Source organism: Flavobacterium sp. Arc3, assembly GCF_041431375.1.
GTDB lineage: Bacteria > Bacteroidota > Bacteroidia > Flavobacteriales > Flavobacteriaceae > Flavobacterium.
The window spans coordinates 6,915-122,257 of the sequence record NZ_JASMRI010000004.1; the positions used below are offsets into that span (position 1 = coordinate 6,915).

Below are 115,343 nucleotides of genomic sequence, written 5' to 3' on the forward strand. Positions count from 1 at the left end.
ATAAAATAGAAATGGAAACTATTAAAGGAGGAAATATGTCAAGTATATTTTCTGTAACAGATTCCCTATCACTTACACTTACAATTTCTTACACTATTGGATAGGAATATTTATTAACAAAAAAAAAATTATTATGAAACAAATTGCTAAAAAAAAGAATCAATTAAAATTTGATAAAAAAGTGATTGCCAATTTAAATAAAATAGAAATGGAAACTATTAAAGGCGGAAATATGTCAGGTCAATTTCCTGCAACATTCACGTTCACTATTCCACAACCAGCTACAATGACTTATACTATTTGATAGGAGCTATGTGAATAAATTGCACATAACAACTGTCATATAACTCTATATAAATTATTCAAATTAAAATATTTTTATGAATTTATTTATATAGAGTTACAATTTAAAATTAATCTTTAAAAATAAAAAATATGAAGAGTGTCTCTCTTATTGGTAATAACTTAAATGTGTCTGAAAACATTATGCATACAGGACATTTTAAACTTGAAAATGAAAAAATAAATGTTGGATTAGTTGAAGAGGATGACTTCTCATTATCTGATTCTAATGATCCAGACAATAGGGTTTTAGTGAAGAAAAAAGGAATCTCCTGTAATTATAGAGATAAGACTTTAATATTAAATTACGATAAGCAACTGAATATTCTAGGAGAAAAGGGAGAGGTCGCTTTTTCTTATATCGGTTCTGAGTTTGTGGGAGAAGTAATAGATATTGGTAAGAATGTTAAATCTTTAAAAATTGGTGATAGAGTTGTTGCAAATGCAACTTATCCTTCTTATTCCGATGATTATATTGGGGGTTTGCCTTCAAATCATGCTTCACGAAGAATTGATGATTTTAAAGAAAATAAACTTATAAAAATTCCTGATGTTTTATCTGATGAAATTGCATCTGCCTTTGTAGTAGGAGCATTTACAGCATATTCAATGATACGTAAAGTTGTAAAACCAAATGCAAAAATACTGGTTACAGCTGCTAAGTCCAATACATCTTTAGCTGTCATCAGTGCTTTAAGGAATTTTCCTGTCGAAGTTTACGCAATGACTTCATCTTCTGATAATTGTGATATATTATATGAAAATGGTGTGAAAAAAATATTCGTAGTAAATCATGAGTTGGATAATTATTTGGATGATAAAGATATTTTTGAGTTTGTCAAAGAAAAGGGTCTTTTTGATGCAGTTATAGATCCTCTTTTCGATATACATCTTGGAAAGGTCATTAAATTAATGAATAATGATGCAAAATATGTTACCTGTGGTTTATATAACCAATTCCCAACTTTTTTAGATACGAAGTTTAATCAAAAGAATTCATTTGAGGATGTAATTAAATTAGCAATGATAAAAAACATTTCTATTATTGGTAACTGCATCGGTTTAAAGGAAGATTTTGACTTGGCATTAGAGCACTTTATTGATGGTAAATTTTCAATTTTAATTGACAAAGTGTTTACTGAAGGCCAAGAAAAAGAATTTTTTGATTTAACTTATAGTTTCAAAGAACGACTTGGCAAAGTTGTGTATTTGTATAATGACTAATCGAAAATTAATATCAAATTTTAATAATATCAAATGAGAAAAATTATTTTATTTATAATATCATGCTATTCAATTTCAATATTGTTTGGAATTATAATTTGGGAATTGAAAGGAAATTCAAATGCAATATCTCCATCTCCTTACCAATTGGTTCTCACTGTTGGGTTGATGTTTACACCTGCTCTTGTAGCTTATTGGATTGAAAATAAAAAGTTTAAAGATTTTACAAATAAATATCAATTAAATTTTAAAAACATTAATTGGAAATCAACTATAAAATATCTTTTAATAACAAATATTATTATCCCAATACTTATATTGGGATATGGGTACTTCTTAGGTAATTTTTTAAAAATCGAACAGTTTGGCGAACTAGCTACCTCTATTAAACAAGTTGATCCTAAGCTGTTTAGAATGCCATCAATGATTTTTAATGTTAAATATCCATTAGTGGTTGTCTCGATAATCATATCTGTGATTAGTTTAATCGCGGGTTGCTCTGTTAATGCTTTAGTTGCTTTAGGAGAAGAAATTGGTTGGAGAGGTTTTTTGGAGAAAAATATTAAATTAAATTTTATAACTAAAAATATTTTAATAGGCAGTATATGGGGATTATGGCATGCTCCAATCATATTATGTGGACATAACTTTCCAAATTATCCATATTGGGGAATATTAATGATGGTATTTTTATGTATAACCCTCTCTTTTTATTATTCATTTATTTTGAGAAAAACGAAAAGTCTATTTGTAATGGGGGCTTTGCATGGTAGCTTCAATGCTTTTACACCATTATTAGCTGCAAGCCCTTTTTTATTGCATAACAATGAGTTGTTTGGACCAATTGGAATTTTGATGATACTCACAGTTTTAACCATTTCTACTATTTCTTACATAATAGACAAAAAAAGAATTTATGAAAAATAGTAATTATAAATTATTTAATAAATTTATTTTAAGAACTCCATTGCTTGACTTTGATTCTAATTTCTTCGAAAAATTGAATCAAGATGATATTGTAAATCTACTAAAAGAAGATAAAATTCAGGAATCTCTATTTTTAGCTTCAAAAGAACTTCTTGAAATTATAAACAAGCAATTAGAAACAGATAATAAAATCAGTAAGGAAAGTTTATATTCTATCTTAAAATACGTTTCTAGAATGAGTACTCGATGCACTCCTTTCGGAACATTTGCTGGAATATCATTAGGAGAATTTACTAACAATAAAAGTGAATTTAAATTAAATAAAACTTCGGAGTATAAAAATCACATTCAGTTAGATATGAATGTATTATTTTCAATATTTCAAACAATAAATCAAAATAAGGATATCAGGAAATATTTTAACTATTATCCAAACACTTCAATAAACAATAATTTCTATCAAAGCTCTTTAAATTATATTGAATATGTATATAAAAATGGCAAAAGAAATCACCTTTTAACTTCTGTTTCAAACAGTTCATATCTAGAATTAATTTTAGAAAAAACCGTAAATGGGATGAAATTTAACGATCTAGTTGATTTATTAATTAGCGAAGAAATTGAATCAGAAGATGCTTTTGAATTCATTAATGACCTCATAGATTCACAGATATTAATTAATGAATTAGAACCATACACCACTGGGGATGAGCCTTTGAATTTTATTATTGACAAAATTAAAAATATAAATGAGTTAACAGAATTGCATATTAAGCTAATTGAAATAAATGAAATTTTAAATGAAATTGGAACTTCATTTTCAAAAACTAATAATATACATTCATATACTAAAATTCATGAAATTTTAAAAGAATTAAACATTACATTCAATCCAAAAGACTTATTTCAATCTAATCTGAATATATCTTTAGAAAAAAATAATCTGTCAGATAGAACTCAAAAAGAAATTCTTAAAGGTATTGAGATAATTAATCGGCTAACATCCAGACAATCAAATAATAATTTAGAAAATTTTAAGAAAGAATTTTATATTAGGTATCAAGATCAAGAAGTTTCATTATTGGAAGTTTTAGATATAGACAATGGGATTGGATATACAAGTATGTCTAGTAAAACGACCTCTCCTTTATTAGAAGACTTAAATTTCCCAGGTTCAATAAATAATCGTTTGATTCAATCCGATAAAATCACATCATTTTTTACCTACAAATTATCCGAAGCATATTTAATGAATGAAAAAACAATAAACTTAAATGATGAGGATTTAGATAAATTTGACCTTAATTGGGATGATTTACCACTTACTATGTCATCAATGGTAGAGATTTACAAAAAAAATGATTCTGAGAATTTATATTCGATTAGTAATTGTGGTGGTAGTTCTGCAGCAAATATATTAGCGAGATTTTGTAATTCAAATGTTGAAATATCAAAATATGTTGAAAATGAAATTATAGCAACAGAAAATAATTTAATTGAGGATAGTCATATTCTCGCTGAAATAACCCATTTGCCAGAATCAAGAGTTGGCAACATTTTATTGCGGCCACAATTAAGAGAATATGAAATACCTTATTTAGCTAAGTCTAACTTACCAGTCGAAAGTCAAATATTTCTTAAGGATATTTACGTGTCCTTTAGAAATAATAAAATTCTTTTAAAATCAAAGAAACTAAACAAATTCATTTTGCCTAGACTGACTACCGCTCATAATTTCAATAATCCTTTTTTAGTTTCTGTGTATCGGTTTTTATGTGATATTCAAAATCAAAACAGCAGAGCCAATATTGGTTTTAGTTGGGGAATAATTTCGGAAAACTTCATTTATTTGCCACGGTTACAGTACAAAAATATAATAATATCAAAAGCATATTGGAATTTGAAGAAAAAACATATTGAATATTTATACACATTTCAAACAGCAGAATTATTGCAAGAAATAAAAAAATGGAGACATAAATACTTTATAAAAGACGAAGTAATTATTAAGGATTTTGATAATAAATTATATATAAATTTTAATAACATACTGTCTGTAGAATTGTTTTTGAATGCTTTAAAAAATAGAGATAATTTTATTATCGAAGAGTTTCTATACAACGAATATGATTCAATAGTAAATAATGGTAAAAAGGATTTATATACCAATGAGTTTATTTTCTCATTTTATAAAAATAATATATGAAAACACAAAGAAAGTTTATATTAGGAGATGAGTGGATTTATTATAAAATCTATTTAGGAGAATATGCTTCAGATTTAGTATTAGTTGATTTGATTAGTAATATTTCTAAAAAATTTATTGAAAATAAGATTATTGATAAATTTTTTTTTATTCGTTATAATGAAAATGGTTATCACATAAGAGTAAGGTTTCATCTTGTAAATAACTCGAAAATCAGTACTGTAATAGACACTTTTAATAAAATGATTAAAGAAAGTTTTGAAAAAAACATTATTTATAAGATACAAGTTGATACTTATGAGCGGGAACTTGAAAGATACTATGGTGATTGTGTAATTTATTCAGAAAATATATTTTATCATGATAGTTTGGTTACGCTTGAATTTTTATCGGCATTACATAAGTTTAATCTTGATGAAAATTATAGATGGTTATTTGGTATTTATTCTATTGATTTTTTAATTAAAGACTTCGGATTTGAGTTACATGACCGTTTTAAAATCATGGAATTATTAAATGAATCATTTAGTAAAGAATTCAATATTAATAAAGGCTTGACAAAACAATTAGATAGTAAATTTAGATTCGAAAAAGATAAAATCACTCAATTATTAAATGATGGGAATAAAGATTTTGAGTCTCTTTTAAGATTACGATCATCAAATATTTCAGATGATATTAAAAAAATAAAAGCTAAATTAAATAATGACGAATTAGTTAAAATTCTGGTCAGTTATATTCATATGTCATGCAACAGATTATTTAGAAGTAATCCTCGAAAACATGAGTTTGTTTTATATCATTTTTTATGGAAATATTATAGATCAGCAGTAGGTAGGATTTCCCATCAAAATTAGAATTTAATCTCTAAATTAGCAAAACTTACTCAATCATAAGAATGAGAAAAAAGTTATTAGCTTATGTGAAATATTTCGATAATATTTTTCCCGTGAAATTATAATTAATTTTTAGTTTAACATATTTTCTATGAACTTCAGTTCTGACCCAATAAATACTCTTGAAAATCTTGTCTTCAAAAATAAAATTAAAAGTTTTTCTATTTACTTGGTAATTCTTTTGGTTATTATCATTTTGGTTGCATTATTACCAGTTATTAAAGTAGATATAAGTAGCCAAAGTAGAGGCATTGTTCGTAGTAAAATAGACAATGTGCCAATTGCAACCATAGTAAGTGGCAGGATAACATGGTTGGCATTAAAAAATAATGCTACAGTCAATAAAGGAGATACTCTTATTAAGATTTCTAAACAAAGTCTAGAGACCGACAAAAATACTCAAGGTAAACTGTCAAGTTCAGTTTTTACATTGCTTAACGATGTGTCTAATGTTTTACAAGACAAAACGAATAGTTTAAAAACTGCGTCAGCACGAGAAGATTTTGCAAAATTCCAAGATCATAGAAACGAACTACAGAGTAAAATATCTCAAGCACAGCTTAACTTCAATCGCAATAAAGAACTGTATGATAAGGACATTATTGCTAAAGCGGAATTTGAAAAATATTTGTACGAATTACGTTTTGTCAATCAAGCGTTGCAAAGTTATGTTAGTCAACAAAAAGCCACTTGGGAAAATCAAAAAAGAGATTTGGAGGAACAAATGAAAAATTTAAATGGAACTGTAAATAAGATAAATGTAGAATCTAACAATTACGTTGTTTTAGCACCAATTTCTGGCTCAATTGAAAACTTTTCTGGACTACAAGTGGGATCATTTATTAATGCTTCGCAACCTATTGCCACGATTTCGGCAATTGATCATCTGATTGTAGAAAATACCGTTTCTCCTAATGATATTGGATTGATACGTAGAAATCAAAAGGTACAATTTCAATTAGACGCTTTCAATTATAATCAATGGGGATTACTAGAGGGTAAAGTTATAGATATAGATCACAATATTACAATTAATGAGAATCAAGCTTTTTTCAAAGTAAGATGCAAATTGAATTCTACTACGTTTGAATTAAAGTCGGGTTATAAAACTTCGATTTCTAAAGGGATGACACTTACAAGTAGGTATGCTATAACTCAAAGAAGCTTATTTGACTTATTGTTTGATAAAGTGGATGATTGGTTGAACCCTAAACAAATTGCAAAATAAATGACATCAATAAAAGTAAAACAACACGATATTAAAGATTGTGGTGCTGCATGTTTGGCATCTATTGGGAATTATTTTAAGGTTAACCTTTCAATAGCTCGTATTCGTCAATACGCTAATACAGACAAACAAGGTACAAATGTATTAGGTATTATTGAAGCTGCTGAAAAAATGGGGTTTATAGCAAAAGGAGTAAAAGGAGGTATAGATGCTGTTGATAAAATTCCACTGCCTGCTATAGCTCACGTGATTATCAAAGAACAACAGCCACATTATATCGTTATATATTCAGTAAATAAAGATAAAATTGAAGCTATGGATCCTGCAATTGGGAAAATTGTAACATATCACTATGAAGATTTTCAAAAAATATGGACTGGGGTTTTAGTTCTTTTTGCTAAAAATGATGACTTTAAAATTTTTAACGAAAAAATATCCTCGACAGAAAGATTTTGGCATTTAGTACAACCACATAAAATAATTTTAGTTCAAGCTTTAGTAGGAGCAATTGTTTTTACTGTTTTAGGTTTGGCGATGTCTATATATATACAAAAAATAACAGATTATGTCCTAGTCGGAGGTAATAGAAATCTATTAAATTTATTAAGTATTTCTATGCTTGTCATTATTTTAATTCAGGCTTATATAGGCTCTCAAAAAAGTATTTTTGTAATGAAAACGGGACAATTAATTGATGCAAAATTAATTCTGGGTTATTACAAACATTTACTTCATTTACCGCAACAGTTTTTTGATACTATGCAAATTGGAGAAATTGTCTCAAGAATAAATGATGCAGTAAAAATTAGATCATTTATAAATGAAGTTGCTATAGAAATGATAGTAAATATATTTATAGTTTTTTTTTCCTTTACACTTATGTTTACGTATTATTGGAAACTTGCTTTAGTAATTTTACTTGTTATCCCTTTTTATGTATTTATTTATTTTATTCTAAATAAATTCAACAAAAAAGTGGAGCGAAATATAATGGAAAACTCTGCGGAATTACAAACACAATTGGTAGAAAGTGTGACTCACATTCGAACTGTAAAAGAATTTGGAATAGAAGATTTTTCTAATTTAAAAACAGAAAATAAATTTATAAAATTGTTATTTACAACATATAAATCAGGACTGAATGGTATTTTCGCAGGAACATCTACTCAGTTTTTAGCTTCGTTTTTTACGGTTATTCTCATGTGGATTGGCTCAGGATATGTTATAGATAGAACAATAAGCCCCGGGGAATTATTTTCATTTTATGCTTTGATTGGTTATTTCACTTCTCCTGTAGCTTCCTTAATTGGAATGAATAAAACTGCACAAAATGCTCTAATAGCAGCAGACAGACTTTTTGAGATTATGGATTTAGAACGTGAGGAAACTGAAAATAAAATTGATTTACAAGAAGAAAATATTGATGATATAAAATTTGAAAATGTTTCATTCCGGTATGGATCTCGAACGGAAGTTTTTAAAAACTTTAATGCCGTTTTTAAAAAAAACAAGACAACTGCGATTGTGGGCGAAAGTGGAAGTGGTAAGACAACTTTAATTTCATTGTTGCAAAATTTGTATCCAATAACAGAAGGTAAAATCTTCTTTGGGGAATACGACTCGCAATTTATTCACTACAAGAGTTTACGCAATTGCATTGGTGTCATTCCACAACAGCTCAATTTATTTTCAGGAAATATTATAGAAAACATTGCTTTAGGAGATTCTGTTCCAAATATGCATCGTGTTTTAGATTTATCAAAACAATTAGGAATAACTGAATTTGTTGAAAAACTGCCAAACGGTTTTGATACTCAAATAGGAGAAAATGGAGCGATGCTATCAGGAGGGCAAAAACAGCGTATTGCTATTGCTAGAGCTTTATATAAAAATCCAAAAATATTATTAATGGACGAAGCGACATCATCATTAGATACGAATTCTGAAAAAATAGTAAAAGATGTTATTGATAATTACAAAAAGCAAGGGAAAACAATTATTATTATAGCGCATCGATTAAGTACAATAGCAAATTCGGACACAATACTCGTAATGGAAAATGGTACAATAATAGAAGAAGGTGTTCATAATGATTTATTATCTAAAAATGGGAAATATTACGATTTATGGAATAAACAGAGCATGGTTTAATTACAACGCAATTAATAAATTTATTGTATTTACACTACAAATTTAATTGAAAATCTTAATGGTAAAATCCGAAGACACACTAAAAACAATGCCATTCCGCATTATATTTTAGTGCAATGGTTTTGGTATAAAATGTCATTCCCAACTGATGTCGCTGTCTTGAAATCTGTATATTTTGCTTTAAGAGAGCAACAAAAAAATGGTCAATGCCTATTGAAATTAGGAATTGTTTTAAACCCCTATATTTGAAAAAAGGCCCCGATTATAAAATCGAAGCCCTAACTTTTCAGCTTACACCGCTTTGCGGGATAGTGTCAACCATACAGTCTTTAAGTCTGCTAGCCACTCCTATGGATTTTCAGTCCATAGGAGTGGCTTAGTTTTTAATAAAGGATCCTATTTTATTAATCATTTCTACTGAAATAGGTAAGGTTTCATCATTGTAACTCTTTAAATTTGATTGGTTATCCCCATCTATAATTTTCATAATGTGATTCATTTTATTAATTACTAATAATTCTGATTTTTTATTGGCTTGTGATAAATTTTCTGCATCTGCTACGGTTACTTGAATATCATTATTTCCTTGTATTATAAGTATTGGTATACTCAATTTTTTGATTTCTGTTTGTGGATTATATTTAAACCAAGAAATCATATAAGGTTGAACACTTGGTCTAAAAAGAGAAGAAAGCATAGGTGGAACATTTTCTACAAGTTTTCCGTTTTTTAAGCTGTCAATAATAGGAAAAGTTAAATCTTGAACTTGTTTAGGTTGTTTAGATAATTGTTCTTTTATTATTTTGTCTGCAGAATTTCCAGCACCAGCGATTGAAATAAATTTATCAGCTTTTGCACTTGCTATCATTCCGATTAAAGATCCTTCACTATGTCCAATAACAACAATTTTTGAAAAGCGTTTGTCTTTTTCTAACAAATCTATCCAATTTTCCACATCTGTTATATAATCTTCGAATCTTAAATTTGCTTCTGATTTTGTTGCATTTTTACTTTCTCCAACTCCTCTTTTATCATATCTTAATGAGGCAATGCCATTTTTAGCTAATTCTATTGATAACATTTTTAAGGAATTATTTTTCATCATGGAATTATTTCCATCTCTGTCGGTTGGACCTGAACCAGCTATTATAAGTACTACTGGATATTTCTTAGATAAACTTAAAGTTGTTAAAGTTCCGAAAATTTCTTCTGAATTTATGTTTAGAATTTTTTTTGATTCTTCAAAAGTTATTTCTTTTGAACTTTGTGCATTTATAAAATTTATAAATAAAATTAGGAATAATAGGGTTTTCTTTTTCATTTTAGTTTTTTATGTTAAATAATTATTTTTCTATAAGTTTCATAGTTTACAAAAAGTGTTTAATTTTAGTAAATCTATTTCAAGATTTGATAACTGTCAGCTCGTCTAAAAACCTCCAAACAATCTTTGATTTTATTAATTAGAAAGTAAATATGTTTGATTTGAACTACAATTATTTTTCTTTTTAAAACTAATTCCGGTTCCGTTCAACTCAGGTTTCATTTTCGTGCTGCGCACGCAACGACCTTAGCTGTTGGCAGTAGTTGTATTCTCTCATTAAGTTGCGGTTAAATGTCCAAGTCGCTTTAAAGTCAAGGTTGCTTCCTCAACTTTGTTAGTTCCAATAAGAAGTCTAGTTCCGTCCTGCATTACAAGTTGAATCCCTATGTCGCCTGAAACATTTAAAGCTCTATTTTTTCCAAGTCCACGAATTCCCCAACCACCAAACTCTCTAATTGGATTATACTGCCTAACAAATGATTGATTTATTTTGTCCCATGGATAATATTTAAATCCCAATTGAAACGGAAAAAATCGTACATAAATTCCGTCTGTTTTAATGTTTGTTTCAAGTCGCAAACTGAAGAATAAAAATGAAAATAAAAGCGTCAATATTGTTACTAAAATAAGTCCAATATTAGAAATTGGTTTATCTCCAAATTGGTGTCTAAAAATCACTTGCTTTGTCAAACTAAAAATGAAAAGCCCATTTATTCCAATCAAGATTAACCAAAGCCAAATTTTTTTGAAGCGTTGTCTTTCTGAAAATAATATTATGTTGTCCATAGGAAAAGTGTATGTTATTGATGGTCGGTCGAACAATTACTTCCAATAGACGGTCGCTAGGCGAAGGCATTTGCGATTGTGCTTAACAGCGAGTTGGACAAAGTGGCTTCGGCTTTTTTGTCCAACTTGTATTATAGACACAAACCTTCGAGTATATACCTACTACTTGGGCAGATTGGCGAAAGTTTGTTTCGTTTTTATTATACATTGCCAAACATACAAAATAGTTTTTATTATTTAGTATCATTTCTTACATTTTAAAAAAAATATAAAAAAACTTCGCAGCATCTTTCCTATTTCCTTTTACTCAATTGTTCATAAAACATCCCTCTCAGGTAAAGCCTCACAAACCACAACACAACTACTATAATTATTTTGTACCATTCCATACCTCAAATATAGAACGTCTAGAAAGTTACTCTTTCATTATGAAGCTTGTTACTCCGTTATTGACAACTTTAAATTCCGAATTTACAAGTATTTATAAAATAAAAAAAGATGCCTAAAGCATCTTTTTTCTTCTAATTATTTAGCTAATAAACTATATTTTATTAAAATGGTTTTCTTCAGAAAACTGTAATAGTCCTTCTTTTCTTGAGTCAGCTTGACTTCAAACTTAAAAGATTCTTCAACAATTGACAACAACTCATCTTTATTCCGTAAAATAAATAGATTACAAAAATCAATATTTAATTGTTTACTTATTGAAAATACTTTATCCCACGCACTTATATTTTCAAATCGTTCCACTCTTCCTATCATAGTTGGATTATATTCCAATAGCACAGCAAGATCATTCTGAGATAGACCCTTCTTCAATCTAGCTAATCTAAGCATACATCCTATTTGAATGTTTAATAATTCTAGTTCTAATTCATTATCCTTTTCCATAAAGTAAAATTTGAGAAAAAAGCTTAATTTATTCGATACAAATTTGTATCGAATAAATTATTCACTATATTTGTCAAAATAATTACATCTAAAAATGTAATTTTGCGATCCTTCATATAAAATATTTGAAGCATTCGCTTTGAATCTCGTTTTCAAAAACTAGTACTTTTAACACGCGAGATGATAAGTAAGATGCTCACGTCCCATGGCGTGGGCTCACTTATTCGTGTGTGGGTATACTAGTACCTTGAAAGCGATATAAGCTGAGTTCCATGCCATTTTTTTATTCTCTTGGCACAATTCATAGCTTATGTTCTTAGCACCGCTTCCATTTTAAGTTTCGCAATACCATTAACTAAATGAATTAGTTAGGAAAGGCACTGCCACCGTCTGGCTGCAACAGGCAACGGCAGTAGGCTTTCCTTTTAAAAAAACTTTAAATCTAAAGCCTATGCAATAAAAAAAATCTCATCCACTCTTTCAGTCATCGTTAAACTTTCGACTTCAAGACATTAAAACTTTAGTCTTCGACCTTTGACTTTAAGACTTTAAAAAAAAGATCCTCTAACCGGCCGGCAAAACTAGTATAGAGGATCAAAGCCAACAAAACTAACGTTTCATTAAACTAACCCAATATTATGAAAAATTTTTCATTAAATAAAGGGTTGGCGGCACTTTGGTATCCGTTTATTTTCGGATTTTACCTCTTTTGCACGCCAGCCTTAGCAAGGAACACTTTGCGGTTTTCTTATCCACAACAACAAACGCAGGTCAGCGGTATCGTGACCGATGGTACTCTTCCCCTTTCAGGGGTAAGTATTTCGATAAAGGGACGGCAAACAACAATTGCCACCGATTTCGACGGGAAGTTTGCTATAATGGCATTACCCAACGATATTCTCATTTTTACATATATAGGTTTTAAAACCCTTACAATTCCTGTTGCTGGCCGTTCTATAATTAATATCAAAATGCAAGAAGACGCGACTGCTCTACAAGAGGTCAAGATCAATGCAGGATACTATTCCGTAAAAGAAAGCGAACGCACAGGAAGCATCGCAAAAATAACATCCAAAGACATAGAAAAACAGCCCGTCACCAATGTATTGGCAGCCATGCAGGGACGGATTGCTGGCGTTAATATTACCCAAAATACGGGAGTAGCGGGAGGCGGTTTCGATATACAGATACGAGGGCAAAACAGTTTACGCTCTGATGGCAACAGACCGCTGTATATTATTGATGGGGTGCCTTATTCCTCCGAGGCAGTTGGATCCGATCTTACAGGCATTGTCCTTCCTGGCCCGACGAGTCCCTTAAACAGTATCAATCCCGGTGACATAGAGAGCATTGAGGTACTTAAAGATGCCGATGCAACGGCTATTTATGGTTCGAGAGGTGCTAACGCAGTGATCTTGATTACTACAAAAAAAGGCAAAGAAGGCAAAACAAAATTCACTGCAAATCTGTCGGGTGGTTTAGGCAAAGTAACCCGATTTATGGATTTGATGCATACCGAGCAGTACCTGCAACTGCGCAGAGAAGCTTTTGCCAATGATGGCATCCCGTATGGCCCAACTGATTATGACGTAAATGGAACATGGGATCAAAACCGATATACCGACTGGCAAAAAACACTCATTGGAGGAACTTCAGAAATCAACGATATACAAACGTCAATATCGGGAGGTTCCTCCCAAACACAATTCCTTATCAATGGCAATTATCATAAGGAAACAACTGTTTTTCCCGGCGACTATAATTACAGGAAAGGGAATCTACATGCAAATTTGAACCATGAATCCGAGAACAAAAAATTCCATATCAATTTTTCAATGGGATATACGGCACAGGAAAATAACCAACCAGGAATTGATATTACACAGCAAGCCATTCTTCTTGCACCGAATGCCCCCGCATTATACGACACGCAGGGAAATTTAAACTGGGAAAACAGCACTTGGAACAACCCGCTGAGCAATCTGGCAGGAAAATATACCTCGAGATCCAATGACCTTTTTGCCAATAGCTTGCTATCTTACAATATTCTACCCAATTTAATTGCTAAAGCAAGTTTTGGTTTTACTGATACCCGTTTTGATGATAGTCGAACACAACCATCCACTATTTATGATCCAGCCTATGAAGTCGGCAGCGAATTTTCATCCATCTATGTCAATAACACTACTAGAAAATCTTGGATCATTGAGCCCCAACTATCATGGTCGAAAAAAATGGGCAAAGGAAAAACAGAAATCCTAATCGGCAGTACCTTTCAGCAGCAAACAGCCAGCCAGCTGGTGCAGGAAGCCGACGGATTCAGCAGTAATAGCCTGATCTATAATCTTTCCTCAGCCTTTCATGTATTTGACTTGTTACACAGCGAATCGGTCTATAAATATCAGGCCTTTTTCGGGAGAGTTAATGTATCATGGAATGAGCGTTACATCCTAAACGCCACCGGACGCAGGGACGGTTCAAGTAGATTTGGCCCCGACAAACAGTTTGCCACCTTTGGAGCCATCGGAAGTGCATGGCTCTTTTCAAACGAAACATTCGTAAAAGAGAACCTGGGTTTTCTAAGTTTTGGAAAACTTCGAGCCAGTTACGGTACAAGCGGAAATGACCAGATTGGTGATTACCAGTTTTTGGATACTTATGGCTCTTCAGGAAACAATTATGGCGGTGTGAATGGCATGGAACCGACACGATTATTCAATCCCAATTTTGGTTGGGAAACCAATAAAAAACTGGAAGTGGCATTGGAAACCGGTTTCTATAAAGACCGCATTTTTATAACAGCAGGCTGGTACAGCAATCGTTCTTCCAATCAATTGGTCGGGATTCCTCTTCCCGCAACTACAGGGTTTAATTCAATTCAAGCCAATTTAGACGCCACGGTTCAAAATAGAGGTGTCGAACTCACCTTGCGAACGGTTAACTTTCAAAGACAGCCCTTTAATTGGACAAGCAGTTTTAATTTGACAATCGCTCGCAATAAACTGTTGTCTTTTCCTGATCTCGAAGGGTCAACCTATGAGAATCAGTATGTAATTGGTCAACCCTTAAACATTAAAAAAGTATACCATTACACAGGAATAGATCCTACAACCGGTATCTACCAATTTGAGGATTTCAATTCAGATGGTTTAATTACGGCGGCTGAGGACAAGCAATCTATACGGGATCTGAATCCAAAATATTTTGGAGGATTTCAAAATACCTTTACTTACCAAAACTGGCAATTCGATTTTCTGTTCCAGTTCGTCAATCAACTGAACTATATAGGATCCTATGGTACAGGGATACCGGGCACCATGACCAATCAGCCCGAAACGGTCATCGACCGTTGGCAAACCCCTGGAGACAATGCACTTCATCAACAATATACCACAGGGGTAAATAGTGAAGCCGTAGATGCTTTTTACAAATATTATGTGAGCGATGCTATGATAACGGATGCCTCCTATGTACGGCTTAAGAATTTATCTTTATCCTATACCATCCCGGAACAATGGCTCAAAGGGATGAAATGCCGATTGGTATTTCAGGGGCAAAATCTTTTTACGATCACTTCTTACGAGGGTGCTGACCCCGAATCTAGATTTAGGACAAGTCTTCCTCCATTAAAAGTCTTTACAACTGGGCTTCAACTTACTTTCTAACCTCTTAATTCAAATAGTATGGAAAAGAAATCATTTTTTCGATTGATCCAAAAAAATAAAATCGAAACCCTCAACAATAGACTGTTGATAAGAATATTGCTTTGCTCTACTTTCTTTCTGAGTGCCTGTGATCATTTTGTGGAGGTTGACCTCCCGTCCTCTCAACTTACTGCAAATGCTGTTTTTCAGGACAAGGCTACAGCAAATGCCGCTATGGTAAGTATTTATGCTAAAATGAGGGACACGGGGATTTTAAGCGGAAATCTATCAGGTATGTCCAATCAAATGGGAAATTATACAGATGAATTAGTGTATTACGGTGATGTTTCCGGTACGCCCCGAGATTTCTACAACAATACAATTCTTCCTTCTAATGGGGAGATCTCTAATTGGTGGAGCAGCAGCTACAATCAGATTTACGCGGCAAATGCCATTATCGAAGGCGTTTCTGCTTCTACAGCATTGACTGTTGCGGATAAAAACCAATTCACAGGGGAAGCCTTGTTCGTACGGTCGCTGTTGCATTTTTATCTTCTCAATCTGTATGGAGCTGTGCCTTATATCACCACAACAAATTATCAGCAGAATAAAGTGGCACATAGAATGCCATCGGCTGAGCTCTATCCTCGTATTATAGATGATCTGGAACTGGCAGTTTCATTATTGCCTGAAGCGTATATTTCCAGCGACCGGGTTCGTCCCAATAAATCGGCAGCAATGGCATTATTGGCACGGGTATACCTTTACGATGGCCTGTGGGCGGAAGCCGCCAATGCAGCGTCTTATCTGATCAACAATACTGTTATGTATCCTTGGGAAACGAATCTGGATAATATATTCCTGAAAGAAAGCAGCACAACAATTTTGCAATTGATACCACGTACCGATGGTCAAAACACTCAAGAGGGAGAAACATTCATATTCACGGCAGGACCGCCATCACTCGTGGCTTTAAGTGAACAATTGGTCAATGGGTTTGAACCCGGAGATGAGCGTAAGAATCACTGGGTAGCTGCGATAACAAACGGCACAGATACTTGGTATCATGCCAATAAGTACAAAGAGAAATCAAATACTTCGAGTTCATTGGAGTATTCGATACTATTTCGTCTAGCGGAGCAATACCTGATTCGCTCTGAAGCTCGCGCTCAACAAGGTGATCTTATAGGAGCGAAAGAAGATTTAGATAAAATCAGAAACACCGCCGGACTTGCGGGAACTACTGCCGTTAGCCAGCAAGACATACTCAATGCCATCTTGCAGGAGAGAAAAGTGGAATTTTTCACAGAACTGGGACACCGATTTTTTGACTTAAAAAGGGCTAATCGCTTGGATGAAGTGTTATTACCGATAAAAGCGGGTTGGAACACTACTGACAGGCTCTTGTCTCTACCTGAATCGGAACTTTCATTGAATCCCAATCTTAATCCACAAAACCCAGGCTATTAAAATGAAAAAAGATAACATAAAATACAGTATAAATAGCCATCACCCGACAATAAAGAAGTCAAGGAAGCGCTTTATAGTGCTAATCACTTTTTTGATTTCATTTATCGGATTTAGTCAAAACAATCAGAAAAAAGACCTTACCGCTGCCGATTATCATTTATGGAGTTCCCTTAGGATGGGGAAACTTTCCAAAAACGGAAAATGGGTGAATTTTTCCCTTTATTATGAAAATGGCAACGACACCTTATTTGTCAAAAACAGCAAAGGGAATAAGACCTATAATTTTCCCGGAGCCAGCAAAGGGGAATTTAGTGGAGATAATTGGTTCGTTACGACCAATGCAAAGGGAGAACTGAAAATCACCAACCTGCTGACTTCAAAACAAGAGACGGTACAAGAGGTGCTCCAATACGATTTGAGGGCGGATACCAAAGATCTAATCATTTTAAAAAAGGAAAGCAATGGCAAAAAACAGTTGGAGCTAAAAAATATAGCAACCAACCAATCTATTGTTTTAAGCGATGTTGATCTTTACTCATATAACCCCAAAGCCGATGCAGTGGTCTACACTACAAAATCGGGAAACAATACGACAATTGCCTTACTCAATTTACGTAATAAGACAACCGCTGTGATAGCCAGTACAACCGAGGCCTGCACATATACCGATATCGTTTGGCAAGAGAGCGGCAAGTCCATTGCTTTTTTAAAGCAACCTTTGGATGATGCTAAAAAAACAATCCGTACTTCGGTGGGCTACTACATCATTGCCGAAGGTAAGTTACAGACTTTCAATCCGGCAGGACAAGATAATTTTCCCATAGACATGGAAATCATTTCCTCTTCATTTGCCAATCTTAGCATTGCTAAGGATGTCAGCAGCATATTCTTCGGGTTACAGAAGGCTGTAATTCCTGTCGATACTTCGCAGGTACAAACCTGGAATACGCAGGATAAATTTATTTATCCTATCAAAGTGTATAATGAGGATTGGGACAGGATACCAAAAGTAGCCGTATGGTGGCCCAACGAAAACCGCTTTAGCCGTATTACGGACAATGAGTTCCCGAACATGATGTTAAGTGCAGACCAAGAACACGCTTACCTCTATAATCCGCAGCAGTACGAACCCCAGGCAAATTTTGATGCTCCTTTGGATATTTATATAATGGATCTGACAACAGGAGAACGGAAATTAGTGTCGCAAAACCAAACTGGGAGCAATGGCGGGGTTTCTGTTTCTATATATGACAAACAGTTTGTTTATTTTAAGGAGCGCCATTGGTGGACCTATGATATTTCGAGCGGACTCCACAGGAATCTCACCAAAGATCTTGGTGTGACTTTTTCAGATACGGAGTCCGACTGGCCTGAAGAATCGGCCCCTTTTGGCAATCCGGGATGGGTACCACAAGACCAAACACTGTTTATTTACGACCAATACGATATCTGGAGCATTGCGCTGGATGGATCCACTGCCATTCGGTTGACCCGGGGACGCGAAAATAAAACAACGCACCGAATAGTGGTCCAATCTACAGACCAGTCCAAGAAAATGAATTATGACGGTAGTTATAAAGGGCAGTTTCAACCCAATGACAGGCTACTGATCAAGACCGAAGCACTGGAACATACAGGTTATTGTTTTTGGAGCAAGAAAACCGGTTTAGAACCGCTGCTGAACAAGAAAATGAAGACTAGTCAGTTCATAGGCTCTGAGAAAAATGACGGCTATATTTATGTCGAGGAAAACTTTAATACACCACCGAGAATAATGATTAAAGAGAAACGAAATTCAAAAGAAAAAGTACTTTTTCAAAGCAACCCGCAGCATTTTAAATACAATTGGGGAAACTCCAAGCTGATTGCCTATACCAATTCCAAAGGGACCGTTTTAAATGGTGTGCTGTTCTATCCTGCAAATTATCATGCCGATACAAAATATCCTATGGTGGTATATGTCTATGAGAAGTTGTCCAAGGAATTGTATAACTATGTAAATCCATCGCAGAACAATCCTACAGGATTTAATATTGCCAATTTTACGTCAAAAGGATACTTCGTTTTTTTACCGGACATAGTTTATGAAATTGGAAGTCCAGGTCCGTCCGCAACGGATTGCGTGGTCTCCGCCACAAAAAAAGTCATCGCCAGTGAATCCATTGACAGCGCCCGAATTGGTCTTGTCGGTCACTCTTATGGCGGCTATGAAACAGACTATATCATTACCCAAACCAATATGTTCGCGACAGCAGTGGCAGGGGCGGCCATTACTGATTATGTAAGTGGCTATCTGTATGTGTCAGATATGCAAAAGCCAAATTTTTGGCACTATGAATTCGGACAATTGAGAATAGGCAAATCACTATACGAGAACTACGCAGCATACCTGCAAAATTCTCCAATATACCATGCGGAAAAAGTGAATACACCACTATTGTCATGGTCTGGTGAACAGGACTACCATGTACATTATTATCAAAGTATCGAATTTTATTTGGCGCTCCGACGCCTTGGTAGAACCAATACAATGTTGCTGTATCCCGATGAGGGACATGTGCTTATGAGTCCTGTACATCAGCAACATCTTACCCTGAGTATTGAACAGTGGTTTGACCATTATTTAAAAGGAGATAAAATACCGGAGCCTTTTTAAAACAAATCGGAACAATCCATAAAAAAACAATGCAGTTCCCATAAGGAACTGCATTGCCATTTCTACAAACAAATGGAACTATGGTCTATAAAGCGGCACCGTACATTGGTTGGCAGAATTTTTATCAAATAATTGGGTGCCGCCAGGCACTTGCCCTACGGTACAAATGTTTCCCGTATTGACATTTGAACATAAATCGCGTTGCTCACAAGAAGTTCCTTGTGGGTTCAGTTTAATATACCCTGGAACTATAGCTGTTGTTTTGGAACGCTCATTCATGGCATGGGTTGTAAAAGCACCAGCTATCGCAAGCGCAAATACGGCAACAGGTACAACCTGTTTTACAAAATTTGTTTTCATGATTATAAAATTTAAAATTGTTAGCGATCTACTCTTTTACAGGTTTTCGATCTTTTCCCTGACGCTGCAGTGTATTTTAATGGCAAAATCTATTTCGGCCTTTTATTTTGATACGAATCTGTTAGCCTATTACTAAGCTTATAGTGAACTAAATAATGCCCGACAAATCCATAAAAATTGTCATCGAGAACAAAAAAGTTCTTGAGCTTTTCTTTTTTAATATTGTAGATGTAAAAGCTACCCTGATAGGTATTGGTATTTAGATTATAGATGTCAATAATACTTGCCTCTTTCCACATCTCTGTTGGTTCATATTTACCGAGTAATGCGGAATTGACAAACAACAAATTTTTGCAAACAGCACTTGTTTTATTAACGACTAATGGGGGTGTTGCCAGCTTTCGTTCCTGTCTGCTTGCAACGTTAGCCACTTTTATTTGGGCTTTGCTGATGGTATCTACCGTCTTGCCACGATAATTGAGATTAAGCGCCTTGTCTGCTACAATAAATTGATTGCGGTACAGATAAATGTATAGCAACTTCTGAAGGTCTTTGTCATAATGTAGCATCCCATCCACATCGAAAATCCCATCAATCTGTTTCTGTAATAAATTTGCATTAAAATGAGCTTTAGATTTGTCGCCAAAATACAGAGATCCGAGTATGCTTTCACCTTTTCTAGTGTTATTGGAACGGAATGCCAAGGTGAGAGAATCGATGAGTTGGTAATGAGAAAAAGTAGTAGCCCCGTTCCATTTCACATATGCGTTCCAGTCCTTTATTTTTCCTTTAAAAATTACAGGGACAGATCCGTCAATAAGATAAAAATAAGGAGGTAAAATACGAACCTGAACAGATTGAAATAAAAAATTTGTCCGATTGGGATGAATCTTAAATTCCTTTTTTTTCTGTAATACTGTGTCCAGTTTTGTAACTAAAAGTGGTGCAGTATAATTGCCTAGATATATTTGGTCATTAGCAGACCCTGCAAAATAATAGGAACTAAATTTGAGATCGATTTCATCAACTTTTACAGCGTCTCCTGGAAAACGACGAACAAAATTATTTCGATGATGCATTATGTCTTCCGATAACATAAACAGTAGGGCGACGATACCAATACTAAAAAAAGATGTCAACGAAAAAGCACTGGCGAGTGCAGCAGGTTTTGAAATAGGATGCACTTGTGGCATCATACCAGCCAGTATCAGAATACCTGCTGCTGCCAGAATTATGAAAACTGAATTAAAAAAGAAATGTTCCATCCATCCCATTTTTTCAAGAATGCCTCCACAGGAACAGGGAACGAAAGAACTGTAATTTAAAATAATATAGATATATGACGTAAACATAACCATCAAGCTAAAAGCAGCAAACAGACCGATAATTCTCCATCTTTTTAAAACAATCAATAATGAAATGAATAGTTCAAGTACTGGCACAATCCATGCAATTGATCCTGCAAAAGCACTTAATAATGGTGATTGTCCGAGCTGCACACGGAAGTTCTCAAAATCCAGTAGTTTACTTACTGCTGCATAAACAAAAAGAAGTATATACAGCAAACAAATAAATTCTAAAAACAGCTTTTGTATTTTGGTATTCAGTCTCATGGCTTTATGAATTTTAATTCCACAAAGCAAAATTCAGAAATCCAAAACCAAAACACTTGTCTTATTGGGAACAAAACTTGACCAAAACGGACAAAGTTTAAAAAACTAAAATTTAACCTTCTGGTAGAGAAGTAGAACCGGTTTCATTCCGCTTCATTTCGTATGGTGAAAAACCAAATCGTTTTTTAAAGGATTTTGAAAAATTGGAATAATTATTAAAACCATTCATCACCGATATATTTTTCAAAGGTATTGTTGTGTGTTCAATCATAAAATAGGCTCTTTTCAAACGCTCATCATTATAAAACTGGTAAATACTGGTCTTAAAAAATTGACGAAAACCATCTTTTAATTTACGATCATTGGTGCCAAATTCACATGAAAGCATTTTTAATGATGGAAGTGGTTCTCCAAGATTCGCTAATATATAGTCATAAAGTTTCTGAATCAAAAGTGCATCTGCTTTTCGGGTTTTATTATGTTTCTCGTTTTCATCTACACATACCAAACGATTGTAAAAATCTTGACGAGCAGGTGTCACAAGATTTAATATAATTTCCGAACGATTAATTAACTTTCCAATACTACAAGAAACAGAAACAGGCAATTGTTCTTTAGGTGTGAAATCTAATGTAATAATTGTAGGCAATGAAACACTTGCATTGAGTATACCTTGAAGTTGTTCCAAAGATGCCGTAGTAATAATGCCCGTCAAAGGTAGATCAATTAACTCGGACTCTGAATAACCTAAAAAGTAAGTAGCCTCAGGAGTAAAACTTTTGATTAAAAAAGAAACATCCAAAATAAATGTGGTTTGGGCTATAAACTGATGTGTCCTATGGGGATTAACATAGCCGACACGAAAAATCGACTCTTTGATTTCTTCCGCAACCATATTAATTAAAACAACTAGCGTTTCCAATTCGTCATCATTGGAACTTAAGGGAATGTGACTATTAAAATTCCCACGTGCCATCTCAAATAACATTTGATGTATTGTAACAATACGTTCTTCGTTATGTGCTTTTTTCATAAGATTCAACTCTTAATTCTTCTCTCTATAAACTAAATCCTAAATAAACCCTTTCAGATAAACCAAAGCGTCTTCTTCTTCAGTGAAAATTTGAGTAGGCACAGTGGGCCTGCTAATCTGTAAATAAAAAGTGCTAATGGTCAACAATACTTTCTCGTGCACAATAAGACCAACGGCTTGTGTCAATATAGACCCTGATTGTGCCAAATAATCTCTACCTGATTTCTTAGTGGCAACGACACCTCGAATATCACACAGAACAGGATAAGACCTTTCGTTTTGAAAATGAATCCTATCGGTTACAACACACTGGGCTACTTTAAGATCAATAATAGTATTGGGTTTATATTCAAAAAAAAGAATACCATCGGTTATCCAAAACCGGGCAAAATCATTTTCATAAAGATCATGGGCTGCAATCATGTTCTATGAATTAAAATATTGTAATTCAGCAAAATTATAAACATTTACTAATAAGACAGTTGCTAATTTGGGATTATTTGTTGCAATTTGGTGTTTTAGTTGTCAATTCGGGACTTTGACTTGTCATATTGGGAGCATTAAAGAGTAACATGAAAAAACTTTTATTTTTTATTATGACTTTTAGAATTCTATTTTTTTTTTAACAATCAAAACAACTAAAAAATGGCAAAAATCAAACACAATAATTTTATCGACACAGTAGATGAAGTTTTATCTGGCGCAAAAAAAGAAGGGGTGCTACATTTATATGCAGAAGACAAAATTTTAACTGGCAGGACAATCCAAATAAAGGGAAAGGAAATGTTTCATTTCGGAACAACCGGCTATTTGGGACTCGAACAAGACATCCGGTTGAAGGAGGCAGCAATAGCGGCCATACACAATTATGGTACGCAGTTTCCACTTTCAAAATCATATATTTCACATCCGCTTTACAATGAACTAGAGCAAAAAATAGAATTAATGTATGGGCTACCTCCAATTATAACAAAGAACAGTACATTAGGACATTTAGCTGTTATTCCGACATTGGTAAGAGATGAAGATGCAGTTATAATGGATCATCAGGTACACTGGAGTGTTCAAAATGCTTGTCAACTCTTAAAACTAAGAGGAATTCCTGTAGAAATGATCAGACACAGTAATTTGGATATGCTCGAAGATAAAATCAAACAACTAACCACAAAATGCAACAAAATTTGGTACATGGCTGATGGTGTATATTCTATGTTTGGAGATTATGCACCCATTCCGGAATTATTGGCTTTAACTCAAAAATATACACAACTCAATCTCTATTTTGACGATGTTCATGGAATGAGTTGGAAAGGCAAAAATGGAACTGGCTTCATTTTTGACGCTATTAGAGAATTACCCGAAAATTGCATTGTGGTAAGCACACTAAGCAAAACTTTTGGAGCCAGTGGCGCAACAATATTTTGCAGAAACCAGAAATTGAGAGACAAGATTAAAAACTTTGGAGGACCTCTAACTTTTTCTGCTCAATTAGAACCTGCATCTGTGGCCGCGGCAATTGCCTCGGCAGACATTCATTTATCTCCTGAGATAACAAAAAAACAAAAAGACTTGTCGGATAAAATTGCCAACTTCAACCAATTGCTCTCACAAGAAAATCTTCCCATAATCTCAAAAAACGATTCACCGGTTTTCTTTTTGGGAATGGGCACACCCGTAACGGCATATAACTTTGTGCACCGTTTATTCAAGGAAGGCTTTTTCCTGAATTTGGGAATTTATCCTGCTGTACCAATCAAGAATACAGGAATTAGAATTACACTGTCCAGTCACAATCAACAACAGGACATTACGGCCTTAGCTGAAGCAATGGAATACCATATCCCTAAAGCTTTGGAAGAAACAAATAACAGCGAAAATAAAATCAGACAGGCTTTTGGAATAGACAGTAGAAAAACAGAAAAGAGTTCGGAATCAAAAGAATTAAAACTTTTTATCGAAGAAAAAAATACCATTCAGGATATCGAAAAATCAGAATGGAACCAATACATGGGAAAACAAAATATTTTTGATTGGGAAGGAATGGTTTATTTAGAAAAAACATTCAGCCAGCATCCTGACCCAGCCAACCAATGGGATTTTTACTATTACACAATTAGAAATAAAAAAGGGAACATAGTACTAATGACCTTTTTTACTTATGGGCTTTGGAAAGACGATATGCTGGCTACTGAATCTGTTTCTATGCATTTGGAAGAAATTAGAAAGAACAATCCATTATACCTCACTTCAAAAGTATTGAATATGGGGTCTTTATTTACAGAAGGAAAACACTGTTTCATAAATAATGAGTATCTTTTAGCTGTAAAAGCATTAACCCTTTTATTGAACAAAATAGAAGAAAAATACAATGCCTTAAATGCTGATATGTTGGTTTTAAGAGATTTTGAAGAAGGCAACAACTACAACAAAACAATAGTAGATCAAGGATATTTCAAAATAGACATGCCGGAATCCTGTGTAATTGAAAACCAAAGTTGGCATACCTACGAAGAATTTACAAAAACATTATCTCTCCGTTCCCGTAAACATTTCAATAAGGAGATAGAACCTTATGAGAAATATTATAATGTTGCAATAAAAGACAGGCTAACCAAATCAGAAATGGCAAGAGCATACCAACTCTATAACAATGTAAAAGATAATAATTACGCTATCAATACATTCAGATATACACAAGAGATTTTTGAAAACATGAATGAAAGTCCAAACTGGGAATTCATAGTATTAGCATTAAAAACAGATGCCGAAAATCCATTCGTAGGTGTTATGTTTTGCTACAAAAACAACAATCACACCTACGTCCCGGAATTAATAGGTATGGATTATAAATGGGCGAAAGAATACCAACTCTATAGACAATTGTTGTTTCAAACCGTAAAAAGAGCTAATACATTACAGTTCACAAAAATAGACTTTGGGGTGTCAGCCTCTTTTGAAAAAAGAAAATTAGGAGCCAAAATAATTCCAAAAGTAGCCTACATTCAGGCAAGAGACAATTACGCAATGGAACTTATGAATACCTTGCAAAACGATTACAAATCAATTGCAAAAGAATGAAAGCATATTGACAACTAATATTTAAAAAAATGCTTAAAAAAACGATTGAATCATTTAATGTTGCCTGCAATGAAATTTTAGAAGCAAACGAAACAACAATCAGGAAGGCAGGTAGCGGCATAACATTATGCAACAAAACATTAACGGGCTTAAAAGAGATACTGGATAAAAAAGATTTCAACGCTGCTCCGGAAGAAATCGATTTTTTCAAAAATATCAAACCCATGCCAATGAGTTTATTGATTTTTTTTAGAAAACATACTTCCATGTCCCTATCTGAATACCGTTTGAAGCTAAAGTTTGAATGATGAATGGTCAGTTAATTGAAGATTCAAAACATACTTAAAAGATGGAACATAAATTGATTACTTATTCACTTTAATATTGCCAGTATGATGCAGTCCACTTACAAAGATGCCCTCTACAGTATCCTGAAAAAAGAACAGGAAATCAGCTTGGAATCTGTGCATGTAATAGACGAATCCTATCGTATGACTAAATTCCTTCAGGATTTATTATCATGTATGAAAAACCATGTTTTGGAGCATCATTTTACAGATGATTCTGAAGAAATTGAATTCTTCAGAATCATAAAACCGCAAATACTGGGTAAGTTAATCTATTACAACAAGATGTACAGAATAGAGACCTCTTGTCCAGTGAGTACAGGAAAAATGTATTATAAATATTTTTCCAGTGAATTACAGCAGCTAAAGCAGGAATATAAGGAACATATTTGCAATTCCGATTTTTACCGGTATTATCGTTCTGGACGAACTGACAGGGATCACGATTTTTTCAAATTGGGGAAGATAAATCTTAATACTGGTCTTAACAGTTTTATCTTTGAAGTTGACACCCAATTCTCTACTTATTATGATTACAAAGTTTCCCGTATTATAGCGGATGAACTGCTTTATAATTATTTGATTATCAAAATTAATCCCGTTGACAAGCCAGGCATGGTTTTACAGAATGCCGAATCCACCAAAGACGTTTTCTGGACAGAATCCAAAAATGCACTGATAGAATTGATTTATGCCCTTTACGCATCTGGAGCAATTTCTAATGGTAAGGTCGGAATTCGTAAAATCAGTTTAGTTTTCCAAATCTTATTCCGCACCCAACTAGGTGATATTCACCATGCTTTCCATCGTATGAAAGACAGAACCAATAATCGAACTTTATTCTTAGATCAGCTCAAATCTTCATTGGAGCAATATATGGATAAAGATTTATAATAAGTGACATGATTCGCCTCAGTTAAAAGCAGTGTTTTTAAAACACTGCTTTTTTATTATAGCTGCCCATATCTACCCATTGGTAAAACTCCCTCCGCAATAAAATTTTTCTTGCCACAGAAAACGAGATTATCTGAAAAACAATCAACTATATATTTTTTGAGAAGTTTCAAAAATATCATTTTCAATTGGCTAAGCTTGGCAGAATATATTACAAATGCTTTCCAACTTTGTATAAATGATTAAAACATATCTATATGAATATCGATAGAATGGAATTTATAGCATGGATGGAACGCATCATGGATCGTTTCGATATACTTGGTGAACGCCTAGAGAATGTTCAAAAACAGAAGAATTCCATTGACGGGGAGGAATTATTAGACAATCAGGACCTTTTTATGATTCTAAAGGTAAGCGCCCGCTCTTTACAACGTTATCGCTCTTCTGGTAAGCTCCCTTATTATACGATCAGTGGCAAGCTATATTACAAGCTATCAGACGTACACCAGTTTATCAGAGAAAGTTTTTCAGTTCCTCTTAGAAAATAGATCTAGACGATTCCCGCCAAATAGAGCCTCACAAGGACATAAAGCGTATATACCTTTGGCCTTGATTTACTTTCGACCATATTTAAAAAACCTAAAAATTAAGATTATGAGTGAACAGAATAAAATCAAAAATCCTCTTTTGGAAGAACTGACAGATATTCTGTTAGTCTTGAACAAAGAAAAAATGAGGATCGAAGCTGTAAAAGGAATTGATAAAGACGGAAAGTTAGAAACGGTTCCCGTTGACAAAAAAAATCAAAATCAATTTATGCGTGTGGACAAACATGGTGATGTTTTTTCAAACTTCTTTGCCAATTTTTTCAGCCAGTTAAAGAATCCAACCCATTTCTCGTTCTTTAAAGTCCCGGCCTCCGAAGCAATTGATACGGCTAAGGAAATACAAAAGAATGTAGACACACCAACGAAAGAAGGTGAAGCGTTCCTGACAAAACTTGAAGTCAAGGAACCAGTAGCACATAACCAAGAAAATCAAAAAAATATGGAAACAACACAAACAACTCCGGAAGCAAACGAATATCGTTTTAAACCAGAACAGATTGATTGGGAAACAATGAACAATTTGGGACTGAGTAAAGAGAAACTCGAAAAGATGAATCTGCTTGAGCCTTTACTTAAAGGCTATAAAACCAATGAACTGGTTCCCATCAGCCTTAATTTAGGGACAGCTATTACCCGCATGGATGCCCGTTTATCTCTTCAACCCACTGAGGATGGGAAAGTGGTTATGGCAATTCATGGCATTCGAAAAGAGCCACAATTGAGTTTTCCTTTTTTTGGGCACGAATTCAGCAAGGAAGATAAAGACAATCTCCTTAAAACAAGCAATATGGGACATGTTGTGGATCTTACCAATCTCAAAACAGGAGAAAAGATTCCCTCAATCATCAGTGTGGATAGGTTGACCAATGAATTGGTAGCCCTTCGTACCGATAAAATAAACATACCGAATGAAATCAAAGGGGTAAAACTGAACGAAGAGCAAAAACAAACCTTGCTGGAAGGCAAACCACTTTATATTGAAGGGATGATTTCCAAGAAAGGAACTGCGTTTGATGCAACCGTACAATTCAATGCCGACAAACGTTTTGTAGAGTTCTTGTTTGACAGGAGCAACACCAATAAACAGACTCAAGGCAGTCAGCAAACCCAATTGCAGGAAGCTCCGAAAACCTTTAGAGATAAAGAGTTGGATAATGAGCAATATCAAAAGTTCAAAGACGGGCAGACTGTTTATGTTAGCGGATTGGTGGATAAGAAAGGCAAGGAATATAATGGTTACATCACTTTCAACAAGGAAACCAATAAAACAGACTTCTCTTTCCAAAATCCAAATAAGATCAAAGAACAGATAAATCCTACTGAAGCCCATAAAATACAAACTGCGGTCAATTCGGAAGGCAAAACCAATAAAGCGACCAAGAACATCAAAGAGCCTTTACAATCTGGGCAAACAAATCCCGATAACAAAAAACAACAGGAGCAACAGGAAGAACCCGAAGCAACTACAAAGTCCAAAGGACGTAAAATGTAATGTCTTATGAAAGTAGTTATTGCAGAAAAACCGAGTGTAGCCCGAGAAATAGCCGTTCTATTAGGAGCCACTGAAAAAAAAGAGGGTTATATCATAGGGAATGGCTATTGTGTTACCTGGGCTTTCGGGCATTTGGTAGGTTTAGGCATGCCGGAAGATTATGGAATTTCCGGATTTCAAAAAACCTCACTGCCTATATTGCCTAATCCATTTTTATTGACAGTCCGAAAAATTAAGAAGGGTAAGATCTATTTGGCCGATATAGGGGCTTTAAAGCAACTAAAAATCATTGAACAGGTCACAAGTCGCTGTGACAGTATTATTGTAGCTACGGATGCAGGGCGTGAAGGGGAATTAATCTTCCGCTACATATATGAATTCCTGAACTGCCAAAAGCCATTTCAACGTTTATGGATTAGTTCATTAACAGAAAAGGCAATCCGAGAAGGGTTTGATAATCTTAAGCTAGGAGCCGAATTCGACGGACTATACAACGCAGCACAAGGCAGAAGCAGGGCGGATTGGCTAGTAGGCATTAATGCGTCACAGGCTTTGAGCATTGCCGCAGGAAATGGCATATATTCTTTGGGAAGAGTACAGACACCCACACTAGCGTTAATATGTAGGAGATATCAGGAGAACAAAAACTTTTCCATTCAGACCTATTGGCAAGTGCAATTGGATCACCAAAAAGGATATAGCAATTTTAAAAGTCTTTCCAAGTACAAATGGGAGAATAAGAAACTAGCGGAAGATACCCTAAAATCCATCCAGCGGAACCCAATAGCTACCGTTACTTTTATTGAGAGCAAAACGGTTACAGAACAACCTCCCTTACTGTTTGATCTGACTGGCTTACAAAAAGAGGCCAACAAAAAATTAAATTTTTCTGCAGAGGAAACCCTTTCCATTGCCCAAAATCTTTATGAGAAAAAGTTCATAACCTACCCCAGAACTGGCAGCAAATATATCCCTGAAGATCTCTGGCAGGAAATTCCTAATCTTTTAAAAGCATTGGAACATCATAGCTCTTTCAAAGATGCCGTTTCCAAGGTGAAATGGGGAAGATTAAATAATCGGATAGTCAATAATCTTAAAGTAACGGACCATCATGGATTGTTCATTACTGATAAGATTCCCTCAGCATTATCCGCTAAAGAAAATGCTATTTATGAAATGATTGCTTTGCGTTTGTTGGAATCGGTTTCGCAAGCCTGTTCAAAAGAAATAACTAATGTTATTTTACAAGTTTTACATCATGATTTTACAATGAAAGGCAGGAAAGTGATTGAGCCAGGATGGAGAGCTATTAGGGGCAATTTTTCAGATGACAATGAGGATACGATACAGGATTTGCCCGAGCTTCAAAATAATGATGAATTGAAAATCAAAAATGTCGTCATACTGGAAAAGAAAACCAAGGCTCCTGTTTTATATACTGAAGCCGGATTATTGTCTGCCATGGAAAATATCGGAAAAGAAATTGAAAACATAGAGGAGCGAAAAGCTCTACAGAACATAGGAATCGGGACTCCAGCAACACGGGCAGCAATTATTGAAACCCTTTTTAAAAGAGACTATATCAGAAGGGATAAAAAATCCCTTGTCCCTACCGAAAAAGGGATGCAGGTATATGAACTAGTCAAAGACAAGAAAATTGCTGATGCGACTATGACCGCAGAATGGGAACTGGCTTTGCATAAAATTGAAAGTAACGAAGCAGATGCCACGACATTTCAAAAAGAAATGGAAAACTATGCAACTTCAATTACACAGGAATTATTAGCCTTATCCATCGTATCCGAAATAATCCCTGACCTTACTTGTCCGAAATGCAAAAAGCAGCACCTATTAATCAGGGATAACATTGTCAAGTGTCCTGACGAGCTTTGCAATTGGATTCAGTTCAGAAATATATGCAGTATAAAATTGAATGTGCCGGATTTAGAGTGCCTAATTAGAAACGGAAAAACCTCCCTTATTAAAGGAATGAAAAGCAAATCGGGGAAAAAGTTTGATGCCTATATCGTTATGAATGAAAGAGCGGAAACTTCCTTTGAATTTGAAAAAACCAAAAAAAGAAATAATGAACAATAACGCCATGATATCTCAGCAAAAAATTGAACCTCTTATTTATACAATCCGCAACAAGCAGGTCATGCTGGATTACCTATAGGTAAAGATAATTTTTCAATGGAATTGGATAGGTACAATACAAAATAAAATGCCAATTAAAGCCTTTTCCCGTCAAATAATGCCTTAAGAATCTTCAATACTATCCATCACTTTATTTTCTAATGAAGTAAATTTACAATCCCCTAATAATAAACACTTATGGCAGCAGAAAATAAAATATCCTATTACTCATTGAGATTAAAGGAATTACTCAACACAAGTTTTCCTAAGCTATCCGGAAATAACGATTTTATTGACAAACGTGGACGAATAGCAGCAAAATCATACAATGACGCCTTTATGGCTGGTAATACAATTGAACAATGCAATGAGATTGCCCAGTATATATTATTTGAAGGATTACACTTTTCAAAATTTGATACGGTGTTTCAAGTTGTATGCAATGAGTTTGATACATTGATGGCAGATGAAGAGCTCCTCCCCTTTGCCCTGAAGATGATGCCTGTTTGCAAAGCTGTCTTTGCTGGATATAAGCTATCCGATGATTTTGCTGACAGTCCCGAATTTGACTTGCTCTATACTGAACTGGTAGGAACCATTCAAATCTGGATTGAAGAAAATGGCCTTCAGTAAAAAAGAGCACCTTAAGCACAACATTGTAGCGTTACGAATTGCTTTTCGCTTAGAGCAAGAAAAACGCCAGTCTACCGAAACCGAACGGCAGCAAATGATGCTCTACAGTGGTTTTGGTGGCCTTAAATTTGTGCTCAATCCTATATATACGCCCGATGCCATCGGGAAATGGGTAAAATCCGAACAGGATTTATTTCCCCTCACCCAAGAGCTTCATCAACTCTTACGCGAAAACACTGCAGATGAAAAGCAATACCGTCAATATGTGGATAGCATGAGAAGCTCCGTATTGACGGCTTTTTACACCCCGTCTACTGTAATTAAAGCCATAGTAGACTCCATAAAGGGAAACGGAATAAGTATCCAACGATTTTTGGAACCATCGGCAGGAATAGGTGCATTTATTGAAGCCTTTAAAAATGATGGGGTATCACAAATAACAGCATACGAAAAGGAGTTACTTACAGGAAAGGTATTAAAACAACTCTATCCAGATAGCAGCACTCGCATTACGGGATTTGAAGAAATCCCGTATAGAGAGAAAGAAAGTTATGACGTGATTGCCAGCAATATTCCTTTTGGAGATATATCGGTATTTGACCTTTCCTTTGTGCGCAGTAAAGATACTGCTCGTGTGCAGGCTGCCCGAAGTATTCACAATTATTTCTTTTTAAAAGGTGTAGATGTGCTTCGTGATGGAGGCTTAATGGCGTTTATTACCTCACAAGGCGTTCTTAATAGCCAGAAAAATGAGCCAATACGTCAGGTATTGATGCAAAACTGTAACCTGATTTCAGCGATACGTTTGCCAAATAACCTCTTTACGGATTATGCCGGAACTGAAGTTGGGAGTGACTTGATAATCCTGCAAAAGAATACTGGGAAGCAAGGGTTGTCCGAACTGGAAAATCGCTTCTGCCAAACCTATATAACCTCAGATAACACTATCAATAATACACTATTTGAAAATCTGCAACGTGTCGTGCATACCTCTTTGTACAAAGGCACCGATATGTACGGGAAGCCCACGTGGATCTATGAGCATCAGGACGGCATAGAAGGTATTGCCAAAGACCTTAAAGAGATGCTTACTGCCGACTTTGCTAATCGTGTGGATATTGGATTGTACAATGGGCAACATAACACAGGTACTACATTGCATATTCCCGATAAGCCAAAGCTTATGTCTTCTGTGTCAGAAGAACAAACAATAAAACAGAGACAACAGGATTCATTTACCTCAACAAACAGCAATGCCAATGAAGTTCAGTTGAGCTTGTTTGGCCTTTTTGAAAATGAGGTACAGACCGTGGCCACAGCCAGTCCTGCCAAAACTAAAAAGCCAAATTCCCAAAGGAAAAAGGCAATAAATGGCCATCAGGGAAATTTGTTCAGCGGAGCGCAGCAGCTCTACACGCCATCGGCTTCCACTACTCCTCACAATCGCAATAAGCAGGCTTCGATTGGGGATTTATTTTCAGGTACGAACGGTAACAGTCAAAATCAAGCAACTCCGGTAATCAATGAAATTCCAGGTCCCACTGTTTATACGGGGAAAATCCAGCCGTTCCACCGTAATGAATGCCTTGTTATTGATAAAGACCATATTGGTTATCTAAAAGACTTCGATAACGACAACAAGCAGGCAATATTCCTTCCCCTACACTTAACGCCAATCCAAAAAGCAAGAGCTGAGGCTTATGTTTCCATAAGAGATGTCTATCTTGACTTATACCAGAGAGAAACTGAAAAGCAGACCGAACATAAGGAAGAAAGGGAAACATTCAACCGTCTGTATGACGCCTTTGTCAAAAGATTTGGAAACCTGAACAGTGCCGAGAACATCCAGCTTATCAAAACTGATAGTGCCGGAAACGAAATCCCCTATTTGGAACGAGTGGTTGGCGGTGTGGTTCATAAATCGGATATCTTCCACCATCCGGTCAGTTTTTCCGTTAGTACGCTATCCACCGATAATCCTGATGAGGCATTAGCGGCATCACTCAACAAGTATGGGACTGTCGATTTGGATTATATGTCGCAAATCAGCGGATTATCAGTTGATAATCTGAAAGAGACCCTGAAAGGACGCATTTTTTATAATCCTTTAGAAAAAGCATATGAAATATCAGAGCGATGGATTTCAGGAAATGTGGTGGAAAAAGCCCAGACGATAAAGGACTATTTAGAATTAAAGCCTGAAGATCTGCAAGCCAGAGATAGTCTGTCCGCTCTGCAGCAAGCTGTTCCGAGACGCATTGAATTTGAAGAACTGGATTTTAATTTAGGCGAGCGCTGGATACCCACGGGTATTTACAACCATTTTGCTTCTCATTTGTTTGATACCGATGTACGGATCTATTACACGGAGAATACGGATGACTTTTCAATTAATTGTGATACCAAAAATATCCATATAACGGAGAAGTATGCTATAAAATCCCAAAGCCGGTCTTATGACGGAATTACGCTGCTTAAACATGGCTTGGTCAATACCACACCGGACATTACCAAAAAAGTAATGCATGGCGACCAGGAAATAAAGGTTCGGGATATGGAAGCGATCCAGATGGCCAATAATAAGATTGACGAAATCCGCAAAGCATTTTCTGAGTGGCTGTATGCTCAAAACGATGAATTTAAGAAACGTCTGACCGATAAATATAATGACACCTTTAACTGCTTCGTCCGTCCACAATATGACGGCAGCCATCAGGACTTTCCCGGACTGGATCGAACAGCTTTAGGCATAGAAGATTTGTATTCCAGCCAGAAGGATGCGGTATGGATGATCAAACTAAACGGAGGAGCCATCTGTGACCACGAGGTGGGTGCAGGAAAAACACTCATTATGTGTACGGCTGCCCAGGAAATGAAACGTTTGGGATTGGCACACAAGCCTATAATTATTGGCCTGAAAGCCAATGTTCATGAAATAGCAGAAACCTATCGCAAAGCGTATCCACATGCTAAAATATTATATCCAGGCAAGGAAGATTTTACACCTCAAAAACGCCTGCGTATTTTCGGAGAGATTAAAAACAACAATTGGGATTGTATTATCCTGACCCATGACCAATTTGGGATGATCCCGCAATCACCGGAAATGCAAAAAGAGATATTACAGGCAGAATTGGATAGTGTTGAAGAAAACCTTGAGGCATTGCAGTCACAGGGAAAAGAAATATCACGTGCCATGCTCAAGGGAGTTATCATACGAAAGCAAAATCTGGAAGTCAAACTCAAAACACTGCAATATGATATTGAAAACCGCAAGGATGATATAGTCGATTTTAAGATGATGGGCATTGACCATTTGTTGGTGGATGAAAGCCACCGATTCAAAAACTTGATGTTCAACACCCGACATGACCGTGTAGCGGGACTGGGTAATACGCAGGGAAGCCAAAAGGCATTAAATCTGCTATTTGCCATTAGAACGATACAGGAACGAAGCGGAAAAGATTTAGGCGCTACTTTTCTTTCAGGGACCACCATTAGCAACTCACTGACCGAACTTTATTTATTGTTTAAATACCTTCGTCCACAGGCATTAGAAAAACAAGGTGTCAATTGTTTTGATGCATGGGCAGCTATCTATGCCCGAAAGACTACCGATTATGAATTCTCAGTAGCCAACAATATTGTTCAGAAAGAACGCTTCCGATATTTTATAAAAGTACCGGAACTGGCTCAGTTTTACACGGAGATTACGGATTACCGTACGGCAAAAGATATTGGCATTGATCGTCCACAAAAGAATGAAATACTGCATAATATTCCACCAACCCCGCAACAGGAGATATTCATCCAAAAACTGATGGAGTTTGCAAAAACAGGTGATGCAACGCTATTGGGAAGATCAAAATTATCTCCCTCCGAAGAAAAAGCAAAAATGTTAATCGCTACCGACTATGCCCGAAAAATGTCGCTAGATATGCGTATGATCAGTCAGAAGTACGATGACCACCCGGACAGCAAAGCCTCCCATTGCGCAGCAAAGGTGGCAGCATATTACTATCGTTTTAATGCCCAAAAAGGAACCCAGTTTGTATTCTCCGATTTAGGGACCTACAAACAGACAGAATGGAATGTGTATTCGGAAATCAAACGCAAGCTAGTGGAGGATCATGGAATTCCGGCACATGAAATACGTTTTATTCAGGAAGCAAAAACCGACAAGATGCGCAAGGAGTTCATCAGCGCTATGAATGAAGGGAAAATCAGAATATTGTTTGGATCAACCGATATGCTGGGAACGGGAGTCAATGCCCAGAAACGTGCAGTTGCCGTACATCATCTGGACACACCGTGGAGACCGAGTGATCTGGCGCAGAGGGATGGCAGAGCCATCCGTAAAGGCAATGAGATTGCAAAGTTTTTTGCAGATAACAAAGTTGATATAATCATCTATGCAGTTGAAAAATCTTTGGATAGCTACAAATTTAACCTGTTACACAATAAACAATTATTTATCGATCAGCTCAAAAATAATAGCCTCGGGAAACGTACCATTGATGAAGGCGGTATGGATGAAAAATCGGGAATGAATTTCTCAGAATATGTTGCCATTCTTTCCGGCAATACCGATTTGCTGGAAAAAGCCAAATTGGAAAAAAAGATTACTTCTTTGGAAAGCGAAAGACAGGCTTTCACCCGTTCCAAGTCTATGTCAAGATATAAACTGGAAAATAGTACGGCGACCCTTGAATCTGCAAAATCCCTAATGGAACGAATTTCCATCGATTGGCAGAATATTGAAAAACGTATCCAGAAAAATAAGGACGGTACAGTATTGAATCCGGTCCAACTCATTGGACTAGCTCCGGATGCGGATATAAAACAGATTGGTCAAAAGCTGAATCTGCTTGCTGATAAAGCACGTACAGAGGGACAATATGAGGAAATCGGCACATTGTATGGATTTACACTTTTGGTAAAAACAGAGGTTTCGCAAAAAGAAGGAATTACTATCAAGGATAACCGCTTCTTTATACAAGGAGAAGGCAATATCAAATATACCTATAACAATGGACAGATGGCGACCGATCATAAACTGGCCTCTATGAATTTTTTAAATGCACTGGAGAAACTACCGGGATTGATAGGACAGGAACAGAAGAAGATAAGGGAGATTGAAAAAGACATCCCTGTCCTTGAAGAATTAGTAAACACCGTATGGACTAAAGAGAATGCACTGGGGGAATTAAAAAACGAATTGGCGGCACTGGAAAGGGAAATACAACTATCAATTACTCCGGAACAACAAATACAGGACCCCGAACAAAAACCACAAGAGGATCAAACATCGCAGCCTCTTCAGAAAGTAAAAATCTCCTGATTGCAGCTCTGAAAAAAGTGTGTTTATTTGGGAGTATCGCCTTTTTTATCATTTGTTTTTGGTACCAAATGTTGCAGGTCGGGATCATTTTTAATTCGCTCGAGTTCATCCGACACTATCCCAATAATATCCTGTTTGATCTGTTTATAATTAGCCTCTATTTCAGCTTTCATCATATCTTCTCCCTGTTCATTTACAAAAGAAAGTATCTCTGGGATTTTCTGATATTTTTTGGTTTCAGCAGCAACTTTTTCATTATCTACAACAATCTCCGCATGAAAAATCTTTTGCTCGATGCGTTCATCAAAATTATCCGAAACGGCACCTACAAACATTCCCTGTGTCAGCGTAGAGATTTTGGAGGCTGGAATCAGGCTTTCCAATTGTGTGGAAATAGAAGTTGATTTATCATTCCGATTGATTGTCATACTTTGGCGTCGTTGCAATATTTTACCAAAACGTTCCGAAAGGCTTTTAGCAGTTTCACCTACAACCTGCCCGCTAAAAATATTCCCTACGGTATTTTGAATTACTTTACTTTCCTTATCTCCATAATCTCTTGTCAATTGCGAATAATCCTGAAATCCCAAACATACTGCCACCTCATTGCTTCGTGCAGTGGCAATAAGATTGTCCAACCCGCGAAAATATATTGTGGGCAATTCGTCTATGATTACTGAACTTTTGAGCTGTCCTTTTTTATTAATGAGTTTTACAATTCTGGAATTGTACAATCCTAAGGCAGCAGAATAAATATTTTGCCGATCAGGATTATTTCCCACACAGAGGATTTTAGGGGCTGCAGGATTATTTATATCCAGTGAAAAATCATCACCAGTCATTACCCAGTACAACTGTGGCGAGATCATCCTTGACAAAGGAATTTTAGCAGAAGCAATCTGTCCTTGCAGCTGATCTTGAGCGCCACCCTGCCACGCATCCATAAATGGAGAGAGATAATTTTCTAATTCGGAATATGTGGTCAAAATTGTAAAGACGTCTGCGTATTTTTTGTTGAGCAGTTCAATCGCGTGAGGAAAAGTGCAATACTTTCCATTATCATAAATCTTCAAAAACCAAATAATAGCTGCCAAAAGGATAATCGGGCTTTCGACGAAAAAATCACCCTGCTTCTGTATCCAGGAACGGTTTAGGTTCAGCATAATGGTATATGCTGATTCATAGGCATCGGAGATGTCGGTCATGAAATCGGGATTTATAGGATTGCATCGATGGCTTCTTCTGGGGTCATCAAAATTGATTACGTAAAACTTTGGTTTAACTTTGTATTTGTCGGTGTGTTTCAACAGATGGTTGTAAGCAATAGTGGAAAGGTCATCAAACTTAAAATCATAGATATACATCGAAAAACCTTTTTCGATTTGTTGCTTAATGTAATTGTTTACAATTGCATAACTCTTTCCAGATCCTGGTGTACCCAGCACAATAGTTGCCCTGAAAGGATTTACAATATTGATCCAGCCATTATGCTGTTTTTTTTGATACCAGAATTTGGTTGGCAGATTGACAGAATACTCATTTTGCATCAACAGGGTTTCCTGCATGAAACTTTCATTTTCAGTATTAAAGACATCATCCATGAGGTTATTTTTGAGTAACCTACTCATCCATACACCTGCCATCAGCAGGGAGATATACCCCAAACTCAAGGTGAAAATATATAAGAATGTGGCCATTTCTACAGGTAGCCTAAGTAATGGAGTATTGAGAAAGAAAAAAACAAAACCTATTGTGAGCGCTATATAGATTTTTTCCCATGTGATCTTTTCGTTTTTCACGCCTTTACTGCCCAAACAGCTTAATGCCAGAAGAACCAAAGCAAATAGTTTCGTATACAACGTATGGGAAAACAGCCCGGCCGTTCGCTGAAAGTTTGTCAATATTTTATCAATAATAGATAATGTCCATTGTTCTTCTTTGAAGAACTCGTAACAAAACCAATAGCAGTGCATCAGTACTAATAAAATACTTACGGCACGCATAAACTCCATAATCTTGGCCAATCCCCTTAAGTCATCTTCTCCCTGCATTTTCTAATTATTAAATGTTAGGGCGTGAATTTAAAGGCTGTGCAGCGTGGCTATAAAAATGTGGCAGGCATTGGAGGTGCGTGGCAGTGTTTGGCGTTACGTGGTTTCAATCAGGTTTAGATTTTATAATGATTTTTTTATTAAATTTATAGTCCTGAAAATTATTTTGGGTATCTCATCAATTTAAATATCAACATTAAAGAAAAAATAATATGAATTACTATAATCCTGATGCTGATCCGGGAGAAAGTGAACAAGAATATGAAGCCCGGAAAAATGAAGAAAGTAAATCTGCAACAGGATTAATGTTTGGTATCGCTGGGGTTTTTATTTTCGTCTTAAAAATGGCTGCAATTTTCGGTATTTTCTTTTATGCCGGATTTTTACTGTCTCAAAAGTTGTGGGGAGAAGAAACCAACAAATTCAAAATTTGGGCTTTTTCCATATTATTTACCTACCTAATTTTCTGCATCATTTATTTCTTTAAAGGAACTATCATCGGATTGCGGGCAAAGAACCAGAAGTTATGGATATTACCGTGGGTAATCTGTGTTTTATTATGCTGTATTATCCCCTCATTTATAGTAAAATCATTGGTTGCTGGTATGTTCAGTCCGACAGAACGCCAGGGTATATTGTGTATTGGATTTAGTTGGGGAGCATTTATACTTTTTTCATTATACATCTATGGTATTTATCAGTTCAAGACACCAACTGCTCCGAAGATTTTGTACTGGAGTTATGCTGGGGGATTGAAAGTGTCATCATAATCAAGAGTTCATAATGAAAAGCAAAACCTATTGACCTCTTTTACGTTTCCTTTTCTTCTTCATCTTATTGGCAAAATCCTGTTCCTGGTAATCTTCTCCCTGAGCTTCTGGTAATAACCCACCGAAACATTCTATAATGCTATGTCCATCGTCAACTTGCACAGGATCTTGATTACTTAGGAAATCAAATAAATCGTGTGGTTTGTCATCTGGTAAAATTTCGGATACTGTTTTGGTTAAAACTGTTTCTGTATCCTCAGTGTTTTTGACTTGCGGTTGTAGTGCGTTATTCCACCAGTCGTTGAACACATTTGCTGAGAGTTCTTTCCCCAAACGTGAACCATTCCATACGGATTTAGAGTTATGGTCAATGAATGTAATTCCATAAATGCGGTCTGTTTCATTTCGGCGGACAACAACATTAATTCCTCTTTCACCCAATTGCTTTTTAAAGTCCCCTTCATCAGTTGCAGATTGTAGCACTGTTTCAATTGCTTTCCTGATGGATAGTTTAACATCACTTTCCCTTAATGCTTCTTTGGACGTTGTAAAATGATTTTGAAGTTCGATATATCCTGCACTTTTTCCAAAAAGAGATGCTTTAAACGGGTTACTTGTTTTTTCTCCATTTTCATTCAGGGCAAAATAGACCAGCCCTTGTTTGGGCTGCCCGTGCAGTTCTCCCTTGACCTCTTCTGCCGTAATATTAAACAAGGATAACAAAGCATTGTATTCTCCCAAACTTTGAAACTGATAATGTTTAGGCAGATACCGAACGACCGAAGCGATTTGGCCTTTAATGTCATTGGTTTTGTAATTCACTGGGCGGAATGCATTCTCGTTTTGTTTGTATTCTTTGCCTGTTGCGCAGGCTAATCCGTATTTTCGTTCCAGCTCACGGCATATATCCATCGAACGTTTACGCTCATAACTATCCGAAATTTTCCTGCCTTCTTCATCCACGCAAACCGAAACGATATGAATGTGGGTACGCTCAATATCAGTATGCTTGAACACTACGAAAGGCTGTTCTCCGTATCCCATTTTTTGCATATACTCCTGTGCAATAGCATTAAATTTTTCATTACTGACATTGTCCTTTGGATCCGGATTGAGGGAAATATGCAATACTGTTTTCTCCGTTTTACGATTCGCCAGCAAATAGGGCTCGAAAGAGCGGAACATTTGAGCAACAGAATAATGACCATCAGGTGTTTCCAGCATCTTATGGGTAAAGAGAACCTCTGCATTTTCTTTCTCTATTTTGAGTTGATTATAGGTAAGTACACCTGTCAAATTTAGTCCTCTGCCGATTTTAGCCACCATATCAGTCGCTTTTTTTAAGATATTTTGTTTCAAATTCTCCTGTAAGCTGAATGATTTGCTGACATAATCCTGCCATTTCAGCCGTTTGTTTTTCAAGTTTATAGAGATAAGCGGATGCTTTTTTCTGTGAAAAATTGCGATAAAGCAGCTTTACAATCTGGTTATAATTCACTCCAACTGACCGGAACTGACCGTATAGTGTGGTCAGTCGCATATAATAATCCATGGTAACTTTGTCAACTTTGATGGTCTTAATGGTCTTCTGAAAAATACAGGCAGTGATAAAATGTGCCATTACATTCATTTCTGATTGTTCAAAAAGAGAAAGAAAACGGGCGTTTTCTTCTGCACTCAATGATATGGAGTATCGGAATATAGCAGGGTCCTTTTTAAGATTGCGTCCTGATTTCTTTGGTTGTCTGTTATTGCTTTGGTCCATAAAAATCTAATTATATATTTATAAACATCGACTTTGGAGAATGTTTTCAGCTCTCAGCAGAGCAAGTTGTTTTGAGCAGCGGAATTCATTTCGAGCAGCTCAAAACACAACTTGCTCCTTTCGGGTGAAAGGAAAATCCGCCCTTCCAGGCGGATTAAAGTTAGCAGGGAAAAACGGCTTGACGCCGTTCCGGTTGTCACCCCAAAATTGATTTGAGTTTTTCATCTGTTCGACTTATCAAAACCTTTACAAAGTAAAGTCCTCAAAATGGAACCATTGCAGTGTGTTTCACTGCCAAAGAGTGCCACCTAACGCCAATGAAGGACAGGTGGTATTTACATTAAAAAGAATAATCATCCTTTGTGATAGCAATCAGGCAAAGGCTCATTCCCGTGCTCGTTCCTGAGTACAAAAATGGGGATATTCCGGATCGGGAAATGGCCGGACTTCTTGCCGTCAGGCACGCTGGAAAAGAGGATCGACCAATTTCAGGAAGACGAGAGAACAAGCCGAGAGCGAAGATTATACCGATCACCTTCATGTCTGGCGGCGGGCAGGATGAACAGCGGGAAAACTTTTAGGAATAAAAGACAGTGGTGAAGAACACATCAATGCCGGCGCACAAGTTGAAACACAAGACAGCAAGTGGTCGGGAAGACCTGCTGGATACCACTGGTGTGTACCGGAGAGCTGGTCGGAGACTATCCCCCATAGCACGAATGCTCTCATGCAGTATAGAAAGAACATATGTAGAACTATAAAAAATAAAAACAATGGAAAGAAAGAACAAGACATTATTTATTGCCTTTTCGAGCCAAAAAGGTGGCGTAGGGAAAAGCACATTTACGGCAATCGTTGCCAGTATTATGCATTATCGAATGGGTTATAACGTTGCCATCTTTGATTGCGACTACCCCCAGTATAGTCTTTCCCTGATGAGGGAACGGGATATGAAAGCCGTTATGCAAAATGAGGCATTCAAAAAGCTGGCACACCGGCAGTTCCTAACGATCAACAAAAAAGCATATCCTGTGCTGCAATGCAGGGCAGATGAAGCGATCAAACAAGCCGGGGATTTTTTAGCTTCCTCAACTGTACCTGTCGATCTTATCTTTTTCGATTTGCCGGGAACAGTCAACACACCAGGTATCCTGAATACAATGACGAGAATGCACCATATCTTTTCCCCTATTACAGCTGACCGTGTAGTAATAGAAAGTACACTGACTTTTACCGATGTGCTGACCAATGTACTCATGAAAAAAGACGGAACCTCCATTGAGACTATCAGTTTATTCTGGAACCAGGTAGATGGCAGAGAAAAATCGCCACTGTACGAATTCTATGGAAAAGTGATCACAGATCTGGGACAACAACTGATGAAAACGCAGATTAGCGACAGTAAACGCTTTCGTAAAGAAAGCGAAGCGGAAGCAAAAACCGTTTTTCGCTCCACCTTGCTTCCTCCCGATGAAAGGCTAATGAAAGCCTGCCATCTTGATCTCTTTATCGATGAATTTATCAGGACACTCAAATTGTAAATCGTATGGATAATAAGGATCAAAAAAACGAGGACCAGCCGGTTGATGAAGAATTTATCATGTCCATTATGGCCGGAGGTGTGAGAAAGCCAGGACAGATACCACCACCCAAAGAACCTGACATAGAAAAACCGATACTCCGTGAAAAAAACCGTAACAAAAAGACTTCAGATACATCATATCAAGATCGCTTTCTGAACAGCCACACGATGACACGCAGGGGAGATAAAAGCATATATATCCGTCAGGAATATCACGAGCGGTTATCTCGGATTGTACAGGTCATCGGTGAAGACAAGATACCATTATATGCCTATCTGGACAATATCCTGGAACATCATTTTGAACTGTTTGAAAAAACAATTACAGAGGATTTTAATAATAAATATAAACCCATTTTTTAAACAATATAATCATGACACAAAATGAAAAAAGGGCAAGAAAGAAAGCCCGTATAAGTCAATACAAAACCTCCTTTATGAAAGGCAACGACAGGACCGCAAGAGAAGGTAAATCGGTCTACATCATTCCCGAATTCCATGAACGTTTACAGCGGATTGTTCATGTCATCGGAGGTAATAAGCTGACTATATTTAATTACCTGCATAATATATTGGAGCAGCATTTCAATGAATATGGAGAAGATATCAAAGCAATCTTCAATGAAAAACAGAAACCAATATTATAGCTATGGAAATATTGATTATTATCTGTTTGCTGATTGTCATTGTCCTTTTATCAAAGGACAAGATCATCATAAAAAAGGTGGTTTCAACACAAGAGCAGCCGCCATTCGTAAATCCCAATCTACCTGAAATCATGGGTATTCCCAAATCAATGAAAAGACTTTCGGTGCCAACTAGTACCTCCAAAAGCCTAAACGAAGATTTGGTAAAAGAGATTGATAATTTTGAATCAGAAATCGAAGAAAACGATTTTGACATACAAATTCCGCAGGAAGAACTGGACGATGTTTTCAGAAATATGCCTGATTTTGAGGAAGAAGAGGAAGAATGGAACAGGTATGGAATATCTGGCGAGGATTACGGTTTTGCCCAAGGGGTTACCTTTGAAGAACTAAGCTCCGTGGGGATGCTGCTGCAAAAAGAAAAATTGGAGCCTTCTCAAAAGGAAACAGCGGTTGCGGTTGTTCAGAAAATACAAGGAACCGAATTATTCAGTCTGCTGGAAAATTCCATGGAAAGGGCCTCCCGTAAAATAGCCGAGCTATTAGACGGGGGTCTTTCTTCTGAAGCGGATGCCGGTTCTTCCATTTTGCGGAAAAATGATTTGGAAGATTTTAATATTGGTGAGTTTGTATGAATAAGTTGTAAATCAAATCATGGTCATGTGATGGGATTGAAACAAGTTAAGGATGTATTTTTATGTCCTTAACTTTTGTCTCAACTTATTATTGGCAATCAATACTAAGTTAGCACATCTAGAAAGTCTAATAATAGATGTGCTATATTCCTAAAGACATTGTTCCTTCTATATACCAAGTTCTACCATAAGCTAGTTTACTTTTTACAAGGCTCAAAATAAAATCTTTAATAGAATGATTAAATAACCCTACACCTTTTATCCTATATTCTTTCTCATCAATATAGAAAACAGGAAGATCATTCAATGATGGGAAAAAGCCTGGATTAGGGCATTTATTATTGAACTCATTTTTTAATCGATATTGACCTATTGCTTTTTTTATTGTCAGATATCTAGGAGGAAATAGAAGCCAATACGCTTCAACTTGAGATTCTGAATATTTTTTTTGTCTTTCAAAATAAACTCTTAGTGTCTGAGGAGATTGCTGAAGTTCAATTGCAATTTTCCTGCCATTTAATTCAACATATACATCAGCAATCCATCCATTTCCAATTTGTTCCTCAAGTGCTTTAAAACCTAATTTAACAAATTCCTCAACAATTATTTTTTTTGAGGTCTTGTGCCAAATCGTCTCTGGCGCAGTTGCACATTCATCAGCTTGATGCGAAAAAAATCTTTTATACTTTATACTTGTTTTAGGAATTGCATTAGCTCCACAGCAAATCATTTTCAAATCACCTATTTTGTAATTCTTTTTCAGTTTATCCCAAGATTCATCTTCAAATAAATTTGAATCAAGCAATTCTCCATCAATATTTACAGCGTGCTCAGACATATTGCTATAATTAGTTGTTACAAATTCAATATTATTTTTGCCAAAGATCAATAACTTTATTTATTTCTGCCTCAGTCCAAGGATTTTTCCAAATTTCAAAATATTTGATGTCAGAGGATTTAGGTTCTGGCCCACAAGGATTAATTTTTACTAAGGAAGGCAAAGCAATTGATTCTCCTATAATTAAGGCTTCTCCAGATTGAAGAGTAGACAATGAATCAGTTAAATTTCCCAAAGTATCCGGCAATAACTTTTTAACATAGTTTTGATCTTCCGGATTAGTTAATCTCATTGTTACAAAATTATTACATTGGGAAAAAATTGTATCTGAAATCTCAGATGGTCTTTGGCTTACAATCGCCAATGTAACTCCATATTTCCTGCCTTCTTTGGCAATTCTTTCTATTGCATTTTTTGATGCTCTAAATTTTACTAAGTCAGATTTTGGAACGTACTTATGTGCCTCCTCATAAACTAACAATAAAGGAACATCGCAATCATGATCTTGCTTAGCAAGTTTTGTCGAATGATAACCATATTCAAAAAGCATTCTGGAAATTAATGACACAGTAATACTAAGAACCTCAAAAGGAATACCTCCTAAATCAATTATTGTCACATTTGATTTTTCTTTATTAATTATTTCACCATCTTCATTTTGTACTTGACAGGGATAGCCTATAAATTGCTTAATGGTATCTATAAAACTTATCTTTTTTGATGCTTCTCCTAATAAAAATTCCAGTCGTTTATCATTTAATTTTATTTCTAGTCTGCTGATAAAGTTAATAAATTTTCCATTCTGTGTATTGGTTGCAGCTCCATCAACTGCTTTTAACACACCTGAAAATAAATGATGATTTGTGCTTTCATTGAATGTAAATCTTTCACCTTTCAAATCAAGCCATTCGATAGTATTTATTTTTTGTTTTTGTTCATTATTTCTATTTTTAAAGTATGTCAATATTTCACTTAAATCGAAAAAAGTTGGGGAATCATAATTTAATTTGGCTATTAATTTTGGATCTAATGTGCTCTTTAATTTCTTATTTGATGTAATAGATTCTTGAAACGCACTTCTTTGATTGTGGTCATTGGCCTCAGTTTCAATAAACAATTCTTCTAATTCTTCACTATTTAAAAGCCAATAAGGCAGTACAAGATTTTGAATATCAATATAATTAGCTTCTGGGAAAGCTGTTTTATATTCTCCGTGAATATCAAAAATCACAATATGAGAATTATTTAAACCTGCATAACTGCCTTTTTTCGCCTTTATAGCCTCCTGTAATATTTTAGCAACAGTATGGGATTTACCTGAACCAGTTGAACCAACAATCGCAAAGTGCTTATTAAAGAATTTGTTACCACTAATTGGCACATCAATCTCAATATTTTGAACTAACTTAGAAAAGCAAAATTTATCATTTTCTACTAATTTTCCAGAATAAATATTGTTCAATTCTTTTTCATTTAACAATTCAATCCCGTTGTTGGGAGGGAGTGGTATACCATGACCGCCCCTTTCAAATACATCAGAGTCTATTGTTTTAGTCAAAGTACCAGTCAATTTAACTTCAAGAACAAAAGACGGTTCAGTTGAAGCTGTTTCAGCAGTTCCATCTCCCTTTGAAATATTATTATCTTTTATATTATAATTTTCAATGACACCAACAACATATTTATTTTCAATATTTTTGTATGGAATTTTGATATAACTTCCAATGTTAAATTGATTCTCAAATAAAGAAGGATCTATCACTTCAATTTTTATAAAGTTTGAAGAAACACTTACTATTTTAAAATTTTCTGAATTCATTATTTAATTATTAAAAAGTTTTTGAATTTGTTTTGTATCTATCTGATCAATTTTTATAAAAGAATTTTCTTTTAATTTATCATTCAATGCTTCCATGAAATAATAAACTCTTCTTGGATTGATTTCATTATTAAATATTTTTTCAAATGTACTTTTAGTAATAATTCTTAATTTAAATGACGTCTTCGATAAACTATCTGTTGCTTTAACACCTGATGTTTTTCTATTTACTATTGGTTTTTGAAAAAATAACTCAGAATTAAACTGAATCGATTCGTAGCCATCATTAAAAAGAATATGGCTATTTATTATTTGTTTTTTTATTTCTATTACATCGTTGTCAGGGACAATAAAGGTCAGAGGTTTTATGTCATAAGTAGCTTTCTCATAGTACTTTTCGACTACACTAATAATCAATTGTCCAATTGTTAATTCTTTTGCTTTAATAATACTACCTATAAAAACAAACTGCTCTTGGTTTTTTAAAGGTTTTTCAAAATTAGTCTTCAAATATTTCATGTATTCAACTTCTCCTTTATATTCAGTAAATGAAGATGTAAAGACTAATTTTCTACCATCCTTAATATAATTTAATATATCCTTTTGTGTACAATTTCTGTTTATCCCGTTTGGATTATTTACAACCAATTTTCTAAAGTAATCTGTTATGTTTGAATAGTAAAAAATTGCTTCATCATCAGAATGGCAAAAACTTAAATTCCTAATTTTAGATATTACATCCTCAAATTGACTTTGAAAATTTGGAGCAAAAATTAAGTTGAAATTTTTTATAAAGTTTTTTCTATCAGCTATAGTAAATGAATCAATTTTTAATTTAAGATCCTTTAATTTTTTTGAAGAGTTCCTTTTTAATGTAATTTGCAGTATATCGTCAAGTTCCTTTAATGTTAATATTGTTTTTTGCTCCATTTTATCTTTAAAATAGCAAAATAGCAAATAATTAATATTGTCGTTTTTTTTAAACTCTTCAATTAATTGAACTATAGGCTCCCGAATTTTATTTGGTGTATAGTTCTGCGTTTCTTTATATTTAATCTGCATAACATAATCAGAACTATTAATATCTTGAATTTGTTCAAGACTAATCTTTTTATTTTCATCTCCCGTATTAAATATTTCCAGGATTGTTTTATCAATTTGAAATTCAAAGCCTTTTATAGCATAATATCCACCATCCATAATTAAGTATTTATCATTTATTACTAATTGCAAATACCAATGTATATTATTTTACTGGTAAAAATTAGCTTATATATTTTTTAAATATAGAACATTAAAATTTAAATTAAATGAGGTTTTCCGTAAAGATGAAATGATATATATTTTCATTCAAACTAAATATTCCCCGACGCCAATAACTACACCAGCAAGTTCGATTGGATTATCTGGTCCTCCAAAACTATTATATTTACCCCAATCATCTTCGCCTTCTGATTAACCAGGAGATGAAACACATTAACTATATAAATAATTAGAGGACTAAGATATTAAAATGCTATTTGTAAATGCCACTCACCGACAAATAATTCCTCTGATTGCCACTTTGTTATAACGCCTCCATTTCCATGGCACCTTTGTCGTTAAAGCCCGCATAATGCGGGAAATAACAACAAATTAATGTGTTTAATCATGGAAAAACAAAGAAAAAAAATCTTGCTAGCAACAGTAGTAATGCTGACAGGTCTCAGTGCATTTGCACAGGGAAACGGCACAGCCGGTATTAATGAAGCGACCCAGATGGTAACGTCCTATTTCGATCCCGCCACACAACTCATCTATGCCATAGGAGCCGTGGTTGGTCTCATCGGAGGTGTTAAAGTGTATAACAAATTCAGTAGCGGAGATCCCGATACCAGTAAGACTGCAGCAAGCTGGTTTGGTGCGTGTATCTTCCTGATCGTAGCCGCAACCGTTCTGCGTTCATTCTTCCTTTAATCCCTTGTCTTATGAATTACAATATCAACAAAGGCATCGGAAGAACGGTGGAATTTAAGGGACTCAAAGCACAATACCTGTTCATTTTCGCAGGCGGACTACTTGGTACACTCATCCTCGTGATGATAATGTATATGGCAGGGGTCAATTCCTACATCTGTCTGTTTCTCGGAGGCGGCGGTGCTTCGCTGATTGTATGGCAGACCTTCTCCCTGAACAGAAAGTATGGAGAACACGGACTGATGAAAGTAGGTGCAAGAAAAAGGCATCCCCATTACATCATCTGCCGTAAGCCCGTACACCGCTATCTGAAGTTCACCGCTAAATCCACTGCCGTATGAGAAATGCAGCAAAAACCACAACACTGGAAAGCAAGTTCCCATTACTGGCGGTAGAGAACAACTGTATCCTTTCAAAAGACGCGGATATTACAGCCTGCTTTCTGGTGTATTTACCGGAACTGTTCACGGTAGCTTCCGCCGAATACGAAGCCATTCATTCCGCCTGGCATAAAGCCATCAAGACCCTGCCTGATTTTACTGTGGTACACAAACAGGATTGGTACATCAAAGAGAGCTACGCACCTGATATGACAGAAGACGACCAAAGTTTTTTGGCAAAGTCTTACCAACGTCATTTCAACGAGCGCCCGTTCCTGAACCATTACTGCTATCTCTTCCTGACTAAAACCACTAAGGAAAGAATACGTATGCAGAGCAATTTTTCATCGCTTTGCAAAGGTGCTCTTATACCAAAAGAAATCAGGGATAAGGAAGCAATCCATCGTTTTATGGAAGCGGTGGCACAATTTGAGCGCATCGTTAACGATAGCGGATTTGTCAAATTGCAGCGCCTGAGCGAAGAAGACATCATCGGAGCAGAAGGAAAACAGGGATTACTGGAACAGTATTTAACGCTATCAAGGGAAGCCGGAACACCAATGCAGGACATCGCACTAGGAGGCGAAGAGGTACGTATCGGAAACAAAAGGCTGTGCCTGCACACCTTATCCGACACGGACGACCTGCCCGGAACGGTATCGGCAGATACCCGTTACGAAAAACTATCTACCGACCGAAGCGACTGCCGTTTGTCATTTGCTGCTCCTGTGGGATTACTGCTCAGCTGCAATCATATCTACAATCAATATCTGTTTTTGGATAACAGCGATGAGAGCCTGCAAAAGTTTGAAAAGTCCGCACGAAACATGCACTCACTGGCCCGTTACAGCCGTGCCAACCAGATCAACAAGGAATGGATTGAGCGTTACCTGAACGAAGCCCATTCTTTTGGGCTGTCGTCCATCAGGGCGCACTTTAATATCATGGCATGGTCGGAAGATCCCGGCGAACTCAAACAGATAAAGAATGACAGCGGGAGCGCACTCGCTCTAATGGAATGCAAGCCCCGCCACAACACTACCGATACAGCTACCCTGTATTGGGCAGGAATGCCCGGCAATGCCGGGGATTTTCCAAGTGAGGAAAGCTTTTACACGTTCATTGAACCGGCTTTGTGCTTCTTTACTGAAGAAACCAACTACCACAATTCACCATCGCCGTTTGGCATCAAGATGGCAGACAGGCTCACAGGCAAACCCATCCATCTGGACATTTCAGACCTGCCCATGAAACGGGGTATCATTACCAACCGAAACAAGTTTATATTGGGTCCTTCGGGAAGCGGTAAATCTTTTTTTACCAACCATATGGTTCGGCAGTATTATGAGCAGGGCGCACACGTCCTGCTTGTAGATACCGGTAATTCGTATCAAGGATTGTGTGAACTCATCAAAGGCAAGACCAAAGGCGAAGACGGGGTCTATTTTACGTATACCGAAGACAACCCGATTGCCTTTAATCCTTTCTATACCGATGATGGTGTGTTCGATATTGAAAAGAGAGAAAGTGTCAAAACCCTCATACTGACGCTTTGGAAACGAGATGATGAACCGCCAACCCGTTCAGAAGAAGTGGCGTTGTCCAATGCGGTAAGCGGTTATATCGAGCGTATCAAACAAAGTGAAGTGTATCCTTCTTTCAATGGCTTTTATGAATACGTTCAGGACGATTACCGCAAGGTGCTGGAAGAAAAACAAGTACGGGAAAAAGACTTTGACATTGCCAATTTCCTCAATGTACTCGAACCGTATTACAAAGGTGGCGAGTATGATTACCTGCTTAATTCCGATAAGCAGTTAGACCTGCTTTCCAAACGGTTTATTGTGTTTGAGATTGATGCGATAAAGGATCACAAAATCCTTTTCCCGATAGTGACCATCATTATTATGGAGGTATTCATTAACAAGATGCGCAGGCTCAAAGGAATCCGGAAATTAATCCTCATTGAAGAGGCTTGGAAAGCGATCGCCAAAGAAGGAATGGCGGAATACATAAAGTATCTCTTTAAAACTGTCCGCAAATTTTTCGGTGAAGCCATTGTGGTAACGCAGGAAGTAGATGACATCATCCAGTCACCCATTGTAAAAGAAAGTATTATCAACAACTCCGATTGTAAAATCCTGCTCGACCAGCGCAAGTACATGAACAAATTTGATGATATACAGGCAATGCTGGGTCTGACCGACAAAGAAAAGGCACAGGTACTTTCCATCAACATGAACAACGATCCTACACGGCTTTACAAGGAAGTATGGATAGGTCTGGGCGGTACGCACTCTGCGGTATATGCCACAGAAGTCAGCCTCGAAGAATATCTCGCCTATACCACCGAAGAAACCGAGAAAATGGAAGTGATGCAGCTTGCCTCAGAACTGGACGGCAATGTAGAACTCGCCATCAAGCACATCGCTATCGAGCGTCGTGATAAAGCAAATCAATAATGATTACTAATTTAAAAACGAAGAACAATGAAAAAATTAATGTTACTGGTGTGTACGGCAATAATGCTTGCCGCCACACCTTCAGCGAAAGCTCAATTTGTAGTTACCGATCCGGCAAATTTGGCTTCAGGGATTCTCAACAGTGCCAATGAAATCATACAGACTTCATCCACGGTATCCAATGTTATTAAAAATTTCAAGGAAGTGGAAAAGGTATATAAGCAGGGCAAAGAATATTACGACAAGCTGCAGGCGGTAAACAATCTGGTAAAAGATGCACGCAAAGTACAGCAGACTGTACTACTAGTCGGAAATGTGTCTGAAATGTATGTACAGAATTTTGGCAAGATGATGAACGACCCCAATTTTTCTGCCCAGGAATTGGCAGCTATCGCCAATGGCTATTCAGCACTGCTGGGTGAGAGTACCGAGCTGCTGAAAGAACTCAAACAGATTGTAAGCTCATCAGGCCTTTCTCTGAATGACAAAGAGCGCATGGATATTATTGACCGTGTTTACAAAGAAGTCAAAGAATACCACAGTCTGGTACGCTACTATACCAACAAGAATATCTCCATAAGCATCCTGAGGGCAAAGAAGCAGAACAATACCAAAAGAGTACTGGAACTCTATGGAACCCCAAACCAAAAATACTGGTAAGCTATGGAATTTAATAATCTTCACGAAGTCCTGCGCTCATTATATGATGAGATGCTCCCACTGTCCGCCGATATGGCAGCAGTGTCCAAAGGACTGGCTGGCTTGGGAGCCTTGTTCTATGTAGCCATTAAAGTATGGCAGGCACTCAGCCGGGCTGAGCCGATTGATATGTACCCTTTGCTGCGTCCCTTTGCATTAGGCCTTTGCATCATGTTTTTTCCCACCATCGTACTGGGAACCATCAATGCGGTCCTAAGTCCCGTGGTTACAGGAACCCACTCCATCCTCGAAGATCAGGTGCTTGATCTGAACGATTTACAGGCAAAAAAAGACCAGTTGGATCGGGAAGCGATGCTTCGCGACCCTGAAACTGCCTATTTGGTGTCAAACGAAGAATTTGACAAAAAACTGGAAGAATTGGGCTGGTCGCCCGCCGATGTTGGCACAATGGCAGGAATGTATATGGACAGACAAGCTTACAAGATAGAGAAAGCAATAAAGGAATGGTTTCGCAATTTGCTGGAAATACTTTTTCAGGCGGCAGCTTTGGTCATTGATACCATACGGACTTTTTTCCTGATTGTCCTGTCCATACTCGGACCGATAGCATTTGCCATATCGGTATGGGACGGCTTTCAATCTACGCTCACACAGTGGCTCACCCGATATGTCAGCGTGTATTTATGGCTTCCGGTAGCAGACCTATTCAGCTCGATGCTTGCCAAAATCCAATCCCTGATTATTGAAAGGGATATTGAAATGCTTTCCGATCCGACATTCATCCCTGACACTTCAAACACCGTGTATATCATCTTTATGATTATAGGCATTGTGGGATACTTCACCATTCCGACGGTGACCGGTTGGATTATTCAGGCCGGCGGTGCAGGGAACTTTGCCCGTAATGTCAACCAGACCGCAATAAAATCCGGAAATATAGCCGGAGCCGGAGCCGGTTCAGCGGTTGGAAATATTGGTGGCAGGTTAGTAAACAATTAATCATTGAGAAAAATGGAATTTAAAACGCTAAGAAATATCGAAAACAGTTTCAGGCAGATCAGACTGTACGCCATTGTGTTTGCTGTACTCTGCACAGGGGTCACAGGATATGCCGTATGGCATTCCTACCGTTTTGCGGAACAGCAACGGCAGAAGATCTATGTCCTGGACAATGGCAAATCATTAATGCTGGCACTCGCACAGGATGCATCCATCAACCGTCCGGTGGAAGCCCGGGAACACGTAAGACGTTTTCACGAACTGTTCTTTACGCTCGCTCCCGACAAGAACGCCATTGAAAGCAATATGAAACGGGCGTTCAATCTCGCCGATAAAAGTGCCTTCGATTATTACAAGGACCTTTCGGAAAAAGGGTATTACAACCGCATCATATCGGGCAATGTACAGCAGCGCATCGAAATAGACAGTGTGGTCTGCAATTTCGAGACCTATCCCTATGCCGTACGTACCTATGCCAAACAGTTCATCATCCGTTCCAGCAACGTGACAAAACGTAACCTGGTTACGTCCTGTTTTCTGGTAAACTCCGTTCGTTCGGACAATAACCCGCAAGGATTCAATATCGAAAAGTTCACAGTGACGGAGAACAAGGATATAGAGGTCATCGAACGCTAAAAAATGCCGTATGGAAAATTTAAGAACAAATATGAGCGAGTGGTTTGACAGGCTGGATCAGCGCTGGCAGGTGCTGCCTGTAAGGAAACAACACAGCTATACACTGTGCTTTTTTACAGGGTATCTGCTGCTTACCATAGGGGTCATTTTTAAAGTAGGACTCGATACGACAAGATCCGATAATGACATGGTGATAAAGCATATTGAAAACCCTGTCGGTAAAAAGAAAGAAAGTCCTGCAACGATACAGGACACTTTGATAACAATTCTAAAAAATAAGATTTATGAAGGAAAATGAAAAAAAGGTCAGCATTCTTGTTGAGGAAGGCGGCCAAAACAAAACATCCAATCTTCCGGATGATGGAAAAAGCAAGAAGGAACGACTTAAAAAGCCCCTGATATTCGTTTTAATGGGCATCGTGTTTTTAGGCTGTATGTACCTGATATTTAAACCGTCTTCTGAGAAAAAGGAAATCGAAAACATCGGACTCAACGATGCCGTTCCAGAGGCGAGCGATGCGGGAATGCAGGCAGACAAACAAAAGGCCTACGAGCAGGAAATGCTGGAACAGAAAGATCAGGAAAAACGCAACGCCCTTACCACACTCTCCGACTATTGGAATGAGGACAGTTCATCCGATGACGTAACAGAGACAGCAGCCGATGAAGAAGACCCAGACAATGGAACTGGCGGCAGCACTGGAAAACCCGGCAACCCGGCACTAAACAGCTATCGCAACGCACAAAGCACACTGAGTTCTTTCTATCAGGACGATAATGGCGAAACACAGGAACTCCGCAGGCAATTGGACGAGCTGAAAGAAAAGCTGGCTGAAAAAGAGGTACCTGCCGGTATAACCGCAGATGACCAACTGGCACTCATGGAGAAATCTTATCAGATGGCTGCAAAGTATCTTCCTTCTGGAACCAATACCATTCAGGGTCCAAACAGCAACAGCAGTAGTACTGTTACTCCTGTGGCTACGCAGGCGGCATATTTTTCCGCAATCACCCCAGTAAGGAAAAGTGCTGTATCATCCCTGTACCGTGAACCCAACGACAGTACCTTTTTGGCGGACTGGAGCACAACCAGAAACCGCAGTTTTTATACCGCAGGTTCGGTGCAGCAAGTTGTACAGCCAAAAAACAGCATCAAAGCCTGTGTACAGGAAACACAGACCATTATCGGCGAAAGCGTGGTGCGACTGCGTTTATTGGAGCCTGCTAAAACACCTAACCGTATCATTCCGAAGGGCACAATCTTAACTGCTAATACTAAGATTCAGTCAGGACGTTTACAGTTAAAAGTTACTTCCATAGAACTGGAGGGCAATATCATCCCTGTGGATATCACCATTTATGACCTAGATGGCCAGCAAGGTTTGTTCGTGCCGTATTCACCGGAAATGAATGCCCTTACCGAAATGGCCGGCAATATGAGCCAGACTTCGGGAACAAGCCTCATGCTGACCCAATCGGCAGGACAGCAAATAGCCGCAGAGATGAGCAAAGGAGTGGTTCAGGGAATCTCGGGGTACTTCTCGAAAAAAGTAAGGACACCAAAAGTTACCCTAAAGGCCGGGCATCAAGTTTTCCTTGTCTCTAAAAAATAAAAAGTAATAGTAAACTTAAAATCAATTAAACAATGAAAAATCATTTAAAAACCTTTTGGGCTTTTGCCGTGATGATCGGCTTCGCCACACAATCTTTTGCACAAGACAGTGTAAAAGCTCCACTTGCTTTGGGCAAAATAGAACCGTACCAAATGGAAGTTACTTTCGATAAGACTTCCCATCTGATTTTTCCGACTGCGATCCGTTATGTGGATCTGGGAAGTGAATACCTGATTGCAGGAAAGGCTGAGGATGCCGAAAATGTGCTGCGCGTAAAAGCATCGGTAAAGGAATTTGAACCCGAAACCAATTTTTCGGTGATTACCAATGACGGTCGCTTTTACAGCTTCAATGTGTTTTACAGTTCCTGTCCACAGACGTTGAGCTATGACCTGCAGACTATGCAAAAAACGGTGGATAAGGCCAGCGGAAACGATGTGCTTTTTGAAGAGTTGGGAAACAACCCGCCATCTCTGGCAGGTCTGTTACTGGAAACGATCTACAAAAAGAACAAGCGCATCGTAAAGCATATCGGCGCTAAAAGTTTCGGCATACAGTTTATCCTGAAAGGCATTTACATCCACAACGGGAAATACTATTTCCATACGGAACTTGCCAACCGCACCAATGTCCCTTTCCAGATTGATTTTGTCAATTTCAAGGTGGTGGACAAAAAGTTAGCCAAGCGTACCGTAGTACAGGAAAGACCAATGATACCGCTTCGTACTTACAAGCCGCTGGATGAGATTAACGGAAAAACAGTCGAACAAAATGTGTTCCTGCTGGACCAGTTTACCATTGCCGATGACAAGGTACTGTTGATTGAGATTTTCGAGAAGAACGGCGGCAGGCATCAAACACTTCAGGTAGAAAATTCGGATTTGATAAGAGCCCGACTGATTAAGGATATGCATCTGAAAATATAATTAATCTCAATAAAAAAAACAATAAATGAAAAAATATCTATTTGCAGTGCTGTTTGTAGTAACAAGCATCACTATTGTACAGGCACAGCGAATGCTGCCCAAACAAAAAGGACTGGAAATAAACACAGGAACCTTATTCAATGATAGTCCCGGCAGAAATTATTACCTCAGCATAGGGCTGACCGTAAATGGCAGAAACGGTAATTACCGATTATGGGCATTGGAATATACCCACCAATATTCAAAATACAAAGAACTGAGAATACCTCAGGAAACGTACAGTATGGAAGGTGGCTACAGTTTCTATCTGTTGGGAGATACAAGAAAAAATATTTCCCTCAATGCAGCCATCACCGGGGGTATCGGTTATGAAACCATCAATCGTGGAAATGACATCCTATATGATGGTGCAAAGATTCTCAATGAGGAGAACTTTGTCTACGGTGCGGGAGGAAAATTGTCTCTGGAAACCTATTTATCCGATCATTTTGTATTGCTGGTTCAGGCAAGGGCAAAAGTATTTTGGGGAACATCGCTGGAACAGCTTCGACCATCGGCAGGTGTTGGTTTGCGACATAACTTTTAAAAACAGCAATTATGAAATCATTAATCAATTACAGAAACATCGGTTTTACAGTACATTTTAAATATCTATGGCTGTTTTTTGCGGTAATGCTAAGCACAAGCCTTCTTTCGTCATGTGGTAAGGAGGATTTGGAAATCAAAAAAGATTTTCCATTTGAAGTTAGTGTAATGCCGATTCCTAAGGAAATTGCCAACGGTAATACCATTGAAATAAGGCTTGCGATTCAAAGAACTGATAAATATAGCGGTACCCAGTATTTTATCCGCTATTTTCAATATGATGGTCTGGGCCTGCTGCGATACGACCAACAGCATGCTTATCTTCCCAATGATTTATATCTGGTACCAGCGGAGAAATTCCGGCTGTATTATACGTCGCAGTCCTTTGTGACACAGTCTTTCACTGTCTGGATTTCGGATACCTTTGGTAATGAGAAGCAGTTGAGTTTTGAGTTAAACAGCATAAACAGATAAAATTAGTAACGATTGCTATAAAGTGAATTGACCTGCTATATTTTAGCAGGTCAATTTTTTACGATTTGTTTTTTAGGGGTACTGGATCGGTAAAAGACAGTTCAACAGGCGTAATCTCTGTTGTTAAGTCTATTATCTGATCTCGAATTTGATTTATCAAAACTCCTACTTGAGTTGTGCTCGTAACATTTTGGTAGCAATACCTTTTTCTTATCAGCCAATCGGATTCTATATCAATGGTTTGGATGCTTACATTGATTGGTAAAGTCGCTTTGCCATCATCTTTCACTCCTATTTTTAAATCACCTATATCATCAAACTCTGCTGTGATGTTAAAATCAGTTTTTGAAACATTTAATTCGAACTTTGGACCCCAATAAAAATCTGCATTATCACATTTATTAGTTGATTCAAACCCAAATTTCGATATCAGCTCTGTAGCTATTTTGTTCCGATAAGTATCTAAGGCAACCCAGTCATACCAACTTCTTGGACGGTGTATATAAATATGATTGTTCGACCATTTTAGTTTCATCGCATCCTTAGTTTGCATCCATACTTGCAGATTAGCATCTTGATACAATTGACTATGAATATGTTTTGCTTTATCTATTACTGATTGTTCTATTGTCCAACCATTAATATCTGATACAGATTTTATCATTGTACTCAAATCTGAAACCACAGTCTTTTCGTCTGTTAAATCACATAACGTGCAAACAAATGATTGAACTTTAGTATTTCTTCGGAGCAACAATTGCCAGTTGTCGAAATTATCTCCAAAATTAAAGGCATATAAATCGTCCCAATTGTTTATACTGGAAATTACTGCTCTAATTAATATATGCTCATTTGCTAAAGAATCTTTTGTCCCTTTAGATGAAAAGAACTTTTGAGAAATACCTAAGCGGTGTTTGAAACTTTTAATGTCAGGTTTGTTTAAAAGTAAAAAGCCAATATTCCCTTGAAATAATTGATGTTTTTCTGCTAAAATTAGTTCAGCTTCCCACGCTGGATCTGCAATAATCAATTCTGCCTTTAATTTCTCCTCCTCTAATTGTGCTTTTACAAATGATGTTTCATTTTGAATAATGGCTTGTAGCGACGAACCTGCTATGAATTTGTATATATCCCCCGAACCTGCTGATAGCTTGTCTACAATCCTCATAATGTTAATCATTACAGTGATACTTCTAATATCCGGGTCAATGATGATATTCCAAACAACCCTTATCCAGTTCTTGAATTTATCAATGTTAAAAGTATTCTTTTGAAGGTAAAGTGATATTGCAAGAAATAAGATTCTCTGACGTTGATTAATCTTTTCGTCAAATAAATTCCAACTGTCTTTTACTGCCCAAACTGGTTGAAGGCTTTTCTGGATTTCATTAAAATTCTCAGACAACCCGTCAAGAGTATGCTGAGCATCTGATATTACATTCTGCTTTTCAAAAAGTTGCTTATAAAAATCGAATCCTTCATATTTAAAATTCACTTTACTGTCGCCATTGCCATATAATTTTTTAAAAACCTCACCCTTCTCAATCATATCAGGCAACTCTAGACTTGAAGTAATATGATGATTAAGCAGAAAACGATTCCAAAAACGCAGGTAATAAATATCGATGTTTGTGTCGGTTTTGTATTGTTTTATGTATTCCCAAAATAAGTGAGTCCAACTGTTATCTAACTTTGTAGCAAATGAAAGATGATAAGGCATTTCCCTTCCTTTCAGTTTTACTTTATTTTGAAACTCCTTGCTGTTGGAATTTTTCTCATCTCTAATCCAATTGATTAAATCAGCTTTTAAATTCTCAAAATCTGTGAGTTGTTTTCCCCTGGCATTCATTTTAATATATAGCTCATCCGATAGATTGAAGCCCCCTAAAGGCAAAATGTAGAATGACAGCTTGGATAATGATGGAAACAAATTAATAGAAGCGTTATTTGTCAATTCTTGTTCGTAAAAGGAATGAATTGCATCCAACATTATTAGCATTGCTGTTACAGTTGGGTCTTTCTCGAAACGACCAAAAAACCAAGCTGAATTGGCAATTTCTTTTTTAGGTTCTCCTTTAAAACTTATTGAAATGTCAATTAGTTTTTCACAGAAATCTCTTGCACTACTCCTTGTTGCATAGGTAAAACCTTTTAATGTTGTAAGTAATGAATCAAGTTCGCTGGCTTTCAACTCTCTTTTACCGATATACCAATGCAATAAGAAAAGAGTAGTTAATCGTTGTTGTCCATCTAAAGGGATAAAATGTATTTTCATGTCCAACTCTTTGATGGAACCATAAACAAAATCTAGTTCCAAATTTTCATCCTTTATCAAAGCATTGAATATTGATTTAAGAAACCGGTTACGAATTTCAAGTTCTTCGGCTCTGCCTTGGGCATAATCACGTTGAATCATAGGGATTTGAATTCCCTCAAACTTATATGTTATTGAAATGTCTTGTTCTTCAATGATTAACTCTTTTGATAAAATATCTATGAGATTATATTTATTCATCTGTTGGCATATTAGGGTTTACTAGGCAAAAAGGCTTCCAACTTATCGGCAATAATGTTTCTATATTTTTTTATATCCGATTCGTTCCATTTGGTTCGGCTACCCGCTTTTAAATCAAAATATTTTAGGAACAGATTTTTTGTCCAGATTGGAATAAAAGTTCCATTCATATCTTTATCTATAATAATTCTTCGCTTGGTTGGAAACAGAGAATTGCCATAAGAACGATTTGTTTCGGCATCCAGCAATGTTAGATTACCAATGTTATTTTTTAATAGTTCATCATTTGTTTCTTCACCTGCAATTCGGATTATTTCGCCTTGTATTAATTCAAAACTTTCTTTTGATTTTTCATCTTCTATAAATGACTTTATACGTTCGGCAAGTTTTAAATCTTTATTAAACTCTTCTGTATCTTGCAAATCACTCTTTGCAGTTATTATCCATTCTATTTGCGTAGGTTTATCACTTAAAGGATTTTCAGTAAAGGAGTCAATATGTTCAACATCCCATTGCTCTTCTTTAAATGATTTATAAGGGAATTTGAAAATGATGCTTTTGCTTTCGCATTGTTCAATAACATATTGAATGTTCAAAAGCAATAAAAGTTCTTTGATTTGTTGTTTTTGCTTTGGTTTGGCATAGCTTAAATCCAGATATGGTTGCTTATTTTCATCAATAGCCCATTTAATACCTTGAAATCTTTTCTCAACCCTTTTTTTTAATTCTTCGGTTATATCATTTTTTGTATTAGTGTTTGAATCAGTTAAATCAAATAGTTCTACAATATTATCACTACAATAAATTAAAAAACCAATATAATGATACCACACCGGGTTATTATACCATTCCAAAAAGGTATTGAAATAATGGGCTACTGTACTCCATTCATTTTTTATGAAATTAAAATCACTCTTACCATCAAAACGCTGATAGAAATATCGAAATGTTGCGTATTTATCTGTGCCTATCGATTCAATAATATCAGGCTGATGTCTTTGTGCAACAGCACAAATGATGTCGAAAATAAATTCAATTCTTGAAGCTTTTTTATTTTCGCTCCTATTCAAGAACCACCAAAAATCGTCATCCTGTAATGCGTTTTCAATTCTGTCCCATTCATTCGCAATTTCTAATTGGCGAAGTTTGGCTAATTCATTTTTATCTGCTCCAAAATTTCCCTCTTGCAGAAATAATGCTTTTATAAGTTCGGAATTGGTAAGCGATATTTTACCTAAGTTAATTCGGATGAAAGTATCAATTGGATTTTTACCATCTTCAATTTGATACCATATTACTTGAACCGCCCCTTTAATAGGATTATTGATATCACCGTGTGCATAAACAAGCGTATTAATTATAGCTTCTCTTACACCTCGTGGACTTTCTTGCTTTTCAAACCACTCTCTAATATGCTTATAAGCATTTGATATGTGATAATAATCAATTGTTTCGGTATTGTTTTCAGTGATGCTATTTAAAAAGCGTTCTGTGTCTTCTCTTGTTTCATATTCAACCTTGAAAACATCTTTTCCATATTCTTTTTTTAGTGGATCACCTTTTAAATGTTCCTTTATGAGATATGTAAATAAAACCCTTATAGTTGTTAACCTTTGCTGACCGTCAACTAACTCCCAACCTTCAGTATTTTCAGTGTTGCCATCTGAAAGTGTTCTTTCCCACTTATGGGGTTTTACCACTACCGGTTGCAGGCAATAAAATTCGTTATCTGCTTTCTTCCGGATAGCAAAAGCATAAATATCATTTAATAAATCTTCTACTTGTTGCTTTGTCCAGCGATAACCGCGTTGATAAGATGGAATATAAAAGTTTCTTTCTAAAAGTTCGCTGATTGAAAATAGTTTTATTGTATTACTCATTCTGTAGTTTACTTACCTAATTTTATTCTGATTTTTAAATTCTGTCGTGGTTGTGTCGTCTTTTTATACTTACTAGCAACTTTCCGCGGTTTTGCGCAGTGGCGGCAACTTACCGCTTTGTTGTAAATATATGTAAATTTCCGCCTGAGTATTTTCCTGCTAAGGAAAATAAAACCAGCTATTGTGCAAAATCGCTGTTAACTGCTGCCATTTGCACTTTCTCCGTGTAGTTTTTAGAGCGAAATGAACAAATTAATAAGTTACATTTATTTTGAGCGTCAACATTCACTTCCAGCAATGTGCAATGTGATTCATCTATATGAATTTCTGTTTCTTCGCTTATTCGCTTAATGTATTTTTTCCAGCTATCATTATTTAAAGGAATAGGAAACAACACAAATGAGACAATTCCATTTGGGCAATTTAATTTTTTAGCATCGTTTATTATTGATTTGATATTTTTAGAAATTCCTTTTCTACTACTTATTACGCCAGGAGTTTTCCAATTCGTATTGGAAGTTTTCAACTCAATTCTATATATGACATCTTTAAAAGAAAACGAAATATCGCATCTACATTTATTATGTTCATTTTTGGTTTCCACTTCAACATTGTCCATTTTCAGTCCTGATTCGATTGAGAGTGCCAACTCAAATTTTAACCAACCCTCGAATTTAGATTTTTTCCTCAAGAAAAAAGGAAGAATGTCTTCTCTCTTTGTGAGAATATCTTGTATTGTGATATTAATTAAAGTTTCCATCATATGAGAATGTTCTGATAAGGTTGCAGCTAAGGCGGTTTAGTAGCAGGTTTTAGTCTATTCCAAGTCTTTTATGCATTTCATGCCATTCTTTTCCGAATTGAATACTTTCTAATGCCGCTTTTCGCTTATCTTCTGGTAAACATTCAATACAGGTTGGATACTGAAGTCCTTTGTAATGTTGCTTGCATTTAGGACACAATTCCATGTTTTTTATATCAAAATTATATGCACATTTTTTACAAGCAGTTATTGCATCTTCAAACGAAAGGTATTTAATACAGTCATTTAGATGAAGCAAAAATGCCTCTTTCTCAATCTGTTCAGAATCTTTGTTTTTTGCGTGTTCTCTTTGTAGCCAATACTGAACACTTGCTAGATTATTCTTATTTCGCCATTTATCTTTTGATACAAAACACCTATCTTGAACTTCGTACGCTTCTTCATTTTCATGAAAAATAGAAATGAGTTCATTTACCGATTTGAAAATTGCTTCATCAAATTCGTGCTTACAATCCGCGCAACGATATTTTGGAATTTTTCTCACTCTTTCGCTTGGATTTTTACTCTTACAATTTGGACACAATGGAACAGGCACATAATCATAATTTTTTAGTACATAATCAGTAAACTCAGATTTTTTAATTTCTGGATTGGTCTCCATGTAGTCTTTAGCATATTCCCTTGTTATTTCTCTTAGATATTCAGAGTATTTTCTTGGGTGAGAAAGGTGCTGTATAGTTAATGTCTCTTTGCTAGAGCATATTTCACATTTGTTTTTAATAAATTTCAATCTTCTTTCTTGCCAGTCTTTTGTATTCCAAGAACGTTGTCCTTCTTTGAAGTAGCCCCAAAACTGGGCCTTTGCTAGTTCTAATTGAATTTCGCCATTCGTCAATTTGTTCCTTAGCTCTATTAGTTCGTTATATGTCAACATTTTAATCCTTGGTAATAGTTTAGACACGTGCTGTTTGTTAAACTTGCTGCTAACTTGTTTATATGATGACTAGCTCATCATTATAAACAAGTTTTTAGGTAGATTGTGATGATAAATTCTGTTTTTTATCATCATACATCTTTCAAATATAATAAATTATAAACCAGTTTTTTGGACTTGTAATAAAATAATAAAATCGCTATTGCTGGGGATCAACCTGACGGAAAGTTAAATTTATCCCCATGAATGAAGTAAAACAAAAATTGGCTTAAAAGAACAATAGAAAGGGTACCTCCAAAGCGACTTTCTTTTGCTTCTTTTCTTTGGTCGCCAGACAGGATAAAGAAAAGAAGTCCTCAGAATTTATCTATTAGGGATGTGTGTTCCTAACGAAAACTTCACAACCTCTTTGGTAAAATATAAGAGAGGAGTTTATGGATCGGCATATATTTTTGGCAAAGTGGTTGCACCGCTTAAATGCAAAAAGACTGTCCCGACCATCGGAAGGGTCTGTCTTTTTGCCGCCAGCCCCGATAACTATCGGGGTTCGAGTCAGGCGACTGGAATGGGTTGAGAACGGAAATCTTTCAGATTAAGGAAAAAACCTCTGTACTGTGTCATTCCATAACGGAACAAGCTCCATAAAAGGGAGCATCCCATTTGAGCCAATGCAGAATTGATAAACAATTCCTGTTTCTCCAATGCTTCCGCCAATGAGCAACTCGGTGTGTCGTCCTGTTGTTCGGACTGCTTTAATAATTCTCCGAATTCTTCGGTAACAAATGGCAGGCTTGCCACCGTTTCGTACTTTTCAGAATTGGGTTGCTTTATGGCTCCGATAGTGGATAGTATAACCTGTCCTGTATGCTGACTGTTCCCAAAGTCCAGCCAATATTTTGGTGCATCCCTATGGTGTTTGCGGTTGTTTTGCAGGTTCAAAATATCTGCAATATCAAAGCGGGACTGCACGCTGTCTACACAGGAAATATAAATACTTGCCTCTGCGTGTTTAGGCAATTTTTTCAATTCGTCTTTTTCAAATTTCACGGTTTCCGCTTTCCAATTCGTTCCCATAAAACGGTTTGCACGGTTTACAAGGGCAACGGATTTGTACAATCCTGTTTCACATTCTGCAAAACGCTGTCTGCCCAGATTGGCATTGGTTACAATATCATCATCCCAAAGGCGAACGGATAACCCTGCGTGTCCGAGTTCAATTAAACTGTGGTTCATTTCCATTAAGGCAGTCAATACTTTTGAGCCTGTACCACCCGCACCGATTAGGTTTACGGTTATGGGATTTGTCGGACTTATCAGGTAATTGTCCGTAAAATGTATTTTTGTTTTCTCGGTATTCATCACAATAGATTTTTAAGTGTTTTGTTATTCTTTTTCAATACTTCTTTAGGAAAGGGTTTCCCTGTCCCGATAAGGTCTTTCCAAAGATTTACACAATTGCCTTTTATCGGGCTGTTACTTCCCAATAAATGACTGAAATAGCTGTTGAAAAAATAGTCTTCCCAAGCACCCATAAATTCCTCTACCGAAGCGGAGTTTTTAATATTGATATTCACCGAACCCATACATACTTTGCCGTCTTCATAGATGTTGAAAAAAGGCGTGAAATACAAAGCCGTTTTTTCTGTCGGTCTTCTGTCACTTACAAGTGCAAATACCGAAAGGCTATTTTTGTTGGCATACCAAATCATTGGTGGTACATACACCATACCGCTCGGGATCTCCAAACCGCTTACAAAATACAATTGTCGCCTTTGCGTCTTGGTGTACCACAATACTGCACCTTTATCGGTATTGGGATTGATATGCAGAATGTTGGTCGGCAATATCCCATTGGATTTTAAAAAGGCTTTATCCTTGTTCTTTTCAGTCTGCAATGACTTTGCCAATGCATTGGCTTCCCTTTCTGTGAGTGGATGGGCATTAATAGGACTGCCGTTTTTATCCATATCAAAATGTTCCACATATACATCGGTATTCTCTCCTTTGGCTTCATAGAAAACCAAAGCGGATTTTGGATGGTATAATGTCCCGAAACTTGCGGTTATGTCGTTTGTGTTGTTCATTTTCTTGTCGTTTCATAGTTATACAATAGACTGCATATATCGTCCAAAAGGACAAATAATCTGTTCTCAAAATCAAGACTGGTATTCACTACCTCATTTGCGTCAAAGCATTTGCAAATGGTAGGTTCCTGCATTGCTCCGTACTCATTAAACTCGTTGTTGATGCTATCGGTAATGCTCTCGTACAGCCATCCTTTGGTGTTCGATATAAAGGAAATGTACTTCTCCATGCCAATGGTTTCGCTTTCGTCCTCTTCATTGTCGGGGTCATCCTTTATGGGTGCGTTTCGGAAAATGCTTTCCTGTGGATACTCCGTGTATAAAGCCAAGGCAGTACAAGCCACCTGCCGACAATCGTGGTCGAAGGTATCACAGCTTTTAAAAGCATTTAAACGCTGTTCAAATACCTGAAGATTGATACGGTTAAAAATCTTTTGTTCTATACAATCCCCAATCAATTCCGCTTGGCTAAATTCAAGTTGATACCTTTCTGCTTCGTCTGTTTCATCGTCCTGCTCCGCCCATTCCTTGTGCATTTCATACATCCAATACAGATAGCTGTTTTCCTGTCTGAAATAGGGAATATCCGCAATGTGATACAGGTAAGAGCATACGGAAATAAGCAGTTGGGCATTTTTTTTCCGTTTGGGGTCGTGCAGCATCTGATAAAGCGGTTCAATCGGAATGTAATACAGGGTTGTGCCTGTGTTGTATTTTTCCTCGCTGATAAAATAGGTTTTCTTACTGTCCTGTAGCAAACGTATTTCCTGCCAGTTTAAAACACGTTGTTTTAGCTTTTCCTCCATATCCCATAGAGCCAATGCCATATTGTAGGGATAGTCATATTGGTTGGTCTGCATTGGTTTTATCTTGTAATGCTCGGCAAGTTGGAAAAGGGATTTATAAAAATCCTTTTCCGTTCTTGCTGTTTTCTCACAAGCCTGTACCGTTTTCGTTTCTTTGAGTTTAGGCAGGAAAGAAGTCTTTAGAAAACCATTGGCAACATTGCTGTTGGTACTGATTTTCGTTTGTCTTTCTGAATCTCGTTTGCATCTTTGATTTTTTGCATCCAATGAACGAACTCGCTGAGCTGTTGGTACAACTGCTTTTGTCTTTTTTGTTCGGGAGGGCTGATTGTTCCCGATATGATAGGTGTGTGCATAATTCATCGCTTTAAAATTTTGGTTTAACCTTTAGTCCCCATCACACTCTCAAATCGGTATTCGACCGCATCGTCCCTGATGGCGGGTGCAGATATTTTGGCAGTGGTCAAAATGGGGTATCTGTTGGCATAAAAATTCAATACCGCTTCCACGCTCCAACGTGGTTCGGGGTCGGTCAGTATGATGTCCTGCCCCTTCTCTTTGAGTACAAACACTCGTTCCAATTGCGTTGCTAATAACATGATTTCTGAATTTTGCGGTTATACATTCTGTTGCTATTCTGCTCCAAAAAGACTTGGGGCGGAAAACTTGTCGGATAGTTCCGTTTTGCGTCTGCGTATCTCGTCAGCCTTTTCGGGGAACTCTGTTATTTCGGGTACTTTCATCCATGCATCACGGAATTTGCCTTCTTTTTCTAATTCATTCGCTTTTGCCATACCGTCTTTAAACTTCTTGTCTTTACCTTCTAGTTCTTTCTTCTGCCTATCGGCTTTTTCTTTCTCCATTGCGGATTGCTTTTTGGCTTCTTCCAATTGCTTCATATACGCTTCCATATCGACCATTAAGCCTGATGCGGTCTGTATAGGTGTGGTTATTTTCTCAAAAAAACCGTTGTCGAGTTCTTCTGCTGTTCCCCGAAGATTAAGGGGCGGTATGATATTCTTTGCGTTATCTCCGCATTGTTCGTTTTGCAGCATAACCGATACAATAAGGTTGTTTTCTGCTCCCTTTGCTATGGTCAGGTGCAAATCACCTTGTATGTCCATCTGTGCTATCTGATTGAAAAAATTAGTTGTCGTTTCCATAATTTAATTTTAATTTTTTAATGATTAATTCTATGATACTCTGTTCATCATGCCCTATTGCCCAAAGGCGTTGGATATATTTTTCCATATTTTCTTTATATTCCTTTTCTCCCTCATCTCCTCTAAGGATTAGCAGATGGTTGTTAAATTCGCTCACGGCTTCCCCGATTATATTGCGAAGTTTTTGAGCATATTGTTTTTCTTCTGTTTGGCTTTTTTTTGAAAGCCCCAGTTCTATATAGTTGTCCAAAACACCCCAATATACTCTGGCTTCTTTACCGTATTTACGGTGGTTCTCTACAAATTCATTATAGAGATATTCCACAAATTCAAAATTATTCCTGTTTTGTTCCGTCATGATTTCTTACTTTTTAGGGTCATTCAGAAGTTGATTAAGCCCCATCAGCTTCTTGTATATATCCAACCAATAGGCTTTTTGCCTTTTGTCAAACTCAGAAAAACTTTTGCTCTCGTGTCTGTATTCCATGTATTGGGCAGTTATCCTGATAGCTTCGTTTATGTCTGTTACCTCAATGGGGTAACCGTTCAAATCCGTTATTTGCATAGCTTTATTAGGGTAATTTTTCGGAGGCATAAGCTCCATTAATATAATAACCGAAAAGCTGTTCCCAAAGCCGTATCAGGTTATTGGTATCAACATAGAAGTATTCCGTTCGAGTACAGTAAATGATGTATACGGTCGCATCCTTGTTACCCTTGTCAAGACTTTTCGTCTTGGCGTGGCTTTTCGCCTCATCTAATGATTTTAATTGCTCCATAATTTGAATTTTATAAGGCTACCACCGATTAAGGCGGTAGCCTGTGGTTGTTTAATTAAGGTTTAAGATTTCTGCTCCGTCTGTTGCAAAAGAGACACACAGTTCAAAAGCCTTTTGGGACTTTAGCTGTGCCGTACCGCCCATTACAATACTCTGTAGCTTAGCTTCATTATCTTTGTAACTGCGTACATTTTGATAGTAGCCCGTCACAGCATTGTATGCCCCAAACAATGTGCCTTTGGTAGTTTCCATCTGCTGTGTATCGCTTACCATAGCATAGGCAAAAGCATCTTCTACGGTGTTTTTGAACAAGGTGGAAACTTCATCTTCAGCACCTTTTTTAAGCAAATCGAAAGTCTCTTTATTCGGGCAGAGTGCCAATTGGATTAGCTTTCTCACTTCTTGGTCTGTTACCTTAACTTTCGCCCACTGGTTGAATATGCCCTCTAGCTGAGTGCTTAACGTATTTGCCAATCCCATAACCTTGTGCGCATCATCCAAACGTTGTTTTGCTCCCGAAGTATGTTTGATGCGTACCACGTTGCTCATCGAACGAAGCGAAGCGTTAAGAGTGTTTTGGCATACGATGCGGATAGGAGTAAAAGCGGCTGTGATACTTCCGCTTCCATCATGCGAAGTGGTCAGAAAGATATACTTCTGAATAACATCATCACCATTGCCTACTCGAATATAATCGGGCAGTTTGGCTGTGATAAATATGCGTTCGCCATTGCCTAACGCTCCTGCGGTTTCATACAAAATTCCCTCGTCACCGCCTACAATAGCATCGAAAAAATTGAATGCTTCTCGGTTTTGTACAATGTGATAGTCTTTACCCACAACGCCCAATACTGCATTGTTATCGGTACGGATGTTGGCGTAATAGTTGGGTACTTCCAATTCGCTACTGCCTATCTCAATACCGTTTGCGGTTTCGATAATGCCCGAACCTTTTGTGTATAGCGGGCTTTTAGCGACTTCATAGTCTAATCCTGCGTGTTTGATAGCTTCTTCACTTGTTGGGTATTGTCCCACGATTTGCCCTAAGCCGTGCCACGCTTTTTCTTTTACGCTAAAGAATGAATAACGTCCTGTTGTGCTGTTGAAATTGATATTATGTGCCATGATAAAATAATTTAAAAAGTTTGAAAATTGTTTGATTACACGTTGCTAAAATGGGAGGTCTTTCTTTGGCTTTTTATTGTTGGTTTCTGTAGTAGCCTGTACCGTTTCAGATTTTTTGCCCCCTAAGTGCAGTTTGATAATTGAGGTATTGAAATTCAGCCCTGCGTGTGTTTCTCCGTTATTACCTGTCCATGCCCTTGCACTTAGCCTGCCTGTGAGTTCCACAAGAGAACCTTTAGTGAGTATTCCCACTACCTTTGGACTAATCCAATAAGCACAATCGAAGTAGGTTGTCTGCTCTATGCGTTCGCCTGCTTTATTTCGGTAGCTGTCGTTGGTTGCTACTGAAAAATTTACTACTTGTTTACTGTTCGACAATGTGCGTACCTCCGCATCTTTTGTCACTCTTCCAATGATGTTCATAATCTGTGTTCTTTAAATGTTATACAATCCTGTTTCGTTTTTTTCTCTTAACCTGCCTGCCTCAAAAAGCATTTTTCCAAAAGAAAAAGGGAAAAAAGAAAGCCATAAAAAGGTATGGACAATGCAGAAAACCAAAAGGAAACGGAATAATTGGAGGGGTACCCTTTAGGGGAGGAAACCGTTTATGCCGTAGTCTTTTGGTGGCAGGGGCGGCTGGTGTCCATAATACCTTAGCTGCCTTTTTATCCTTTTCGTATTGGGAAATGTTCCGGCAGGATAGTCTGATTCTATTATTTTGCGCAGAGGAGCGCAATAGGAAAGCATTGATTTGAATGACTTATCAAGCCAACTAATTCCATCAAAAGACATTCACATAGGGATATTAGGTTCTTAAGTACTTTTATTTAATAGCCAATATAATTTTGGGAATTGTAATAATCAGATTAAAAAAGAGGTAGATGATGAATGATTTTGTAACAAAGGATGATTTGAGGCAATTTGGATTGCTCTTAATAAATGATATCCGCAACATAATAGAAAAGACAGATATAAGTGGACAAGATACTATTGACCCCGAATGGCTTAAAAGCCGGGTGGCAAGAAAATTGATGGATATGTCACCAGGATCACTACAAAATTTAAGGGTGACGGGGAAAGTTAGGTTTAAGAAAGTATTGGGCTCCTACTACTATAATAAAACAGATTTAATGAGTCTGTTTAACGAAGAATAGAACTCATGGATTTAGATGAATTACAGAACTATGTCGCCTATATAGAAAATGATAAGAGGTTAAATGTATGGCATTTTTCACTCTTAATGGCTATTCTGTACCTAGGATGCCGACAAGGTCAAAAAAAGTCTATAAATGTAAGCAGAAGCAAAATTATGGACTTAGCGCATATTCATACCTTGCCAACATACCATAAGTATTTTAAGCAATTACAAGAAATGGGATATTTCAAATACATGCCTTCATATCATCCGGGATATAAAAGTAAAATAGAATTATTGATAAAGTCATAAAATTCCGACTACAAACTTATGTTCATATATTTTTAGCAAACATTATGCGCGCTGAAAAATTGAAGGGTGAGGAAAAATACAAAAAACAACAAGAGCCAATTTAAACATAAAAACCACCTATAATACCTGTTGCATACAAAACAAAAAATTATAGATTTCAATTTATTTTCATAACCCTGAGGTCAGTGTTCACCTCCTGTTTTCATTACTAGCTGGCAAGACATTGAATACATATCTTGCCAGCTTATTTATTTTACAACATGCTGAAAGTTATTAAACTATAGACTTATATTCTAAAAAAACTCCTTTAGAAGTTCCGATACTTAGCACTTTTTTTAAAAATCATAGATAACAACTTATTTCAAAACAAAAAACTGATAATCATATATAAATTCATGCAAAGAGAATATTAGTCGTTTTAAATAAAAATAGGTATAAATATGTAATGGCTGATGTTTTTTAATCATATATTTGAAAGAATCAATGTGGTTTTCCGCAAAAAAGATTTGTATTAAAGAATAATATTTGTTTATTTTTAATTAATATAATATAGTTCTCACTTTGTTTTTATTTGATAGTATGTCATTTCGAAAAAAGAAATCAAAAAGAAGTGTTTTTAAAAATTAAAAAAAAACGTTAATAAAAAAATTACTACTTTTAACATGTTTCCTAGTTTGAAATTTGATTTAACTATTTATTTGCAAAATGATATCCGACACTTTAAAAATTCATACCGAGCATACTGCAGGCCCCCAATTAATAGGATTTGATTATCAAATTTTTTATTTTCTATACTTATCCTTGGATTTAAATCCAGGAGAAAAGCTTGGATTTGAGATTCTTGATGATATTCACATCGAATTTCCAAATGGAAATTTAGAATTGCTGCAAATGAAGCATACAATCCAAACAAATGCATCTGGTGAAAAAATAAATCTTACCGAAAGAGATTCTGATTTATGGAAAACAATCTCCAACTGGATTGCGTTTGTGAACGCAGCAGCTGATGCAGAAAAATATATTCTAAACACTTCATTTACTATTGTCACCAATAAATCTATTAACAGTAATACTTTTCTGGAAAATCTTGCAAAACTTCAAGCTGGCGAGATTGACATAAAAGAAATGAATGCATACATTTTAATTTTGTCTTCAGGAACTTCTGACGATATTTTAAAAGAGAAAATAAATCAATTAATAAAGTTGAACCAAAAAGTCAAAAAAAGTTTTTTATCTAAGATTAATATAGTGTCGGATCAGGAAAATATTATCTCACAAATAAAAGGAAGAATCCATAAATTAATCAGAAGGGCGGAGAGAATTGATGACGTCTTTAATGCTTTTTATACAAATATCCAAGTTGATAAATTCCTAACTATTGCCGGACGAGGAAAGTTTAGTATCACTTTTGAAGATTTCTCAAACAAATACAAAACTTGCTTCGATTTTGCGTATGCTTCTAACAATCTTCCCATTAGAAACCTACCATTAATTTTCCCTGACAAGTTAAAGGAGCAACTGTTTATAAAGCAACTAATTGAAATCGGTGAAACTGACCAGGACGAAGAAATTTTAAATTATACTACAGCGATGCTAAAATTCTTTAACCAGGTTAAAGACTGGGTTACTGAAGGTGACTTGTTAGAAACGGATAAAGCAAGTTTGGATAAGGATGCTATTTTCAGATGGCAGCGGATTTTCAAAGAAAAATACAGGGAAATTAAGAAAAAAATGACAACAGGGATTTCTAGTGACGATCTTGAAGAAGAGATAAAAGAAAGTGCAATTGCATGCGTTAATGAAATGCGAAGGGAAAAATTAAGTATCAAGAACAACGAACTTACAGAAGAATTTAGTAATGGGCAGTTTTACCTACTTTCAAACGAGCCTTTAATAGGATGGCATCTGGATTGGGAAAACAAGTATAAGCAATGAGTAAAAGCTATTATGTGTATAACAATGAAGCAATCGCGTCATTGGTACTAGAAAAGGCACTACACCTCTTAAATGAAATTGAAATTGCGAGATTTTTACTTGTCCTACCAATAGTTCTTGAAGACAGAATCATTGTCAAGATGAGGACAGGTAGTTTTTCCGATTTTGGAGAATTAGTTAGCAAACACCCTGCACTTTTTGCAAATTTTAATGACCGCTATCTCGATCTCATTCCTATTTCTATCAATTCACTAACACTTCTCAAAGAAATGGGAGTCTTGACGACAAGGAAAAACAAAATTTTTTACAATGCAAATCATACTGATTTTTCGAAACCACCATTAAGCAATAGATTGGAAAATATATCAGGGCAAATGCAAAATTTTATCAACCTGACCTCAGGCTATGAAACCAATACATTATATAAAATATTAAAAATAAGATTATGAAATTTAGGCTCAACAATATTAAGCTATGGTTTAAAAATGAATCAAAGCCTAAAATCTATAATTTCCTTCCCAATAAAATTAATGTCATAACCGGGGATGCAACGACAGGCAAAACGAGCTTTTTAAGTGTTATTGATTACTGTCTGCTATCAAATAAGAACAGGATAATTGAAAAAACTATAAACGAAAACGTCTCATGGTATTTAATTGATTTTCATATTAATGGAAAGAACTTTGTTATTGCGAGAAAAGGCGCCAACAGCGGAACTGTGTCATCTGAAATTTTTTTTTCTGACACTGGAGAGCAACCTGAATTTCCATATGCCAATGCCACAATTGATGATTTAAGAGAAATACTAAATACAGAATTTGGCATATCTACATCTGAAGATTACCTTTTAAATAATCTAAAAACCTTTAGCTACAGACAATTTTTGCTTTTCACATCCATATCGGCTGATATAATTATTACCACAAATAATTATTTCGATAGAAGCTTTTATGAAATAGATACTGATGAGACTCTTGAGCAGATATTGTTGATGGCAATTGGTGTTGACAGAATGGAGAATATGAAAAATAAGAAGAAATTAGATGATTTAAATAAAGAAATAGCTTCTGTAACCAGACGGATTAATAGCGAACGCAAGAAAAAAGAAAATATAGATTTAAGCTTGTTTGCCCTTGTTCGGGAATGTAAAGAAAATAATCTTCTTAGTCCTGATTTTGAAACCACACCAATCGAGACTACCACCATTTTAAGTGGAATTGTGGAGGAATATACTGTATTAGCTGACAACGAGAAAACGTTCTCTGCTATTGATGGATTAAATAAGCAAAAAAGAGAAGTAAGTCGTAAAATCAATTCCATTGAGAGGTACAAAAAAGAAATTGCCGATTACAATAAAAACTTATCCAGCTACGAAGACAGTTTAAAACCAATTGAATACATTAATGAAAACTTCAATGAGATTATAAAATCCCATGAAGTTTTACTTTTTGTGGGTGAGCTTGAGAAATCCTTATCAGATATAAAGCGCAGCTATCTTAAATCAGATTTTAAAACATTTACATTACAGGAAGATCTGGAAGCCTTAAAACAAGAACAGCAAAAAATTGTAAAACAAATAGCAGATCTACCGAAAGTAAAGCCAACATTTTCAAGCGAAGCTACTAAATACATTTTTGTGGGTACTATTAAGCAAAGACTTGCGCAAATTGAACAGCAGAGAAACAGTATTACAACGACTGAAGTTAAAGAGTTGGAGCTGCTTGTGAAGGAGTCCGAAGCATTGGAATCATTAATAAATGATATTGATAGTACAAAATTTGTGATGAGCGAAGAGCTTGACAAAGCTATACAAAGGAATTATGACCTTGTCAATTCGATGCCAAATTATAACGGCTATAAAATCCGTTTTTCAATTGAAGATAAATTCTTGAAATTGAAAAGCCCTTCGGAGCTTTTCGAGATTGAAACTGTCGGCAGCTCATCCAATTACATGTTCCTGCATCTCTGTTTTTATCTTGGATTGCATGAACACATGATAAAAGTAGAACAAAAACATGTGCCACAGTTTTTATTTATCGACCAACCCAGTTTCCCGTACTACTCCGGTGAGGGAGATGTAAAAAATAACGATAAGGCTAAACTTTTAGATGCCTTCAGCCTTCTCAATTCATTTTTAAAATATATAGTCGAGGAACTGAAAAATGAATTCCAGATTTTTATGGTTGAGCATGCTCCTAAAGAGTATTGGGAGCAAAATGATATGGAATATTTCCATACAGTTGACGAATTTACTGGAGGGAATGGCATGGTGCCTTTATATGTACAATTAAATAATAATCCTTCATGAAGATTTCAATAGAGCACATCAAAAAAATGGCAATTCATTATGTGGGAAATAAATCAAGAGGCGAAGGGGTTAAATTCTCGCAAGTTGAAACAGACTTTCAAAATGCTGAGGCGAGTATTTTGCAGCAGGCTAAAAATGCCTTCAACTTTGACCAGTTCCATGAGTTCTTTTATACTCATAATATTAGCCTTAATCCTTTATATAGTTTTGTAGAAACGTTGTTTTCCGATAATGAAAGATTAATTGAAGTATCTCAAAGTATTGTGAGCCATCTGTATGATCAAAGTACACATGCTAAGGTAAAAAGTGGAGAATTATATGTACTATATTTCAAGGACTGTCTAGTAGAAGATGAAATTACTGATGCAATTGGTATTTTTAAATCGGAAAATAAAGATTCTTTTTTAAAAGTAAATCCGTTGCCTGATAGTTTTGAGATTGAAAGCTTACAGGGAACAAATATTAATAAACTCGATAAAGGTTGCCTAATTTTCAATACAAATAAGGAAAATGGATACCTGGTGTCAGTGGTAGATAACACAAACAAAACTAATGAAGCACAATATTGGGTAAATGATTTTCTTCATGTGCGTCCAAGAAAAGACGGATTTTACAATACGCAAAACGCGATGTCACTATGTAAAAAATTTATTAGTGAAGAACTCCCTTCTAAATTCAATATTTCTAAAACGGAACAGGTTGATTATATGAATAAGTCTGTAGATTTTTTTAAAGAGGAAAATATTTTTGAGTTTGAAGACTTTTCTAAAAAGGTAATACATGACCCTGAAATTACTGAAAGTTTTAAAAGCTATAAAAACCGATTTGAAAAAGAGCAAGGTCTTGAGATTGCAGATAATTTTTCAATATCTGAAACAGCCACAAAAAAACAATCACGAATTTTTAAAAGTGTTCTAAAATTGGATAAAAATTTTCACATCTATATCCACGGAGACAAAGAGCTAATAGAAAAAGGCATTGATGAGGCTGGGAAGAAATTCTATAAAATTTATTACAAAGAGGAAAGCTAGTATCGAGATCAGTTTGAAAGTTCAGTATGTCCGTGAAAAATTTAAAATTTTTAAATGTATTTAGCAACAATTAATATAAAAAATTACAAAGGAGTTTCGTCGCTTTCGATCAACTTCGATTCAAAGTTAAATATTATTATAGGCGAAAATGGCTGCCGTAAAACTGCCATCATAGATGCAATTAGGTTGATGTACAATTTGGGTAACCAAAAAAAGGACATATACGTTAATCTAGAAGATTTCTACTTTGATACCGCAACGTCGACGCAATGTAAGAGAATTGAACTCCAATACATTTTTAGAAAGCTTTCGCCCGCTGAAAAAGGTGCGTTGTATGAATATTTGGTTATGGATGCGACAGATCCCGTGCATGACTACGCCCAGATAACATTGATATATGAATTTCAAGACAAAGGTTACCCAAAATTCTCGTATTTCACAGGAGCAACCACAGAACAGAAAGCAGATTCAGGAACTTTTGAAATTTTCCAGCATTATTATCTGGGTGCATTACGAGATAGCACAACAGATTTACTTAATGTAAAGTCGAATATGTTGGGGTCTGTAATTAAGCGACTAGTTGAACGTGCAAAATCCGAACAGCATTTTAAAGATATTATACAAACAGCGAATGCAAGTTTATTGGGACGTCCTGAAGTTGAAGATACCCGAACGAGTGTCAATCTCCATCTCGATGACATTTTTAAAATATCGAGCGATAACAAAATTGGTTTGCGTATAGAAGAATCCTCACGCATTGAAAGCATAGTAAACGTAATTAAGCCTTATTTACCTCATGACAAAACTTCATTGATTGATGACGGATTCAACCTTTGGCAAAATAGTTTAGGTTTTAATAACCTGATATATGTGGCAATTATTTTAGGAGACATTCGCGAGAGAATCGCTGACAACCCACATCAGCATTTTGCTTTGCTCATTGAAGAGCCTGAAGCACATTTACATCCGCAATTGCAACTAAATCTTTACAATTTTTTGAGAACCGCAAGTACTCCGAACAACTGCCAGTTATTCATTACGTCACATTCGCCTACTTTGACGTCAAAGGCGGCATTGGACAATCTCATTCTCTTAAAGGAAAATGCTGTAAATATTGGAGGCTGTTTTGACGGACGTGATATAGAGAAAGTTATTGAGCAATCAGCCAAAAAGATTGTGATGACTGCACACGATTTTTTAAACAGGAAGAAACAATTAGAACGCTACCTAGATGTTACCAAAAGCCAATTATTTTTCGCACGAGGAATTTTATTCGTTGAAGGTATCTCCGAAAAATTATTGGTGAGAGCGTTCGCCGAATATCTCAATCTAAATCTTGAAGATCGCAGAATAGAACTAATAAGCGTTGACGGAATATCCTTTTACGCCTTTATACACCTTTTCAACTCGCCTAATCCTGAAAAGAGACTGGGACATCCAGCAGCTATTATTACAGATGACGACCGTTATGCAAAACATGACAGAACATTTAAGACTCTATCAGCTAAAAACTTCAAGGCGTTGGACGGTTTTCGTACTGGATTGTATGGTTCGGGGATCAACAACCGGACGGGCAACTTGGCGTCGGCAATTCATTCTCGAAAAACTAATGTCAAACTAATGACGGCATTTAAGACATTGGAGTACGAAATTGCTCTAGCTAACATAGCTCTAAACAAAACCGATTTTTCAAATAATTTTTTAATTCAGTATCTCTCAACGAATGTCACAGAAAAGTATGCAACAATTGAAGGATATCTAAAATCTTTGCCGAATGAAGTGTTTTCAGCTCATGAAAGGCAAAAACTAGCAATACTTGTGTGGAAGGCACTTCCGTCGAAAGCAACTTTTGCGCAAGATTTTTCGCTGACGCTGGAAACAGCAGTACAAAACCAAGATGTCGTCGTTTTTAATGTACCTCCATATCTAACAAAGTCTATTAAGCATGTTACCAGTAGAAAATGAGATTTGAGATAACTGATGATAATCGGCCATATCTTGAAGCAAGAGGTCGAATAGTTCTTAACGCGTGTCCAGGAAGTGGGAAGACGAGTGCGATAGCCTACAAATTAACCCAATTGACAGAAGAATGCGCAAGGATTCATGGTGAGTACGCAGGTATAGCATGCCTTTCATTTACCAACGTTGCCAAAGACGAAATAGCAGAAAAATTTGAGAGTATTTCAAATCGAAGACTAGCATATCCCCATCTAAATTCAACAATAGATAGCTTCATAAATCAATATATTACTTTACCATTTTATCATTTATTCAATGTACCATCACGTCGTCCTTCAATCTTAAATACAGTAAGCTTTCTAGATGGCATGAATTTAGGATGGTTTAAAAATCTGAGAAACCAACCATTGTCCGTTTCTTATCCACCGTCCAAACTAAAATTTGAATTTGATGGCTCAATAAGTTGGGATGGAAGTGCACCAAATCCCGCGATTGTCGATGCTGCGGAGTTCAGTCGATTTGCTAAAAAATTTAAGGAGTGGCAGTACAAAAATGGCTACCTTAATAATGATGACTCCGCTTTTTTTGCATACAAACTATTAGAAAAATATCCTGAAATAGCCAAAAGTCTAGTGAAGCGTTTTCCTTATATAATTGTGGACGAAGCGCAAGATACATCAGGGTTACAATACAAGATTTTCGACAAGCTGATTGAAGCTGGGCTTGAAAATTTTGAACTTGTCGGCGACCCTTACCAAAGTCTTTACGAATTTCGCGAAGCAGAACCTGCTTTGTTTGTGAGTCGTTTTGAGGACACAAAAAATTGGCAGGCACTAAGATTTAACAATTGTAGACGCTCCTCTCAAAGAATTATAGATGCCTACAGCATGTTTAGAAATGTAAAGGAAGCCTCAATTACTGCGACTGGTAAGCATGAAACTGATCACAATTTGAAAGTCATTAGATATGATGATGCTGACCTTCCTGCCCTAATTGAAAAGTATCGGTCGTTGATTGATCCGGATGGGAAAAATTACATCCTTGTTCGTGGTGGCACACATTTAGAGCAATTCGGTGTTAAAACCCCGTCTGAAAATCCGTGGAAAAATGGTCTGTCAAAAATGCTAATTGAAGTGCAGTTGCACTTTACAGGCGGAAACAGTAAAGCTTGTATTGACGCTTTGCGGGTATTCTACGCAGAAATCACTGTTGGAGGTTCTGACTACAAGACTAAAAACGACGAAGTAAAAAGACTCAAAGACGATACCGACCTCAATATTCAGCTTTTTGACTTCCTTTTAAATATGCCATCGATAGACGACACTCTAGAAGATTGGACTACAAAAAGCACTGCATATATCAAAGCTACGTTCGGTAAAGATGTTAATTTAGAATTAAAGAAAAAGGGAAAGGTTTACGTTTCACAAAACTTAAAAAATCTTCTTTATTCCCCTATTGATACTCCTTACCCAATTTCAACTATTCATAAAGTAAAGGGAATGACCTTCAGCTCGGTTATGGTTGTATTAAGCAAAGACAGTAAGGGAGCAAATTTTTCGCTACATGATTTTAAAACACCTGCTGCTTTGCCCGATGAAAAACAAAGAATGCTATATGTAGCTTTATCCCGTCCTGAAACACTTGCTTGTATTGCTGTGCCTAATGTTTTCACGGAGGAACAAATAAGTAGTCACTTAGGGATTGATATTGAATTTATTTAGGAGTTAAGTTCAAACAGATTGAAACGTCTTTTGAGCAAAACTTTAAATCATAGGCTTCATATGTTAATCTTTATGGAAAGATTGCTTATGAAATAGAAATTGATTTGCAAAAGAGTCAAAGATTACAGAGCTTTAGATTTTTGGAAAGAGATCACAAAAAACTATAAATAAGAAAGAGCGGTAAAAAGGCTACCCATTATAAGAAGCTTTAGTATGTCACTTTCTAAGAATACTAAAATATACTGCTATTAGGGTAGGTCTTTATCCCAATGAGAAGCGTTTTCAATTGAAATTTCATCTTCAGGAATAATCAGGAAAGTTTTTTCAATTGGAAAAACAGGATTAATGAATGATGTAGCGGTACTTACTGTTTCATCAAAAAACCAGTCCATATATGATCTCGTGTAAGATTGAAAATAATGATAATAAATCCAACATAGCTTATTTTGATGAGTATCAATACTGCCCATTGAATACAATATCTTTTCCAATCTAGCTCTCTCAACCTCTGGTCCATCGAATGTTTCCATTCCGATATGAATAATGGCATCCTTATCAGGGCTAAACTGCTTTATCGCATCATTAATTTGATTTCTGACATCCCTAGCTTTTGAAAATACAGCTTCACTGGCATCGCAATAACAATGAACCCCAAAGGCATTAATTATTTCCGAGATATATAAGTTGTTTGCATTATCGTCTCCAACGTAAAAAAAGTGTCCAATAAAACCTGAAGTGAAACTGGAATGATCAACTTCTTTATTAGCAATAAGTTCCAAATGTTGGGGAGAGTTCATTTTTACATAATTAGTTTTTAAATGATTCTGTATGGATGCTATATCAACAAATGACATATCTATATCTACTTTACTATTGGAAACTATCCTTCCTGGAGTTTTTGTCGTTGGCATTAAATTTTCAAGAACATCCTTTAAATACGTGTCCGGCAAGGAAATTAACTCAACGTGGAAAGTAATATGCAGCAACGCATTATATTGTACCAGCATCTTACTAATCTCGGATATAAGGAGTTGCCTTTTTTTAGTTTCTCTGTAAGTGTAGTCAGATGACTTTTTTTGCCTTTTACATTCAACTTGCCATTCCATATTACCTTTTGATACAGAAAAATCTGGAGTTTTCCCTGATTTGCCTTCCTCTATAACTTTAACAGTCCATCCGTTTCTTGTCCACAGAAGTGCTGTTAATATTTCAAACAATATTGCATCAGCTTCTGATGTTCTCTTCTTAAATAAATCCTTCATTTTTTTATTAATGCCCTCAATATCTTTTACTAGATCAAGATTCATCCCAATGCGCTTAAATATAGGCAATACTCTTGCTCCTTGATAATACTCATATTTGTGGGCTTCAAAAAGATAGGTATGTACAAGATACAAGTACCAACCAATTTGGTCTTTTTGAATTACAAGCAGTGTGCCTTCATTTATTGGTTCTGAAAAGGACCGAGAAGCCCTTACAATACTGCTTAGATAATTTTCGACTTCATTTTTTCTCCGTTCCCAGTTTTTTTCTGAAATAAATTCTTTAAACCAGTAATAAGCATTCTTAATATCAGTATCTTGATTCGTACCAATAGGAAATTCGGATAAAGGCATTCTTTGAATCATAAAATATTTTTAAAGATTTTTATCACAACAGATTGCCTATAGTACTCTATTAGTGTAAAGTAATTGTAATCTATTTTATTCAAATATACCAAATAACTTTATGGAACACAGAAAAGCCTTAAGACTAATTTGTAATCATCCGCCCTATGAAAGTGAAATAAATCTTAGATTTGTGACTCATGTACTTAAAGCATCAATGCATTGAAATTCACCCAAGGGAAATTTTAGAAGTCATTTTTTTTCGCTTCTATATTGAATTTTTTCTTTAAATCTAGGATTTCTTTTTCAAGTTTTTCTAAAATCGATAAATTATCGTCAGCGTCGAAAGAGACTTTTTTATTTAGTTTATTTCTCAATTCAATCATTTGTCGACCAACTGTCTGTTGCTCGGTTATTGCATATTCTTCAGTCTGTTGTACTGATTGATGTCCGAGCATTTCTTTCACAATATGGATCGGCACGTCATTAGCAAGTGTTATTGTACTGCCAAAAGTTCGTCTCGCCTTATGCGTATTTAATACACAAGTAATTCCACATAGATCAGCAATTTCTTTTAGGTAAGCATTCATTTTTTGATTAGATTTTACCGGAAGAACACTTCTTCTTGAAAGACAAAGCGGATCGTCTTTATATTTTTCTATAATTTCAAGAGCCTTTGGCAGTAATGGAACATTTGTCCCTACTTTTGTTTTTTGGCGGTTGGACATAATCCAGTATTCACCATCAATTCCTATCTTAATGTCTTCTTTTTTAAGTTGAAACGCATCAATGTACGCAAGACCAGTGTAACATTGGAAGATAAATACATCGCGAATAACAGTCAATCTTGGCGTAGAAAAAGTATGATTTTCAATCTTATGCAGTTCTGCAGCAGTGAGTGGTTTTTTCCACGTTTTTGTTTTTTTTCCTTTAAATTTCTTAAATGGGTCCTCCTTAATAATTTCCTTGTCAAGTGCCCGTCTTACAATTTTTCTGAAATTTGTAATGTACTTTAATGCAGTATTGTTATTACAGCTCTTTACTGTCTTCAGGTAAAATTCATAGTCTTTTATAAATTCATAATTCAAGTCCCGAAACTCCATATCTTCCAAGTTGAATTTGAAAGAAAGAAATTCTTGTATATGCTTTTTGGATATTTCAAAACGTTCATGTGTTCCAATGGCGTATTCCCCTGTATCTACAAGGGCAAGTAATTCATCATTGTGCTTAAGGAATTCTTCAAGTACTTTTACCTTTTGGGCTACTCGTCCCAGAATAAAATCTATTATCTTTTGGGAAGTAATAAAATGCTCTGCATAAACTAAATCATTTCTATACTGGTTGACTTTAGTCTCAATTGTAGTAAGAAAAAAATTAGTGGTTCTCGCATCTTCTTTTGTACCTATAGCTCTTTCTGCTTTTTGATCCCATCTGGTAATATCCCATTTGCGTTTGGTGGAAGTTTCCTTAGGGATCCCATCAACGGTAATTCTTAGGTAAATATACCTGAGATTGCTTTTTTTTCGTGGAACCTTCAAAAAGAAGGTTAATCCAAAACTACTTTCTAACATAATTCAACGATTTAAATGAGTAAATGTCGAATTATAGCGTCTTAAAATCAAGTCGTTAACGTGCTTTACATGTTGATTATCAATGATTTAATATTTATTTTGTGGCACATTTTTTCTAAATTTAAAAGTGCCATAAAAATGCCATGTAATTTTGAGCGTTTTTGAAAATTTTGGAGAAACAAGTATAAATAAAAATACCTGCAAATCCGAAATTTGCAGGTATTCTTTAAGATTGTGGAACTTTGTAATATAATTCCTGAATAAGTGGTGGGCGATGAGGGGTTCGAACCCCCGACCCCCTCGGTGTAAACGAGGTGCTCTGAACCAGCTGAGCTAATCGCCCTATTTTAGTAGCAATTCGACTAAGATGTTCTTCGTTATTGCTGGTGCAAATATACATCTAGAATTGATATTTACAAGCAAAAAATGAAAATAAATTAATAATATTTTCGTCTAAATCCCTTTCGTTCTCACTGACAGCGCATTAATACCAATACTCCTATTCACTATTTTTTTGATAATGAATCACTATAGTATTACATTTGCATCATAAATAGCAAATAATGGCAAGGTTCAAAGAAAATGATTTACCCAAATCAAAAATTACAGTAAGTTCTCTCAACAAAGCAACTCTTATATTTAAATACGCAGACAATCACCGTTGGAAGTTTTATGTAGGATTACTTTTTTTATTGCTCACCGGAGCCACGGCTTTAGCCTTCCCTAAATTAATGGGAATGTTAATTGACAGTGTGAAGAATAAAAGTTACACTGATGCTAATAATATTGCTTTATTTCTGATCGGTATTCTTTTTATGCAATCCATTTTTTCGTTTTTTAGATTATCCCTTTTCATCAATTTTACGGAGCATACTTTGGCTAACCTTAGACTGTCATTATACAGTAATCTAGTCAAGCTGCCTATGTCTTTCTTTTCGCAAAAGCGTGTTGGTGAGTTAAACAGTAGAATTAGTTCAGACATTACACAAATTCAAGACACTTTAACTTCTACCATTGCTGAATTCTTAAGACAGTTAATTTTAATTATAGGTGGAGTAGCATTACTTGCAACCGAAAGCATCAAACTTACTTTATTAATGCTGTCAGTCGTTCCATTAGTGGCTGTAGCGGCAGTTATCTTTGGTCGGTTTATTCGTAAATTTTCAAAAAACGTTCAGGATCAGGTAGCAGAAAGTCAGGTTATCGTTGAAGAAACGATGCAGGGAATTAGTATAGTGAAGGCTTTCGCCAATGAATGGTACGAAATTGCCCGTTATGATGGAAAAATAAAAGAAGTAGTAAAATTAGCCATCAAAGGCGGAAAATACAGAGGGTACTTTGCTTCCTTTATTATCTTTTGTCTTTTTGGAGCCATAGTAGCCGTAGTTTGGTTTGGTGTTCGATTAAGTATTAGCGGAGAAATGAGTGTAGGCCAGTTGATTTCATTTGTATTGTACTCTACCTTTGTAGGTGCTTCTTTTGGAGGAATTGCCGAATTATATGCACAAATCCAAAAAGCGATTGGAGCCACCGAGCGTGTTTTTGAATTATTGGAGGAAACTCCAGAGAAAATCAACTCAAAGCAAAGTACTTCTCCGATTCAAAAAATTAAGGGAAACGTTACCTTCAAAAATGTTGCCTTTAGTTATCCTTCAAGAAAGGAAATAAAAGTATTAAAGAATGTCAATTTTACTGCAAATTTTGGTCAAAAAATTGCCATTGTTGGTCCTAGTGGAACTGGAAAATCAACCATTGCTTCCTTATTATTGCGTTTCTATGATATTGATTCAGGTGAAATATTAATAGACGGAAAAAATATTTATGATTACGAATTAGAAGATCTTCGTGGAAATATGAGTATTGTGCCTCAGGATGTCATTTTATTTGGAGGAACTATAAAAGAAAATATAGCTTACGGAAAACCGAATGCAACAGAAGAGGAAATTCTTTTAGCTGCTAAGCAAGCCAATGCCTTTAATTTTATCGAAGGGTTTCCTGAAAAATTTGAGACCATTGTGGGAGAAAGAGGAATTAAACTCTCAGGAGGTCAAAGACAACGTATTGCAATTGCTAGAGCACTACTTAAAAACCCAAGCATATTGATCCTCGACGAAGCAACTTCCTCTCTAGATAGTGAAAGTGAAAGATTAGTACAAGAAGCCCTAGAAATATTGATGCAAGGAAGAACAAGTATCATTATTGCTCACCGTCTTTCTACTATACGTAGTGCTGATCAAATATTAGTACTTGACAATGGCGAAATAACAGAACAAGGTACACATCAAGAGCTGATTGCTTTAGAAAATGGTAAATATAAAAATTTAAGCAACTTACAATTTACAGACTTTTAATCTAAAAACAATCAATGAAACCAAAATTAACTAAAACAGCTGCTCTAATCTTCTTGCTGTTTTTAAAATCTGTTGCCTTCCAAGCGCAAGAAACCAAAAACCCATTTAAAGTAAACCTATCTGAAGACGGGAAAAAATACATTAAATTTGGAGCCAATTTTCAATTGTGGGGGCGTTATACAGAACTAAACCCAAATAGTAAAATTGGAGATAATGTTGTAGCACAATCTACTGATATTGTTATTAGACGATTGCGCTTGCAAGCGATGGGAATGCTTACTGACAATGTGTTTTTTCACATTCAGTTAGGGCAAAATAATATTAATTTTACGCAAAATACCGGCCCATCAAATACTCCATTATCTGTTTTAGATGCTATAGGAGAATACCATTTTAATGATAAATTGCATCTAGGTGGTGGATTAACAGCTTGGGGAGCAGGAACAACTCGATATTCAGCTAACAGCTCTTCTTCGCATCTTACCCTCGACGCTCCTATTTACCAGCAAAACATTAATATTTCCTCCACTTTTGGAAATAGAAATCTAAGTATTTATGCTAAAGGAATGTTTGATAAATTAAGTTATCGAGTAGCGATTACAAATCCTTACAGGAATGCAACTAGCACCTTAAATCTTAATTCTACTATAAGTACTCATACCCCAAGAGCTCAATATTCAGGAATTTTGACTTATGCTTTTGCAGACAAAGAATCAAATACCGATCCTTATAACAAAGGAACTTATCTAGGTACTAAAAAAGTTTTTAATATTGCTCTCGGTTACCTGACACAGTCCAAATCAATGTGGCGAGTAGATCCTAACAATACTGCAGCAGTATTATATGATGATATGAACGTCCTAGGTTTAGATGTATTTTATGATAAACCAATGAGCAATAAAGGAGACGCTTTAACACTTTACGCTGCTTACAACAATTGCAATTTCGGAAAAAACTACATCCGTAGTATTACGACTCCTAACCCTGCAATTGCTGATGCTTCTCTTATTAATGGTTCAGGAAACGGATTTATAGCTGTTGGGACTGGAAATATTTATTATGGACAAATAGGATATTTATTTGCTAAACCTAAAGATGCAGCTGTAAAAGGAAGAATTCAAGCCTATGCTGCGGGTCAAATCGCCGATTTGGAAGCACTAGACAGCCCTATGACTATGTATGAGTTAGGAGCAAATTATTACCTAACGGGAACTTTAGGGCCTAAATTAAGTTTAGGGTACCAAAGCAGAGCTATTTTCGAAAAAGTATCAGATGCTAAATACCCGCAAAGCGACCGCAAAGATATGGTCGTACTACAATTTCAAGTTTCTTTCTAAAATGAAAACACTAGAAAACAAAAAAGGTTTCGCCGTTAAAGCGAAACCTTTTTACTATTTTTAAAAGAATACCTAATCTTCTTTTCTTCTTTTACGTTCTGCCTTTATCAAACCTAATTCACGACTAGTTTGCCCAGCTACTGAAGTATTTTCTTCTGCACGACGAATCAAGTATGGCATAACATCTTTTACAGGACCAAAAGGTAAGTATTTGGCAACATTATAATGATGATCAGCTAAATTATAACTAATATTATCACTCATACCATACAATTGGCCAAACCAAATTTTCTCATCCTTAGTATTTATTCCTTTTTCCTTCATCAAGTCCAATAAATTATAAGTGCTTTCTTCATTATGGGTGCCTAGAAAGAGAGACATACTGTCTAAATGATCAATCATATAATTTACCGCTGCATCATAATTAGCATCTGTAGCTTCCTTTGACGAACAAATTGGTGATGGATACCCTTTTTCTTTAGCCCTGCCATTTTCTTTTTCCAAGTAAGCGCCACGAACTAATTTCATTCCGATAACAAAGCCTTCCTTTTTTGCCTGTTCATGCACCTTTTTCAAATAATCCAAGCGATCCCAACGGTACATTTGCAATGTATTGAAAACAATTGGCTTTTCTTTATTGTATTTACGCATCATATCGATAACTAATTCGTCAGCAGCATCTTGCATCCAACTCTCTTCTCCATCAATAAGCAATGCTACATTATTTTTATGAGCTTCACTGCAAACCAAATCAAAACGAGCCACAACTTTATCCCATTCCTCTTGTTCCTTTGAAGTTAACGTCTGTTTTTCTCCTAATTTTTCATACAATTCAAAACGCCCCAAACCCGTTGGTTTAAAAACTGCAAAAGGTATTGATTGACGTTCTTTGGCAAATTCTACGGTTTTTAAAGTCATTTCCAGTGCAGCGTCAAATTGATGTTCATCCTCTTTTCCTTCCACTGAATAATCCAACACAGACGAAACTCCTTTAGTATATATTTTATCAACAACAGAAAGGCAGTCATTCAAGTTTACTCCTCCACAAAAATGATCAAAAACAGTGGCACGAATCAAACCTTCTACTGGAAGATTAATATTCAATGCAAAATTAGTAACCACAGCTCCTATACGAACCAATGGCTCGTTTGAAATCATTTTAAAAAGAAAGTAAGCTCTATCAAGTTCTGTATCGCTTTTTAATGCGAAGGCCACTTGTGTATTATTGAATATTTTTTCCATGTTACTAATTTCGTAATTATTATAGCTATTATGAAGCAAAAATAAATAAAGACCTCGATAAAATAGTATGTTTTATCAATTAAAATATAAATTAACATTTGCATGAAAATTTTAAATAAAATCAACACCTATTTTTTATGCGTTTGAAAATATAATAATTTACAAAATAAAGTTAACGTTTAAGTTCTTAACGCAAACTATAATTAGTTTAAATTTATCACATTGAGTTTTATTATTATGTTATTGATTTTATCCTACAACCCAGTAGCAAATTTTAAACAATACAGCAATGCAATCCCTCTTTGAAAAAAATCTTTAAATCCCCGCACCTTAATGATAAGAACTCTGAGTATCTACTGGCAATGGGTTATTTTTTATAAAAAATAATGAAGATACATGTAAGTAAATAAGCTTGGTTGAAAACAAAAAAATACAGCTGAAAAATAACTAACTGTCCTGCTACATTAGGAGCTTACTAATGTATTATAAAATATATTTCCCCTTATTTGTTAAATTTATAAATAAATATGAGTGTTTTTTTGAATAGAATTAGGCAAAAAATCCCTTATTTTGCACTTTCATTTAATCAAATAAGATGCAAACGATTCAAGCAAGTAATTATCCCATTTATTTTAATGAAAAGGGATATGACGCTCTAAACCTTCACTTAAAAGACAATAAGTACTCTAACTTGTTTATTATAGTAGACAGCAATACAAATGAATTGTGTTTACCTACATTTCTACCTTATATAGAGACAGACCTTACTATCGAAATTATCGAATTTGAAGCGGGTGAAGAGAACAAAAACATTGAGACTTGCGTCCAAATATGGAATGTACTAACTGAACTTGGCGCTGACAGAAAAAGCCTTGTCATAAATCTTGGTGGCGGTGTTGTCACTGATTTAGGAGGTTTTGTTGCTTCAACATTCAAACGAGGTATCGATTTCATTAATATCCCTACAACCCTACTGTCTATGGTAGATGCTTCCGTGGGAGGGAAAAACGGAGTAGATTTAGGTAATTTAAAAAATCAAATTGGCGTTTTCAACCTACCAGCAATGGTAATCATAGATACAGCCTATTTAGAATCACTACCTCAAAACGAAATGCGTTCTGGTCTAGCCGAAATGCTAAAACATGGTTTAATCTTTGACAAAGCATATTGGGAACAGTTTTTAGATTTAAAAGCGATTGACTTTGCTGATTTTGATGAGCTTATTTACCGCTCTGTTGCAATTAAAAATGAAATCGTAACATTAGATCCTACTGAAAAAAATATACGGAAATCATTAAACTTCGGTCATACTCTGGGTCATGCGATTGAAAGCTATTTTCTGGAGAATGAAAATAAAACTACCTTATTGCATGGTGAAGCCATTGCGGTAGGAATGATTTTGGAAAGTTATATCTCTTTCGAAAAAGAATTAATAAGTGAAAGCGAGTATATCCAAATTAAAACTACAATAAAGTCTATCTTTGATGATATCGTGTTTCTTGAAAATGACATAGACCCTATACTAGAATTACTCATTCACGACAAGAAAAACGAGTATGGTACCATACAATTTGCCCTAATAGAAGGCATTGGTAAAATAAAAATAAATCAATCTGTTGAAAATGAATTAATTCTTAAAGCATTTAACGATTATAAATCTTAAATATTTTTTAGTTAAAAGGATTGGATTACGTATATATTATTTTTTACATTTGCTGCAATGAAAAACAATCAAAAACAACGGAATTACAGTTCAAATGAAAACAGAAACAATAAGTCTTTTCTAAGGATATTGAAGCTTTTTTATTCGATCAAAGATTTTTTTTGTTTTGACTTGTCTAATCATTTAAAAGTAGATCATGAAAAACTTCAGATTATTTATGCAAACATTAGGGTTTGAAAATTAGTTTAATTCTTAATACCAATTTAATTAATCTACAATACTACAAGCTAAATGAATACAAAATATTCCGATCTAATAAATCAAACGTATTACTTTCCACAAGAAGAATTTACTTTAAACAAAGACAATCTAAAGTTTCACAACATTGATTTGATGAAACTCGTAGAAGAATATGGTACCCCATTAAAATTTACTTATTTACCTCAAATTTCAAATAACATCAACAAAGCCAAAAATTGGTTTCGTAAATCGATGGAGAAAAACAAATACGAGGCAAAATACTATTACTGCTATTGTACAAAAAGCTCCCATTTTGAATTCATTATGAATGAAGCTTTTAAAAATAATATTCACGTCGAAACTTCTTCTGCTTTCGATATAAATATTGTTGAAAATTTGATGGCAAATGGAAAAATAAACAAAAGTACTTACGTTATATGTAATGGTTTTAAAAGAGACCAATACATCGAAAATATTGCAAGGTTAATTAATAACGGGCATAAAAACACTATTCCCATTATTGATAATTTTGAAGAGTTGGATTTACTTCAGGCAGAAATTAAAGGAAAATTCAAAATTGGAATTCGTATTGCTGCTGAAGAAGAACCAAAATTTGAGTTCTATACTTCCCGTCTTGGAATAGGCTATAAAAACATTGTTAGTTTTTACAAAAAGCAGATTCAAGATAATGATAAATTAGAACTTAAAATGTTGCACTTTTTTATCAATACTGGAATCAATGATACAGCTTACTACTGGAATGAGTTGGTAAAATGTATTAAAGTATATATCGCATTAAAGAAAGAGTGTCCCACATTGGATGGTCTAAATATTGGTGGTGGATTTCCTATAAAAAATTCATTGGCGTTTGAATATGATTATCAATACATGATTGACGAAATCATCAATCAAATCAAGATTGCCTGCGACGAAGCTGAGGTTGACGTTCCTAATATCTTTACTGAATTTGGTTCTTTTACTGTAGGAGAAAGCGGAGGCGCTATTTATCAAATTTTGTATCAAAAACAACAAAATGATAGAGAAAAATGGAACATGATCGATTCTTCTTTTATCACTACTCTACCTGATACTTGGGCGATTAATAAACGTTTTATTATGTTGGCAATCAACCGTTGGAACGAAACCTACGAACGGGTTTTACTAGGTGGTTTGACTTGCGACAGTGATGATTATTACAATTCTGAGCAAAATATGAATGCCATTTATTTGCCAAAATACAATAAAGAGAAACCGTTATACATAGGCTTTTTTAATACAGGTGCTTATCAAGAAACAATAGGCGGATACGGAGGTTTACATCACTGTTTGATTCCTCAACCTAAACACATCTTAATCAATAGAGATGAAAATGGGATTATCGGTACTGAAGTATTTTCAGAACAACAAACAGCCGACGATGTGTTAAAAATTTTAGGTTACGACAAAAAATAAACAAATAAATACACAATTAGTCAATTTAAAAATTATTATATTTGGATCTAACCATTCAATGAATTGATTTTTAAATCTTTAAACCAAACAAAATGAGTAAAGGACCTATAAGTCAGTTTATAGAAAAGCATTATTTGCATTTCAATTCTGCGGCTTTAGTAGATGCAGCAAAAGGCTATGAACAACAGCTTGCAAATGGAGCTAAAATGATGGTAACTCTTGCGGGAGCAATGAGTACTGCCGAAATCGGAAAGATTTTTGCAGAAATGATTCGTCAAGACAAAGTGCAAATTATTTCTTGTACAGGTGCAAATTTAGAAGAAGACATCATGAACTTGGTAGCTCATTCACACTACGAAAGAGTACCAAACTACCGTGATTTGACTCCGGAACAAGAATGGGATTTACTTGAAAGAGGTTTAAATCGTGTAACAGATACGTGTATTCCTGAGCATGAAGCATTCCGTCGTTTGCAAAAACACATTTACAAAATTTGGAAAGACGCTGATGACAAAGGAGAACGTTATTTACCGCATGAATATATGTACAAAATGCTTTTATCAGGCGTTTTAGAAGAATATTACGAAATTGATTTGAAAGACAGCTGGATGTATGCCGCAGCAGAAAAAAACTTGCCAATTATCTGTCCAGGATGGGAAGATAGTACTATGGGAAATATTTTTGCTTCCTATGTGATTAAAGGAGATTTAAAAGTCTCTACGATGAAATCTGGAATAGAATACATGACATTTTTAGCCGATTGGTACCCTAAAAATTCTGCTAATGGAGTTGGATTTTTCCAAATTGGTGGTGGTATAGCCGGAGATTTCCCAATTTGTGTTGTTCCAATGTTGTACCAAGATATGGAAATGCCAGAAACCCCTTTTTGGAGCTATTTCTGCCAAATTTCAGATTCAACGACAAGTTACGGTTCGTATTCTGGAGCAGTGCCAAATGAAAAAATTACTTGGGGTAAGTTAGATATAAAAACTCCTAAGTTTATTATTGAGTCTGATGCTACAATTGTGGCGCCTCTTATTTTCGCTTATTTATTAGACTTATAGAATATCATTATGAAAAGAGTAATTGTTGATTACGCAAAACTGACCAACGAAATTTTAAACCTTTTAGTAGAAAAGTTTCCTGATGGTTATGATGACTCCGATATTGTTCGTTTTAGAAATGCTAAAAACGAATTAATTGAGGCTGTTGAAGTACGAACTGAAGATACTATTTACTTAGTAAAAGTAAGTATGAAATTGGCTGACCGTATCGAAAACCACGATGAAGATGATGAAATCGATGACGTTATTGAACCAATCATCCCAATAAAAGGGCTTGATTTGGATGACGATGACGACGATGATGAGGATGAGGATGACAATCGAGACAAACCAGATTCTGATGAAGATGATGAAGATTCAGACAAATCTGATTATTCTGATGATGACGACGAAGATGAAGATTAACTTCAATTAAAAATACAAAAGGAACTCTTAATCGAGTTCCTTTTTTTTAGCAGATTAATAAAATTTATCTTTTTTATAATTTATATCGAAGTAATACTAAAAGGCACTACTCCCTAAATGATCACATCTCAAATATTACATGACTCTTTAAAGGAAAATTTTGGATTTGAAAAATTCAGAACCAATCAAGAGCAAATCATAAACACCATTTTATCCGGTCATGATACGCTGGCAATAATGCCAACGGGTGGCGGAAAATCAATTTGCTTTCAATTACCGGCACTTCTATTTCCTGGAATTACAATAGTAATATCACCACTGATCGCTTTAATGAAAGACCAGGTGGACAGCTTAAAAGCAAACGGAATTGATGCCTGCTTTATCAATAGCAGTCAAACGAATGAAGAACAGCAATTACACATTCAAAACCTAAAAGACAATAAAGTCAAAATGGTTTATGTAGCCCCTGAGAGCTTATCCTATTTAGAAAATGCATTTAGCCAAATCACCATAAGTCTTATAGCAATTGATGAAGCACATTGTATTTCTTCTTGGGGACATGACTTTAGACCCGCATATACTAACCTTGGGTATTTAAAAAAGCGCTTCCCTTCTACTCCAATATTAGCTTTAACTGCAACTGCGGATAAAGCTACACGTAAGGACATTAGCCAACAATTAAACTTAGTAAATCCGAAGTCATTTATTTCTTCTTTTGATCGAAAGAACCTTAGCTTAGAAGTACGTCCCGCACTCGACAGAGTAAAACAAATAATTGATTTCATAAGCGATAAACCAACCGAATCTGGAATCATTTATTGCTTAAGTCGAAAGACAACTGAAGAACTTGCCGCAAAACTTAAAAAAGCAGGCGTAAACGCAAAAGCATATCATGCTGGTCTAGACATCTCGGTACGATCGCAAACCCAAGATGACTTCATTAATGATGATTGTCAAGTGGTTTGTGCCACGATTGCTTTTGGAATGGGAATCGACAAATCAAATGTTCGCTGGGTTATTCATTATAATTTACCCAAAAATATCGAAGGTTATTATCAAGAAATTGGAAGAGCTGGTCGCGACGGCCTGCCTTCTGAAACTATTTTATTCGAGAGTTATGGCGATGTAATTCAATTACAAAAATTTGCTTCACAGGGTTTAAATGCCGAAGTACAATTAGCGAAGCTCGAAAGAATGAAACAGTATGCTGATGCCTTAAGCTGCAGAAGAAAGATACTACTTTCCTATTTTGGCGAATTAGTAACTGAAAATTGTGGGAATTGCGATATTTGCAAGAACCCGCCTGAATTTTTTGACGGAACAATCATCGCACAAAAAGCTTTATCTGCTATTATTCGTTTGAAAGAATCAGAACCATTGCCCGTTATTATTGATTTCTTACGAGGTTCTAAGAATGCTTATATATTCGAAAATGAATATCAAAACTTAAAAACCTACGCTGTCGGAAGCGACATCTCTTGGTACGACTGGAATCAGTATATCATTCAACTGATTAATCAGGGACTTTGCGAAATTGCTTTTCACCGTCAAAATAAAATCCGCCTCACCGCATTGGCACGTGAAGTTTTATTTGAAGGAGACAAAGTACAATTGACCACGGTTATAAAAGTCAATACTGAAAAAACAGAAATCAAAGAAACCAAAAGCAAATCAGCTGCCAATTCTCTTTTTGAAACGCTACGAAAATTGCGTTATGAAATTTCTAAAGAAGAAAGTGTTCCTGCATATGTTATTTTCAGTGACGCCGCTTTACGCCAAATGGAAACAATCAGACCCATGAGCGATGATGAATTCATTACCATTGACGGAGTAGGAAAAGCAAAACTGGAAAAATATGGAGATGTCTTTATAAAAGCAATAATTGCATTTCAAAAAAACAAAGTAGTAAAACCAAAAAAAGAAGCAGGAACCTACAAAGAAACACTACAATTATTTCAAAGTGGATTAGCTACTCAAGAAATTGCCTTGAAACGCAAACTTGGCATTAGCACTATCATGTCCCATTTAGCAAAACTATATTTGGATGGAGAAGCAATTGACTTATACCAATTTGTTTCTGAAGATGAAGTGATTTTAATTTCTAAAGCCAAGTTACAATTAGAAAGTCCGACAACTTTAAAACCCTACTACGACCATCTTGAAGAAAAAATAGCGTACGACAAAATAAGATTGGCTTTAGCGATTATCGAAAAAGAAAGACGTAATAAATAATCTGTTATATGATTACTTCATTTCCCCATTTTATAAACCCACAAACAGAAATCCTAATATTGGAACGATGCCTGGCATTGCCTCTCTTGAAAAGCAAGAATACTACGCACACAAAAGGAATCACTTTTGGAAAATTATGTATAGTCTTTTTAGCACATTACCTGTTTCAGAAATTTTCGAAGAAAAAATAAAACTGCTACAGTCAAACAAATTGGGGTTGTGGGATGTTTTAGAAAATTGCGAACGAAAAGGAAGTTTAGATGTCCATATTAAAAATCAAAAAGAAAATGATTTTGAATCTTTATTCAAGGAATTCCCAGCTATCCACAAAATAATTTTTAACGGAAAAGAAAGTCACCGTTATTTCGTAAAAAAGTTTGGACAAATAGAAGGCATCACGTATAATGTGATGCCTTCAACTAGTCCTGCAAATACAATGTCTTTCGAAAATAAATTAAAAATCTGGTCGACTTGCTTCCAGTAATTTATAAATATCTTTCCTGAAATATTTTTTGATGATGTTTTTGATGCCCAATAGTGATAAAGCCAATAGCACGCACTGAAACGGCACTGTTTGAAGCAACCCCCATTCTTGTTAGTTGCTCTTCTGAAAAACTTTTAAAGAGAGCAATAGTAGATTGCCTCACCAAAGCCATTTCGGTCAACAACCCCTGCAAATTTCTTTCGTTGGCATTGGTGTTATCAACATAATCATTTTCTTCAAAACTAGGCAAAGGTGTTTTATCATTTCTAGAAATTCGCATGGCGCGGTAACTAAAAATACGCTCTGTATCAATAAGGTGCTGAATGATTTCCTTTATAGTCCATTTTCCCTCCGCATAACGGTAATCGAATTTATTCATAGGGATGTTCTGCACAAATTTGATAAAATCATGAAGAGATATTTCTAATTCTTCAATCAAATTAACATCTTCTAGTTCACTAACATAATCCGCATAAAAAGGAGCGTACTCCGTATCTGGTAATTGATTTGATTTCATTTATTTTTTTGTTTATGCCGAGTTTCTACTTGCGTTTGTATTTCCAAAAAGCGAACGCATCACTATTTTCTCATAGACCTTTATCAAATTTTCATCTGGCACACTTTCTTTATTTAGCTCATTGATTCTCAATAAAGCATATTGTTGTATTGTCAACAATGGCAACACAATACGCTCTCTAATTTGAATAGAAGCTTTACCATCAGGATAATTCTCCATAAGCTCTTCATGACCTGCTATTTTTAGCAATAATCGTTTAGACTCTAAAAATTCATCATAAATAATTTGCCAAAATTCTCCAAATTCAGGATCCTTTTTCATGTAAGCCGTTAAAGGAAAAAAGGACTTAGTTATTGACATCATACTGTTTTCTAACAGTGTTTTAAAAAACAGAGAGTTGTCGTATAAATCCTGAACTTTATCCCATTGCTCTGTATCTTCAAAATATTTCAGTGCCGTACCTACCCCAAAAAATCCAGGGACATTTTGTTTTAACTGACTCCAAGAACCCACAAACGGAATAGCTCGCAAATCTTTAAAATCCAATTGCTCTGACTTACCTCTTTTAGAAGGTCGGCTTCCAATATTAGTTTTAGCATAATATTTCAAAGTACTCATTTGCTCCAAATACGGTATAAACTTCGGGTGATTCTTAAAGCTTAAATATTTTTCATAACCTAAATCAGCTAATTGCCCCATCACATTCTTTTCATCAAGCGACAACTCATTTTTATTTTTACTAAATACCTGATTTGTAACCCCGGCACTTAATAAATTTTCTAAATTGTAGCGACAAGAGTCTAAAGTACCAAAATTTGAACTTATGGTTTGTCCTTGGACCGTAATTTGAATTTCCTTGTTTTCAATATTTGGACCTAAAGAAGCATAAAATTTATGTGTTTTTCCTCCTCCACGTGCTGGTGGTCCACCACGTCCATCAAAGAATATTACTTTAATGCCATATTTTCTGGACATAGCAGTCAATGCTTCTTTTGCTTTGTAAATACTCCAGTTTGCCATTAAATAACCACCATCTTTTGTACCATCAGAAAAACCAAGCATAATTGTTTGCTTCATTTCTCTATTTTTCAAATGATTCGCATACATTGGATTCGTATACAATTGCTCCATAATAGTGTGCGCACTTAGCAAATCCTCAACCGATTCAAATAGTGGCACAACATCAACTGTAGGACTTTCCCAATCACATAAACGAATCATTGCAAAGGTTTCTAATACATTCAGCGCACTTTCGTTATTACTTATTATGTAGCGATTAGCACCTAGTTCTCCATTATTTACCTGAATCACCTTAATTGCCTGAATCGATTCTATAGTCGACTTCGTTATTTCATCTTCAAAATCGCTTGAATCAATATTTCCTTTAACATTTGACAACACCTCAAATTTTTCATCTTCGGTTAAATCATAATAATTCTCAGGGAAAATATCTGAGCTTGAATTCACATAGAACCCATGAATATCTTTAAAAACAGCATCGTGTATTCTACTGTTTTGACGGATATCTAAAGTAGCAAAATGAAAACCAAATAAATTCACTTTAATAAGAAGCGCTTCCAATTGATCTAAATACAGCGACTGATGTTGCTCGATAACTATTCTCTTGATCTTATTTAATTGCGCTTTAAACTCCTCTAAAGTAATGTATATTTCACCTTTCGAATAAAAAACAGAACGGTAAAGTTTTTGTTCAAGTTCAGCCACCAAAATATCTACATTAAAGAAAGTTAGCTTTCTTTTTAAGTTTCTAATTTCGATGTAATAACATTTCAATATTGACGTTCTTAATCGCTCAGCTACATTCAATGTAATCTCAGTTGTTACGTAAGGATTCCCATCACGATCTCCACCAGGCCAGAACCCTAATTTTATCAAAGCGTTTTGAATGGACTCACCTTGAAAAACATTTTTCTGTAGGTAATGAACCATGTCTCCTGAAGTACTGTAGAATACATTCTCAAGATACCAAATCAAACTAACTGCTTCATCAAATGGATTTGGCTTCTCGTTTTTTATAAAAGGCGTTTTACCTAATTGAGCTAACAGCTCTTTAATATTCAGTAAATTATTTCCTCGTATAGCATCAGTTAAATCATTAATGATTCCTAATACAGAACCTGGGTAGAACTGAGTAGGATGAGCCGTTAACACTGTTCTTACATTAAAGTTCTCTAGAAAATCAATCAGCTCTTCCTTCTTTCCTTTCGCATCTGCTTTTTCTTTAATATCTCGCAACGAACCTCTACCTTCCATATTATTTACAATCGGAAAAGCGGCATCTTCAACCGCATCAAACAAGACGATTTGGCGTTCGATATATTGAATAAAACGAAACATGATATCAATTTTATCAGCTTCTTCAGTAATGTGCGAATATTTATTAGTGAAAAAATCCACAATTTCTTTTGGAGTCTGCTGTTTCTTAAAACCACTCTCGCAAACATCTGTAAATAAAGGAAGTAAAGCCCCTGTATTATCTATAGAATCAAATGGTAAAGTAATAAATACACTATTGTAAATATTGTATTTAGAGAGGACGTTTTGATTAAAACGTTCGATTTTTGGTAGCGTGTACATAATTTTGTTATAGTTGGTTTGGTTTAACGGAAAATAGTTATAAAAAAATAACCCCAAGAACTAACTTGAGGTTATATTAAAATATAGCAATCAAGTGTATTACATGTTTTTAAATATCGTATGCATCAAGCGCTTCTTATCATTGATACTTTCCTCCAATGAAATCATAGTTTCTGTTCTATAAACACCGTCAATATCATCAATCATAAAAATAACATCCTTAGCATGCTTTGTATCTTTAGCTCTGATTTTACAGAAAATATTAAATTTTCCAGTAGTTACTGAAGCAACAGTCACAAAAGGAATCTCGTTAATGCGTTGTAAAACAAATTTAGTTTGTGAAGTATTATTAAGAAAAACTCCTACATAAGCAATAAAAGAATATCCTAATTTATCATAATCAAGTACTAATGACGAACCCATTATGATTCCCGCATCTTCCATTTTTTTAACCCTAACGTGTACGGTTCCAGCAGAAATTAATAATTTTTTGGCAATATCTGTGAACGGAACTCTGGTGTTGTCGATCAACATATCTAATATCTGATGATCTACTTCATCTAAACGGAACTTACTCATATTTCTATAATTAATATTTATAATTGACTAATACAAAGTTTAAAAATATACATAAAAACATTAAATCGATTCAAAATATTATTTTTTTATCAATCCATTAACAAATTCAATGCTATTTTCTAAATAAAAATTGGCTTTTTGATTTAATTCAGGAAAATTACCGTGTTCATCTTTATACTCTGCTTCTTTCGCATCATACTCGATATGACCATAATAGCTATCCAAATCTCCAATTTCTACAAAATAAGCATTAAAAAACAGTTTGTTTTCTATTAACTCCTCTTTGTATTGTGCAGCAAAATTCGTAATTTTTTCATTACCATCATAATTTAATTTGACATTTTTATACAAAAAATCATAAAAAACGACTTTATTTTGAGGAATACTCAAATAATTATCAATTCCATTGTCAACTATATCGTTTTCGCAAAGTATAGTGAAACTAGAAAGTAACGCCATAAAAATATACTTTCTTGTGTTTTCTCTTTCATAATCATCTTGAAAATGTCCCGCTTCAAACAATAAAGTAGGAACTCCGAGCGCCTGAAAAGTATCTCCAATGCAATTGAGATTAAAAGAGTCGTCAAATCGCCCTATCTGACCTGGTATATATTGCTGCAACACGTTATTAATTCCTGCAATAAGCGCAATGGCCTTCATTCGTGATTCATTTATTTCCCGTTCTTCGTTATAAGAAGGAGCTAAAAACGAAACTGTTGCGGGCTTACCTGTGCTTCCTACTCCAAAAATAGTGCGCTGATCATGCAGGTTAAAGCAATAATTAGGCAGAAAAGAATCAAATGCATCACGCAACACTCTGCTTTCCGGTTGTGACAAGTTTTGCGAGTCTCTGTTTAAATCAATTTCATTTGCGTTTACGCGGGTGTAAGCTTGCGCACCATCCGGATTCAAAATTGGAATACAATAGAAAGTAAAAGCAGCTAACAATTCTGCAGCAAGTTCTGAGCCACTATGCAGCACATTTAAAAAGTCAAACAAGGCCTTTGTAGTTGTACTTTCGTTTCCGTGCATTTGAGACCAAAGCAAAATTCTAGTTTCTCCTTCACCAATTTGGTAGCTGTAAATTGGTTTTTTAAGCACTGACTCTCCAATAACCGAAAGTTGATTATTAGTATTTAATCTGTTCAATAAGGGCTCAATTGATTCTAAAGTAAGATACCTGCCTTCAATCGAATGCTCCTTGTTATCGTTGAATAATTGTTCTAAATCCATAGTGTATTATTTGATTTACAAAAGTAAACATCTTTATTTTTACAATTGTAAACTGATTGAAATTGATTTATTTTAGAATTGTAAACAGCTTTAAAGGATAATCCTTGCTCTCAGTAGCAGTACAATTTGACAAATGTCACCTCGATTATAAATTTGTTTTAAATTACTGTTTATCAGTATATTAAAATGCTTTATTTAATGCTTTAATTAGATATAAATGCTCTTTTATATACAATTTACACTTGTAATATTGCTATTCTTGTCTGTTTGTGTTACATTTGTAATTAGATAAATTTTAATAGCTATTTACAATGGTAAACACTGAAGATTTTATTAAACGGCTTGAAATTATATTGGACTATTACAGTTTAAATGCCTCCGCATTTGCTGATAAAATTGGTGTACAACGATCCAGTTTGTCCCACCTTCTATCAGGTAGAAACAAACCCAGTTTAGATTTTATTCTTAAAATTCTGGATGTTTTCCCTGATGTAGATTTGTATTGGATTTTGAATGGTAAAGGCAGTTTTCCAAAAAATAGCGAGCCAATTCTAAAACAAGAAAACAAAATGGAAGACGTCATCAAACCAAATACATCTACTCCAATTCCAGAACCCATTCCTCTTCAAAATTTATTTTCTGAAGAAAAAAACAGTACAGATAAAAATAGAGCTGTTACACAAAACGAAAATATTCAAAACGTAGTCAACGAATCCATTTCTGGTGAAGTGGAAAAAATTGTGTTCTTTTATAAAAATGGTACTTTCAAAGTTTTTACGCCAAACTAAAAAAAGCCAATCCTTTTTTTAATAAAAAGAATTGGCTTTTTTAAATGCGGCTAAATGTAAACTGGAATTATTCTTTAAATCCTTTTTCGGCAATTTTACCTTCTACTCCTATAAAATGCTTTTTTAAAATAATCAGGTCTTCTTCAATATTTCCTGTCGGCATTAATGGAGCCCCAAGATTAACTTCTTTTTTTCCAAAATCAAACGCAACAGGAATTATAGGCACATTTGCTTTTAAAGCAATGTAATAAAATCCCGTTTTAAGTTGACCCACTTTATCCCGTGTTCCCTCTGGAAGAACTGCTAAACGAAAAACTTTTCTTCGATTAAAAATTTCTGCAATAACATCTACTTTGTTCATTCCACCAGATCGATCCAGTGGTTCTCCTCCCATGTATTTAAAATAGTACCCCAATGGAAAAGTAAATAATTCTTTCTTCCCTACAAAGTTCATTTCTAACCCTGTGATGCCTCGCGTAAAAATCCCCAGATAAAAATCATGGGCACTTGTATGTGGCATAACCATCATGACGCATTTTTTAATATCTGGATCAATCGAACCTACAATCTTCCATCCCATAAGTCGGAAAAAGATCCATTTATAAATTTGTTTCTTCATTACTCTCTAATTTGTTGCAAAATATATAATTTAAAACTTATTTTTGATAAAAACCATTGTTGATGCTAAAAAAAGTACTCAGTTACCTTATTCCTATTAATATTCATAGAGTAAAATCGGCTTTAAGCAAATCTCTAGAGGTAACTTGGGCAAATGGTGAATTAGTATTAGATTCTGAAAATGCTAATTATTCCTATGGTAGTTTGCAGCGCATCTTAAGATTGGGATTAAAAAACATTGGCTTCGACAAAATAATTAGAATGGATCACATTTTAGTACTTGGTGTCGCCGGCGGTAGTGTTGTGAAAACTTTAGTTGATGAAATTAAATTTAGCGGTCGAATTACTGGAGTCGAAATTGATCCTGAAATTATCAAACTTTCAAATCACTATTTTAAACTGGATAAAATTCAACAACTGGAAATTGTAATTGACGATGCTTTTGAATTTGTTTTAAAAACCAAAGAAAAATACGATTTGATTATCATTGATATTTTCCAAGATACTACGATGCCTAATTTTTTATATGAAAATTATTTTACCAATCGCATTTGCTACTTATTAAAAAGCAAAGGATTTGTACTATTTAACACGATGCTTCTCAATGAGCAACACAACCGTAGAAATGAAAAGTACCTTTCAGATTTCTGCACTACTAAGTACAGTATAAAATCGATACCTAGAATAGAAATTCACAACGAGTTAATTGTTATTGAAAAAAGAGATTAATCTGATTTTAAATCACTCCAATTTTTCTTTTTATAACTAAAACATATATTTCGTACTTTCGATCGGAATAGCAAAAATAAATTTGATGAAAAAAGTCATTCGCAAACTGTTCTTAGGTAATATTACTAAAGTAGCAAAGCCAAAGTTTAATCCTGTTCAAAAGAGAATTCAGAATATTAAAGCAATTTGGAATAACGATCATCAGGATGATAACGGAATAGAAAAAATTGTTCGCTTATTCCTTTCCTCCTCGCAGTTATTTTTCCCTGGCATTTATATTAAATATTTGGCCTCTAAAAAAGGACCTGAACATGAAGACCTGGCAGTAGATTTCTATGTTTTGCTAAAAGTAAGTTTACCATTATTGATTCTGATGAATCATTGGCAAAATAATTATTTCATTCTTGGAGTGATGGTATATGTTATGTTAGAAACAATTTTATACATTCCCACACTGATTTTTGCTTCTGATCTATTTTCAAAACCGCGTTCCTATAAGAGATCGATGTTATTACTTTTCTTTAACTATTTAGAAATGGTATTCGGTTTTGCCGTTTTGTATTCCTTCACTAATAATTTTAACAAACCCTTTATGCATTGGTTTGATGCCATATATTTCAGTACAGTAACTTCCTCCACAATTGGATATGGTGACTTCTATCCCACTGACCCTTTTGGCAAATTTTTAGTGAGTATACAATCTATGATAGTCTTGATGTTTGTGGTTTTATTCCTGAATTTTTTCTCTACTAAAATAAAATCAAAAGGATATTTTGACGAAGACAGCACACAATAGTTTATAGCATCAATCTTGCTTTCTCTAAATCTTCGGGAGTATCGATTCCAATACCTACATGTGTAGTTTCAACCATTTTGATTCGTTTTCCAAATTCGAGGTAACGTAGTTGCTCTAATTTTTCGGATGCTTCCAATGATTTCATAGGCAAACTATAAAAGTCTAACAGCGCTTGTTTCCTGAAGGCATAAATCCCTATGTGCTGCATGTAACGAACGCCTACATCTGTTTCTCTAGGATAGGGAATCACTGAACGCGAAAAATACAAAGCAAAACCGTTTTGATCCGTTACCACTTTTACGTTGTTGGGATTATTGATGACTTCCGTATCTTTAATTTCACGCATCAACGAAGCCAAATCAACTTGTTTGGCCGAATCTTTTCTAAAGATCTCAATCAGTTTCATCAAAGGTTCTGTATCAATGAAGGGTTCATCCCCTTGTACATTAACTACAATTTCCACATCTAGGTTCGCAACTGCTTCTGCAATTCGATCACTCCCCGACTCATGTTCTTTGATGCTCATAATGGCTTTACCTCCGTGAGTAACAATTTCGTCAAAAATTAAATTAGAATCTGTTACCACAAAAACATCGTCAAACAATTTTGTGTTTACTGCTGCTTCATAAGTTCTTAAAATCACAGTTTTTCCTCCAAGATCCTGCATTAACTTGGCAGGAAATCGTGTTGATGCGTAACGGGCAGGAATGACGGCTATTATTTTCATTGGATTTAATTTCTAATATGCTAAGTTAGTCTGTTTTTTTTTAGTTTACTAATAATTAAGTTTACTCATATCTTTCTCTTTTTTTTTACGATTTAGGGAAGCTTCTGTCTTCTTACTTTCTATTTTACAGCTATCAACTTACGCAATAGGTTTGCTCTGAAACGAGTACTCAACCTGCATTGAAATAGGCTTTTCAGTTTGGCCTTTTTTCAACTTAAGATGTAAAAATCAAAAGCCTTTACTACTGATCTAAGAACAATACTAAGCCTAATTTAAAACTAAATTATTCACTTAAAATTAAGAAAAGTGTATATTTGCCTAATATTTTTTTTTATTAAATTTAGTTGCATTGCGTTTTCTAATATTATACATTGATTACAAATCAATTAGCTAAATTCGAACATAAAAATAACTATACTAAACAATAGTATTCAATTTGATAAATTACGATTACGAGTATCATTGCATATTATATTTCAATGAACTTTATGTATCAGAGTTGCTTATTTGAGCGCCCTGGGCAGTTATACAAAAAATCCTATGTCCCTAAAGAGGCTTGAAATCAAGAAAAATATTCGAAAAACTGATGACAAAAATTTGTCCTTCCGAGTTTTTGACCTCGGTATGGCAAGTATTGAAGATTATTTGAAACCACATAAAAAGGATCATTTTTTTATTATTATAGTGGAGTCTGGAAATATTAAAGTACATATCGAAGACCAGGTATATTTATTGAAATCAGGAAAAATATCTATTATATTTCCTGATCAAATCCACTTTTTGTCAAATATGAGTACTGATTTGGCTGGTAAAATTATATTATTTGAAGAAGTATTGTTTTGTTCAGATATATTGAAAAATGAACTTAGTCCTTACAACGTTAACCTATCAGTCCACCTTAATTGCACCGCCCTTTCCAGCGTTGAATTTGAAAAGGTGCTTCCTATTATAAAGAATATAGAGGATATTTACAACGACCCGAGTCTTGTTAAAAAAGAACAGGCCCGTTTTTACATCAAAATTTTCCTTTTAGGACTCATAGAGTCTGTACATGGCCAGCATCCTGTTTTACATCAGGACACTCAAGGCCCAGACCAAAACACTTATATTGCCTTTAAAAAACTTTTAAACCGTCAATATAAAAGCGAGCGTACCGTACAATACTATGCATTAGAACTGGCTATCAGCAGTAAAAAACTCAATGCACTAAATAAAAGATATTCTGGTGAAACCGCAATTAATGCTATCCATAACAGAATACTTACAGAAATTAAACGAAAATTATTGTTTTCTGATCTCTCACACAAAGAAATTGCATTTGACCTTGGATTCAGTTCCCCATCTGCACTTAATAAATTTGTAAAAGCAAAACTGAAGGAAACTCCAACCGACCTTCAAAACGAACTGGCGCAAATTTATACCGCATAGTCTTGTTTATATAACATCCTTCCCTCCCTGTTGATCTATCTTTGCACAAGCAATTAACACTATTCAAATACATAGAAAGTGCTGTTGCCAAAAAGCTATTACGGGCTAACTATTTCGTTTAATTCGGCATCTGATGAATTAAAATAGAAACGTTTCCTGTAGCTTAGTTAAGCAATACCAATAAGCGGACACTCGAAAAAATATCAATCAAAATTACCTGATCTTATCGGTGTAATAAGCTGAACGATCTGACGAGCGAACGACCTTATTTAAAAACACAACAATATGAACAGCAATACTTTGACAAACAAAAATCTGCTTGTTATTTTGGAGGAAAACCTGCAATTAGCAAATGATATTAATCCGCAAGAGATAGCGGTTTTGGTCAACGAAATTAAAGCAGCTAAACGAATTTTTGTTATGGCTGCAGGAAGGAGCGGGCTTGCATTAAAAATGGCAGCCATGCGGTTTATGCACTTGGGGTATACTGTATTCATAGTAGGAGAAACTAATACACCTGCTATTCTTGAAGGAGATTTGCTACTTGTAGCATCAGGTTCAGGTACAACCTCTTCAGTAGTCTCATCAGCAGAGAAAGCTAAGAGTCAAAAAGCTACAGTTATTGCTATTACTGCCGATGCAGAAAGCAAAATAGCTGGACTGGCAGACAATATCTTACTAATAAATGCTGCAACAAAAACAGACTTTGGGGTTTCAGTCTCTAAGCAGTATGCAGGGAGCCTTTTTGAACAATTTACATTATTAATCTTAGAAGGTGTTTTTATGACGCTATGGCAAGAATCAGAATTGACCAAAGAAGAGCTGTGGCCCAAACACGCCAACTTAGAATAATGATTTTTTATTATTAATTTTTTTTAAACATTTTAGACATGACAAAATTACAAGTCGCAATTGATTTACTTACTACGGAAGCAGCATTAGAACTGGCACATAAAGTAGCACCTTACGTAGACATTATAGAATTAGGCACACCGCTAATTAAATCGGAAGGCCTTAAAGTGGTAACAGCAATGAAAACAGCTTTCCCTGACAAATTAATTTTTGCAGATATGAAAATTGCAGATACCGGTTCCCTGGAGGCAGAGATAGCATTTAAGGCTGGTGCAGATCTAGTAACCGTTATGGGTGCTGTAGATGATGAAACCATAAAAGGTGCTGTAGAAGCTGCAAAAAAATACGGCAAAAAGGTAGTAGTTGATACTATTGGAGTTAAAGACAGGGTACAAAGAGCCAAAGAGGTAACTGCATTTGGAGTTGCTTTTGTTGAGTTGCACGCTGGTCTTGACGAGCAGACATTAGCAGGATACTCTGTACAAACACTTATTAGTGAAGGTAGATTGGCAAAAGTTCCCTTCTCTATAGCAGGTGGTGTAACCCTTAGTACAATAAAAGATGTTGTAGCTGCTGGTGCAGATGTAGCTGTCGCAGGTGGTGCCATTTATGGTGCTGAAGATCCAGCTGCTGCTGCAAAAGCGTTAAAAGATGCTATAAGTAGTGTTACTGTAGCGTAATTGATTAATTTTGGCTGGACTTTATATATGTATATAGGGTCCAGCCTTTTTTTTGCAATAATAAATTTAGATACTAATTATGAACACATTTGATTTTGGTATAATCGGCTTGGGTGTAATGGGTCGTAACCTGCTCTTGAATATGGCCGACCAGGAATTTGCTGTGGCAGGCTTAGACTTAGATGAGGAAAAAGTTTTTTCACTCACACACGAAGCGAATCCACAACACCGAATTAAGGCCACCATAGATGTGAAAGAGTTTGTGGGACTGATAAAGCAGCCACGGGCAATTATGTTACTTGTGCCTGCAGGAAAGCCTGTAGACACTGCTATTGAAAGCCTACTACCCTACTTGGATAAAGGCGACATTCTTATCGATGGTGGAAATACATACTTTACCGATACCGACCGCAGATTTACAGAATTATCCGCCAAAGGGATCCACTTCTTTGGGATGGGTATCTCCGGAGGGGAAAAAGGAGCACGATTTGGTCCGAGCCTTATGCCCGGTGGTAATAAAGAAGCCTATGAAAGGCTGCGCCCTATTTTTGAATCCATAGCAGCAAAAGTTGACGGGGAACCTTGTGTGGAATATTTAGGCAACGGATCCGCGGGTAACTACGTTAAAATGGCCCATAACGGAATTGAATATGGTATTATGCAGCTTATTTCAGAGGTGTACGACCTTATGAAACGAGGGTACAACTTAGACGATAATACGATTCAAAAAGTCTTTGAAGACTGGAATGACACCGAACTTCAATCCTACCTGATTGAAATAACAGGACAAATTCTAAAAAAAACAGATACTGACGGCCAGAAGTTAATAAATGTAGTATCCGACTGGGCTAAATCTAAAGGGACAGGAAAATGGACTTCTCAAAATGCAATGGATATAGAAGTACCACTCCCTACTATAGACGCAGCAGTTGCAATGCGTGATATGTCCAAAAACAAACCGGAAAGAATTGAGGCTTCCACGAAATTGATTTGGAATGATGAACAAATTGACACTGACTTGCCTTCGGCTATAGAAGCACTTAAAGAAGCTTTGCATTTTAGCATATTAGTTACTTATGCCCAAGGATTGGCATTGTTAACTAAAGCTTCAGAAGAGTATGATTATGACCTGAACCTTGAGACAATAGCTAAGATTTGGCGCGGTGGATGTATTATTCGTTCTGTAGCCCTTGAAGATTTCAGACAGGCTTATGCCAAGAATCCAGAACTGAAAAACATACTGCTCGATGATAGCATAGCCAAGACGTTAAACGAGAATCAATCCAGTTTAAGAACTACGGTGCAATTTGCAGTTCAAAAAGGAATACCCATTGCAGGTTTAATGAACTCCCTGGCGTATTTTGATGCTTACCGATCAGAGAACCTTCCTACCAGCCTTATACAGGCGCAACGCGACTACTTCGGGGCACATACTTATGAGCGTATTGATACTAAAGGTATATTCCACACAGAGTGGAATGACTAAATTTTAAATCGAACAAAATGAATAATCCCGATACTGTGAAGCCAACCATCATTCTTGTTTTTGGGGCAACAGGTGACTTAGCAAAAAGAAAGCTTTTCCCTGCCTTTTATAATCTTTACCTTGATGGTCGCATGCCAGAAAAGTTTGAGATCATTGCGCTAGGAAGGGCAAAAAGCAGCGATGCGACATACCGAAGCCATGTGCGCGATAACCTTACCGCATTTTCCAGAAATAAAATACCCTCCGAAGAAGCCTACCAGAAATTCGCTTCCCATATCAGCTATTTGCAAAATGATATAGACCAGGAAGAATCATATCAGCTGATGAAACAGAAGTTGGACGCCATAGATTTGTCTTTTGGTGAACGTGCCAACAGACTTTTTTACCTGTCAATAGCACCCTCTTTCATTGAAACGATCTCCAACAATATTAAGAAATTAGACCTTGCAGCCCATCCGGAACAGGATCGTATTATTATCGAAAAACCTTTTGGTTACGATAAAAGTTCTGCAGAGTTGCTAAATAAGCTATTGTCAAAAACCTTTAAAGAGGAACAGATATATCGCATAGATCACTATCTGGGAAAAGAAACTGTACAAAATATCCTGGCTTTCCGCTTTGGAAATTCTATGTTTGAGCCACTCTGGAACCGTAACTTCATTGATTCTGTACAGATTACTGTTGCGGAAGAAGTTGGTGTTGAAGACCGTGGTGAGTTTTATGAAGGCGCCGGAGCACTAAGGGATATGATACAAAACCACCTGATGCAAATTTTAACTATGGTAGCGATGGAAGCCCCGACATCATTACAGGCAGATGAGATCAGAAACCGTAAAGCTGACGTTTTAAAAGCGATACGCCGCATAACAACGGAAGAAGTAAAGCATTACACTGTCAGGGGTCAGTACGATAAGGGATCGATAAAAGGGAAACCAATACCCGGATATCTGGAAGAAAAGGGAGTTGATGAAAACTCTAATACAGAGACATTTGTAGCCATGAAATTTTATCTTGATAACTGGCGCTGGCAAGGTGTTCCTTTTTACGTTCGCACGGGCAAAAGAATGCAGGAAAAGCAATCCTCTATCGTCATACAATTCCAGCCGGTACCCCATTCTACCTTTTCTTTTGGAAAAGAAGGTATGATGCCGAACCGTTTAATCATAAACATTCAGCCAGCAATGGATATTAGGCTGCAGTTTATGACAAAAAAACCAGGTTTGTCACTTTCGTTGAAACCAGCAGAAATGGTTTTTGATTATTTTTCTTGCTCTACCCAATCACCTGAAGCTTACGAAACGCTATTATTGGATGCATTGCTTGGAGACCCTACTTTATTTATGCGTTCTGATCAGGTTGAAGAAGCCTGGGATGTGGTAACAACCATTCAGGAAGCCTGGGAAAACGATAAATCTTTAAGTTTAGATAAATATGAAGCCGGGAGTTGGGGGCCTGAAGCAGCGGATGAACTACTAGCCCGTCAGGGACATGCCTGGATATCAAACACGGATAACAAGGAAGAAGAAGAACAAGAAGAACAAGAACAAGAAGAAGTAGCAGATGGTAAGTATATTTAATAATAAAGAGGAAATAGCAACTGATGCAGCCAATATATTTGTAGCTGCCGCACAAAATGCAATACAGCAACGGGGCCGCTTTGTCGTAGCCCTTACCGGCGGTTCATCGCCTGTAGCTATCTACAAACTTTTGGCAACACCCTCTTACAAAGCTAAAATAGATTGGCAAAGCGTTTTTGTTTTTTGGGGCGACGAACGCTGGCTGCCTCTTGATGAGGAACGCAGCAACGCGAAAATGGCATACGATTGTCTGCTAAGTCATGTCGATATACCAAAAAGCAACATATTTCCAATGTATAAAGAAGGAGTTTCTGCTGAGGATTATGCTTTGGAATACGAAAAATCTATTAAAAGTGTTACGGGAGAGGATGGGAAATTTGACCTTATTTTATTAGGAATGGGCGATGATGGTCATACCGCTTCTCTTTTTCCAGGTCAGGCAGTATTGCAAGAACGCGATAAATGGGTATCGGCCTATTATCTCGAGTCTCAAAGTATGTTTCGAATAACCCTAACTGCAGCTATCATCAATAGAGCGAAGCAGATTGTGGTAGTTACTTTCGGAGAAAATAAAGCGCATGCATTAAACGAAGTTTTATACGGTGATTATAATCCCGAAAAATATCCTACGCAATTAATTAAACCTTTGGACGGAAAATTGTTGTTCTTGACCGATCAGGCCGCTACATATATAAGAGAGTAATTTGAATGTGAACAACAGGAAACTACAGCTTTAGTCAGGCTCCATTTTTGCAATTACCTTGATTGTTGAATGCTTCCATGGTGACAGAATTCAAAGCAAAAATTTTCTTTTTTTCGACTGAGCCAAACTTTACTATAATTATCTCTGTCAAAATTATGGAAGTCGACCAATCTCAAATTGTGAACAATGTTTCCACTCGCTATAATTATGACAGCTTTAGGTTCTTAAAGCACTTGGCTTTTGAGCCAGTTCAAAATGATACTGCCCTGGTTTTGTATAATCAATACTCAGTTGAATCGCGGGAACATTGGCTGGATATTGAACGTCAAACAATTTTTGAGGAAATCCACCAAAATCACGAATCGTCCTTGGCATTTCCATGGCGGTGGCCTTCGTCCCATTAGTAAACCAATATGCCGAAATACACAAAATGGCATTAGGTTCCGGTAAGGTTTTGGTCATATTCCGAAAACCGACTACAAACTCATTTTCCTCAATGGTATTCATTGGGCTTCCGTGCCCTAAAAACAATACGGGCATTTTTTCGGTATTCGAAAAAGAACCTGATGTTTTATGTAAGTCGTTTAAAGTGTTTGTGATTCATGAAATCATTCCACAAAGCCCTCATCTTTAAAACCGATCAAATATAATTTATTTTTTGCTCTCGTCATAGCGGTATACAACCATCGAATGTAGTCTCTATCAATTCCGTTAGGCAAATAAGGCTGTTCAATAAAAACGGTATTCCACTGCCCTCCTTGTGATTTATGGCAGGTAATCGCATAAGAAAATTTTACTTGCAAGCCATTAAAATATTCGTTGGCTTTTACTTTTTGAAATTGCTTGTATTTGGTTTCCCCTTCATAATCTTTCAAAACTTCCTGATACAATCTATTTGATTCTTCATAAGTCAAGGACGGCGATTCGCTTTTTATAGTGTCTAATAAAAGAACCGTTTCAAAGGGCTTTTGATCCGGATAATCGACCATTCTAATTTTTACATTGGCAAACTTAAAGCCGTACAGTTCTTTGATATTAAAAATCTCCAATACTTCAATAATATCCCCATTGGCAATAAAACCAGCTTCATCTGAATCTTTCAACCAAAAATAATTGTTCTTGACTACCATAAGGAAATCACCTGAGGAGAGTTCGCTTTCTTTGTCGAGAATTTTGGTTCTAATTTGTTCATTGTATTGATTCGCTCTTTTATTCGAACGAACAATAAAAGCAGTATCTTCTATACTATAATTACTGTAGGCTGAATTGATGGCGTCTTGAATATCATAACCATCAGTCAGACGAACGATGTCTTTAAACTTTTTGACATTGAATTGGAATTCGGTGATGAAAGAGTCTTTCAGTAACTCTCGAAGTTCTGTTGCATTATACAAAATTCCAGAATCCTCTTCCTGACGCATGACTTCGTCGAGTTCTATATATTCGACTTCCTTATTATAATTCAAACTTAATGTATGCGTATCCAGTGCAGGACTGATATCTAAATTCACTGGAGGCAATTGGGCTGTATCTCCCAGCAGAATCATCTTGCAATTAGTTCCTGAATATACATATGAGATCAAATCATCGAGCAAAGAACCGTTTTCGTACAATTTAGAATCCGAGTTGGTATCCGAAATCATCGAGGCCTCATCGACTATAAATATGGTGTTTTTATGTTTGTTTTGTTGCAAGGTGAAAGAAACGCCACCACCAGAGGACTTCTTTGGAAAATAGATTTTTTTATGAATCGTGAAAGCAGGTTTGCTTGAATAACTGGCAATCACTTTTGCGGCGCGACCTGTTGGCGCTAGCAATACATATTTCTTATTTATGTCTAAAAGGTTATTTACAATCGTCGAAATTACGGTCGTTTTACCCGTTCCTGCATATCCTTTCAGGACAAAAATCGTGTCGTTATGAGTATCGGTTAAAAAAATAGCTATTTTTTGAAAAAAAATATCCTGTTTGTATGTGGCAACAAAAGGGAATTTATTTTTTAAAAGGCTATAAAACAAGGAGGAATTCATGTGGGTTTTGTTATTGTAAAATGAACATCAAATGTAAGGATGATAATCGAGGGAATCACATTAATTGGCTTTAGAATCAAAAAAATTTGTAAGTTTGTCATCGCATTTAATCCTTTTCGTTTTCAATACACAGAATGGATTATAAATCAGATTATGTCTACACAAAACACAAATATTACCGAAAAGAAATATAAAAAACTCTCCATCCAGGTTTCCTTGGCCGGATTGTCTTTTTGCTGTTTTGACACACTCAATAATACGATTACTTCCTTTAACGAAGTCCATTTTGATTCTTTTCATAAAGGAATTAAAATTGAGGATTTATTTTCGAATGCTTTTCGGGATTACCCTGAATTGAGCGAAACCTATGATGATGTATTGATTATACACAATAACAATCTGTCCACATTTGTTCCTGCTCCATTATTTGACGAGAATTTCCTAGGGAGCTATTTGCAGTACAACACTAAGGTTTTTGACACTGATTTTTTTGCATACGATGAAATCAGTAATTACCAAATCAATGCTGTTTACATTCCTTATGTAAATATGAACAACTTTTTTATTGATCGATTTGGCACTTTCGATTATAAACATGCAAATAGTATTTTAGTCTCAAAGCTTTTGGATGCATCCAAAAATATTGACGATAAGAAAATGACAGTCCATTTTAGTGAAGGGCATTTTGAGATTATTGTGATCCAAAATCAGAAGCTATTATTATTCAACTCTTTTGATTATCAAACTCCCGAAGATTTCATTTATTATGTTTTGTTTACTGCAGAACAATTGAGTTTGAATCCTGAAAATTTTCCGCTAGAACTAATAGGAAATATAGACAGCGAAAGTGATTTTTTTAAAATAGCATACAAATACATTCGTAACGTTTCACTTATTGACGTTGACGATTTACGATGGAACAATTATTTTTCTGAGGCCGAAAACAGAAATCATTTTATACTTTTCAACTCATGAGAATCATTTCAGGAAAATACAAGGGAAGACGCATCTCTCCGCCAAAAGGCTTACCCGTTCGCCCTACTACCGATATGTCTAAAGAAGCATTATTCAATGTTATCAATAACCATTTCAGTTTTGAAGGTTTGAAAATTTTGGACCTGTTTGCAGGAACAGGAAACATCAGTTATGAGTTTGCCTCTAGAGGTAGCGCACCGATCACATCAGTAGATGGAGATTTTGGTTGTGTAAAATTCATCAAACAAGTGGCAACAGAATATGATTTTAATATTGCGGCAACTAAAAGTGATGTTTTTAAGTTTCTTGAAAGAAACAATGCAACTTTCGACATTATTTTTGCTGATCCACCTTACGCTCTGGATCAAAAGACTTTTGAAAAAATTGTCTTATTAATTTTCGAAAAAAACACACTTAATGACGATGGAATGATGATAATCGAGCATTCTAAATACACTAAATTAGACCATATGGATAATTTTTCTTTCAAGAAAAGTTATGGTGGTTCTATTTTTAGTTTCTTCGAATTAAGTTCTGGTGAGGAAGAATCAGATGCTGATCTATTTGAAGACGGCGGCGAAGAAGACTAATTATATAAAAACAGAAAAACTCTTGCAATTGCAAAAGCTTTTCTGTTTTAACATTTTTAAAAAGTAATTTATCGAATTCTACTCGAATTTTCATCAATATTTTTCTCCTTAAATTCGGGGTTTTTTATTTTTCCAAAGGAATATTTTACTGAAACGGATACTAAATTAGAATCGGTATAATAAATTCCTTTTGCAGATATAGTATTGATCGTGAAATTTTCATTAAATTTCATTTGCTTAAAAATATCATTGTAACTTATT

Annotated in this window: 99 protein-coding genes, 1 tRNA gene and 2 pseudogenes (1 of these 102 only partly in view); 62 read left to right on the forward strand and 40 right to left on the reverse strand. The window is 35.6% G+C overall.

From position 1 onward, the window contains the following. The first annotated feature begins 133 nt into the window (after positions 1 to 133). The 8 genes and pseudogenes from QO200_RS03705 to QO200_RS03740 all read left to right on the forward strand — a co-directional run. Entirely contained in the window at positions 134 to 304 is a 171-nt protein-coding gene (locus QO200_RS03705; RefSeq protein ID WP_371536526.1) for a hypothetical protein, read from the forward strand. Between the two features lie 131 nt (positions 305 to 435). Next, positions 436 to 1,566, forward strand: coding sequence for an alcohol dehydrogenase catalytic domain-containing protein (locus QO200_RS03710; RefSeq protein ID WP_371536528.1), 1,131 nt, complete (start codon positions 436 to 438; stop codon positions 1,564 to 1,566). 33 nt (positions 1,567 to 1,599) lie between these two features. Beyond that, positions 1,600 to 2,493 (forward strand): CPBP family intramembrane glutamic endopeptidase, encoded by an 894-nt coding sequence (locus tag QO200_RS03715; protein ID WP_371536530.1) that lies wholly within the window; start codon positions 1,600 to 1,602, stop codon positions 2,491 to 2,493. Continuing rightward, positions 2,483 to 4,699 (forward strand): lantibiotic dehydratase family protein, encoded by a 2,217-nt coding sequence (locus QO200_RS03720; RefSeq protein ID WP_371536533.1) that lies wholly within the window; start codon positions 2,483 to 2,485, stop codon positions 4,697 to 4,699. Before QO200_RS03715 ends, QO200_RS03720 begins: the two co-directional genes overlap by 11 nt. Then, positions 4,696 to 5,556, forward strand: coding sequence for a thiopeptide-type bacteriocin biosynthesis protein (locus tag QO200_RS03725; protein ID WP_371536536.1), 861 nt, complete (start codon positions 4,696 to 4,698; stop codon positions 5,554 to 5,556). The genes QO200_RS03720 and QO200_RS03725 overlap by 4 nt, the downstream gene beginning before the upstream one ends. A 130-nt stretch (positions 5,557 to 5,686) precedes the next feature. Beyond that, positions 5,687 to 6,823, forward strand: a complete 1,137-nt coding sequence (locus QO200_RS03730; RefSeq protein WP_371536539.1) for an HlyD family secretion protein — start codon at positions 5,687 to 5,689, stop codon at positions 6,821 to 6,823. Continuing rightward, positions 6,824 to 8,974, forward strand: coding sequence for a peptidase domain-containing ABC transporter (locus tag QO200_RS03735; RefSeq protein ID WP_371536542.1), 2,151 nt, complete (start codon positions 6,824 to 6,826; stop codon positions 8,972 to 8,974). 27 nt (positions 8,975 to 9,001) lie between these two features. Further along, positions 9,002 to 9,223: pseudogene (locus QO200_RS03740) on the forward strand (hypothetical protein); the annotation flags it as partial. Between the two features lie 127 nt (positions 9,224 to 9,350). On the opposite strand, the gene QO200_RS03745 reads toward QO200_RS03740, so the two are convergent. The 3 genes from QO200_RS03745 to QO200_RS03755 form a co-directional block, all read right to left on the reverse strand. After that, a complete protein-coding gene (locus tag QO200_RS03745; RefSeq protein ID WP_371536544.1) occupies positions 9,351 to 10,295 on the reverse strand; it encodes an alpha/beta hydrolase family protein in 945 nt (314 codons plus the stop codon). A gap of 276 nt (positions 10,296 to 10,571) precedes the next feature. Further along, positions 10,572 to 11,081 (reverse strand): DUF6141 family protein, encoded by a 510-nt coding sequence (locus tag QO200_RS03750; protein ID WP_371536547.1) that lies wholly within the window; start codon positions 11,079 to 11,081, stop codon positions 10,572 to 10,574. Positions 11,082 to 11,606: 525 nt separating this feature from the next. Continuing rightward, positions 11,607 to 11,972 (reverse strand): helix-turn-helix domain-containing protein, encoded by a 366-nt coding sequence (locus QO200_RS03755; protein ID WP_371536551.1) that lies wholly within the window; start codon positions 11,970 to 11,972, stop codon positions 11,607 to 11,609. 638 nt (positions 11,973 to 12,610) lie between these two features. On the opposite strand from QO200_RS03755, the gene QO200_RS03760 reads away from it, so the two are divergent. From QO200_RS03760 to QO200_RS03770, 3 genes are read left to right on the forward strand one after another with little or no spacing between them, the layout of a single operon-like run. Continuing rightward, complete coding sequence (locus QO200_RS03760) at positions 12,611 to 15,637, forward strand: SusC/RagA family TonB-linked outer membrane protein (protein ID WP_371536554.1); 3,027 nt, start codon at positions 12,611 to 12,613, stop codon at positions 15,635 to 15,637. An 18-nt stretch (positions 15,638 to 15,655) separates the two neighbouring features. Further along, positions 15,656 to 17,086, forward strand: a complete 1,431-nt coding sequence (locus QO200_RS03765) for a RagB/SusD family nutrient uptake outer membrane protein (RefSeq protein WP_371536557.1) — start codon at positions 15,656 to 15,658, stop codon at positions 17,084 to 17,086. Between the two features lies 1 nt (position 17,087). Continuing rightward, the gene (locus QO200_RS03770; protein WP_371536560.1) at positions 17,088 to 19,742 is read left to right on the forward strand and encodes a prolyl oligopeptidase family serine peptidase; all 2,655 of its coding nucleotides are present in this window, start codon (positions 17,088 to 17,090) and stop codon (positions 19,740 to 19,742) included. 78 nt (positions 19,743 to 19,820) lie between these two features. On the opposite strand, the gene QO200_RS03775 is transcribed toward QO200_RS03770, so the two are convergent. From QO200_RS03775 to QO200_RS03790, 4 genes are all read right to left on the reverse strand, one after another. Next, positions 19,821 to 20,102, reverse strand: coding sequence for a DUF6520 family protein (locus QO200_RS03775; RefSeq protein WP_371536562.1), 282 nt, complete (start codon positions 20,100 to 20,102; stop codon positions 19,821 to 19,823). An 89-nt stretch (positions 20,103 to 20,191) separates the two neighbouring features. Beyond that, complete coding sequence (locus QO200_RS03780) at positions 20,192 to 21,715, reverse strand: MauE/DoxX family redox-associated membrane protein (protein ID WP_371536565.1); 1,524 nt, start codon at positions 21,713 to 21,715, stop codon at positions 20,192 to 20,194. A gap of 112 nt (positions 21,716 to 21,827) precedes the next feature. Next, the gene (locus QO200_RS03785; protein WP_371536568.1) at positions 21,828 to 22,748 is read right to left on the reverse strand and encodes a helix-turn-helix domain-containing protein; all 921 of its coding nucleotides are present in this window, start codon (positions 22,746 to 22,748) and stop codon (positions 21,828 to 21,830) included. A 39-nt stretch (positions 22,749 to 22,787) separates the two neighbouring features. After that, entirely contained in the window at positions 22,788 to 23,171 is a 384-nt protein-coding gene (locus QO200_RS03790) for a hypothetical protein (protein WP_371536570.1), read from the reverse strand. A 222-nt stretch (positions 23,172 to 23,393) separates the two neighbouring features. On the opposite strand from QO200_RS03790, the gene QO200_RS03795 reads away from it, so the two are divergent. From QO200_RS03795 to QO200_RS03830, 8 genes are all read left to right on the forward strand, one after another. Continuing rightward, a complete protein-coding gene (locus QO200_RS03795) occupies positions 23,394 to 25,826 on the forward strand; it encodes an aminotransferase class I/II-fold pyridoxal phosphate-dependent enzyme (protein ID WP_371536573.1) in 2,433 nt (810 codons plus the stop codon). A gap of 29 nt (positions 25,827 to 25,855) precedes the next feature. Further along, positions 25,856 to 26,134 (forward strand): hypothetical protein, encoded by a 279-nt coding sequence (locus QO200_RS03800; RefSeq protein ID WP_371536576.1) that lies wholly within the window; start codon positions 25,856 to 25,858, stop codon positions 26,132 to 26,134. An 84-nt stretch (positions 26,135 to 26,218) separates the two neighbouring features. Beyond that, positions 26,219 to 27,067: an RteC domain-containing protein gene (locus QO200_RS03805; RefSeq protein WP_371536579.1), complete on the forward strand. Its 849-nt coding sequence runs from the start codon at positions 26,219 to 26,221 to the stop codon at positions 27,065 to 27,067. A 257-nt stretch (positions 27,068 to 27,324) separates the two neighbouring features. Next, entirely contained in the window at positions 27,325 to 27,618 is a 294-nt protein-coding gene (locus QO200_RS03810) for a helix-turn-helix domain-containing protein (RefSeq protein ID WP_371536582.1), read from the forward strand. 106 nt (positions 27,619 to 27,724) lie between these two features. Continuing rightward, positions 27,725 to 29,170 (forward strand): DUF3945 domain-containing protein, encoded by a 1,446-nt coding sequence (locus tag QO200_RS03815; RefSeq protein ID WP_371536585.1) that lies wholly within the window; start codon positions 27,725 to 27,727, stop codon positions 29,168 to 29,170. Positions 29,171 to 29,176: 6 nt separating this feature from the next. Continuing rightward, positions 29,177 to 31,267: a DNA topoisomerase 3 gene (locus QO200_RS03820; protein WP_371536588.1), complete on the forward strand. Its 2,091-nt coding sequence runs from the start codon at positions 29,177 to 29,179 to the stop codon at positions 31,265 to 31,267. A gap of 237 nt (positions 31,268 to 31,504) precedes the next feature. After that, a complete protein-coding gene (locus QO200_RS03825) occupies positions 31,505 to 31,939 on the forward strand; it encodes a DUF1896 domain-containing protein (RefSeq protein ID WP_371536590.1) in 435 nt (144 codons plus the stop codon). Beyond that, entirely contained in the window at positions 31,926 to 37,280 is a 5,355-nt protein-coding gene (locus QO200_RS03830; protein ID WP_371536593.1) for an N-6 DNA methylase, read from the forward strand. The genes QO200_RS03825 and QO200_RS03830 overlap by 14 nt, the downstream gene beginning before the upstream one ends. 23 nt (positions 37,281 to 37,303) lie before the next feature. Here the strand turns inward: QO200_RS03830 and mobC are convergent, their stop codons facing one another. After that, on the reverse strand, positions 37,304 to 39,331 hold the full coding sequence (gene mobC / locus QO200_RS03835) for a conjugal transfer protein MobC (protein ID WP_371536597.1): 2,028 nt from the start codon (positions 39,329 to 39,331) through the stop codon (positions 37,304 to 37,306). A 212-nt stretch (positions 39,332 to 39,543) separates the two neighbouring features. Here mobC and QO200_RS03840 point away from each other — a divergent pair, with 212 nt between their 5' ends. Then, positions 39,544 to 40,101 carry a hypothetical protein gene (locus QO200_RS03840; RefSeq protein WP_371536600.1) on the forward strand — a complete coding sequence of 186 codons (558 nt, stop codon included), beginning with the start codon at positions 39,544 to 39,546 and terminating at the stop codon, positions 40,099 to 40,101. A gap of 27 nt (positions 40,102 to 40,128) precedes the next feature. On the opposite strand, the gene mobB is transcribed toward QO200_RS03840, so the two are convergent. Further along, complete coding sequence (gene mobB, locus QO200_RS03845; RefSeq protein WP_371536919.1) at positions 40,129 to 41,427, reverse strand: conjugal transfer protein MobB; 1,299 nt, start codon at positions 41,425 to 41,427, stop codon at positions 40,129 to 40,131. Position 41,428: 1 nt separating this feature from the next. Next, complete coding sequence (mobA, locus tag QO200_RS03850) at positions 41,429 to 41,866, reverse strand: conjugal transfer protein MobA (RefSeq protein WP_371536602.1); 438 nt, start codon at positions 41,864 to 41,866, stop codon at positions 41,429 to 41,431. 773 nt (positions 41,867 to 42,639) lie between these two features. Here mobA and QO200_RS03855 point away from each other — a divergent pair. Together QO200_RS03855 and QO200_RS03860 are read left to right on the forward strand one after the other, a co-directional pair. Next, positions 42,640 to 43,407: a ParA family protein gene (locus QO200_RS03855; RefSeq protein ID WP_371536604.1), complete on the forward strand. Its 768-nt coding sequence runs from the start codon at positions 42,640 to 42,642 to the stop codon at positions 43,405 to 43,407. Between the two features lie 5 nt (positions 43,408 to 43,412). Further along, positions 43,413 to 43,811 carry a DUF3408 domain-containing protein gene (locus QO200_RS03860; RefSeq protein WP_371536606.1) on the forward strand — a complete coding sequence of 133 codons (399 nt, stop codon included), beginning with the start codon at positions 43,413 to 43,415 and terminating at the stop codon, positions 43,809 to 43,811. Here the strand turns inward: QO200_RS03860 and QO200_RS03865 are convergent. Beyond that, entirely contained in the window at positions 43,808 to 43,948 is a 141-nt protein-coding gene (locus QO200_RS03865) for a hypothetical protein (protein ID WP_371536934.1), read from the reverse strand. The genes QO200_RS03860 and QO200_RS03865 overlap by 4 nt on opposite strands. On the opposite strand from QO200_RS03865, the gene QO200_RS03870 reads away from it, so the two are divergent. The 3 genes from QO200_RS03870 to QO200_RS03880 are packed head-to-tail and all read left to right on the forward strand — an operon-like array spanning position 43,886 to position 44,730. Beyond that, entirely contained in the window at positions 43,886 to 44,095 is a 210-nt protein-coding gene (locus QO200_RS03870) for a DUF3408 domain-containing protein (protein WP_371536922.1), read from the forward strand. The genes QO200_RS03865 and QO200_RS03870 overlap by 63 nt on opposite strands. Next, entirely contained in the window at positions 44,070 to 44,222 is a 153-nt protein-coding gene (locus tag QO200_RS03875) for a hypothetical protein (protein WP_371536936.1), read from the forward strand. The genes QO200_RS03870 and QO200_RS03875 overlap by 26 nt, the downstream gene beginning before the upstream one ends. Next, positions 44,158 to 44,730 (forward strand): conjugal transfer protein TraD, encoded by a 573-nt coding sequence (locus QO200_RS03880; RefSeq protein ID WP_371536925.1) that lies wholly within the window; start codon positions 44,158 to 44,160, stop codon positions 44,728 to 44,730. The genes QO200_RS03875 and QO200_RS03880 overlap by 65 nt, the downstream gene beginning before the upstream one ends. Before the next feature lie 142 nt (positions 44,731 to 44,872). Here the strand turns inward: QO200_RS03880 and QO200_RS03885 are convergent, their stop codons facing one another. From QO200_RS03885 to QO200_RS03895, 3 genes are read right to left on the reverse strand one after another with little or no spacing between them, the layout of a single operon-like run. Further along, entirely contained in the window at positions 44,873 to 45,619 is a 747-nt protein-coding gene (locus QO200_RS03885; protein WP_371536609.1) for a hypothetical protein, read from the reverse strand. Further along, positions 45,600 to 47,387: an ATP-binding protein gene (locus QO200_RS03890; RefSeq protein WP_371536611.1), complete on the reverse strand. Its 1,788-nt coding sequence runs from the start codon at positions 47,385 to 47,387 to the stop codon at positions 45,600 to 45,602. The genes QO200_RS03885 and QO200_RS03890 overlap by 20 nt, the downstream gene beginning before the upstream one ends. A gap of 3 nt (positions 47,388 to 47,390) precedes the next feature. Continuing rightward, entirely contained in the window at positions 47,391 to 48,587 is a 1,197-nt protein-coding gene (locus QO200_RS03895; protein ID WP_371536613.1) for a hypothetical protein, read from the reverse strand. A 450-nt stretch (positions 48,588 to 49,037) separates the two neighbouring features. Between QO200_RS03895 and QO200_RS03900 the strand changes: the two genes are divergently transcribed. From QO200_RS03900 to QO200_RS03950, 11 genes are read left to right on the forward strand one after another with little or no spacing between them, the layout of a single operon-like run. Continuing rightward, positions 49,038 to 49,343, forward strand: a complete 306-nt coding sequence (locus QO200_RS03900; RefSeq protein WP_371536615.1) for a DUF4134 domain-containing protein — start codon at positions 49,038 to 49,040, stop codon at positions 49,341 to 49,343. Between the two features lie 11 nt (positions 49,344 to 49,354). Continuing rightward, a complete protein-coding gene (locus QO200_RS03905) occupies positions 49,355 to 49,684 on the forward strand; it encodes a DUF4133 domain-containing protein (protein WP_371536617.1) in 330 nt (109 codons plus the stop codon). Continuing rightward, the gene (locus QO200_RS03910) at positions 49,681 to 52,185 is read left to right on the forward strand and encodes a TraG family conjugative transposon ATPase (RefSeq protein ID WP_371536619.1); all 2,505 of its coding nucleotides are present in this window, start codon (positions 49,681 to 49,683) and stop codon (positions 52,183 to 52,185) included. The genes QO200_RS03905 and QO200_RS03910 overlap by 4 nt, the downstream gene beginning before the upstream one ends. 27 nt (positions 52,186 to 52,212) lie before the next feature. Next, on the forward strand, positions 52,213 to 52,845 hold the full coding sequence (locus QO200_RS03915) for a DUF4141 domain-containing protein (RefSeq protein WP_371536622.1): 633 nt from the start codon (positions 52,213 to 52,215) through the stop codon (positions 52,843 to 52,845). A gap of 3 nt (positions 52,846 to 52,848) precedes the next feature. Further along, complete coding sequence (gene traJ, locus QO200_RS03920) at positions 52,849 to 53,844, forward strand: conjugative transposon protein TraJ (protein ID WP_371536625.1); 996 nt, start codon at positions 52,849 to 52,851, stop codon at positions 53,842 to 53,844. Between the two features lie 12 nt (positions 53,845 to 53,856). Further along, complete coding sequence (traK, locus tag QO200_RS03925) at positions 53,857 to 54,480, forward strand: conjugative transposon protein TraK (protein ID WP_371536628.1); 624 nt, start codon at positions 53,857 to 53,859, stop codon at positions 54,478 to 54,480. A gap of 10 nt (positions 54,481 to 54,490) precedes the next feature. Next, on the forward strand, positions 54,491 to 54,778 hold the full coding sequence (locus QO200_RS03930) for a nitrogen regulatory IIA protein (protein ID WP_371536631.1): 288 nt from the start codon (positions 54,491 to 54,493) through the stop codon (positions 54,776 to 54,778). Further along, a complete protein-coding gene (traM, locus tag QO200_RS03935) occupies positions 54,765 to 56,093 on the forward strand; it encodes a conjugative transposon protein TraM (RefSeq protein WP_371536632.1) in 1,329 nt (442 codons plus the stop codon). Before QO200_RS03930 ends, traM begins: the two co-directional genes overlap by 14 nt. A 32-nt stretch (positions 56,094 to 56,125) precedes the next feature. Next, entirely contained in the window at positions 56,126 to 57,019 is an 894-nt protein-coding gene (gene traN / locus QO200_RS03940) for a conjugative transposon protein TraN (protein ID WP_371536633.1), read from the forward strand. 25 nt (positions 57,020 to 57,044) lie between these two features. Then, positions 57,045 to 57,605 (forward strand): conjugal transfer protein TraO, encoded by a 561-nt coding sequence (locus QO200_RS03945; RefSeq protein WP_371536636.1) that lies wholly within the window; start codon positions 57,045 to 57,047, stop codon positions 57,603 to 57,605. 11 nt (positions 57,606 to 57,616) lie between these two features. Beyond that, complete coding sequence (locus tag QO200_RS03950; RefSeq protein WP_371536639.1) at positions 57,617 to 58,078, forward strand: DUF3872 domain-containing protein; 462 nt, start codon at positions 57,617 to 57,619, stop codon at positions 58,076 to 58,078. 58 nt (positions 58,079 to 58,136) lie between these two features. On the opposite strand, the gene QO200_RS03955 is transcribed toward QO200_RS03950, so the two are convergent. The 13 genes from QO200_RS03955 to QO200_RS04015 all read right to left on the reverse strand — a co-directional run bounded on the left by QO200_RS03955 (position 58,137) and on the right by QO200_RS04015 (position 70,550). Further along, positions 58,137 to 60,593, reverse strand: coding sequence for a DUF262 domain-containing protein (locus tag QO200_RS03955; RefSeq protein WP_371536640.1), 2,457 nt, complete (start codon positions 60,591 to 60,593; stop codon positions 58,137 to 58,139). 11 nt (positions 60,594 to 60,604) lie between these two features. Then, positions 60,605 to 62,473 (reverse strand): DUF262 domain-containing protein, encoded by a 1,869-nt coding sequence (locus tag QO200_RS03960; protein WP_371536643.1) that lies wholly within the window; start codon positions 62,471 to 62,473, stop codon positions 60,605 to 60,607. Positions 62,474 to 62,651: 178 nt separating this feature from the next. Further along, positions 62,652 to 63,236: a hypothetical protein gene (locus tag QO200_RS03965; protein ID WP_371536644.1), complete on the reverse strand. Its 585-nt coding sequence runs from the start codon at positions 63,234 to 63,236 to the stop codon at positions 62,652 to 62,654. Between the two features lie 49 nt (positions 63,237 to 63,285). After that, entirely contained in the window at positions 63,286 to 64,170 is an 885-nt protein-coding gene (locus QO200_RS03970) for a hypothetical protein (protein WP_371536647.1), read from the reverse strand. Positions 64,171 to 64,722: 552 nt separating this feature from the next. After that, on the reverse strand, positions 64,723 to 65,529 hold the full coding sequence (locus QO200_RS03975) for a PRTRC system ThiF family protein (protein WP_371536649.1): 807 nt from the start codon (positions 65,527 to 65,529) through the stop codon (positions 64,723 to 64,725). Continuing rightward, a complete protein-coding gene (locus tag QO200_RS03980; protein WP_371536651.1) occupies positions 65,529 to 66,254 on the reverse strand; it encodes a PRTRC system protein B in 726 nt (241 codons plus the stop codon). The genes QO200_RS03975 and QO200_RS03980 overlap by 1 nt, the downstream gene beginning before the upstream one ends. Next, complete coding sequence (locus tag QO200_RS03985) at positions 66,251 to 67,423, reverse strand: hypothetical protein (RefSeq protein ID WP_371536654.1); 1,173 nt, start codon at positions 67,421 to 67,423, stop codon at positions 66,251 to 66,253. Before QO200_RS03985 ends, QO200_RS03980 begins: the two co-directional genes overlap by 4 nt. Before the next feature lie 17 nt (positions 67,424 to 67,440). Next, complete coding sequence (locus QO200_RS03990) at positions 67,441 to 67,659, reverse strand: PRTRC system protein C (RefSeq protein ID WP_371536656.1); 219 nt, start codon at positions 67,657 to 67,659, stop codon at positions 67,441 to 67,443. 33 nt (positions 67,660 to 67,692) lie between these two features. Then, positions 67,693 to 68,223 carry a PRTRC system protein E gene (locus QO200_RS03995; protein WP_371536659.1) on the reverse strand — a complete coding sequence of 177 codons (531 nt, stop codon included), beginning with the start codon at positions 68,221 to 68,223 and terminating at the stop codon, positions 67,693 to 67,695. Further along, the gene (locus tag QO200_RS04000) at positions 68,207 to 68,581 is read right to left on the reverse strand and encodes a hypothetical protein (protein ID WP_371536660.1); all 375 of its coding nucleotides are present in this window, start codon (positions 68,579 to 68,581) and stop codon (positions 68,207 to 68,209) included. The genes QO200_RS03995 and QO200_RS04000 overlap by 17 nt, the downstream gene beginning before the upstream one ends. Before the next feature lie 6 nt (positions 68,582 to 68,587). Next, the gene (locus QO200_RS04005; protein ID WP_371536662.1) at positions 68,588 to 68,818 is read right to left on the reverse strand and encodes a hypothetical protein; all 231 of its coding nucleotides are present in this window, start codon (positions 68,816 to 68,818) and stop codon (positions 68,588 to 68,590) included. 235 nt (positions 68,819 to 69,053) lie between these two features. Further along, positions 69,054 to 70,127: a DUF932 domain-containing protein gene (locus tag QO200_RS04010; RefSeq protein WP_371536663.1), complete on the reverse strand. Its 1,074-nt coding sequence runs from the start codon at positions 70,125 to 70,127 to the stop codon at positions 69,054 to 69,056. 45 nt (positions 70,128 to 70,172) lie between these two features. Further along, positions 70,173 to 70,550: a single-stranded DNA-binding protein gene (locus QO200_RS04015; RefSeq protein ID WP_371536665.1), complete on the reverse strand. Its 378-nt coding sequence runs from the start codon at positions 70,548 to 70,550 to the stop codon at positions 70,173 to 70,175. Between the two features lie 458 nt (positions 70,551 to 71,008). On the opposite strand from QO200_RS04015, the gene QO200_RS04020 reads away from it, so the two are divergent. The 7 genes from QO200_RS04020 (at position 71,009) to QO200_RS04050 (ending at position 80,528) form a co-directional block, all read left to right on the forward strand. Further along, positions 71,009 to 71,281: a DNA-binding protein gene (locus tag QO200_RS04020; protein WP_371536668.1), complete on the forward strand. Its 273-nt coding sequence runs from the start codon at positions 71,009 to 71,011 to the stop codon at positions 71,279 to 71,281. A 998-nt stretch (positions 71,282 to 72,279) separates the two neighbouring features. Beyond that, positions 72,280 to 73,509, forward strand: coding sequence for an ABC-three component system protein (locus tag QO200_RS04025; protein WP_371536671.1), 1,230 nt, complete (start codon positions 72,280 to 72,282; stop codon positions 73,507 to 73,509). Continuing rightward, positions 73,506 to 73,958 carry a three component ABC system middle component gene (locus QO200_RS04030; RefSeq protein ID WP_371536672.1) on the forward strand — a complete coding sequence of 151 codons (453 nt, stop codon included), beginning with the start codon at positions 73,506 to 73,508 and terminating at the stop codon, positions 73,956 to 73,958. Before QO200_RS04025 ends, QO200_RS04030 begins: the two co-directional genes overlap by 4 nt. Beyond that, positions 73,955 to 75,817 carry a DUF3732 domain-containing protein gene (locus tag QO200_RS04035; protein WP_371536674.1) on the forward strand — a complete coding sequence of 621 codons (1,863 nt, stop codon included), beginning with the start codon at positions 73,955 to 73,957 and terminating at the stop codon, positions 75,815 to 75,817. The genes QO200_RS04030 and QO200_RS04035 overlap by 4 nt, the downstream gene beginning before the upstream one ends. Beyond that, positions 75,814 to 76,848, forward strand: a complete 1,035-nt coding sequence (locus QO200_RS04040; protein ID WP_371536677.1) for a nucleoid-associated protein — start codon at positions 75,814 to 75,816, stop codon at positions 76,846 to 76,848. Before QO200_RS04035 ends, QO200_RS04040 begins: the two co-directional genes overlap by 4 nt. 54 nt (positions 76,849 to 76,902) lie before the next feature. Continuing rightward, positions 76,903 to 78,813 (forward strand): ATP-dependent endonuclease, encoded by a 1,911-nt coding sequence (locus QO200_RS04045; RefSeq protein ID WP_371536679.1) that lies wholly within the window; start codon positions 76,903 to 76,905, stop codon positions 78,811 to 78,813. Then, a complete protein-coding gene (locus QO200_RS04050) occupies positions 78,810 to 80,528 on the forward strand; it encodes a UvrD-helicase domain-containing protein (protein WP_371536682.1) in 1,719 nt (572 codons plus the stop codon). The genes QO200_RS04045 and QO200_RS04050 overlap by 4 nt, the downstream gene beginning before the upstream one ends. Before the next feature lie 248 nt (positions 80,529 to 80,776). Here QO200_RS04050 and QO200_RS04055 read toward each other — a convergent pair whose 3' ends face one another. From QO200_RS04055 to QO200_RS04065, 3 genes are all read right to left on the reverse strand, one after another. Further along, a complete protein-coding gene (locus tag QO200_RS04055; protein ID WP_371536684.1) occupies positions 80,777 to 82,144 on the reverse strand; it encodes a hypothetical protein in 1,368 nt (455 codons plus the stop codon). Positions 82,145 to 82,380: 236 nt separating this feature from the next. Next, entirely contained in the window at positions 82,381 to 83,706 is a 1,326-nt protein-coding gene (locus tag QO200_RS04060; protein ID WP_371536686.1) for a site-specific integrase, read from the reverse strand. A 265-nt stretch (positions 83,707 to 83,971) separates the two neighbouring features. After that, positions 83,972 to 84,049: transfer RNA gene (locus QO200_RS04065), tRNA-Val, on the reverse strand. Between the two features lie 220 nt (positions 84,050 to 84,269). On the opposite strand from QO200_RS04065, the gene QO200_RS04070 reads away from it, so the two are divergent. Both QO200_RS04070 and QO200_RS04075 read left to right on the forward strand, forming a co-directional pair. Then, a complete protein-coding gene (locus QO200_RS04070; RefSeq protein WP_371536689.1) occupies positions 84,270 to 86,057 on the forward strand; it encodes an ABC transporter ATP-binding protein in 1,788 nt (595 codons plus the stop codon). Between the two features lie 14 nt (positions 86,058 to 86,071). Then, complete coding sequence (locus tag QO200_RS04075; protein ID WP_371536691.1) at positions 86,072 to 87,394, forward strand: porin; 1,323 nt, start codon at positions 86,072 to 86,074, stop codon at positions 87,392 to 87,394. A 72-nt stretch (positions 87,395 to 87,466) separates the two neighbouring features. On the opposite strand, the gene QO200_RS04080 is transcribed toward QO200_RS04075, so the two are convergent. After that, positions 87,467 to 88,636 carry a proline dehydrogenase family protein gene (locus QO200_RS04080; protein ID WP_371536694.1) on the reverse strand — a complete coding sequence of 390 codons (1,170 nt, stop codon included), beginning with the start codon at positions 88,634 to 88,636 and terminating at the stop codon, positions 87,467 to 87,469. A 595-nt stretch (positions 88,637 to 89,231) separates the two neighbouring features. Here QO200_RS04080 and aroB point away from each other — a divergent pair. From aroB to QO200_RS04110, 6 genes are all read left to right on the forward strand, one after another. After that, positions 89,232 to 90,299 carry a 3-dehydroquinate synthase gene (aroB, locus tag QO200_RS04085; RefSeq protein WP_371536697.1) on the forward strand — a complete coding sequence of 356 codons (1,068 nt, stop codon included), beginning with the start codon at positions 89,232 to 89,234 and terminating at the stop codon, positions 90,297 to 90,299. A gap of 291 nt (positions 90,300 to 90,590) precedes the next feature. Continuing rightward, the gene (locus tag QO200_RS04090; RefSeq protein ID WP_371536699.1) at positions 90,591 to 91,991 is read left to right on the forward strand and encodes an arginine decarboxylase; all 1,401 of its coding nucleotides are present in this window, start codon (positions 90,591 to 90,593) and stop codon (positions 91,989 to 91,991) included. A 92-nt stretch (positions 91,992 to 92,083) separates the two neighbouring features. After that, positions 92,084 to 93,055: a deoxyhypusine synthase family protein gene (locus QO200_RS04095; RefSeq protein WP_371536702.1), complete on the forward strand. Its 972-nt coding sequence runs from the start codon at positions 92,084 to 92,086 to the stop codon at positions 93,053 to 93,055. 9 nt (positions 93,056 to 93,064) lie between these two features. Further along, entirely contained in the window at positions 93,065 to 93,460 is a 396-nt protein-coding gene (locus tag QO200_RS04100) for a DNA primase (protein ID WP_371536705.1), read from the forward strand. 117 nt (positions 93,461 to 93,577) lie between these two features. Continuing rightward, positions 93,578 to 95,692 (forward strand): DNA helicase RecQ, encoded by a 2,115-nt coding sequence (gene recQ, locus QO200_RS04105; RefSeq protein WP_371536709.1) that lies wholly within the window; start codon positions 93,578 to 93,580, stop codon positions 95,690 to 95,692. 67 nt (positions 95,693 to 95,759) lie between these two features. Beyond that, a complete protein-coding gene (locus tag QO200_RS04110) occupies positions 95,760 to 96,176 on the forward strand; it encodes a DNA-deoxyinosine glycosylase (protein ID WP_371536712.1) in 417 nt (138 codons plus the stop codon). A 1-nt stretch (position 96,177) separates the two neighbouring features. Here QO200_RS04110 and QO200_RS04115 read toward each other — a convergent pair whose 3' ends face one another. The 4 genes from QO200_RS04115 to QO200_RS04130 form a co-directional block, all read right to left on the reverse strand. Continuing rightward, complete coding sequence (locus QO200_RS04115) at positions 96,178 to 96,693, reverse strand: DinB family protein (protein ID WP_371536715.1); 516 nt, start codon at positions 96,691 to 96,693, stop codon at positions 96,178 to 96,180. A 12-nt stretch (positions 96,694 to 96,705) separates the two neighbouring features. Beyond that, positions 96,706 to 99,291, reverse strand: a complete 2,586-nt coding sequence (locus tag QO200_RS04120) for a phosphoenolpyruvate carboxylase (RefSeq protein WP_371536718.1) — start codon at positions 99,289 to 99,291, stop codon at positions 96,706 to 96,708. 99 nt (positions 99,292 to 99,390) lie between these two features. Beyond that, positions 99,391 to 99,870 carry an Lrp/AsnC family transcriptional regulator gene (locus QO200_RS04125; protein ID WP_007139244.1) on the reverse strand — a complete coding sequence of 160 codons (480 nt, stop codon included), beginning with the start codon at positions 99,868 to 99,870 and terminating at the stop codon, positions 99,391 to 99,393. 78 nt (positions 99,871 to 99,948) lie between these two features. Beyond that, a complete protein-coding gene (locus QO200_RS04130; RefSeq protein ID WP_371536720.1) occupies positions 99,949 to 101,103 on the reverse strand; it encodes a M14 metallopeptidase family protein in 1,155 nt (384 codons plus the stop codon). A gap of 311 nt (positions 101,104 to 101,414) precedes the next feature. Between QO200_RS04130 and QO200_RS04135 the strand changes: the two genes are divergently transcribed. Further along, positions 101,415 to 101,891, forward strand: a complete 477-nt coding sequence (locus tag QO200_RS04135; RefSeq protein ID WP_371536722.1) for a helix-turn-helix domain-containing protein — start codon at positions 101,415 to 101,417, stop codon at positions 101,889 to 101,891. A gap of 67 nt (positions 101,892 to 101,958) precedes the next feature. Here the strand turns inward: QO200_RS04135 and QO200_RS04140 are convergent, their stop codons facing one another. Beyond that, a complete protein-coding gene (locus QO200_RS04140; protein WP_371536724.1) occupies positions 101,959 to 102,510 on the reverse strand; it encodes a 1-acyl-sn-glycerol-3-phosphate acyltransferase in 552 nt (183 codons plus the stop codon). A 62-nt stretch (positions 102,511 to 102,572) separates the two neighbouring features. Here QO200_RS04140 and QO200_RS04145 point away from each other — a divergent pair, with 62 nt between their 5' ends. Both QO200_RS04145 and QO200_RS04150 read left to right on the forward strand, forming a co-directional pair. Further along, complete coding sequence (locus tag QO200_RS04145) at positions 102,573 to 103,238, forward strand: spermidine synthase (protein ID WP_371536727.1); 666 nt, start codon at positions 102,573 to 102,575, stop codon at positions 103,236 to 103,238. Positions 103,239 to 103,323: 85 nt separating this feature from the next. Beyond that, positions 103,324 to 104,034 carry a potassium channel family protein gene (locus QO200_RS04150; RefSeq protein ID WP_371536729.1) on the forward strand — a complete coding sequence of 237 codons (711 nt, stop codon included), beginning with the start codon at positions 103,324 to 103,326 and terminating at the stop codon, positions 104,032 to 104,034. A gap of 1 nt (position 104,035) precedes the next feature. Here QO200_RS04150 and kdsB read toward each other — a convergent pair whose 3' ends face one another. After that, the gene (gene kdsB / locus QO200_RS04155; RefSeq protein WP_371536731.1) at positions 104,036 to 104,761 is read right to left on the reverse strand and encodes a 3-deoxy-manno-octulosonate cytidylyltransferase; all 726 of its coding nucleotides are present in this window, start codon (positions 104,759 to 104,761) and stop codon (positions 104,036 to 104,038) included. A 540-nt stretch (positions 104,762 to 105,301) separates the two neighbouring features. On the opposite strand from kdsB, the gene QO200_RS04160 reads away from it, so the two are divergent. From QO200_RS04160 to pgl, 6 genes are all read left to right on the forward strand, one after another. Continuing rightward, positions 105,302 to 106,189, forward strand: a complete 888-nt coding sequence (locus QO200_RS04160) for a helix-turn-helix transcriptional regulator (protein WP_371536734.1) — start codon at positions 105,302 to 105,304, stop codon at positions 106,187 to 106,189. A gap of 285 nt (positions 106,190 to 106,474) precedes the next feature. Further along, a complete protein-coding gene (gene hxlB / locus QO200_RS04165) occupies positions 106,475 to 107,041 on the forward strand; it encodes a 6-phospho-3-hexuloisomerase (protein ID WP_371536735.1) in 567 nt (188 codons plus the stop codon). 38 nt (positions 107,042 to 107,079) lie between these two features. Continuing rightward, positions 107,080 to 107,721: a 3-hexulose-6-phosphate synthase gene (hxlA, locus tag QO200_RS04170; protein ID WP_371536737.1), complete on the forward strand. Its 642-nt coding sequence runs from the start codon at positions 107,080 to 107,082 to the stop codon at positions 107,719 to 107,721. A 79-nt stretch (positions 107,722 to 107,800) separates the two neighbouring features. Continuing rightward, a complete protein-coding gene (gene gndA / locus QO200_RS04175; RefSeq protein WP_371536740.1) occupies positions 107,801 to 109,207 on the forward strand; it encodes an NADP-dependent phosphogluconate dehydrogenase in 1,407 nt (468 codons plus the stop codon). Between the two features lie 17 nt (positions 109,208 to 109,224). Continuing rightward, positions 109,225 to 110,784, forward strand: coding sequence for a glucose-6-phosphate dehydrogenase (gene zwf, locus QO200_RS04180; RefSeq protein ID WP_371536743.1), 1,560 nt, complete (start codon positions 109,225 to 109,227; stop codon positions 110,782 to 110,784). Continuing rightward, entirely contained in the window at positions 110,768 to 111,487 is a 720-nt protein-coding gene (gene pgl / locus QO200_RS04185) for a 6-phosphogluconolactonase (protein WP_371536746.1), read from the forward strand. Before zwf ends, pgl begins: the two co-directional genes overlap by 17 nt. A 104-nt stretch (positions 111,488 to 111,591) precedes the next feature. Here the strand turns inward: pgl and QO200_RS04190 are convergent. After that, positions 111,592 to 112,027: pseudogene (locus tag QO200_RS04190) on the reverse strand (dioxygenase); the annotation flags it as partial. Between the two features lie 68 nt (positions 112,028 to 112,095). Continuing rightward, a complete protein-coding gene (locus tag QO200_RS04195; RefSeq protein ID WP_371536749.1) occupies positions 112,096 to 113,517 on the reverse strand; it encodes an ATP-dependent RecD-like DNA helicase in 1,422 nt (473 codons plus the stop codon). A 153-nt stretch (positions 113,518 to 113,670) separates the two neighbouring features. On the opposite strand from QO200_RS04195, the gene QO200_RS04200 reads away from it, so the two are divergent. Together QO200_RS04200 and QO200_RS04205 are read left to right on the forward strand one after the other, a co-directional pair. Beyond that, positions 113,671 to 114,492, forward strand: a complete 822-nt coding sequence (locus QO200_RS04200; RefSeq protein ID WP_371536752.1) for a DUF3822 family protein — start codon at positions 113,671 to 113,673, stop codon at positions 114,490 to 114,492. Further along, positions 114,489 to 115,082 carry an RsmD family RNA methyltransferase gene (locus tag QO200_RS04205; protein WP_371536755.1) on the forward strand — a complete coding sequence of 198 codons (594 nt, stop codon included), beginning with the start codon at positions 114,489 to 114,491 and terminating at the stop codon, positions 115,080 to 115,082. Before QO200_RS04200 ends, QO200_RS04205 begins: the two co-directional genes overlap by 4 nt. Before the next feature lie 68 nt (positions 115,083 to 115,150). Here the strand turns inward: QO200_RS04205 and QO200_RS04210 are convergent, their stop codons facing one another. Beyond that, positions 115,151 to 115,343 carry the 3' portion of a TonB-dependent receptor domain-containing protein gene (locus QO200_RS04210; protein WP_371536757.1) on the reverse strand. It continues 1,904 nt past the right edge of the window, so only the last 193 of its 2,097 coding nucleotides appear in the window; the start codon falls outside the window, past its right edge; the stop codon is at positions 115,151 to 115,153.

What these genes read in the sequence shown, in the direction of transcription:
- QO200_RS03705 (WP_371536526.1), top strand. Translation starts at nt 134, where the DNA reads ATGAAACAAATTGCTAAAAAAAAGAATCAATTAAAATTTGATAAAAAA.
- QO200_RS03710 (WP_371536528.1), top strand. Translation starts at nt 436, where the DNA reads ATGAAGAGTGTCTCTCTTATTGGTAATAACTTAAATGTGTCTGAAAAC.
- QO200_RS03715 (WP_371536530.1), top strand. Translation starts at nt 1,600, where the DNA reads ATGAGAAAAATTATTTTATTTATAATATCATGCTATTCAATTTCAATA.
- QO200_RS03720 (WP_371536533.1), top strand. Translation starts at nt 2,483, where the DNA reads ATGAAAAATAGTAATTATAAATTATTTAATAAATTTATTTTAAGAACT.
- QO200_RS03725 (WP_371536536.1), top strand. Translation starts at nt 4,696, where the DNA reads ATGAAAACACAAAGAAAGTTTATATTAGGAGATGAGTGGATTTATTAT.
- QO200_RS03730 (WP_371536539.1), top strand. Translation starts at nt 5,687, where the DNA reads ATGAACTTCAGTTCTGACCCAATAAATACTCTTGAAAATCTTGTCTTC.
- QO200_RS03735 (WP_371536542.1), top strand. Translation starts at nt 6,824, where the DNA reads ATGACATCAATAAAAGTAAAACAACACGATATTAAAGATTGTGGTGCT.
- QO200_RS03745 (WP_371536544.1), bottom strand. Translation starts at nt 10,295, where the DNA reads ATGAAAAAGAAAACCCTATTATTCCTAATTTTATTTATAAATTTTATA.
- QO200_RS03750 (WP_371536547.1), bottom strand. Translation starts at nt 11,081, where the DNA reads ATGGACAACATAATATTATTTTCAGAAAGACAACGCTTCAAAAAAATT.
- QO200_RS03755 (WP_371536551.1), bottom strand. Translation starts at nt 11,972, where the DNA reads ATGGAAAAGGATAATGAATTAGAACTAGAATTATTAAACATTCAAATA.
- QO200_RS03760 (WP_371536554.1), top strand. Translation starts at nt 12,611, where the DNA reads ATGAAAAATTTTTCATTAAATAAAGGGTTGGCGGCACTTTGGTATCCG.
- QO200_RS03765 (WP_371536557.1), top strand. Translation starts at nt 15,656, where the DNA reads ATGGAAAAGAAATCATTTTTTCGATTGATCCAAAAAAATAAAATCGAA.
- QO200_RS03770 (WP_371536560.1), top strand. Translation starts at nt 17,088, where the DNA reads ATGAAAAAAGATAACATAAAATACAGTATAAATAGCCATCACCCGACA.
- QO200_RS03775 (WP_371536562.1), bottom strand. Translation starts at nt 20,102, where the DNA reads ATGAAAACAAATTTTGTAAAACAGGTTGTACCTGTTGCCGTATTTGCG.
- QO200_RS03780 (WP_371536565.1), bottom strand. Translation starts at nt 21,715, where the DNA reads ATGAGACTGAATACCAAAATACAAAAGCTGTTTTTAGAATTTATTTGT.
- QO200_RS03785 (WP_371536568.1), bottom strand. Translation starts at nt 22,748, where the DNA reads ATGAAAAAAGCACATAACGAAGAACGTATTGTTACAATACATCAAATG.
- QO200_RS03790 (WP_371536570.1), bottom strand. Translation starts at nt 23,171, where the DNA reads ATGATTGCAGCCCATGATCTTTATGAAAATGATTTTGCCCGGTTTTGG.
- QO200_RS03795 (WP_371536573.1), top strand. Translation starts at nt 23,394, where the DNA reads ATGGCAAAAATCAAACACAATAATTTTATCGACACAGTAGATGAAGTT.
- QO200_RS03800 (WP_371536576.1), top strand. Translation starts at nt 25,856, where the DNA reads ATGCTTAAAAAAACGATTGAATCATTTAATGTTGCCTGCAATGAAATT.
- QO200_RS03805 (WP_371536579.1), top strand. Translation starts at nt 26,219, where the DNA reads ATGATGCAGTCCACTTACAAAGATGCCCTCTACAGTATCCTGAAAAAA.
- QO200_RS03810 (WP_371536582.1), top strand. Translation starts at nt 27,325, where the DNA reads ATGAATATCGATAGAATGGAATTTATAGCATGGATGGAACGCATCATG.
- QO200_RS03815 (WP_371536585.1), top strand. Translation starts at nt 27,725, where the DNA reads ATGAGTGAACAGAATAAAATCAAAAATCCTCTTTTGGAAGAACTGACA.
- QO200_RS03820 (WP_371536588.1), top strand. Translation starts at nt 29,177, where the DNA reads ATGAAAGTAGTTATTGCAGAAAAACCGAGTGTAGCCCGAGAAATAGCC.
- QO200_RS03825 (WP_371536590.1), top strand. Translation starts at nt 31,505, where the DNA reads ATGGCAGCAGAAAATAAAATATCCTATTACTCATTGAGATTAAAGGAA.
- QO200_RS03830 (WP_371536593.1), top strand. Translation starts at nt 31,926, where the DNA reads ATGGCCTTCAGTAAAAAAGAGCACCTTAAGCACAACATTGTAGCGTTA.
- mobC (WP_371536597.1), bottom strand. Translation starts at nt 39,331, where the DNA reads ATGCAGGGAGAAGATGACTTAAGGGGATTGGCCAAGATTATGGAGTTT.
- QO200_RS03840 (WP_371536600.1), top strand. Translation starts at nt 39,544, where the DNA reads ATGAATTACTATAATCCTGATGCTGATCCGGGAGAAAGTGAACAAGAA.
- mobB (WP_371536919.1), bottom strand. Translation starts at nt 41,427, where the DNA reads ATGGTGGCTAAAATCGGCAGAGGACTAAATTTGACAGGTGTACTTACC.
- mobA (WP_371536602.1), bottom strand. Translation starts at nt 41,866, where the DNA reads ATGGACCAAAGCAATAACAGACAACCAAAGAAATCAGGACGCAATCTT.
- QO200_RS03855 (WP_371536604.1), top strand. Translation starts at nt 42,640, where the DNA reads ATGGAAAGAAAGAACAAGACATTATTTATTGCCTTTTCGAGCCAAAAA.
- QO200_RS03860 (WP_371536606.1), top strand. Translation starts at nt 43,413, where the DNA reads ATGGATAATAAGGATCAAAAAAACGAGGACCAGCCGGTTGATGAAGAA.
- QO200_RS03870 (WP_371536922.1), top strand. Translation starts at nt 43,886, where the DNA reads ATGAAAGGCAACGACAGGACCGCAAGAGAAGGTAAATCGGTCTACATC.
- QO200_RS03865 (WP_371536934.1), bottom strand. Translation starts at nt 43,948, where the DNA reads ATGGAATTCGGGAATGATGTAGACCGATTTACCTTCTCTTGCGGTCCT.
- QO200_RS03875 (WP_371536936.1), top strand. Translation starts at nt 44,070, where the DNA reads ATGAAAAACAGAAACCAATATTATAGCTATGGAAATATTGATTATTAT.
- QO200_RS03890 (WP_371536611.1), bottom strand. Translation starts at nt 47,387, where the DNA reads ATGAATTCAGAAAATTTTAAAATAGTAAGTGTTTCTTCAAACTTTATA.
- QO200_RS03895 (WP_371536613.1), bottom strand. Translation starts at nt 48,587, where the DNA reads ATGGATGGTGGATATTATGCTATAAAAGGCTTTGAATTTCAAATTGAT.
- QO200_RS03900 (WP_371536615.1), top strand. Translation starts at nt 49,038, where the DNA reads ATGGAAAAACAAAGAAAAAAAATCTTGCTAGCAACAGTAGTAATGCTG.
- QO200_RS03905 (WP_371536617.1), top strand. Translation starts at nt 49,355, where the DNA reads ATGAATTACAATATCAACAAAGGCATCGGAAGAACGGTGGAATTTAAG.
- QO200_RS03910 (WP_371536619.1), top strand. Translation starts at nt 49,681, where the DNA reads ATGAGAAATGCAGCAAAAACCACAACACTGGAAAGCAAGTTCCCATTA.
- QO200_RS03915 (WP_371536622.1), top strand. Translation starts at nt 52,213, where the DNA reads ATGAAAAAATTAATGTTACTGGTGTGTACGGCAATAATGCTTGCCGCC.
- traJ (WP_371536625.1), top strand. Translation starts at nt 52,849, where the DNA reads ATGGAATTTAATAATCTTCACGAAGTCCTGCGCTCATTATATGATGAG.
- traK (WP_371536628.1), top strand. Translation starts at nt 53,857, where the DNA reads ATGGAATTTAAAACGCTAAGAAATATCGAAAACAGTTTCAGGCAGATC.
- QO200_RS03930 (WP_371536631.1), top strand. Translation starts at nt 54,491, where the DNA reads ATGGAAAATTTAAGAACAAATATGAGCGAGTGGTTTGACAGGCTGGAT.
- traM (WP_371536632.1), top strand. Translation starts at nt 54,765, where the DNA reads ATGAAGGAAAATGAAAAAAAGGTCAGCATTCTTGTTGAGGAAGGCGGC.
- traN (WP_371536633.1), top strand. Translation starts at nt 56,126, where the DNA reads ATGAAAAATCATTTAAAAACCTTTTGGGCTTTTGCCGTGATGATCGGC.
- QO200_RS03945 (WP_371536636.1), top strand. Translation starts at nt 57,045, where the DNA reads ATGAAAAAATATCTATTTGCAGTGCTGTTTGTAGTAACAAGCATCACT.
- QO200_RS03950 (WP_371536639.1), top strand. Translation starts at nt 57,617, where the DNA reads ATGAAATCATTAATCAATTACAGAAACATCGGTTTTACAGTACATTTT.
- QO200_RS03955 (WP_371536640.1), bottom strand. Translation starts at nt 60,593, where the DNA reads ATGAATAAATATAATCTCATAGATATTTTATCAAAAGAGTTAATCATT.
- QO200_RS03960 (WP_371536643.1), bottom strand. Translation starts at nt 62,473, where the DNA reads ATGAGTAATACAATAAAACTATTTTCAATCAGCGAACTTTTAGAAAGA.
- QO200_RS03965 (WP_371536644.1), bottom strand. Translation starts at nt 63,236, where the DNA reads ATGATGGAAACTTTAATTAATATCACAATACAAGATATTCTCACAAAG.
- QO200_RS03970 (WP_371536647.1), bottom strand. Translation starts at nt 64,170, where the DNA reads ATGTTGACATATAACGAACTAATAGAGCTAAGGAACAAATTGACGAAT.
- QO200_RS03975 (WP_371536649.1), bottom strand. Translation starts at nt 65,529, where the DNA reads ATGAATACCGAGAAAACAAAAATACATTTTACGGACAATTACCTGATA.
- QO200_RS03980 (WP_371536651.1), bottom strand. Translation starts at nt 66,254, where the DNA reads ATGAACAACACAAACGACATAACCGCAAGTTTCGGGACATTATACCAT.
- QO200_RS03985 (WP_371536654.1), bottom strand. Translation starts at nt 67,423, where the DNA reads ATGAATTATGCACACACCTATCATATCGGGAACAATCAGCCCTCCCGA.
- QO200_RS03990 (WP_371536656.1), bottom strand. Translation starts at nt 67,659, where the DNA reads ATGTTATTAGCAACGCAATTGGAACGAGTGTTTGTACTCAAAGAGAAG.
- QO200_RS03995 (WP_371536659.1), bottom strand. Translation starts at nt 68,223, where the DNA reads ATGGAAACGACAACTAATTTTTTCAATCAGATAGCACAGATGGACATA.
- QO200_RS04000 (WP_371536660.1), bottom strand. Translation starts at nt 68,581, where the DNA reads ATGACGGAACAAAACAGGAATAATTTTGAATTTGTGGAATATCTCTAT.
- QO200_RS04005 (WP_371536662.1), bottom strand. Translation starts at nt 68,818, where the DNA reads ATGCCTCCGAAAAATTACCCTAATAAAGCTATGCAAATAACGGATTTG.
- QO200_RS04010 (WP_371536663.1), bottom strand. Translation starts at nt 70,127, where the DNA reads ATGGCACATAATATCAATTTCAACAGCACAACAGGACGTTATTCATTC.
- QO200_RS04015 (WP_371536665.1), bottom strand. Translation starts at nt 70,550, where the DNA reads ATGAACATCATTGGAAGAGTGACAAAAGATGCGGAGGTACGCACATTG.
- QO200_RS04020 (WP_371536668.1), top strand. Translation starts at nt 71,009, where the DNA reads ATGATGAATGATTTTGTAACAAAGGATGATTTGAGGCAATTTGGATTG.
- QO200_RS04025 (WP_371536671.1), top strand. Translation starts at nt 72,280, where the DNA reads ATGATATCCGACACTTTAAAAATTCATACCGAGCATACTGCAGGCCCC.
- QO200_RS04030 (WP_371536672.1), top strand. Translation starts at nt 73,506, where the DNA reads ATGAGTAAAAGCTATTATGTGTATAACAATGAAGCAATCGCGTCATTG.
- QO200_RS04035 (WP_371536674.1), top strand. Translation starts at nt 73,955, where the DNA reads ATGAAATTTAGGCTCAACAATATTAAGCTATGGTTTAAAAATGAATCA.
- QO200_RS04040 (WP_371536677.1), top strand. Translation starts at nt 75,814, where the DNA reads ATGAAGATTTCAATAGAGCACATCAAAAAAATGGCAATTCATTATGTG.
- QO200_RS04045 (WP_371536679.1), top strand. Translation starts at nt 76,903, where the DNA reads ATGTATTTAGCAACAATTAATATAAAAAATTACAAAGGAGTTTCGTCG.
- QO200_RS04050 (WP_371536682.1), top strand. Translation starts at nt 78,810, where the DNA reads ATGAGATTTGAGATAACTGATGATAATCGGCCATATCTTGAAGCAAGA.
- QO200_RS04055 (WP_371536684.1), bottom strand. Translation starts at nt 82,144, where the DNA reads ATGCCTTTATCCGAATTTCCTATTGGTACGAATCAAGATACTGATATT.
- QO200_RS04060 (WP_371536686.1), bottom strand. Translation starts at nt 83,706, where the DNA reads ATGTTAGAAAGTAGTTTTGGATTAACCTTCTTTTTGAAGGTTCCACGA.
- QO200_RS04070 (WP_371536689.1), top strand. Translation starts at nt 84,270, where the DNA reads ATGGCAAGGTTCAAAGAAAATGATTTACCCAAATCAAAAATTACAGTA.
- QO200_RS04075 (WP_371536691.1), top strand. Translation starts at nt 86,072, where the DNA reads ATGAAACCAAAATTAACTAAAACAGCTGCTCTAATCTTCTTGCTGTTT.
- QO200_RS04080 (WP_371536694.1), bottom strand. Translation starts at nt 88,636, where the DNA reads ATGGAAAAAATATTCAATAATACACAAGTGGCCTTCGCATTAAAAAGC.
- aroB (WP_371536697.1), top strand. Translation starts at nt 89,232, where the DNA reads ATGCAAACGATTCAAGCAAGTAATTATCCCATTTATTTTAATGAAAAG.
- QO200_RS04090 (WP_371536699.1), top strand. Translation starts at nt 90,591, where the DNA reads ATGAATACAAAATATTCCGATCTAATAAATCAAACGTATTACTTTCCA.
- QO200_RS04095 (WP_371536702.1), top strand. Translation starts at nt 92,084, where the DNA reads ATGAGTAAAGGACCTATAAGTCAGTTTATAGAAAAGCATTATTTGCAT.
- QO200_RS04100 (WP_371536705.1), top strand. Translation starts at nt 93,065, where the DNA reads ATGAAAAGAGTAATTGTTGATTACGCAAAACTGACCAACGAAATTTTA.
- recQ (WP_371536709.1), top strand. Translation starts at nt 93,578, where the DNA reads ATGATCACATCTCAAATATTACATGACTCTTTAAAGGAAAATTTTGGA.
- QO200_RS04110 (WP_371536712.1), top strand. Translation starts at nt 95,760, where the DNA reads ATGCCTGGCATTGCCTCTCTTGAAAAGCAAGAATACTACGCACACAAA.
- QO200_RS04115 (WP_371536715.1), bottom strand. Translation starts at nt 96,693, where the DNA reads ATGAAATCAAATCAATTACCAGATACGGAGTACGCTCCTTTTTATGCG.
- QO200_RS04120 (WP_371536718.1), bottom strand. Translation starts at nt 99,291, where the DNA reads ATGTACACGCTACCAAAAATCGAACGTTTTAATCAAAACGTCCTCTCT.
- QO200_RS04125 (WP_007139244.1), bottom strand. Translation starts at nt 99,870, where the DNA reads ATGAGTAAGTTCCGTTTAGATGAAGTAGATCATCAGATATTAGATATG.
- QO200_RS04130 (WP_371536720.1), bottom strand. Translation starts at nt 101,103, where the DNA reads ATGGATTTAGAACAATTATTCAACGATAACAAGGAGCATTCGATTGAA.
- QO200_RS04135 (WP_371536722.1), top strand. Translation starts at nt 101,415, where the DNA reads ATGGTAAACACTGAAGATTTTATTAAACGGCTTGAAATTATATTGGAC.
- QO200_RS04140 (WP_371536724.1), bottom strand. Translation starts at nt 102,510, where the DNA reads ATGAAGAAACAAATTTATAAATGGATCTTTTTCCGACTTATGGGATGG.
- QO200_RS04145 (WP_371536727.1), top strand. Translation starts at nt 102,573, where the DNA reads ATGCTAAAAAAAGTACTCAGTTACCTTATTCCTATTAATATTCATAGA.
- QO200_RS04150 (WP_371536729.1), top strand. Translation starts at nt 103,324, where the DNA reads ATGAAAAAAGTCATTCGCAAACTGTTCTTAGGTAATATTACTAAAGTA.
- kdsB (WP_371536731.1), bottom strand. Translation starts at nt 104,761, where the DNA reads ATGAAAATAATAGCCGTCATTCCTGCCCGTTACGCATCAACACGATTT.
- QO200_RS04160 (WP_371536734.1), top strand. Translation starts at nt 105,302, where the DNA reads ATGTCCCTAAAGAGGCTTGAAATCAAGAAAAATATTCGAAAAACTGAT.
- hxlB (WP_371536735.1), top strand. Translation starts at nt 106,475, where the DNA reads ATGAACAGCAATACTTTGACAAACAAAAATCTGCTTGTTATTTTGGAG.
- hxlA (WP_371536737.1), top strand. Translation starts at nt 107,080, where the DNA reads ATGACAAAATTACAAGTCGCAATTGATTTACTTACTACGGAAGCAGCA.
- gndA (WP_371536740.1), top strand. Translation starts at nt 107,801, where the DNA reads ATGAACACATTTGATTTTGGTATAATCGGCTTGGGTGTAATGGGTCGT.
- zwf (WP_371536743.1), top strand. Translation starts at nt 109,225, where the DNA reads ATGAATAATCCCGATACTGTGAAGCCAACCATCATTCTTGTTTTTGGG.
- pgl (WP_371536746.1), top strand. Translation starts at nt 110,768, where the DNA reads ATGGTAAGTATATTTAATAATAAAGAGGAAATAGCAACTGATGCAGCC.
- QO200_RS04195 (WP_371536749.1), bottom strand. Translation starts at nt 113,517, where the DNA reads ATGAATTCCTCCTTGTTTTATAGCCTTTTAAAAAATAAATTCCCTTTT.
- QO200_RS04200 (WP_371536752.1), top strand. Translation starts at nt 113,671, where the DNA reads ATGTCTACACAAAACACAAATATTACCGAAAAGAAATATAAAAAACTC.
- QO200_RS04205 (WP_371536755.1), top strand. Translation starts at nt 114,489, where the DNA reads ATGAGAATCATTTCAGGAAAATACAAGGGAAGACGCATCTCTCCGCCA.